This window comes from Streptosporangium sp. NPDC002607, assembly GCF_053592655.1.
In genome coordinates this window covers 113,453-194,796 of the sequence record NZ_JBSFWD010000013.1, presented here as the reverse complement: position 1 = coordinate 194,796, position 81,344 = coordinate 113,453, and the positions used below count along the sequence as shown (strand labels likewise).

General features: G+C 71.3%; 52 protein-coding genes (1 of these 52 cut by a window edge). 26 read left to right on the top strand and 26 right to left on the bottom strand.

Annotated elements, in window-relative coordinates:
* Positions 1-120: 120 nt before the first annotated feature.
* Positions 121-2,658, bottom strand: a complete 2,538-nt coding sequence (gene fxsT / locus ACWD3H_RS17650; RefSeq protein ID WP_451955711.1) for an FxSxx-COOH system tetratricopeptide repeat protein — start codon at positions 2,656-2,658, stop codon at positions 121-123.
* Positions 2,659-2,937: 279 nt separating this feature from the next.
* Here fxsT and fxsA point away from each other — a divergent pair, with 279 nt between their 5' ends.
* The 3 genes from fxsA to ACWD3H_RS17635 all read left to right on the top strand — a co-directional run bounded on the left by fxsA (position 2,938) and on the right by ACWD3H_RS17635 (position 6,053).
* A complete protein-coding gene (gene fxsA / locus ACWD3H_RS17645; RefSeq protein ID WP_350961881.1) occupies positions 2,938-3,114 on the top strand; it encodes an FxSxx-COOH cyclophane-containing RiPP peptide in 177 nt (58 codons plus the stop codon).
* Between the two features lie 78 nt (positions 3,115-3,192).
* Positions 3,193-4,071 (top strand): SIR2 family NAD-dependent protein deacylase, encoded by an 879-nt coding sequence (locus tag ACWD3H_RS17640; protein ID WP_355558946.1) that lies wholly within the window; start codon positions 3,193-3,195, stop codon positions 4,069-4,071.
* Complete coding sequence (locus ACWD3H_RS17635; protein WP_451955710.1) at positions 4,068-6,053, top strand: tetratricopeptide repeat protein; 1,986 nt, start codon at positions 4,068-4,070, stop codon at positions 6,051-6,053. Before ACWD3H_RS17640 ends, ACWD3H_RS17635 begins: the two co-directional genes overlap by 4 nt.
* Here the strand turns inward: ACWD3H_RS17635 and ACWD3H_RS17630 are convergent.
* Both ACWD3H_RS17630 and ACWD3H_RS17625 read right to left on the bottom strand, forming a co-directional pair.
* On the bottom strand, positions 5,989-6,804 hold the full coding sequence (locus tag ACWD3H_RS17630) for a hypothetical protein (protein ID WP_451955709.1): 816 nt from the start codon (positions 6,802-6,804) through the stop codon (positions 5,989-5,991). The two genes, ACWD3H_RS17635 and ACWD3H_RS17630, sit on opposite strands and share 65 nt — an antisense overlap.
* Before the next feature lie 96 nt (positions 6,805-6,900).
* On the bottom strand, positions 6,901-7,323 hold the full coding sequence (locus tag ACWD3H_RS17625) for a DoxX family protein (RefSeq protein ID WP_355558954.1): 423 nt from the start codon (positions 7,321-7,323) through the stop codon (positions 6,901-6,903).
* Positions 7,324-7,402: 79 nt separating this feature from the next.
* On the opposite strand from ACWD3H_RS17625, the gene ACWD3H_RS17620 reads away from it, so the two are divergent.
* A complete protein-coding gene (locus ACWD3H_RS17620; RefSeq protein WP_451955708.1) occupies positions 7,403-7,906 on the top strand; it encodes a MarR family winged helix-turn-helix transcriptional regulator in 504 nt (167 codons plus the stop codon).
* Between the two features lie 133 nt (positions 7,907-8,039).
* On the opposite strand, the gene ACWD3H_RS17615 is transcribed toward ACWD3H_RS17620, so the two are convergent.
* From ACWD3H_RS17615 to gntD, 6 genes are all read right to left on the bottom strand, one after another.
* Positions 8,040-9,380: a glycoside hydrolase family 6 protein gene (locus ACWD3H_RS17615; protein WP_451955707.1), complete on the bottom strand. Its 1,341-nt coding sequence runs from the start codon at positions 9,378-9,380 to the stop codon at positions 8,040-8,042.
* Between the two features lie 152 nt (positions 9,381-9,532).
* Positions 9,533-10,807 (bottom strand): MFS transporter, encoded by a 1,275-nt coding sequence (locus ACWD3H_RS17610; protein WP_451955706.1) that lies wholly within the window; start codon positions 10,805-10,807, stop codon positions 9,533-9,535.
* A gap of 7 nt (positions 10,808-10,814) precedes the next feature.
* Positions 10,815-12,185: a serine hydrolase domain-containing protein gene (locus tag ACWD3H_RS17605; protein WP_451955705.1), complete on the bottom strand. Its 1,371-nt coding sequence runs from the start codon at positions 12,183-12,185 to the stop codon at positions 10,815-10,817.
* A 2-nt stretch (positions 12,186-12,187) separates the two neighbouring features.
* Positions 12,188-24,652 (bottom strand): amino acid adenylation domain-containing protein, encoded by a 12,465-nt coding sequence (locus ACWD3H_RS17600; RefSeq protein WP_451955704.1) that lies wholly within the window; start codon positions 24,650-24,652, stop codon positions 12,188-12,190.
* 32 nt (positions 24,653-24,684) lie between these two features.
* A complete protein-coding gene (locus ACWD3H_RS17595; RefSeq protein ID WP_451955703.1) occupies positions 24,685-34,317 on the bottom strand; it encodes an amino acid adenylation domain-containing protein in 9,633 nt (3,210 codons plus the stop codon).
* 41 nt (positions 34,318-34,358) lie between these two features.
* Entirely contained in the window at positions 34,359-35,387 is a 1,029-nt protein-coding gene (gntD, locus tag ACWD3H_RS17590) for a guanitoxin biosynthesis L-enduracididine beta-hydroxylase GntD (protein ID WP_451955702.1), read from the bottom strand.
* Between the two features lie 325 nt (positions 35,388-35,712).
* Here gntD and ACWD3H_RS17585 point away from each other — a divergent pair, with 325 nt between their 5' ends.
* Positions 35,713-36,705 (top strand): hypothetical protein, encoded by a 993-nt coding sequence (locus ACWD3H_RS17585; RefSeq protein WP_451955701.1) that lies wholly within the window; start codon positions 35,713-35,715, stop codon positions 36,703-36,705.
* A 57-nt stretch (positions 36,706-36,762) separates the two neighbouring features.
* On the opposite strand, the gene ACWD3H_RS17580 is transcribed toward ACWD3H_RS17585, so the two are convergent.
* From ACWD3H_RS17580 to ACWD3H_RS17570, 3 genes are read right to left on the bottom strand one after another with little or no spacing between them, the layout of a single operon-like run.
* Positions 36,763-37,692: a TauD/TfdA family dioxygenase gene (locus tag ACWD3H_RS17580; protein WP_451955700.1), complete on the bottom strand. Its 930-nt coding sequence runs from the start codon at positions 37,690-37,692 to the stop codon at positions 36,763-36,765.
* A complete protein-coding gene (locus ACWD3H_RS17575; RefSeq protein WP_355558983.1) occupies positions 37,689-37,907 on the bottom strand; it encodes an MbtH family protein in 219 nt (72 codons plus the stop codon). Before ACWD3H_RS17575 ends, ACWD3H_RS17580 begins: the two co-directional genes overlap by 4 nt.
* Positions 37,908-37,959: 52 nt before the next feature.
* Positions 37,960-38,871, bottom strand: coding sequence for an ArsR/SmtB family transcription factor (locus tag ACWD3H_RS17570; protein ID WP_451955699.1), 912 nt, complete (start codon positions 38,869-38,871; stop codon positions 37,960-37,962).
* 628 nt (positions 38,872-39,499) lie between these two features.
* Here ACWD3H_RS17570 and ACWD3H_RS17565 point away from each other — a divergent pair.
* Both ACWD3H_RS17565 and ACWD3H_RS17560 read left to right on the top strand, forming a co-directional pair.
* Positions 39,500-41,089, top strand: coding sequence for a tryptophan halogenase family protein (locus tag ACWD3H_RS17565; RefSeq protein ID WP_451955698.1), 1,590 nt, complete (start codon positions 39,500-39,502; stop codon positions 41,087-41,089).
* Positions 41,086-41,694, top strand: coding sequence for a flavin reductase family protein (locus ACWD3H_RS17560; RefSeq protein ID WP_350916826.1), 609 nt, complete (start codon positions 41,086-41,088; stop codon positions 41,692-41,694). Before ACWD3H_RS17565 ends, ACWD3H_RS17560 begins: the two co-directional genes overlap by 4 nt.
* Here the strand turns inward: ACWD3H_RS17560 and ACWD3H_RS17555 are convergent.
* Together ACWD3H_RS17555 and ACWD3H_RS17550 are read right to left on the bottom strand one after the other, a co-directional pair.
* Positions 41,618-42,865 (bottom strand): MAB_1171c family putative transporter, encoded by a 1,248-nt coding sequence (locus ACWD3H_RS17555; protein ID WP_451955697.1) that lies wholly within the window; start codon positions 42,863-42,865, stop codon positions 41,618-41,620. The genes ACWD3H_RS17560 and ACWD3H_RS17555 overlap by 77 nt on opposite strands.
* A 211-nt stretch (positions 42,866-43,076) precedes the next feature.
* A complete protein-coding gene (locus tag ACWD3H_RS17550; protein ID WP_451955696.1) occupies positions 43,077-44,537 on the bottom strand; it encodes a glycosyltransferase family 39 protein in 1,461 nt (486 codons plus the stop codon).
* Positions 44,538-44,998: 461 nt separating this feature from the next.
* On the opposite strand from ACWD3H_RS17550, the gene mppP reads away from it, so the two are divergent.
* The 5 genes from mppP to ACWD3H_RS17525 all read left to right on the top strand — a co-directional run bounded on the left by mppP (position 44,999) and on the right by ACWD3H_RS17525 (position 50,777).
* Entirely contained in the window at positions 44,999-46,147 is a 1,149-nt protein-coding gene (mppP, locus tag ACWD3H_RS17545; protein WP_451955695.1) for an enduracididine biosynthesis enzyme MppP, read from the top strand.
* Positions 46,144-47,370 (top strand): aminotransferase class I/II-fold pyridoxal phosphate-dependent enzyme, encoded by a 1,227-nt coding sequence (locus ACWD3H_RS17540; protein WP_451955694.1) that lies wholly within the window; start codon positions 46,144-46,146, stop codon positions 47,368-47,370. The genes mppP and ACWD3H_RS17540 overlap by 4 nt, the downstream gene beginning before the upstream one ends.
* Positions 47,371-47,373: 3 nt before the next feature.
* Complete coding sequence (gene mppR / locus ACWD3H_RS17535) at positions 47,374-48,204, top strand: enduracididine biosynthesis enzyme MppR (protein WP_355556831.1); 831 nt, start codon at positions 47,374-47,376, stop codon at positions 48,202-48,204.
* A gap of 190 nt (positions 48,205-48,394) precedes the next feature.
* Complete coding sequence (locus ACWD3H_RS17530; protein ID WP_451955693.1) at positions 48,395-48,844, top strand: helix-turn-helix domain-containing protein; 450 nt, start codon at positions 48,395-48,397, stop codon at positions 48,842-48,844.
* A gap of 1,009 nt (positions 48,845-49,853) precedes the next feature.
* Positions 49,854-50,777 carry a hypothetical protein gene (locus tag ACWD3H_RS17525; RefSeq protein WP_451955692.1) on the top strand — a complete coding sequence of 308 codons (924 nt, stop codon included), beginning with the start codon at positions 49,854-49,856 and terminating at the stop codon, positions 50,775-50,777.
* 94 nt (positions 50,778-50,871) lie between these two features.
* Here ACWD3H_RS17525 and ACWD3H_RS17520 read toward each other — a convergent pair whose 3' ends face one another.
* The 4 genes from ACWD3H_RS17520 to ACWD3H_RS17505 are packed head-to-tail and all read right to left on the bottom strand — an operon-like array spanning position 50,872 to position 56,606.
* Entirely contained in the window at positions 50,872-52,029 is a 1,158-nt protein-coding gene (locus tag ACWD3H_RS17520) for an acyl-CoA dehydrogenase family protein (protein ID WP_433361222.1), read from the bottom strand.
* 2 nt (positions 52,030-52,031) lie between these two features.
* Positions 52,032-52,979: a hydroxymethylglutaryl-CoA lyase gene (locus ACWD3H_RS17515; RefSeq protein ID WP_355556822.1), complete on the bottom strand. Its 948-nt coding sequence runs from the start codon at positions 52,977-52,979 to the stop codon at positions 52,032-52,034.
* Between the two features lie 37 nt (positions 52,980-53,016).
* Positions 53,017-55,029 (bottom strand): acetyl/propionyl/methylcrotonyl-CoA carboxylase subunit alpha, encoded by a 2,013-nt coding sequence (locus ACWD3H_RS17510; protein ID WP_451955691.1) that lies wholly within the window; start codon positions 55,027-55,029, stop codon positions 53,017-53,019.
* A gap of 8 nt (positions 55,030-55,037) precedes the next feature.
* On the bottom strand, positions 55,038-56,606 hold the full coding sequence (locus tag ACWD3H_RS17505; RefSeq protein WP_355556816.1) for a carboxyl transferase domain-containing protein: 1,569 nt from the start codon (positions 56,604-56,606) through the stop codon (positions 55,038-55,040).
* A 90-nt stretch (positions 56,607-56,696) separates the two neighbouring features.
* Between ACWD3H_RS17505 and ACWD3H_RS17500 the strand changes: the two genes are divergently transcribed.
* The gene (locus ACWD3H_RS17500; protein ID WP_355556813.1) at positions 56,697-57,296 is read left to right on the top strand and encodes an SACE_7040 family transcriptional regulator; all 600 of its coding nucleotides are present in this window, start codon (positions 56,697-56,699) and stop codon (positions 57,294-57,296) included.
* 6 nt (positions 57,297-57,302) lie between these two features.
* On the opposite strand, the gene ACWD3H_RS17495 is transcribed toward ACWD3H_RS17500, so the two are convergent.
* Entirely contained in the window at positions 57,303-58,172 is an 870-nt protein-coding gene (locus tag ACWD3H_RS17495) for a universal stress protein (protein ID WP_451955690.1), read from the bottom strand.
* Positions 58,173-58,429: 257 nt separating this feature from the next.
* On the opposite strand from ACWD3H_RS17495, the gene ACWD3H_RS17490 reads away from it, so the two are divergent.
* Positions 58,430-60,646, top strand: coding sequence for a thiamine pyrophosphate-dependent enzyme (locus ACWD3H_RS17490; RefSeq protein ID WP_451955689.1), 2,217 nt, complete (start codon positions 58,430-58,432; stop codon positions 60,644-60,646).
* A gap of 144 nt (positions 60,647-60,790) precedes the next feature.
* Entirely contained in the window at positions 60,791-61,186 is a 396-nt protein-coding gene (locus tag ACWD3H_RS17485) for a DUF2730 family protein (RefSeq protein WP_451955688.1), read from the top strand.
* Positions 61,187-61,232: 46 nt separating this feature from the next.
* Here ACWD3H_RS17485 and ACWD3H_RS17480 read toward each other — a convergent pair whose 3' ends face one another.
* Genes ACWD3H_RS17480 through ACWD3H_RS17470 form a run of 3 tightly spaced genes read right to left on the bottom strand, consistent with a single transcriptional unit; the run spans position 61,233 to position 63,799 of the window.
* On the bottom strand, positions 61,233-62,378 hold the full coding sequence (locus ACWD3H_RS17480; protein WP_350916772.1) for a magnesium and cobalt transport protein CorA: 1,146 nt from the start codon (positions 62,376-62,378) through the stop codon (positions 61,233-61,235).
* 10 nt (positions 62,379-62,388) lie between these two features.
* Positions 62,389-62,865 (bottom strand): nuclear transport factor 2 family protein, encoded by a 477-nt coding sequence (locus tag ACWD3H_RS17475; protein ID WP_350916769.1) that lies wholly within the window; start codon positions 62,863-62,865, stop codon positions 62,389-62,391.
* A 16-nt stretch (positions 62,866-62,881) separates the two neighbouring features.
* Positions 62,882-63,799, bottom strand: coding sequence for an amidohydrolase family protein (locus ACWD3H_RS17470; RefSeq protein ID WP_451955714.1), 918 nt, complete (start codon positions 63,797-63,799; stop codon positions 62,882-62,884).
* An 83-nt stretch (positions 63,800-63,882) separates the two neighbouring features.
* Here ACWD3H_RS17470 and ACWD3H_RS17465 point away from each other — a divergent pair, with 83 nt between their 5' ends.
* The 9 genes from ACWD3H_RS17465 (at position 63,883) to ACWD3H_RS17425 (ending at position 74,439) form a co-directional block, all read left to right on the top strand.
* Complete coding sequence (locus ACWD3H_RS17465) at positions 63,883-64,599, top strand: M50 family metallopeptidase (protein ID WP_355556800.1); 717 nt, start codon at positions 63,883-63,885, stop codon at positions 64,597-64,599.
* 236 nt (positions 64,600-64,835) lie between these two features.
* The gene (locus ACWD3H_RS17460; protein ID WP_451955687.1) at positions 64,836-65,561 is read left to right on the top strand and encodes a sensor histidine kinase; all 726 of its coding nucleotides are present in this window, start codon (positions 64,836-64,838) and stop codon (positions 65,559-65,561) included.
* 148 nt (positions 65,562-65,709) lie between these two features.
* On the top strand, positions 65,710-68,346 hold the full coding sequence (gene lanKC, locus ACWD3H_RS17455) for a class III lanthionine synthetase LanKC (protein ID WP_451955686.1): 2,637 nt from the start codon (positions 65,710-65,712) through the stop codon (positions 68,344-68,346).
* Positions 68,347-68,350: 4 nt separating this feature from the next.
* Entirely contained in the window at positions 68,351-68,482 is a 132-nt protein-coding gene (locus tag ACWD3H_RS17450) for a SapB/AmfS family lanthipeptide (RefSeq protein WP_350916758.1), read from the top strand.
* Positions 68,483-68,523: 41 nt separating this feature from the next.
* Positions 68,524-68,655 carry a SapB/AmfS family lanthipeptide gene (locus ACWD3H_RS17445; RefSeq protein WP_326641550.1) on the top strand — a complete coding sequence of 44 codons (132 nt, stop codon included), beginning with the start codon at positions 68,524-68,526 and terminating at the stop codon, positions 68,653-68,655.
* Between the two features lie 49 nt (positions 68,656-68,704).
* The gene (locus ACWD3H_RS17440; RefSeq protein WP_326641550.1) at positions 68,705-68,836 is read left to right on the top strand and encodes a SapB/AmfS family lanthipeptide; all 132 of its coding nucleotides are present in this window, start codon (positions 68,705-68,707) and stop codon (positions 68,834-68,836) included.
* A gap of 71 nt (positions 68,837-68,907) precedes the next feature.
* Entirely contained in the window at positions 68,908-70,650 is a 1,743-nt protein-coding gene (locus ACWD3H_RS17435; RefSeq protein WP_355556786.1) for an ABC transporter ATP-binding protein, read from the top strand.
* A 55-nt stretch (positions 70,651-70,705) separates the two neighbouring features.
* A complete protein-coding gene (locus ACWD3H_RS17430; protein ID WP_451955685.1) occupies positions 70,706-72,397 on the top strand; it encodes an ATP-binding cassette domain-containing protein in 1,692 nt (563 codons plus the stop codon).
* A gap of 47 nt (positions 72,398-72,444) precedes the next feature.
* Complete coding sequence (locus ACWD3H_RS17425) at positions 72,445-74,439, top strand: prolyl oligopeptidase family serine peptidase (protein ID WP_451955684.1); 1,995 nt, start codon at positions 72,445-72,447, stop codon at positions 74,437-74,439.
* A gap of 35 nt (positions 74,440-74,474) precedes the next feature.
* On the opposite strand, the gene ACWD3H_RS17420 is transcribed toward ACWD3H_RS17425, so the two are convergent.
* The 3 genes from ACWD3H_RS17420 to ACWD3H_RS17410 form a co-directional block, all read right to left on the bottom strand.
* Entirely contained in the window at positions 74,475-75,386 is a 912-nt protein-coding gene (locus ACWD3H_RS17420; protein WP_451955683.1) for an oxidoreductase, read from the bottom strand.
* A gap of 133 nt (positions 75,387-75,519) precedes the next feature.
* Positions 75,520-75,972 carry a VOC family protein gene (locus ACWD3H_RS17415; protein WP_355556767.1) on the bottom strand — a complete coding sequence of 151 codons (453 nt, stop codon included), beginning with the start codon at positions 75,970-75,972 and terminating at the stop codon, positions 75,520-75,522.
* A gap of 133 nt (positions 75,973-76,105) precedes the next feature.
* Positions 76,106-76,504, bottom strand: coding sequence for a class I SAM-dependent methyltransferase (locus ACWD3H_RS17410; protein WP_451955713.1), 399 nt, complete (start codon positions 76,502-76,504; stop codon positions 76,106-76,108).
* Between the two features lie 69 nt (positions 76,505-76,573).
* On the opposite strand from ACWD3H_RS17410, the gene ACWD3H_RS17405 reads away from it, so the two are divergent.
* On the top strand, positions 76,574-78,109 hold the full coding sequence (locus tag ACWD3H_RS17405) for a glycosyl hydrolase family 18 protein (RefSeq protein WP_451955682.1): 1,536 nt from the start codon (positions 76,574-76,576) through the stop codon (positions 78,107-78,109).
* Between the two features lie 312 nt (positions 78,110-78,421).
* Here the strand turns inward: ACWD3H_RS17405 and ACWD3H_RS17400 are convergent, their stop codons facing one another.
* Entirely contained in the window at positions 78,422-80,755 is a 2,334-nt protein-coding gene (locus ACWD3H_RS17400; protein ID WP_451955681.1) for a HelD family protein, read from the bottom strand.
* A gap of 542 nt (positions 80,756-81,297) precedes the next feature.
* Between ACWD3H_RS17400 and ACWD3H_RS17395 the strand changes: the two genes are divergently transcribed.
* A protein-coding gene (locus ACWD3H_RS17395) for an EF-hand domain-containing protein (protein ID WP_451955680.1) crosses the window boundary here: on the top strand, positions 81,298-81,344 show its 5' portion. It continues 484 nt past the right edge of the window; 47 of the gene's 531 nt are visible here — the first part of the coding sequence; the start codon lies at positions 81,298-81,300; the stop codon falls past the right edge of the window.

Sequence of the window (81,344 nt, the reverse complement as noted above, 5' to 3'; positions counted from 1 at the left end):
CGGTCAGGCGGCGCCTCGCCGCGTTGTCGTCGGTCACCGCAGCACGCTGCGGCTCCCTCCTCCGCCTTGCGAGACACCACCTGACCGATCCTCGCTACGGCAAGATCCGCAGGACAGGACCTAGAGGGCGGGCGGGTCGAAGTCGAAGTCGAGCCGTTCACCGCGCATGGCGACCCTGGTGTCCGGATGGTCGTTGCCCAGCACCCGCTGGTAGCGCTCGAAGGTGTCGGCCTCCAGCACCTGGGCCTCCTCGAAGGCACCCTCCGCCCGCAGGTCGATGACGAGGTTGTTCGCACAGGCGAGAGTGAGCGGGTGGTCCACCCCCAGCAACTCGCGCAGCTGGGCCAGCGTCTCCTGCCCCAGCCGCCTGGCACTGGGGGCATCCCCCTGTGCCGCGAAGTCGCTGGCGAGGTTGATCGCGCAGGTGAGGGAGTAGTGGTGCTCACGGCCGAGCGTGCGGTCGAAACCCTCCAGAGAGCTCAGATCGAGCCGGCTCGCCTCCTCGATCTGCCCGTTGACCCGCAGCAGCAGCGCCAGGTTCATGTCACAGCCGAAGGTGAAGGGGTGCTCGTCGCCGTACATGCGGGGATAGCGAGCCGTCACATCCCGCAGCAGCTCCAGCGCCTCGGTGATCTCACCTCTGGTGCGTTGCGCGTTGGCCAGGCACAGTGCCGCCGCGAGCGTGTCGTGGTGGTCGCGCCCGAAGATGCGCTCCTCCCGCTCGTACGTCGCCTGCGCGAGGTCGAACGCCTCGTCGATCTGCCCCACCCGCCGTTTGGCGATGGACAGATCCTTCGCCGTGCGCAGGGTCCAGGGATGGTCCGGGCCGAGTTCCTGCACCCCGAACTCGTACGCGTCCTCGCCGAGGTCGCAGGCTTCGGCATAGTCACCTCTGAGCCGCACGATACGTGAGAGACCGTTGCCCGAGGTGAGGATGTTCTGTTTGCTGGATCCCGAGTCGGGACGGCGGTGCAGCCTGTAGGTGGTCTCCTGCAGCTCGAAGGCCTTCTCGTAGTCGCCGAGCAGCAGATAGTCGATGGCGAGGTTGTTCATGGCGCGCAGCGTCCGGTGATGCTGGGGGCCGAACACGCTCTGGTGCCGCCGCAGCGACTCCCTGTCGTGCGCCAGGGCCGCCGTGAAGTCACCTCGCATCCGCAGGTCTCCGCCATGACTGTTGGTGAGCAGGAGGGTCTCCTCGTGGTCGGGTCCCAGAACCCTCCTCATCCGCGTCAGGGTCTCGCGGTTGAGTTCGAAGGAGGCCCGGTAGTCGCCGAGCTCGCGAAGGACGATGCCGAGATGCCGCTGCGCGGAGAGCACGTGCTGGTCCTCGTCCCCGCTGTCGGCCCGCCATCTGGCGATGAAGCCCTTGACCAGGTCGCTGGCTGACTGGTAGCCCCCGGACGAGTAGAGGTAGCGCACGACGTCGAGGGCGAAGCGACGGATGCGGGGATCCTCACCGGCCTCCACCATCGCGGGTGTCATATGGCTGAGCAGCTCGGCGTAGCGCGGCCACAGGACGGTGTCGTCCGGAAGGCCCGGCGCCGCCGCGGCGAGCATGAGGTGCACCTCGTGGCGGAAGGACACGTGCTCCTCCCAGCCCAGCTCGGCACGGAGCAGTGCCTGAACCAGCCGGTGGACCTGGATGGTCCGGTTCTCCGAGTCGATCCGCGCCAGGGCGTACCGGCCCAGCTCCCTGATGGCCCGGCTCAGCAGGATCGGATTGTCGAGAAGCGGGCCAAGACGCGACCCGGCCGCGAGGTCGTCGGGAAGTGCCCCGAACACGTCACGGGGGATGGGGTCGGGTCCGAAGAAGGCGCAGCAGCGCAGGAGCTCCACGGCCTCGGGCAGCTTCGCCTTGAGCTGTGACACCGACAGCGACCACGCCGCCGTCATGGACAGCGGATAGTCCGACGCCTTGTTGGCGTCGAGCAGCTGGGCCGTCTGCTCGTCGAGCAGCCGGAGATACTGCTCGACGGACATCCCGGTCTCCGTCTGCAGGGCTCCGGCCTGCTCCAGCGCGAGCGGGAGGTCGCCGAGCTGCTCGGCCAGCCGGTTCATGTCCTCGTGGCTGGTCGAGCCGGGGACCCGCCTGGTGAGGAACTCGATGCTCTCCGCCCGGCTGAAGACGTCGACGGGCACGGTGTCGACCACGCTCTGCCAGGCGTAGTTGCGTGAGGTGATCAGGACGTGCCCCGGGCCCCGCGGGATGATGTCGTTGATGTCCTCCGGCTGCTCGGCGTTGTCGAAGATGAGCAGCCACCGGGAGTACGGGTCACCGCGGCGCAGGGCGTCCAGCACGGCGGCGGACGCGTCCTCCACCCCCATCGCGGCGGAGGAGGGCACGCCCAGGTGCGGGGCGAGCGCGGCCAGCGAGGAGCGCACCAGCATCGGCTGGTCCGCGGGTATCCACCAGACCAGGTCGTACTCGTGCCGGAAGCGGTAGGCGTACTCGATCGCGACGTGGGTCTTGCCGACACCGCCGAACCCGTGAAGGGCGTGCGGCACCACGGCGGTGACCTCGGACGTGACGCCGGTGTGCAGTTTGTCGAGGAGGCCTTCACGACCTGTGAAGTTCTTGTTCTGCTGGGGGACCCTGCCCCAGATCTGGGGCTGGCGTCCCGGCAGGCGGGAAGTCCCCGAAGACTGTGAAATGGGCACGCGACGGCCTCCACTCGCCCGATTGGGATTCAGCTTATGGCTCCGGGCCTCCGCGAGCGCATAAGCGAAGGGGTCAGAGTCTCATTGCCGCACCTCAACAGCGGATCTCTGTCACACCCTAAAATGCCTATTTTCCGGTCAACTATATAGTCTCGCCCACCAAATTATCTTCCCGAGTACTCGCCTGAACCCCGAAAGGATGTAATCATCAAGGCGTAGGCGAGGACGCTCGGAGATCCGGGGACGCGTGCGTCTCGCCGTGGGCGCAAGGGAGTCCGCATGAGCGAGGAAGCCGCCACCGCTAACATCGATTCCGGCAAAGGTCTGATCGACCTGACGGGTCTGAACTTGGCCGATCTTGACAAAATCGGCGATTCCATCCTGGACCTGGTCCGCCGGCGAATAGCCGCCGACGGGGACGCGGGGCCGGTGGCCGGATTCGACTCCTCCATATAGAAACCTTGGTGATAACCCACCAATGTGCGACATTGGAGTGCGAGACTGGCACTTTCTGTCGACAACAATGGTGGGACCGTGGACGATGTCGACTGGCAACGGTTGATCGACCAGCTCCACAGGGGTGACTGCACCCCTTTCCTCGGAGCGGGCGCCTGCGCCGGGACGCTCCCCACCGGTGCCGCCCTGAGTAACCGGTACGCCCTCCACTACGGCTACCCGTTCTCCGACCCAGGCAATCTCGCCCGCGTGATGCAGTACGGCGCGGCGGTGGTGCGGGATCCGGTGGATCTCAAGGAGGGGGTCTGCAGGCTGCTCCGCTCCCACGGCGGGCCCGCTCCCGGCGATCCGGAAGAGCCACACCGGCTGCTGGCCGGCTTCCCCGTGACGACGTTCCTCACCACGAACTACGACGACTTCCTGGCCGAGGCGCTGCGGGCCGAGGGCAAGGAGCCCCACGTCGCCGTCTCCCCCTGGTGGGAGGCCGATCCCGCCGCCGCGCCCGTCCTGCCGGAGCCGACGGTGGACTGTCCCCTCGTCTACCATCTGCACGGAAGCTGGTCCGAACCGGCGTCACTGGTACTGACCGAGGCCGACTACCTGACCTACCTCGTCAACATGGTGGACGTCGTCGCGACCGGCGGGAGGCACCCGCTGCCGACCCCGATCCTGCGGGCGATGACCGCCCGGCCACTGCTCTTCATCGGCTACAGCCTGCAGGACTGGACATTTCGGGTGCTGTTCCACGGCCTGATGCGCGGCACGCCGCGCAGCAACAAGCGGCGGCACGTGAGCGTGCAGCTGATGCCCGAGATCAACGGATCGGCGAGCGACGCGGAGAGCAAGGCCAGGCGCTACATCGCCCACTATCTCGACGGCTGGAACATCTCGATCTTCCTGGGGACCGCCTCGGAGTTCTGCGCGGAGCTCCGGCGGAGAATGGGACGGACACCATGACAGACGCGACTCACCGGAACGACGGGACCATCCACCCGTACGTGGGGCTACGCCCCTATGACCGCGACGAGCACGCGCTGTTCTTCGGGCGGGAGCGCGAGGGCCGCGACATCTCCACCATCTGGCAGGCCACCGGTCTCACCGTGCTGTTCGGCGCCTCGGGGGTCGGCAAGACGTCCCTGCTGCACGCGGGTGTCCTGCCGCGCATCGAGCCCGAACGCGCCGACGTCCTGCCCGTGGCCCGCGTGTCGCCCCGCGGGATCACCTCGCTGCGCCCGAGGGTCACCGGCAACCCGTACGTACTGGCGCTGCTGTCGGCCTGGGCGCCGGAGGAGCCGCTGTCCGTGCTGGCCGGGCTGACGGTCTCGGACTTCCTGGCCGGACGCCCGGAACGCGTCGACCGGTACGGTGACCCGGTGCCCACCCTGGTCGCCGTCGACCAGGCGGAGGAACTGTTCGGCGGTCCGCCCGACCGGGAGGAGGAGCGCCACGCGCTGCTGCGCCAGCTCGCGCGGGCCGTCGAGGAGCACGACGGGCTCCACCTGCTGCTCTCGCTGCGCGAGGAGTATCTGGCCTCCGTACTGCCGTACGAGCGCCCGCTGGGCCGGGGCTCGCGGGCGCGGTTCCAGCTGCTGCCGCTCTCGCGCGCGGCGGCGCTCGACGCCACGACGAGACCCCTCGAGCACACCGGCCGGTCCTTCGCCCCGGGGGCCGCCGAACGACTCGTCGACGACCTGCGCACCGTCCCCTTCCTCAACGACGAGGGGCAGACGACCACGGTGACGCTCAACACCGTCGAGCCCGTCCAGTTGCAGGTCGTCTGCTCCGCGCTGTGGGACTCGCTGCCGCCGGGCCTGCACGAGATCACCGCCGAGCACGTGAACCTGCATGTGAACGTCGACCACTTCCTGACCGGTTTCTGCGAGCGGATGCTGGCGCAGGTCGCGGCCGAGTCGGGGGTCACGTCGAGCGAGATCCGTTCCTGGCTGCGCAGGACCTTCGTCACCGAGCACGGGACGCGCAACACCGTCTACGAGGGCCTCCGTGAGACGGCGGGCATGCCGAACGCCATCGCCGAGGCGCTGGAGGACCGTCACCTGCTGCGGGGCGAGCACCGGCTGGGGATCCGCTGGTACGAGCTACAGCACGACCGCCTGATCGGCTCGGTGCGCCAGTCGCAGCACCCGGCGACCTACCTCGGTGACGCGCGGGCGGCACTGGCCAGGCGGAACTGGGAGACGGCCCGCGACCTCGCGGAGGAGGCGGTCCGCGCCTCGGGGCCCGGCGAGACCTGGGTGCGGGCCGAGGCCCTGGTCGTGCTGGGGGAGGTCGCGGCGGCGGGAGGCGAGGTGCAGGGGGCGCGCCGCCGGTTCGAGGAGGCGGCCGACGTGTTCGCGACGCTCCAGCGGTTCAACGGGGTGGCCTCGGCGCTGACCGCGGAGGGACGGCTCTGGCTGGCCCAGGGCGAGTACGCCAGGGCGGTGGAGCAGTTGCGCGCCGCGCTCTCCTGGGTTCCCAACGACCTGCCCGCACAACTGGCGCTCGGGGAGGCCCTGTGGCACCTGGGACAGCCACGTGCCGCGCTCGCCCTTCTCAACGGCGCCGTGGCACTCGCCAGCGAACCCCCCGTCGAGACGCTGGCGCTGCGTGGAGAGATCCTCGCCGATCTTGGAAGGCCCGGCGAGGCCCTGCGCGACCTGGATCGCGTGAGACGGCACCAGCGGCCCACCACGATCGCCGCCAGGGCGCTGGCCCTCGCCCTGGCCGGACGGTTCGACGCCGCCGGGCAGGAGATCCTCGACGCGACCGCCGACGGGTCGGACAGCGGGCCGGTCCTGCTGCGGGCCGCACGCGTCCATGCCCTGCTGGGGCAGCACGCGACCGCCGAGGATTTCGCCTCGCGGGCGCTCGGCGCGGTCACTCCCGGGCTTCCACCGCATCTTCGGAAGCAGGCTGAGGATTTCCTCCGGAAAACGGCGTGACATCGGTTCTCGCCGCCTCCCATATGTGGTTGAACTGCTCCACCCAGTAGGTGTACCAGCGCTCGTCGCGGCCGCGGGTCAGCTCCAGATGCATGCGCGACGAGGTCGAGGGATTGTGAAAGCCGTGAATCTCCACGATGACCCGGCCCCGCGGGGTCTCCGGGTCGAGAAGCACAAGGCTGAATCCCGGACTGTAGGAAAGGAGGCGGTACTCGAACTCGCCCACGGTCTTCCAGCCGCTCATCAGGCGGAGGCGCTCCATGGTGTTCTCCAGCGCGGCGGGAAGCCTCTGGACGGGAAACTCGATCGAGTCGTCCAGTTGCTTCGCGGCCTGCTGGACCGCCCCCTTCTCCAGGGGGTCGAGAATGACGATCCTGACGCGTCCCCTCTCCCGCGCGAGCACCGTGTTGCGCATGATCTCGCAGGTCTGCGCGGAGAGCAGGTTGACCGCGGAGGGGGCGAACACCCGGACGTCACGCGCGTGGGCGAGCAGCGACGACAGCGGCGCGCTGTCGTACACCGACCGGTCGTTCAGCAGCCCGTCGGGAGATTCGGCGGGTTCCGCGGGAAGAGTGATCCGGTAGAGCAGCAATCCCACTCCCGAGAGCAGGACCGCCCATCTGAGGTCGTCGTCCAGCGCGTCGCTGACGATTGACAGGAACGCGAAACCGAAGACGACGATCGTGAGAGCGTACGCGTCGATGTGCTGCCGAGCCTTGAAATCACTGCCGATTCTTCGCAGCCACCGCACATCGACCCCCAGCCATTCGGCACCGTCGAAACAGCTATGCCCATTGTCGGCGGTCCGGACCTCGTGGCGCGCGATGTTCCGCCCGGCGGGCGGGACCTAGACCGTGACCGGCCGGCGGCGCCCCTGACGGAGACCGTCGACGGCGAGGGCACCGCCACCGCTGAAGGCGATGGCCAGGGTGCCGGCGGCAAGGGTGAGGACGAACTCGTAGCCCCCCTCGCTCACCGAGAAACCGGCCGGGGCGTGGGCGAAGACGATCGCGCCGAGCATGTTGAGCACGAGGAGAGTGCCGAAGACCGGCAGGGCCGCGCCCAGGATGAGCGCGATGCCGCCGACGACTTCGAGGACGGCGACCGCCGGAGCCGCGACGCCCGCCAGCGGGATGCCCAGCGAGTCGAAGAAGGCCGTGGTCTGGGCCAGCCCCATCGTCATGAACTTCTGCAGCCCGTGGACCAGGAAGACCGCGCCGATGCCGATCCGCGCCAGCAGCAGGGCGTAGGGGCGCACTTGGTCAAGCATGATGACTCCTCGCTGTCATTCGAATTTGAACCAAACCATAGTGGTTAGTTCAAATTTGAACAAGCCGTAGGATGTTCTGGTGAGCGAGACGAGATGGCTCAGCGAGAGCGAGATGGCCATGTGGGTGGCCTACCTGTCCGCGACGCATCTGCTGGAGCGCCGCGTCGAGGATCAGCTGAAAGCCGACTCGGGTCTGACCCACACCCAGTACGAGATCCTGGTGACACTCTCCGAACGCCCCGACGAGCAGATGCGGATGACCGAGCTCGCCCGCCGGCTGATCACTTCCAAAAGTGGTCTCACCTACCAGATCGGGCAGCTGGAGAGACGAGGACTCGTCACGCGGGCGACCTGCCCCTCCGATGAGCGGGGCGTGCTCGCGGTGCTCACCGAGGAGGGCAGGTGCTGCCTGGAGCGGACCGCCCCCGGGCATGTGGCCGTGGTGCGCGCCTTTTTGATCGACCGGCTCAGCCCCGAGGAGATCGAGACCATGAGGCGGATCATGACGAAGGCCGCCGCGGCCATGGAGGCGGCGCCGGCCGGTCCGCTCCGCAACCCTCCGCCGGGCAAAAGCCCAGGTTAGCGCGCGGGCCGGGCCCGGGACCCCGGTTCTCGCTTTCGGCCACGGAACCGCGGGGAAGACGCGAGAATCCGGTACGGCTCGCACGGGGGGCATACCGTGCGAGCCGCACCGGATTCAGGGCCGCACCACCGGGTCAGGCGGCGGTGCAGCTGACCGAGGAGGGCACGCCGTTGGTCCCGGACCAGCTGCCGGTGAACCCGAAGGACGTCGAGGCGCCCGAGGAGAGGTTGCCGTTGTGGGACACGTTCCGCACCGAGACACCGGCGCCGCTCTGGGTGTGCTGTCCGTTCCAGAGCTGGGTGATGCTCTGGTTACCGGGGAACGACCAGCTCGCCGTCCAGCCCGTGATCGCCTGGGCTCCGCTGCTCTTCACGGTCACCTCGGCCTGGAAACCACCCTGCCAGGAGCTGACCAGCTTGTAGGAGGCCGTGCAGGCCTTGCCGCCGGTCGGCGTGACGGTCGGAGTCGGGGTGGGAGTGGGAGTGGGAGTGACGGTCGGGGTGGGGGTCGCGGTGGGCTGCGGAGCCGCCATGGCCAGGTCGTAGGCCCGCTGCGGCACGAACTGCCCGGCCCCGGCGATGCAGCCGTCCGCCTCGCCCGGCAGCTTGATCCAGAGGAACGCGTCGATCGCCGAGTCGCCGGTGGCGTTGGTACTCGGCGTGCCGATCGCCCGGCCACCCGGGTCACACCACTCGCTGCCCTGCGGGCCGTTGCCGTTGCGGCTGGTGTCGATCACCGCGCGGAGCCGGGAGACGCCGGTGGCGGAGATGACGTTCTTGGCGTAGGCGACCTCGGTGGAGTTCCACCGGTAGTTGGAGACGTTGACGGAGATGCCGTCCGCGCTGCCTCCGACGTCCGCGGCGTTCAGCCGGGCCGCGGCGTCGGAGGCCGACAGCCATCCCGAGTGCCCGATGTCGTAGTAGACCTTGGCCGAGGAGGAGGCGGCCTTCAGCTTCTTGCCGGCGTACGCCATGGAGGCGTTGGTCTCCTGCTGCTGGGAGGAGCTCATGCAGTTGGTCATGATCGGGAGCACGTCGGGCTCCAGGATGATCGACGCCGGGCGTCCCTGGAGGCCGGCTGCCAGCTCGTCGATCCACTGCCGGTAGGCCGTGTGGTTGGGCGCCCCGCCGGTGCTGGCGCCGCTGCAGTCGCGGTTGGGGATGTTGTAGACGACGAGGATCGGGACCTTGCCCGCGCCGGCCGCCGCCCCGACGAACGACGACACCTGGCCGCGGATGGTGGAGGTGTTGGTGGTGGTGTACCAGCGGGCCTGTGGCACGGCGGCGATCCGGTCGCGGATGACCGGCGCCCGGTAGTCTCCGGCGTTGGCCGCGACCCATTTGGCGGCGCTGGTCTCCGGATCGACGTAGAACGGGGAGTCGGCCGCGGAGGCGCCGGAGGCGACGGTGACCGCGGCACCTGACCCGATCACCAGAGCCGCGCAGAGCGTGGCCAGAACTGACCTTCTTGGCATGGATCGACTCCTTCGGGGAGATGCATGGGAGCGCTCCCACCATAGGCGGCCAGCCACCCCCGGATACAGCAGGCGCCCCTGCCCCCTCACACCAGGACGCGCTGACCTGTGCGAACGCCCGTCACAGTGGATGAAAGTTTCAATGTCGCGGCTCACCTCCGATCGGTGGGTGACAGCACGGGGAACCGGCGCAGTGTCGGGCTGAGCAGCGTACCCAGCGCGACAAGGGCCAGGCCGGCCGCGCAGACCAGCACGGCGGCCGGGCCGTCACCGGCCGTCATGAGGAAGCCGCCGGCCATCGGCCCCAGGGCGGCGGCCCCGCCGGAGAAGAGCCCCGCGATGCCGGACAGGCGGCCGCGCAGGTGGTCGGGGGTGACCGTGAGCTGGTAGGTCAGGACCGTGGTGTTCGCGACCGGCGCGAGGAACGCGGCACCGCCGAGAAGCACCCCGAGGAGGATGCCGCTCGGGACGAGCGCCATCGCCGCGGTCATCACCGCGGCGACGAGCGGAAAGCCGACAATGGTCAGGGCCGGCGGGAGGGCGGCGTGCAGGCGGGCCGCGGCCAGTGCGCCCAGCAGGCCCCCCGCGCCGATGCACGCCATCGTCAGGCCCACCTCACCGGCGCTCACCCCCTCCCCCGACATCGCCAGGACGATGATGACGAGCGCGCTGAAGACGAGGTTGGAGGAGACCATCCACACCAGCGTCGTCCTGATGACCCGGTGTCCCGCCACCCAGCGGATCCCCTCGGCGACGCCGCCCACGGCCGAACCTCCCCTCGGGAGCGCGGCGGGGGCCACCCGCCGCGGCAGGCGCAGGAAGAGCAGCGTGACGAAGGAGAGGCCGAGCATGATCGCGTCGGCGCCGAAGGGTGCCGTGTGGTGCAGGGTGAACAGGAAACCCGCCAGCGCGGGACCGAGCAGGGTGGCGATGAAGGGGCGCGCGGTATTGCGGGCGACCGCCTGCGACAGCTGCGACTCGGGCACCACCTGGGGAAGCGCGGCGTGCTCGGCCGGCTGGAAGACCGAGCTGAAGAAGCCTTCGACCGCGGCGGCCAGCAGGATGTGCGGGAAGGCGTAGGTGCCCAGGAGCAGCGCCACGACCACGCTGCCCATCGCCAGGGCACGGGCACCGTGGCACAGCAGCATGACCTTCTTGCGGTCCCACCGGTCGGCGACCACCCCGGCGGGCACGTTCGCCACCATGTGCGCCACCGCGAGCACCGACGACGCGAGGCCCATCTCCAGCGGAGAGCCCGACATGGCCAGAATCAGCAACGGGAAGGAGACGAAGGTGATCTCACTGCCCAGCTCGGAGAAGAGCTGGCTGGTCCACAGGATGTTGTAGTCGCGGTTGCGGGACAGGCGGATCGGCCCGCCGGCCACGTCACCGGCCATGTCACCGGCACCTGCCTGCGCGGTGCTCATCGCGGCGTCAGCCTTCCCCGCCGGGGGCGTCGTTCTCGTCGCGCGCCCGCCGGGCCAGCCGTCCGGTGACCTGGATGAGATCGATCCCTCCCGTCTCCGGATCACGCAGGAAACGGCCGGTGTAGGTGGTACGGCCACCGGCCGTTTCCCGCATCGTGAAGCGCAGTCCCTCGAAGCAGGCCAGCTCGAACCGCTCAGCCTCGCCCGTCGTCAGGCGGAGCCCGCCCGCACCGTCCACGACGACCGTGAGCTCCATCTCCCCGTTGACGTACCGGCCGGCGCATTCCGGTGGTCCTGACGTCCGCAGGGCCGGGTCGGGCGGCGCCGACAGGCCGCGACCTCCCACGGCCGGTCCCGCCGAGCGGAGCTCCGCCAGCAGGTCCTCCCAGAGCGCCGGTCCGGTGGCGGCGTTCGCGGTCAGCGCGACGACGGTCCCGCCCGCCGGTTCGAACCGCAGGTGGCAGGAGGTTCCCTCACCGGTGCCGTCGTGCCCGAACCAGTCGGGCCCGGCGTCGTGGTACATCGCCCAGCCGAGCCCCCAGGAGTCGGCCATGCCGAACGGTCCGGCCGTCACCCCCGCGAGCTGGTCGCGGCGCATCTCGCGGGCGGAGTCGCGGTCGAGCACCGGCTGGAGCGCCGGGTGGGCCAGGTGCATCAGCGCGAACGTGACCAGATCGGCGGCCCCGAGGGCGAGCCCGGCACTCGGCGCCGCCACCTTCGGCAGGGTCTGCCAGGTGACCGGCAGCATCCGGTCCCGCGGCTGCCGCACCGTGTGGCCGTCCACCACCGGCCGGAACCCCGACGGCGGCCCGACGACGAACGCCGGCGCGATGTCCAGCGGCTTCAGCAGGACCGCCTCCATCGCCTCCCACCAGCTCATCCCGGTGATCACCTCGACGAGGTGGCCCGCCAGGATGTAGCCGATGTTGGAGTAGGAGAAGACGGTCCCCGGCGGATGCGCGGTGCCGGACTCGCGGCAGTGGCGCGCCACCCACCGCCGCCGGGCCCCGGAGTGGTCGCCGCCCTCGTCGATGTTCGAGGCCAGCCCGCTGGTGTGGCTGAGCAGCCGCCGCGCCGTCATCCTCGGGCCCGGCCCGCCGCGTCCGGCCCCCACCTCGGGCACGTACTCGGCCAGCGGGGCGTCGAGATCGATGTCGCCGCAGGCCGCCAACGTCATCACCAGCGTCGCGGTGAAGGGTTTGGTGAGCGAGCCGAGCGGAAAGGCGGACCGCCGGGTCACCGGCTCGCCGGCCCCGTACGTCTCCTCGCCGGTCTCGGCGGTGACGGTCTCACCCGCGTGGTGCACGGCCAGCTGCGCCCCCGGCACGCGGTGCTCGCGGGCCAGCCGGGCCAGCCGGGCGGGAAGGTCGACGTCCACGTTCACTCCCTCTCCGCCCGGCCGGCGGCCGGATCGATGTGTGCGGCGACGGCGCGCAGCGCCTCCAGGAGGTCCTCCGCCAGGCGCTCGACCGTGGCCCGGTCGTGCACGCCGACCACGTGGCGCCAGTCGAAACGCAGCCTGCCGTCCGCCGGGTAAGCGGTGATCTCCAGGGGCCGGGTGCCCGGCGCGACCGGCTCCGCCCGGCGGGCGGGCGGCGGGGAGTGGAACGAGCGATAGAGAACGCTCTCGCCCGGGTCGACCGGCTCGTGGAAGGCGAAGGCCACCCCTGGCCGGTCCCCTCCCGGCGGTCGCGGGGCAGCCGAGCCCCGCGGGGCGAGGTGGCGCAGCGCCCCGTAGCCCAGGCCGGCGCTCGGAACGGCGCGCAGTCGCCCACGTACGGCCCTGACGATCGCGGGCCAGTCGGGCGGGGCCCCGCCGGGCGTGTCCCCGAGCACGACGGGGAACGTGCCGGCGAACCGGCCGACGGTGCGGGAGAGGTCGACCCCGTCGAAGATCTCCTCCCTGCCGTGCCCCTCCAGCTCGACCAGCACACGGTCAGCGCCCGTCCAGCGGCACAGCACCCGCCCCAGCGCGCCGAGCAGTACGTCCCCGGTCCCGGCGCGGAACGCCGCGGGCGCCGCGCGCAGCAGCGCGCCGCTCTCGCCCTCCCCGAGAAAGACGGACACCTCGCCCGCGACCGGCGGCACCTCACCCGGCCCCCCGGGCGGCGGCGCGGTCTCGGGCAGCGCGGTCCAGTAGGCCAGTTCCTCGTCGAACCCGCCCTCCGCGGCGTGCCCGGCCAGCATCCCCGCCCAGTGCTGGAAGGAGGAGGGCTCCGGTCCCAGGTCCACCGGCGTTCCCGCCACCGACTGCCGATAGGCCCGCTCCAGGTCGTCGAGCAGGATTCGCCAGGACCGGGTGTCGGCCGCCAGCGGGTGCACGGTGAGGCAGAGCCACGGCCGCAGGCCCGGCCCGAAGTCCAGCAGCGAGGCCCGGAACGACTCCCCGGCCGGATCGAGGCCGCGGGCCGCCTCGTCGGCCGCGAACCTGTCCACCGCCTCCCGCACGGCCGTGATCTCCGGCGGGCCGGACTCCGCGGCCTCTCCCGCCCCGGATCCGGCCGCGGCCCGGAGGTCGAACCGGCGTAGCGGGTCACCGGCGGCGGCCGACGGCGCGGCCCGCTGCCACCAGGAGCCGTCCGTGTGCTCGAAGCGCGAGCGCAGCGCGTCGTGCCGGGCCACCAGCGCGGCCAGGGCCGTGCGCAGTCCCTTCTCGGCGGTCCCCTCGGCCAGCTCGACGAGGACCGGCCTGGCGAGGAGGTGCGGGGACGCCCCCCTGGTCTCGACGAACTCGCGCTGGCCGGGTGTCAGGGGTGCCGGGCCGTCCACCCGCGGGCCGGGCGCCTCTCCCGGCCCGGCCGCCGTCGCGAGCCGTGCCACGGTCTGGTGCAGGAAGAGATCCTTGGGCGAGAGGCGCAGCCCCGCGTGTCTGGCCCGGTGGATGACCTGCATGGTCAGCAGCGAGTCGCCGCCGAGGTCGAAGAAGTTGTCCTGCACACCGATCCTGGCCGCCTCGATGCCGAGGACCTCGGCCCAGATCCCGGCGAGCAGCCGCTCGGCCGCGTCGCGCGGGGCGACGCGCCCGGCCCCCGCACCGCCCTCGGGAGCGGGCAGCGCGCGCCGGTCGGCCTTCCCGCTCGACGTCAGCGGAAGCTCCTCCAGCAGGACGAAGAAGGCGGGGACCAGGTAACCGGGCAGGGAACGCCTGGCGTGGTCGCGCAGCTCCGCGACCGACGGCGGCGTGTCCCCCGCGGGCACCAGGTACGCGGCCAGCCGCCGGTCGCCCGGCCGGTCCTCCCTGACCACCACCGCCGCGGACGCGACGCCCGGGTGGCCGAGCAGGACGCTCTCGATCTCACCGGGCTCGATCCGGAACCCCCGGATCTTCACCTGGTCGTCGACCCTGCCCAGGAAGGTCAGCACGCCGTCGGCCCGCCACCGGACCATGTCCCCGGTACGGTACATCCGCGCCCCGGCGGGACCGAACGGATCGGCGACGAAGCGTTCGGCGGTCAGCGCGGGCCGGCCCAGGTAGCCGCGGGCCACGCCGTCCCCGGCGATGTACAGCTCCCCCGGCACGCCCGGGGGCACCGGCTGGCAGAGCCGGTCCAGCACGTACACCCGGGTGTTGGCGATCGGCACTCCGATGGGGGGCGCCACCGTGTTCCCCGCCTCGACCGCCGCCGTGGTGGACCAGATCGTGGTCTCCGTCGGCCCGTACAGGTTGGTCACCGACCGCGCCGAGGCCGCCAGCGTCCCGGCCAGGTCCGCCGGCAGCGCCTCGCCGCCGACGAGGACCCGCACGCCCGCGAGGACCTGGCCGGTCTCCTCGGCCACCGCCCGCCAGAGGCTGGGCGTCGCCTGTATCACCGTCACGGATTCCTCGGCGATGACCTGTCGCAGCCGCCAGGGGTCGTGGACCAGCTCGCGGCCGGCCAGCACCACCGCCGCACCGCTGATCAGCGGCATGAACAGCTCCAGGCCCGCGATGTCGAACCCGACCGTCGTCATCGCCAGCAGGCGGTCGCCCGGGCCGAGGCCGAACCGGTCCCGCATGTCCACCAGGAAGTTGCGCAGGTTGCCCCGGGAGACCACCACCCCCTTGGGTCTGCCGGTGGAGCCCGAGGTGTAGATGGTGTAGGCCGCGCCGTCCGGATGGAATCCGCCGGTGACGGGGTCGGTGACGGGGCAGCCGTCCAGCGCGGCGAGCACCTCGGGGTCGTCGAGAAGGATCCGGGGCACCCCCTCGAAGGCACCGGCCAGGATCTCGGCCTCGGCTCCGGCGGTCAGCACCAGCGCGGGGCCGGCGTCCCGGAGGAGGAGCGCGACGCGCTCCGGCGGGTGGTCGAGGTCCAGCGGCAGGTAGGCGGCGCCCGTCTTGAGCACCGCGAGCGCCGCCACCACCAGGTCCGCCGTCCGAGGGAAGGCCAGCCCCACCAGCGTCTCCGGGCCGACACCCCGCGAGCCCAGATGATGGGCGAGCCGGTTGGCGCGCGCGTTCAGCTCCGCGTACGTGAGCGTGAGGTTCCCGCGGACCAGCGCGGTCGCGTCCGGGGTGGCGGCGACCTGGTCCTCGAAGAGCCTGGAGAGGTCGGCCCGCGGGATCTCCCTGCCGGTGTCGTTCCACTTCACCAGCGACCGCTCGCGCTCGGCACTGGTCAGCAGGCGAACCTCCGACAACCGGCGCTCCGGATCCTGCGCCACGGCGTCGAGCAGCATCACCAGGTGCCTGGTCATGCGCTCGATCGTGGTCTCGTCGAACAGGCCGGTGCTGTAGGCGACGGCCACGGTCAGCGCGCCCCGGTGCTCGTAGAAGTTCACGATCAGGTCGTGGCTGACCTCGCCGCTCGTGACGGGCAGCGTCTCGGCGCGCAGCCCCGGCAGGTCCTCCTCCCGCGCCGGGGTGTTCTCCAGCACCACCATGACCTCGACCAGAGGGGTGCGGCTGGGGTCCCGCTCGGGCCGCATGATCTCCACCAGCCGCTCGAACGGCACGTCGTCGTGGGTGAACGCGTCAAGTACCGTCGCACGGACCTGGGAGAGCAGTTTCCCAAAGGACGAGGACTCGTCCACCAGGGAGCGCAGCACCACGGTGTTGACGAAGAAACCGACCAGCCCCTCCAGTTCGGCCCGGTTGCGGCCCGAGGTCGCCGTGCCCACCGCGACGTCCTGCTGGCCGCAGTAGCGCGCGAGCAGCAGCTGCGTGGCGGCGGCCAGCACCATGAACAGGGTGGCGTCGTGCCCGCGCGCCACGGTCCGCAGCCGGTCCACCACCTCGGGCGGCATCTCCACCGTGTGCGTCGCGCCGGCGGAGGCGCGCACGGCGGGTCTCGGCCGGTCCACGGGCAGTGCCAGCGGGGCGATCCCGTCGAGCCGCCGCTTCCAGTAGCCGATGTGCCCGTCGAGCGCCGGCCCCTCCAGGTGCTCCCGCTGCCAGGCGGCGTGGTCCGCGTACCGTATGGGGAGCGGCGCGGGTTCGCGCCGCTCGCCGCGCGTCTCGGCGCGCGTCTCGACGGAGTAGAAGGCGGCGAAGTCCTCGGTGAGCACCCCCATCGACCACCCGTCGGTCACGATGTGGTGCATGAGCAGCGCCAGCACGTGGTCGGCGGCGTCCAGGCGGATCAGCACGGCCCGGAACAGCGGGCCACGCCGCAGGTCGAAGGGGCGCGACGCCTCCTGTTCGAGCTGCCGCCACATCGCGGCCTCGCGCTCGCCCGCGGGTGTCCCCTCCAGGTCCACCGTCTCGAAGGCCGCCTCGAAGGCCGCCTCGGAGGGGGGATGGATCGTCTGCGTGCCCCGTCCCCCGACGTCACCGAACGTGGTGCGCAGCGACTCGTGCCGCCCTACCAGCCGCCGCAGGGCGATCCGCGCCGCACCGGCGTCCAGCTCGCCGCGGAGTCGCAGGGCGAGGGCCGTGTTGTATCCGGTGCCGCCGGGTTCGAACGCGTCGAGGAACCACAGCCGCTGCTGGGCGAAGGAGAGCGGCAGGTCGTCGTCGCGGTCCACCACCTCGATCTCGCGCCGGCCGCCGCCCGGGTCGGCCCCGCCGAGCAGGGGGGCGAGCGTCGCGATGGTCGGCGTGTCGAAGAGCTGCCTGGGCGGCGGCGCCGAGCCGAGCGCGGCCCGGACCCGCGAGATGATCTGGATGCTGAGGATCGAGTCGCCGCCGAGGTCGAAGAAGTTGTCGTGCACCCCGACCCGGGCGGCGTCCACTCCGAGAACCTCGGCCCAGGTCGCGGCCAGCAGGCGTTCGGTCGCGTCGCGGGGGGCGACGTACGCCGCGCCGGGGTCGGCGCCCCTGCCGGGGTCGGGCAGCGCGCGGCGGTTCAGCGTGCCGCTCGGGCTCAGCGGCAGCGCCTCCAGGGTCACGAACCCCGACGGTACGGCGTGTCCCGGCAGGACCCCGCTGAGGAACTCCTTCAGCTCCCGGGCGTCCGCCGGCTCGCCCGCGGGCACCACGTAGCCCGTCAGCCGGACGCGGCCGGGGGCGTCCTCCCAGGCGGCGACCGCGGCGGCGGCGACGCGGGGGTGGCGGGCCAGCGCCGACTCGATCTCGCCCAGCTCCACCCGGAATCCCCTGATCTTGACCTGGTCGTCCGCCCGTCCCATGAACTCCAGGTTCCCGTCGGCGCGGCGGCGCACCAGGTCTCCCGTCCGGTACATCCGGCCCTCGGCGCCGGGCGCGAACGGGTCGGTCAGGAACCGCTCCGCGGACAGCTCGGCACGGTTCCAGTAGCCCCGCGCCACCCCGTCGCCGCCGATGTAGAGCTCTCCGGCGACACCGAGCGGCACCGGGCGCATCTCCCCGTCCAGCACGTAGACGCGGGTGTTGACCAGTGGCCGTCCGATCGGGACGAACGCCGCCTCGCCCACCGGATCGCCGCCCAGTTGGAAGACCGTGGAGTCCACGGTCGTCTCGGTCGCGCCGTAGGCGTTGACGACCACGGTGTCCGGTCCCACCCCGCGCAACACCTCCTCGGAGTCGCCGGCCGGCCAGCCCTCCGAGCCGACCATCAGGACGCGCAGCGAATCCAGCCGCACGCCGCGCCGCCCGGCCTCCTGGACCAGTGCCCTGGCCAGTGACGGGACCGTCACCAGGATCTCCGCCCGGGTGCGGGCCAGCGTCTCCAGCAGGGCGGGCGGGTCCGCCACCGCCTCGGCCGGGCACACCGCCATCGTCCCGCCGAACAGGGCCGACAGCAGGAAGTCGCCGAAGAACAGGTCCACCGAGAGGCTCGACACCGACAGGGACCGAGGCCGCGTCCCGGACAGTCCGTAGCGGGCGTCCCAGGCGCGCACCATGTGGTGGACGTTGCGGTGCTCGACCATCACCCCCTTCGGGCGGCCGGTGGATCCCGAGGTGTAGACGATGTAGGCCAGGTCCGCCGGGGTCACGGCGACGTCCGGCGGCGACGCGGGCAGGCCGTCGAGGACGGCCCGGTCCCGGTCCAGGCAGACGAAGGACGCCGGGGACCCGGCCACCCGGTCCAGCAGCCGCCGCTGGGTCACCACGACCGGGGCCGACGCGTCCTCCAGCATGGTCGCCAGCATCCGGGGCGGGTAGCCGGGATCGAGCGGCACGAAGGCGCCTCCCGCCTTCAGCACCCCCAGCAGCGCGACCACGGCGTCCACGCCGCGCTCGACGCACACCCCCACCGGCATGCCGGGGGCCGCCCCCAGCTCCACCAGGCGGTGGGCCAGCCGGTTGGCCCGCTCCTCCAGCCCGGCGAAGGTGAGCTCGCCGTCACCGTGGCTGACGGCGACGGCGTCCGGGGTGCGCCCGGCCTGCTCTGTGAAGATCTCGTGGACGCACCTGGCGGGCGTGAACTCCACGGCGGGGCCGTTCCACTCCCCCAGGAACCGCTCCCGCTCGGGCGCGGTGAGCACCGGCAGGTCCGCCACCGGGCTCTCGGGGGCGGACACGATCGCGGCGAGGACCGTCTCCAGGTGCCCCGCCATGCGTTCCACCGTCGGCTCGTCGAACGAGGCGGGGTCGTACCCCAGCGCCAGGGTCAGCTCCTGTGCCGCGTGGGCGGTGAGCGTGAGCGGGTAGTTGGTCTGCTCCTCGCCCCGGTGGTCGCGCACGCGCAACCCGTGCCTGGCCGCCGCGTCGGGGTCGTACGGGTAGTTCTCGAACACCACGACGCTGTCGAACAGGTTGGTGCCCCTGGGCACCTCGGCGCACGCGTGGATCCGCGCCATCGACAGGTACTCGTACTCGCGGGACGCGGCCTGCGCGTCCTGCAGGCCCCGCAGCCAGGACATCACCCGCTCGGTGCCGGCCACCTCCGTCCTGACCGGCACCACGTCGACGAAGAGCCCGATGATCGACTCCGAACCGGCGAGCCCGGCCGGCCGGCCGGAGACCGTCGCGCCGAAGCAGACGTCCCGCTCCCCCGCGTAGCGGGAGAGCAGCAGCGCCCACGCGCCCTGCAACAGGGTGTTGACGGTCAGCCGGGCGTCCCTGGCGCACTCGTACAGCGCCCCGGACAGCTCCTCCGGCAGCCGTAGCCGCACCTCCCTGGAGGAACGCGCCCCGTGGGCCCGCGCCACCGGCCTGTCGAACGGCAGCCGGGTCGGCGCGGTCATGCCCGCGAGCACCCCCCGCCAGTGCCGCTCCGCCTCGGCCTGGTCCTGGCGTGCCAGCCACCCGACGTACTCCCGGTAGGGCGGCCGGTGCGTCACCGTGCCGGTCCGCCCCGTGGTGAGGGCGGCGTACTGTTCGAACACCTCCGACAGCACGTGCGAGGAGCTCCAGCCGTCCAGCGTCATGTGGTGGGCCGCCCACAGCAGTCGCACCTCGGTCTCGGACAGCCGCACGAGGTCCAGCCTGGCCAGCGGCGCGACGGCCAGGTCCAGCCGCCGCTCGGCCCGGCGTTCCCACAGCCGCCGCACCGCCTGCCGCCGCTCGGCCTCCGGCAGGTCCCGGAGGTCGTGGTGGGTGACGGGGAGCCGCACCCCGCGGTGGACCACCTGCACGGGCTCGGGGACGCCCTCCCAGATCACCGCCGTACGCAGGGCGGGCGTGCGGTCGACGACCCACTGCCATGCCTCGGCCAGCGCCACCGGATCGGTGACCCCCTCCAGGACCATCGAGTAGTGACCGGCGTAGATGTCCGACTCGGGCTCGGCCAGCGAGTGGAAGAGCATGCCGTGCTGCATGGGCGTCAGCGGGTAGACGTCCTCGATTCCCCTGCCGTCGCCGGCCAGCCGGTCCACCGTGGCCTGGTCCAGCCCGGCGAGCGGGAAGTCCGAGGGGGTGCAGCCGCCCGCGCCCGGCTCCGCGCAGTGCTCGACGATCTCCGCCAGCGCCGACATCACCCGCTCCGCCAGCGCCTCGACGCTCTCCCCGCGGTGCACGGCCGCCGAGTACGTCCAGCGGAACTCCAGCTCGTCGCCGTCGACGAGCCCGGTGATCTCAAGCAGGTGCCGCCTGATCTGCCCCGGGCTCCGCTCGGCGCCGGGGTGGGGCAGCCGCCCGCGCAACAGCCCGCCTCGGCCGCCGGATCCGGCCTCGACGCGCCCGAGGTAGTTGAACCCCACCTGGGGAACGCGGCCCGGCGGCCGGCCGCCGGGCGCGCCGAGATAGCGCAGCGCGCCGTATCCCAGCCCCTGGCTCGGCACCGCGCGAAGCTGCTCCTTGACCGACTTGAGCGTCTCCCCCCAGCCGGGCGCGGCCGGGAGGCGCAGCGCGACGGGGAAGACCGTGGTGAACCAGCCGACGGTCCGCGACAGGTCGACGCCGGGGAACAGGTCGGCGCGGCCGTGGCCCTCCATCTCGACGAGGGCGGTGTCGCCGCCGGTCCACTCGCACAGCACCCTGCCCAGCGCGGCGAGCAGCACGTCGTTGATCTGGGTTCGGTAGACCTCGGGCACGTCGCGCAGCAGCGCCCGGGTGCTCTCCGCGCTCAGCCGCGCGGTCACGGTACGCGTGGACGCGACAGTGTTCTCGATGTGCCCGCCGTGCCCGCCGTGCCCGCCGGTCCCGTGCTCTCCGGCGATGTCCACCGGCAGCGCGGCGGCCCCGGCCGCGACCTCGTCCAGGCGGGTCCAATGGTCCAGCTCGTGGTCGAGGCCGCCCGCCGCCACGTGGTCCGCGAGACGGTGGGCCCACTCCAGGAAGGAGGTCGTCTTGGCGGGGAGCCGGATGTCCTGGCCCGCCTCGGCCTGCCGGTAGGCGGTCTCCAGGTCCGGCAGCAGGATCTGCCAGGAGACGGCGTCGACCACGAGATGGTGGGCGGTCAGGAACAGCCGGGGGCGGTGCGCGTCGCCGAGCACGAAGAGCAGCGCCCGGAAAAGCGGGCCGGTGTCCAGCCGGAACCCCTGCTGCGCGACCAGGATCTCCTCGCGCATCCGCGTCTCCCGGTCGGCGGCACCGATCTTGGACAGGTCGATCCGCCGCAGCGGCTCGCCGTCCTCGGCGGCGGCGTTGTGCTGCCGCCACCGCCCGCCGTCGTGCTCGGCGCGCAGGCGCAGGGCGTCGTGGTGGGCGGGCAGCGCGGCCAGGGCGGCGCGCAACGCCTCCTCGTCGGGCTCCTCATCGAGTTCGACGAACATCGCCTGGTTGAACCGGTCGACGCTGTCGGCGAGGTTCTCGAAGAACCAGTGCTGCACGGGCGTGAGCGGGACCTCTCCCGACACCGCCCGCTGCTCGGCGCGTGGCTGTTCCTCGGCGACCGCCTCCGCGGCCAGTTCCGCGACGGTCTGGCGCAGGAAGGTCTGTCTGGCCGTCACGCGCAACCCGGCCTCGCGGGCGCGGGCCACGACCCGCAGGCCCAGGATGGAGTCGCCCCCGAGGTCGAAGAAGTTGTCGTCCACGCCCACCCGGTCCACGCCGAGCAGTTCCGACCAGACCTCGGCGATGATCCTCTCCGCGGGTGTGCGGGGCTCGACGTAGCGTGTCCCGGCCTCGCGGTCGCCGGTGGGCTCGGGCAGCGCGCGCCGGTCCACCTTGCCGTTGACCGTCAGCGGCAGGCGTTCCAGCGTGACGAACGCCGAGGGCACCATGTGCTCGGGCAGTCTCGCCCGCAGGAAGGCGCGCAGCTGGGCCGGGTCGGGTCCGCCGGAGGCGGCGGGGACGAGATAACCGACGAGGCGCAGGTCGCCCCGGGTGCCGTAGCTGACGGCCGCCGCCGCCGTGTCCACCGCGGGGTGCCCGGACATGACGGCCTCGACCTCGCCGAGCTCGACCCGGAAACCTCTGATCTTGACCTGGTCGTCGGCGCGGCCCGCGTACTCCAGCTCGCCTCCCGGCAGCCAGCGCGCGCGGTCGCCGGTGCGGTACATGCGGGTGCCCGGCGGGCCGTACGGGTCGGCGACGAACCGCTCGCCGGTCAGTCCGGGACGGCGCAGGTAGCCGCGGGCCAGGCGGGGCCCGGCGAGATAGATCTCACCGGGGACGCCGACGGGCGCCGGACGCAGCCGGTCGTCCAGCACGTAGGCGCGGACGCTGCGGAACGGGCGGCCGATGGGCACCGTCCCGGTGCGGGCGTCGTCGGGAGTCAGCGCCCGCGTCATGGTGGCGCCGATCGTGGACTCGGTCGGCCCGTAGCCGTTGAACATCCGCCGTCCGGCCGACCAGTCCCGCACCAGGCCCGGGGGGCACGCCTCACCCGCGACGACCAGGGTCGTCCCCTCGGGGACGGCGTCGGCGGGCAGCACGGTCAGCGCGGTCGGGGGCAGGGTGAGGTGGGTGAGACGCTCGGAGCCGATGAGCTCGGCCAGCGGAGCTCCCGGCGCCCGCTCCTCCGCGGTGGCGACCACCAGCGTGCCACCGGACAGCAGGGCGAGCATGAGCTCCCAGAAGGCCCCGTCGAAGCTGAAGGACGCGAACTGCAGCACCCGCGTCCCCTGCCCCGCGCCCAGCCGCTCGCGCTGGGTGAGCACCATGTCGTACAGGCCGGTGTGGGGCACCACGACCGCCTTGGGTCGCCCGGTGGAGCCGGAGGTGTAGATCACGTAGGCGGGATGCGCGGGGTCGGAGCGGAGCGTCCGGGGTTGCTCGGCGAGCGGGGCCACGGTCTCCGGCGCGTCCAGCGTGACGAGGGGGACGCCCCCCGGCAGCCGCTCCGCCACCTCGGTGGTGGTCAGGATGAGGATGGGAGCGGCGTCCTCCACCATCGTCCGGACGCGCTCGGCCGGGTGGTCGAGATCCAGCGGCAGGTACGCGGCACCGCTCTTCAGGACGGCGAGGATCGCGACGACGGTCTCGGCCGACCGGGGGACGGCCACGGCCACGATCCGTTCGGGACCCGCGCCCCGCCCGGCCAGCAGCCGGGCCAGCCGGTCCGCCCGCCCGTCCAGCTCGCCGTAGGTGAGGCTCCGCCCGGCGTGGACGACGGCGACCGCCGAGGGGTCGGCCGCGACCTGCTCGGCGAACAGTTCGGGAACCGTGCGCGGCGCGGGGCCGCCGCCCTCGCCGCACCAGGTGTCGGTCAGCAGCCGGTGTTCCGCGGCGTCCAGGAGGGGAAGGTCGGCGATCGGCCGGTCCGGGTCGTCCGCGATCGCGGTCAGGAGTGTCAGCAGGTGACCGGCCATGCGCCCGGCGGTGGCCGGATCGAACAGGTCCGTGCTGTATCCGAGGTGGGTGACGAGCGCGCCGTCACGCTCGTAGAAGTCGAACGAGACGTCCATGGGCGCGACCAGCACCGGCGGACGGATCTCCTCCACCCGGACGCCGGGCAGCTCGACGGCCCCGCGCGGCGCGTTCTGCAGGTTGACCGCGACCTCGGCGAGCGGGAGCCGGCTGGGGTCGCGCTCGGGCCGCAGGACCTCCACGAGCCGCTGGAAGGGCACCTCGTCGTTGTCGAAGGCGTCCAGGACCGTGGAGCGCGCCTCGCCCAGGAAGGCGGTGAACGGCAGGGACTCGTCGACCTGGCAGCGCAGTACCAGAGTGTTGACGAAGAAGCCGATCAGCCCCTCCAGCTCGACCCGGCCACGGCCGCTGGTCGCGGTGGCGACCGCGACGTCCCGCTGCCCGGAGTAGCGCGCGAGCAGGATCTGCACGGCGGCGACCAGGGTCATGAACAGGGTGGCGCCGTGCTCGCGGCTCGTCTCCCTCAGCCGCGACAGCACGGCCGGGGGCACCTCGAAGACATGGGCCGCGCCCGCCGAGGTCCTGACCGGCGGCCGCAGCCGGTCGGTGGGCAGATCCAGCGGGGCGAGCCCGTCGAGCCGCTCGCGCCAGTGGGCGAGCATGCCGTCCAGTGCCGTACCGGACACCCGGTCCTGCTGCCAGGAGGCGAAGTCGGCGTAACGCAGGGGCAGCGGCGGAAGCGGAGACGGCTCGCCCGCGATCCCCGCGGCGTACAGCGCGTTCAACTCCTCGGCGAACACGCCCATGGACCAGCCGTCGGTGACGATGTGGTGCGTGCTGAGGGCCAGCACGTGCTCATCCGGCCCGAGCCTCAGCAGTCCGGCCCGGAACACCGGGCCCCGGCGCAGGTCGAAGGGGCGCTCCGCCTCCCGTAGCAGCCAGTCGCGCACCGGCGCCTCACGGTCGCCGTCCGCGGGCACGCGCGCCCGCGTGACCTGGATCGGCACCTCCGCGGCCGGCTGTACGGTCTGCACGCCCCTGCCGTTCACCGAGTCGAAGGTGGTGCGCAGCGACTCGTGCCGCTCCACCAGGCGGTCGACGGCGAGCCTGAGCACGTCCAGGTCCAGGTCACCGGTCAGCCGGAGCACCAGCGGGACGATGTACTCGGCGCTTTGGGGGTCCAGCTCGTACCTGAACCAGAGCCGCTGCTGGGCCGGTGACTGCGGCGACGCCTCCCGCGAGGGGGTCCGCGGGATCCCCTCCCTCTCCGGGGAGGCGGGGGCCTCGCCGGCCAGCCGCCGGAGCATCGCCTCGCGCAGGTGGTCGGGCAGTGCGGCCACCCGGCCGTCACGCGAAGAGGGGGCGTTCAATGTGTTCTCCCGTCCGGGTTCCGCTGGCCTGTTCACGAGCCCTGGCTCTGGGCGACCCGTTCGAAGGACGCCAGGATCATGTCCTGCACCACCTCGGCCAGGGCGCCGACGGTCGGGGCGGTGAAGAGCTCCCTCGGGGAGATCTCGACGTCGAACGCGCGCCGCACCCTGGAGGTCACCCGCAGGCTGGTGATGGAGTCGCCGCCCAGGTCGAAGAAGTTGTCGTCCACCCCGACCCGCTCGACCGCGAGCACCTCCGCCCAGATCCGGCCGAGGGCCTCCTCGGTCGGGGTGCGCGGGGCGGCGTAGGCGGCGCACACGGCTCCCCTGCTCTCCGGTTCCGGCAGCGCCCGCCGGTCCACCTTGCCGCTGGCGTTCAGCGGCAGCCGCTCCAGGGACACGAACGCGGAGGGGACCGTGTAGGCGGGCAGCCGCTCGGCCAGCGACCGGGCCAGGTCCGCGGGCGAGGGCCGCGCGCATCCCGCGACCGGCACCACGTAGCCCACGAGATACCTGCGCCCCGGCGCCTCCTCGCGCACGACGACCACCGCCTCGGCCACGTCCGGCCGGGCCCGCAGCGCGGCCTCGACCTCGCCGGTCTCGATGCGGAACCCGCGGATCTTCACCTGGTCGTCGGTCCGGCCGAGGAACTCGATGTCGCCGTCCGCGCTCCAGCGGACCCTGTCCCCGGTGCGGTACAGGCGGCCCCCGGCGTCGAACGGGTCGGCGACGAACCGCTCGGCGGTGAGCGCGGGCCTGCCGAGGTAGCCCCTGGCCAGACCGCTTCCCGCGAGGTACAGCTCGCCGGGGGCGCCAGGCGGTACCGGAGCGAGATCGCGGCCCAGCACGTAGGCACGCGTGTTGTCCATCGGGCGGCCGATCGGCGCGGCACCGGACCCGGCGAGCTCCGGCGTCATCTCACGGCAGGTGGCGAAGGTCGTGGCCTCGGTGGGGCCGTAGCAGTGGTGCACCTCCGTCGCCGGGCAGCGCTCCATCACCCGCAGCATCGCCGCCGGCGAGGCGGCCTCGCCTCCCGTCCACACCTCGCGCAGCCCGGCGAAGCACTCGGGCAGTTCCCCGGCGAAGAGGTTGAACAGCGCCGTGGTGAGGAACATCCCGGTGACGCCGTGCCCGGCGACCAGGCGCCGCAGGCTCCGGGCGTCCAGCTCGCCCTGGGCGACCACCACCCGGCCGCCGGCCAGCAGCGGGACCCACATCTCGTAGGTGGCCGCGTCGAAGGCGTGCGGGGAGTGGAAGAGAACACGCTCGTGCCCTCCCGAGCGCCACCGCCGGTCCGTGGCCAGGCTCACGATGTTGCGGTGGGTGACCGCCACCCCCTTGGGGACCCCGGTCGAGCCGGAGGTGTACATCACGTACGCCAGCCGGTCGGGGTCGGCCACGGCGGCCGGGCCCGCGAGCGGGGGACCGTCCAGAGCCGCGTCGCCGTCCACCACCAGCACCCGCGCCCCGAGCCCGCCGATCTTCGAGACCGTCGCCCGGTCCGTCAGCACGGCCACCGCCGCGGTGTCCCGCAGGATCCAGCGCAGCCGGTCGGGCGGGTAGCTCGGGTGCAGGGGGACGTAGGTGCCGCCGGCCTTGAGCACCGCGAGCATCGAGACCAGCGCGTCGGCCGTGCGAGCCTGGAGGACGGCCACCCGCGACTCCACGGTCACCCCCAGGGACGCCAGGTGGCGCGCCAGCCGGTCGGCGCGCTCGTCCAGCTCGGCGTAGCCGAGGCTCTCCCCCTCCGACACCACGGCCGGCTCGCCGGGAACGGCGCGCGCCCGCTCGGCGAACAGCTCGTGCACGCACCGCGCGGGGGTGTCGTGGGCCGTGTCGTTCCACTCCACCAGCATCCGGCGCCGTTCGCGCCGGGTCTGCGAGGGCAGCGACCCGATGGTCCGTTCCGGGTCGGCCGCGATCTCCTCCAGCAGCGCGGCCAGGTTCTCGCCGAGCCGCCGTACGGTCGCGGCCTCGAACAGCGCCCCGTCGTGGAGCAGCACGAAGGACAGCTCCTCGCCCGGATAGACGACCAGGTTGAGGGGGTGACCGTTCACCTCGGCGGCGTCGACGTCCCGCAGCCGCACGCCGGCGGCGCCGGCCGGGGCGTGGTCGATCGGGTAGTTCTCGAAGACCACGACGCTCTCGAAGAGCTGGGCGCCGGGTCGCAGCTCGCTCCAGGAGCGCACCCGGGGCAGCGACACGGAGTCGTGCTCGCGCGCCCGCGCCTGCTCCTCCTGCAGCTCGCGCAGCCACGGCAGCAGGGCGCGGCTCTCGTCCACGGCGACCCGGACCGGCAGCGTCTCGATGAATATGCCGATCATGGACTCCGCGCCGGCCAGGTCCGCGGGACGGCCGGAGACCGTCGCGCCGAAGCAGACGTCCGGCTCGCCGCCGTAGCGGGAGAGCAGGATCCCCCAGGCTCCCTGCAGGAGGGTGTTGAGCGTGAGCCGGCCGTTCCTGGCGTGTTCGGCGAGCCGCCGGGAGACCGAGGCCGGCAGCTTCACGTTCACCCGGCCCGCCGCCCTGGGCCGGTGGTCCGGCGCGGGCGGCCGGTCGTACGGCAGGGGCGTCGGCTCCGTGAACCCGGCGAGCGCCTCGCGCCAGTACGCCTCGGCGTCGGTGTCGTCCAGGCCGAGCAGCCACTCGACGTGGTCGCGGAAGGGGCGGCGGGCCGCCGGCCGCCAGTCCCGCCCCTCGCGGCGCGCGGCGTAACAGGAGAGCACGTCCGCGAGCAGCCGGTGGACGCTCCACCCGTCCAGCAGGATGTGGTGCAGGGTCCAGACGACCCGCACCCGGGTGTCGTCGAGCCGGATGATCGCCAGCCGGGTGGGCGGGGACGCGGCGAGGTCCAGCCCGGCCTGCCGGTCCCGCGCGAGCAGCCGCTCCAGCTCCGCTCCCTGCTCCTCCTCCGGCAGGTCACGCCAGTCGTGATGGGCGATCGGCAGCCGGGCCTTCCGGTGGACCACCTGGAGCGGGTGGTCGAGCCCCTCCCAGGCGACGGAGGTGCGCAACACCGGGGTCCGCTCCGCGACGAGCCGCCACGCCTCGCCGAGCGCCTCGGGGGCGGCCACCCCTTCGACCACCATCTCGAACCGGGCCGTGTAGACGTCGGAGCCGGGCGCCATCAGGCAGTCGAAGAGCATGCCGCTCTGGGTGGGGGTGAGGGGGTAGACGTCCGCCACCGTGCGGCCGGTGCCGACCAGCGCGTCGAGGCTCGCCTGGTCCAGACGGGCCAGCGGGAAGTCCGAGGGGGTGCGGCCGCCCGCGCCCGGCTCCGCGCAGTGCCCGACGATCCGCTCCACGGTCGCGGCGAACTCGTGGGCCAGGCGCTCGACGGTGGCGGGCTCGTGCAGGTTCGGCGAGTAGTACCAGGTGACCTGGAGCCGTCCGGACCTGATGGAGCCGACGACGTCGAGCACGTGCGGCCGGTTGTCGCGCGGATCCTGGAACAGCTCGATGCCGGAGATCTCCCGGTAGAGGTCCCCGTCCCCGGCCTCGGTGTCGAACCGGCCGAGGTAGTTGAGGCAGATCTGGGGGACGGGATCGCCGGCGAGCGCGGACCCGTCCCGGTAACGCAGCGCGCCGTACCCCAGGCCGCGCCGGGGAACCGCCCGCACCTGCTCCTTGACCGACTTGAGGAGGCCGCCCAGATCCTGTCCGCGGGGGACGTCCAGTGCCAGGGGGAAGTAGCTGGTGAACCACCCGACCGTGCGCGTGAGGTCCATGTCGGGGAAGATCTCCTCCCGTCCGTGGCCCTCCAGACCGAGCAGGACGCGGTCGCGCCCGGCCCATCCGGACACGACCCGGGCCAGGGCGGCCAGCAGCACGTCGGTGATCTCGGTGCGGTAGACGCCGGGAACCTCGCGGAGCAGGGCCCGGGTGGTGGTCTCGTCGAGTTCGACGGACACCTCGCGGACGCTCTCCACGGTGTTCGGGCCCCGCCCGCCGAAAGGCCCGCCGAGGGGCCCGCCGAGGGGCCCGTTGCCGGGGCCGTCGAGGGGCAGGGCCGCCGCGGCCCCGGCACGGCTCACCTTCGCCCAGTGGCCGAGCTCGTCGTCGAAGCCCCCGGCCTGGACGTGCCCGGCCAGGCGGAGGCTCCAGTTCTGGAACGAGGTCGTCCTGGGCCCGAGGTCGACGCTCTCTCCCTGAAGGATCTGCCGGTACGCGGTGCGCAGGTCCTCCAGCAGGATGCGCCACGACACGCCGTCCACCACGAGGTGGTGCGCGGTCAGCAGCAGCCGCGGCCCACGGCCGGTGCTGAGCAGTACCGCCGCGATCAGCGGCCCGTCGCCGAAGTCGACACGGGCCTGCGCGGCCGCCGTCTCCCGCTCGACGGCGGCGTCGAGTTCGGCGTCGGCGACGCCGGACAGGTCGGCCCCGCGCAGGATCACCTCCTCCCCAGCCGGCACGACGCGCTGCGACCACTCTCCCCGAGTGACCTCGAAGCGCGACCGCAACGCGTCGTGCCGCTCGACCAGTGCCGCGACCGCCGCCCGCAGGGCCGTCTCGTCGACGTCGTCCGCCAGTTCCACGGTGACGAACTGGTTGAAGACCTCGGGAACCGTGAACCTCTCGAAGAGGAAGTGCTGGATGGGGGTCAGCGGCGCCCGGCCGCCCGGCCCTGCGCTCTCCGTGCCCTCTGTGCCCTCCGTGCTCCCGGGGCTTCGCACCTCGGTCACGTGAGGGCTCAGCGCCGCGATCGTCTGCCAGCGGAACAGGTCCCTGGAGGTGAGCCGCAGACCCGCCCCCCGCGCCCTGGAGGTGAGCTGGATGGCGAGGATGGAATCGCCGCCGAGGGCGAAGAAACCGTCCTCGACACCGACCCGGTCGACGCCCAGCACCTCGGCCCAGATCCCGGCCAGTTCCCGCTGCACCGAGTCGCCCGGCGGGACGTACCCGCCGTCTGAGTCCCGCGGGGCGCCGGGAGCCGGCAGGGCGGCACGGTCCACCTTGCCCCGCACGGTCAGTGGGAACTCCTCCAGGACGACGATCGCAGCGGGCACCATGTGGTCCGGCAGCACCGTGCCCGCGAAGGCTCGCAGCTCGGCGGGATCCGGCTCCGCGTCACCGGCGGGGACCACGTATCCGGTCAGCGCCAGGCGCTCGTGGCCAGGCCTGGCCTCGGTGGCCACGACGACGGCCCCGGCCACGCCCGGGTGGCTCTGCAGCGCGCTCTCGATCTCCCCCGGCTCCACCCGGAAGCCGCGGATCTTCACCTGCTGGTCGGTGCGGCCGAGATACTCCAGCTCCCCTCCGGGCAGCCGGCGGACGAGGTCCCCGGTGCGGTACATCCGGCCGCCCGGGGCTCCGAACGGGTCGGCGACGAACCGCTCGGCGGTCAGGTCCGGCCGGTTCAGGTAGCCCCTGGCGAGACCGGCGCCCGCGAGGTACAGCTCACCGGCGACCCCCACGGGCACCGGGTTGGCGTAGCCGTCCAGGACGTACGCGGCGGTGTTGGCGACGGGCGAGCCGATGGGGGGCAGCCCCCCGGCCCGGCCGGCGTCCTGCCAGGTGACGTCGCCCGCGGTGGCGACGACCGTGGCCTCGGTGGGACCGTAGTTGTTGACCAGCCGGTACGGCGTCCCCCGGCGCGGGCGGCGGCGGAGCACGTCCCCGCCGGTCAGGATCGCGCGCAGTCCGGTGGCGGCGAATCCGGGCTCGTCCAGGACGGAGTCCAGCCGGGGCGTGGGCAGGAAGCAGATCGTGGTGCCCATCCTGGCGAACCAGTCCACCAGCGCGGCGGGATCGTCCAGCGTCTCCCGGTCGGGCAGGGCCACCCGGGCTCCGGCGCAGAGGTAGGGCCACACCTCCCACACGGCGGCGTCGAATCCCAGCGACGCGACCTGCGAGGCCCGGTCCTCGCTGACCACCTCGAACTCCGCCACATGCCAGGCGCACAGGTCGGACAGGTTCCGGTGCTCGACCATCACGCCCTTGGGACGGCCCGAGGAACCGGAGGTGTAGACGATGTAGGCCAGGTCCCCGCCGGCCACGGCGATGTCCGGCTCGGTGACCGCCTGGCGGGTTTCGCCGGGGTCGCCCGCGTCCAGCGGCACGACCATGGCGTCCAGGCCGCGGGCCCGGACCTCCGTCGCGCGATCGACCAGCACGACCGGCGCGCCGGTGTCGGCCACCACGTAGGCCAGCCGCGCGTGTGGGGTGTCCGGGTCGAGCGGCACGTACGCGCCCCCGGCCTTCAGCACGCCGAGGAGCCCCGCCACCAGCTCGGGGCCGCGCTCCGCGCACGCCACGACGGGCACGTCAGGACCCACGCCGAGGGCGCGCAGGCGGTGGGCCACCCGGTTGGCGCGCTCGTCCAGCTCGGCGTAGGTCCACCTTCGCTCCCCGCACTCCAGCGCGACGGCGTCCGGTGCCCGCCGGACCCGCTCGGCGAACAGGCGGTGCACGGGGAGGTCCGCGCGGCGGTCCCTGACCTGGCCGTTCCATCCGGCCAGGGACCGCCGCTCGGCCTCGGTCAGCAGGGGCAGCCGGGCGAGCGGCCGGTCGGGGTCCTTGGCCACCGTGGCCAGCAGGACTTCCAGATGACCGGCCATCCGCTCGGCCGTCTCCCGGTCGAACAGGTCGGTGCTGTACTCGATCATCACGTCCAGCGCCCCGTCGCGCTCGACGAACTCCAGGGTGAGGTCGAAGATCGCCGACACGTGCGGGAGCCGGAAGCCCTCGGTGCGCGCGCCGGTGAACTCCAGCGGCCTCTCCGGTACGTTCTGCAGCGCCACCATCGCCTGGACCAGCGGGGTCCGGCTCGGGTCGCGGCCGTCGCTCAGCTCGTCCACCAGGCGTTCGAACGGGACGTCCTGATTGCCGAAGGCGCCGAGCACGGTCTCGCGCACCCGGCCGAGGAAGTCGGTGAAGGACAGGTTCCCGTCGACCGCCGACCGGAGCACCAGGGTGTTGATGAAGCAGCCGATGAGCGGTTCCAGCTCGGGGCGGTCGCGCCCGGAGATGGGGGTGCCGACCGCGATGTCCCGCTGGGAGGAGTAGCGGGCGAGCAGTACCTGGCAGGCGGCGACCAGCGTCATGAACAGCGTGGCGTCGTTGCGCGCGGCGAGCCCGTTGAGCGCCGCGGTGAGCTCGGGGGGCAGGGTGAAGCGGTGTGCCGCTCCGGCGGAGGAGCGCACCGCCGGGCGCGGCCGATCGGTGGGCAGTTCGAGGGGTGACAGACCGGCCAGTTGTTCCCGCCAGTAGCCGAGCTGGTCCCGCATGGCCTCTTCCGTCCAGCGTTCGCGCTGCCAGACGGCGTAGTCGGCGTACTGCACGGCCAGCGGTGCCAGCTCGGCCCGGCCGCCCTCCCTGGCGGCGCCGTACAGCCTGCTCAGCTCGTCGGCGAGCACGTTCATGGACCAGGCGTCGATCACCGAGTGGTGCACGGCCAGCACCAGCAGATGCTCACGTTCGGCACGGCGCAGCAGCGTCATCCGCAGCACGGGGCCGCGTCCCAGGTCGAACGGGAGGCTCACCTCCCGGCGCAGCAGGCGCTCCAGTTCCTCCTCGCCGAGCCCGGAGGCGTCCACGACGGTCAGCGGGACCTGAAGGCCCTTTGCGGGGTGGACGACCTGGACCGGCTCGCCGCCGGTCGAGGAGATGGTCGTCCGCAGCGACTCGTGCCGGGCGACGAACTCGCGCAGGGCCGACTCCAGCGCGGCGGGGTCGAGCTCGCCGAGCAGCCGGTAGCCGAACCGGACGTTGTAGTCGGCGGCCTCGGGGTCGAACTCGTGGAAGAACCAGAACCGCCGCTGCGCGAAGGAGAGCGGCAGGTCCCCGGTGCGGGGCACGGGCACGACGGCACCGTCGGCCCCACTGCCGGCCCCACTGCCGGTCCCGGTGGCGGCCGGGGTGACCGACGCCGCCAGCGCGGCGATCGTGCGCAGCTTGAAGATGGCACGGGCGGGAAGCTCGGCGCCGAGTGCCGCCCTGATCCGCGGGAGCACCCGGAAGGCGAGCAGGGAGTTCCCGCCGAGCTCGAAGAAGTCGTCCTCGACACCGACCCGGTCGACGCCCAGTACCTCGGCCCAGATGCCGGCGATCGCCCGCTCCGCGTCGTTGCGCGGGGTTCCGTAACCGGCGTCCGTGCCGTCCTGCCGGGTCGGCGCGGGCAGTGCCCCGCGGTCGAGCTTGCCGCTGGCCGCCAGCGGCAGCCGGTCCAGGGTGCGGAACACCGAGGGGATCATGTGCTCGGGAAGTGTCCGGGCCAGGAACTCGCGGAGCTCCGCCGCCGCCGGGGCCGCCTCGCCCGCCGGGACGAGATAGGCCAGCAGGCGCGTGTCTCCCGAGCCCTCACCGGAGGGCACCACGGCGACCTGGGCGATCGCGGGATGTCCGGCCAGCGCCGACTCGACCTCGCCCGGCTCGACGCGATAGCCCCGGATCTTGACCTGGTCGTCGGTGCGCCCCAGGTATTCCAGATCCCCTCCCGGCAGGCGCCGCACCAGGTCTCCGGTGCGGTACATCCGCTCGCCCGGCCCGCCGTACGGGTCGGCGACGAAGCGCTCGGCGGTCGCTCCCGGCCTGCCGTGGTAGCCGCGGGCCAGCCCGGCGCCCGCCACGTACAGCTCTCCGGGTACGCCCTCCGGGACGGGTCGCAGGGATCGGTCCAGTGCGTAGGCGCGGGTGCCGCGCATCGGGCGGCCGATCGCGACGGGTCCCCGGAGCGGCCCCGCCTCCGGCTCGACCCGGAAGGAGACGCAGCCGACCGTCGCCTCGGTCGGGCCGTACTCGTTGACCACCGTCACCCCGGGATGCCGTGCCCGCCACCGGTCGAGCACCTCGCCCTGGAGTGCCTCCCCGCCGATCACCAGTTCCGCCGTCGGCGAGCGGTCCTCCGGCAGGTTCTCCAGGATCGGCAGGTGACTGGGGGTGATCTTCAGGAACGACGGCCGGTCTCCGGAGCCGCCGGGACGGCCGCCGTCCAGCTCGCCGACCTCGATCCGGCCACCCGCGGCGAGGGTGCCCCACAGCGCGGTCACCGCCAGGTCGAAAGACGTCGACGAGTGCAGCAGCGCGACCCCCGCCAGCCCCGGGTAGTCGCGCTCGCAGCAGGCCAGGTAGCTCGCGAGCTGCCGCCGCTCGACCAGCACGCCCTTGGGGCGCCCCGTGGAGCCGGAGGTGTAGATCGCGTACGCCAGGTTCATCGGGCCCGCCCGGCGGTCGGGCTCGGTGACCGGCCGGTCCGCGATCGTCGGCCCCTCGTCGTCCAGGCAGACCACCCGCGCGGCCGTCGCGGGCAGCCGAGCCCGCAGGTGCGCCTGGGTCACGACGGCGGCCGCGCCCGCGTCGCCGATGGCGAAGGCCAGGCGGCCGGCCGGGTTGTCCGGGTCCAGCGGCAGATAGGCGCCGCCGGCCTTGAGCACTCCCAGTAGCGCCACGACGAGTTCCACGCCGCGCTCCGCGAAGACGCCGACGAGCGTGTCCGGGCCGACGCCGCAGGCGCGAAGGTGGTGCGCGAGCTGGTTGGCCCGCGCGTCGAGCCGCCCGTAGTCGAGCGACTCCCCGTCCGAGGCGACGGCCGTCGCCTCGGGGGCGCGGCGCACCCGCTCGGCGAACAGTTCGAGCAGGCACCGGTCCCCCGGTGACTCGGCGCCTTCACCGAACGGCGGTGTGGCGGCGCCCTCGGGCGCGGGTACGGACGGTGCGTCGTGGGTCACGCTGACTCCTGCCTTCGGGGACGTGTCCGATGACGGTTCGGCTAGTAGATGACACGGGAGGAGGCGCTCAGCCTGAACTCCCGGGACTTGCGCAGGTCCCTCGCCACGTTCAGACGGCGCAGCCAGCGGTCCGTCCCGTCGAAGCGCGCGCTGAAGGGGCTGCGCCCGTGGACGGCCTTGTAGTTGTCGATGAGGCAGATGTCACCCGGCTTGAGGACGACCCCGGTCATCGCGGAATCCAGCGCCGTCCCGAATGCGGCAAGCGCTTTACCCGCGTTCTCTTCCTGGATCCCGCCCATGTAGTGCGGATCGATGCGGATATATGGGTCGTCAGGGTCGCCGAAAAGGACCGCAACAGGCTCAGGAGTGTCCAGCGCCAGGTCGACCTGCCGGTAACTGCGTTTCCGTAGATCCGCGACCTTCGTATCCTCGTCGGTCACCGCGGCCCGATTCGCCGGGCGGTGCGAGTCATCCGGAAGAATGTAGAAGCGTTCCTGTGACAGAATGGCTTTGACATCATCGTCGATACGCACGTCGGAAACGTCGACATAGGTCGTCTCGACCTCGTCGGGATTGCGCAGGCACAGCAGGCCGAGATAGTCGGTGCGCAACGGGTGGAAGGCGTCCTCGGTGTGCCAGACAAGCGTTTCCTCGCTGCTCCAGCCGATCTGCTCGTGTTCGTAGCCCTTGATCGGGAAGACGTCGTGCATGATGTAGCCGCCCTGCTGCGTGGCCCATCCGATGGGGTCTCCCAGCAGGGACGCGATGAGGAAGAACGCGATGTCGTGCCCGATGGTGGGCGAGGGCACCGGCTTGTTCTTCCAGTCCGCGGGGGTCGGGCCGATCCTCGCGTCGTCCACCGGAAGCCCGGAGATCAGCAGGATTCCGGACGGCTCCGCGAGGCGGAACTCGTTGAGCGCCCTGCGGAGACGTCGCGGAAGTTCCTCGGCATACGTCCGGCTCTCGCGCTGGAAATCAGCGGACTCGACGGTCTGGTAACGCTGGGAGAGGTCCCGGACGATTTCCTCGATCACCATGACGTCGTCGTCCAGCAGATGTAATGCCAGCACAATTAACTCCCTCTGCCAACGGCAATCGGTTCCTGGGAATCACCGTGGCCGGGGCGGCCATTCGTCCCCGGCCCTAATCGAGCCTCCGGCATGACGGGGGGCGGGTTCAACGTCTTTGACTTAGGGGCTAAACAGCGCAGTCAGAGCGGGCTTCGTGCTAACGTCGTATGTGGTTCTAATCCTCCGGACCGACCTTTTCCATGTCGCCGCCCTGTCGATCCGCCGACGCGGGACACCGTAGGTCAGGCACCTCCGGAGCCGAGGCCGTCGCCTTCTCGGCCGGCCGTTTCCCAGAACGCCATCGGCAGCATTAGGGAGAACTACATTGCGCCTATCGGGCCTCACCCGGGTGACCAGCGCCGCCGCGCATCTGCAGGTGTTCGCGATATCCGGGATCAGTGCGGTGCTGTTGACCAGGGCCTATCTCCAACGGGCCGGTTATCCCCAGCTCGGCGGAGGGAGCCTGCACATCGCCCACGTCCTGTGGGGCGGCCTGCTGATGACGGTGGGCATGGGCATCACGCTCGCGTTCCTCGGCCAGGCCGCGCGGACCTGGGGTGCCGTCCTCGGCGGGGTCGGGTTCGGGCTGTTCGTCGATGAGGTCGGCAAGTTCGTCACCCAGACGACCGACTACTTCTACCGGCCGGCCGCGGGGATCATCTACCTGGTCTTCGCCCTCCTGGTCGTGCTCTCCCAGTGGTTGAAGGGCCGGACCGACTTCTCCCAGCGCGAGCGCACGGCCAACGCCGTCTACGCGGCACTCGTCGGGGTGACCTCGGGGCTGACCGTGGAGCAGCGGCACGCCGCCGTGCGACTGGTCCAGGGCTCCGACGACGCGCTCGACGCGGCGGCGGTCCGGTTGCTGGGCATGGTCCCGGCCCGGGAGACGGCTCCCGGGCCGTTGCGCACCGGCCTGGCCCGCGCCCGCGTCGCCCTCGACGGCCTGACGCGCCGCCCCCTGCTCGTCACCCTCGCGGTGGTGTATCTCATCGTTCAGGCGCTCCTGCCCCTGGTGGGCCTCGGGCTGGAGAACGCCTACGGCACGCTCGACGGCGAGCAGGAGTGGGGGGCGGTGATCGGCATGGCCGTCTCGGCGGCGATCACGGTGGCGCTGGGCCTGTGCGGCGCGGTGCGGCTGCGCGGGAACCGCATGGCCGCCTTCCGGCTGCTCAACGCCGCGCTGCTGGTCGACATCCTCTTCGGCCAGGTCTTCGCGTTCGTCATGAACCAGTTCTCCGCGGTGCCCGGCCTGGCGGCCGACCTGCTGCTCCTGGCGATCATCTCCGCCGAGGTCCGGCGGCTGCGCGAGCCGGACTGAGGGGCGCGACGGCCGGCCGTCGTCGGCCTGATCGTCGAATCGACCGTCGATCGGCGGTCAGGTCGACGACGGCTCGGCCATCGCCACGGCGATCTTCCGCGGCCCGGTGAACGGCTCGCGGCCGTGCGAGGTCAGCATGTTGTCGATGACCAGAAGGTCGTCCTGACGGTAGTCGAACCGCACGGACGCCGACCGGTAGCAGTCTCGCAGGTGGCCGACGACGTCGTCGGGGATCGTCCCGCCGTCGCCGTAGTAGGTGTTGCTCGGGAGGTTCTCCTCCCCGCACATCTCCAGCAGCCCCAGCCGCACCCCTTCGGGAAGGGTGGTGATGTGGAAGAAGGTCGCGTGGTTGAACCACACCGGGTCGCCGGTGACCGGGTGACGGTGCACGGCCTGGCGGACCGCCCTGGTCCGCAACCGGTCGCCGCCGAGCCACTCCGTCTGCACGCCGTTGCTCCGGCAGTAGTCCGTGACCTCGTCCTCGCTGTCGGTGTTGAACGCCTCGTGCCACGACATGCCGAGCTCGTCGCTGTAGTTACGGACCACCATCCACCCTCGCCGCGCGAACTCCTCGCGGATCGACGGGTCCATCCTGTCGTGGACGGCACGGGTGGAGGCCAGTGGCGTGGCGCCCTGGGACGACGGCGGTCGCAGGCAGTGGAAGTAGAGCACCATCGGCCAGACCGTCTGGTAGGAGTTCTCGTTGTGCAGGAAGATCTCCTCCTGCGAGGGGTAGTCGGTCGAGGTGTAGACATTGCCCTTGATCACGCTGCGCGGGGACGAGCGCTCCGCGTAGGTCAGCGGCGCCCCCGACAGCTCGCGCACGACCTCGTCGAAACCGTCGACGCCGCCGACCTCGAAATCGCGGAACAACACGGCGCCGTGCGCGGTGAGGCTCTTGCGGATCTCCTGCCGGTCGGATCTCACCAGGTCGGAGATCCGGGCACCCCCGCCCTCGATGACGAGGGGCAGTTCGTGGCCGGTCATGGCCGGTCCCCCATCGCCTCGGCCAGGCTCCTCGGACGCATGTCGGTCCAGTTGTCCGTGATGTAGTCCAGGGCGGCCTGCCGGTCCGTCTCGGGCAGGACCACCGTCCACCCCGCGGGCACATCGACGAACGCGGGCCACAGGGAGTGCTGCCCCTCGTCGTTGACCAGCACGAGGTAGGTGCCTTCCGGGTCTTCGAAGGGGTTCGAGTTCATGGCGCTCTCCTTTTTGGAGGTTCTCCGTTCACGAGGCGTGCCGGAGCGGGGGTCAGTTGCGCTGGGGAGACAGGAAGAGCTCCCCGTGCAGCAGCGCCACCCCCAGGGAGGTGAGGGTGTGCAGCGCCGTGTTGCGGTTGCGGGCAGTGGTGATCAGTCCGGCCTTGCGCAGTACGGTGGCGTGCTTGCTGGCCCCGGCGAGAGAGATGCCGAGCCGCTCGGACAGGCCGCCCGTGGTGCAGCTCTCGGCCAGCGCCTGGAGCGCGGCCGCCCTGGTGTGCCCGACCAGGGCGCCGAGCGCCTCGTCGTCGGGCACCGGCGCCCCGGCCAGGTCGGACAGGAAGGCCGGGGTGCACGGCGCCGAGACCACCAGGGCGGGCAGCCCCGTCTCGTGCTCGGCGTCGAGGAAGAGGTAGTTCCTGCCCTGCAGGAACAGCGAGGGGCTCAGCAGCAGACCGCGTCCGCGCAGGTGGACGTCACGGTCCTCGCTGTCGGGGATCTCCAGTACCGGCGGGTTCCAGCACAGCCTGGGGTGCAGCGTCTCAAGCAGGCACTCGACGCCGTTGCTGATCGTTATCCGGCCGTACGCCTCGCGCTCGGACTCCAGGTAACCTCGCACCCTGCTCCAGTACGGCAGCACCGCCACCTGACAGAACCCCAGCACGGTGGCGCTCACCCGCCGGCCGGCCCACTCGTCGGCCACGGAGCGCGGCTCGGCTCGGCCGGGAGAGCGCTCGACCAGTTCCAGCAGCTCCGTCGGCGCCCGGCGTTCACGGACCAGCTGCTCCACGCTGCCGACGCCCTCGCCCAGCCGATCACGCACATGCTTTCGCCACCCGTTCAGGGCGGCGCCTCCGTTGCGACCGAAGATGTCCAGCGCGAACACGCTCTCGGCCACCGGCCCGAGGCTCGCGACCATGCGCAGGCGTGCCAGGTCCTCAACCGTGAAATGAATCCTCAACACCGCGGCCCCCAGCGTTGTAGAAAGATTGGTTTTCTGTGTTGTTGGAAAGCAGGTCACGCCTCTCAGCGGAGGCTCCGGCAAATGATGGCCCGCTCTGCCGGCCGGCGCGCGGACTAATCGATCTCGGCGGGCGCCGGGCAATGCCCAGGACCGTCCGCGAGGATCCCCCAGTAAACCGAGAGTGATATTCTCATCACTCTCCCATTGGCTCTGTCAATAAGATCAACCTAACTCCGACGCCGATCGGAAGTCAACTCTCGTTGCAGAAAGCGTCAAATCTCATACACACCAGTTGATGCACTTACCTTCGGGACAGCCTCTGAACTGCGCTGCCCCCCGGATCTCTCGACCATCCAGAGCACGGCGGCACCGATTCCCGGCAGCCGGACGGCTGGGAACACGCCTCCCCCGAATCGGCGACCAGCCCATTACTCAGCGTACTGAAAGCACGCCTGACCGCCCTGTTTAGCTATCGAGTCAATGATGTGGAGCCGGACCACGCTTTTGGTAGAGGCTTTCAACAATGCCGGGGTGGATGACACCGCCGAGCCGCGCCTTTCACATCACCCGGCGTTCTCCCGGTGTTCTCCCGGTGTTCCGTTCTCACGCGCAGGGATAAGGGTTCAGAATGGTCAAAAGCGTAGTTATCGTCGGAGGTGGCACGTCGGGCTGGATGACCGCCTCGTACCTGCGGGCGGCTTTCGGCGACCGAATCAACGTGACACTGGTCGAGTCGAAGAACGTGCCCACCATCGGGGTCGGAGAGGCGACCTTCAGCACGATCCGCCACTTCTTCAACTATCTGGGCCTGGACGAGCGCGAGTGGATGCCGGAGTGCCAGGCCACCTACAAGCTGGCGATCCGGTTCGAGAACTGGCGCTCCCAAGGCCACCACTTCTACCACCCGTTCGAGCGCCTGCGCACCGTGAACGGATTCCCGCTCACCGACTGGTGGCTGAACGAGCGCCCCGGCGGCCGGTTCGACAAGGACTGCTTCGTCATCGCCTCGCTCTGCGACGCGAACCGGTCTCCCCGCTATCTCTCCGGAGCACTGTTCGAGCAGGACTTCACCGAGGGCGGCGCGGAGCGCGGTTACCGCACCACGCTGACCGAACAGAACACACAGTTCCCCTACGCCTACCACTTCGACGCCGCGCTGCTGGCGAGGTATCTCACGAAGTACGGCACCGACCGCGGCGTCCGGCACGTGCTCGACGACGTGGTGAACGTGAACCTCGACGAGCGCGGCTGGATCAGCGACGTCGTCACCAGGGAGCACGGCGCGCTGGAAGGCGACCTGTTCATCGACTGCACCGGCTTTCGCGGGATGCTGCTGAACAAGGCCCTCTCGGTGCCCTTCATGTCGTACCAGGACACCCTGCCCAACGACCGGGCTGTGGCGCTGCGGGTGCCGGTGAACATGGCCGAGCGGGGCATCCGCCCCTGCACCACGGCCACGGCTCAGGAGGCGGGATGGATCTGGACGATCCCGCTCTTCGGCCGCGTCGGCACCGGCTACGTCTACGCCAGTGACTACTGCACGCCCGACGAGGCGGAGCGGACCCTCCGCGAGTTCGTCGGCCCGGCCGCGGACGACCTCGAGGCCAACCACATCCGCATGCGGATCGGCCGGAGCGAGAACTCCTGGGTGAACAACTGCGTCGCCATCGGACTGTCGAGCGGGTTCGTCGAGCCGCTGGAGTCCACCGGCATCTTCTTCATCCAGAACGCCGTCGAACAGCTCGTCAAGCACTTCCCCAGCGAGCGCTGGGACGACCGGCTGCGCCGGTCCTACAACCGCCAGGTCGCCAATGTGATGGACGGCGTGCGCGAGTTCCTGGTGCTGCACTACCACGCCGCGGCGCGAGCCGACAACGACTACTGGAAGGACGCCACGACCCGTCAGGTACCCGACGGGCTGGCCGAACGTCTGGAGCAGTGGCAGGTCAAGCTGCCCGACCCCGAGACGGTCTTCCCTCACTACCACGGGTTCGAGCCCTACTCCTACACCGCCATGCTCCTGGGGCTGGGCGGCCTCCCCGTGCAGGCCCCGCCGGCGCTGAGGCTGTTCGACGGCGCCGCGGCCTCCAGGGAACTGCGGATCGTCCGCGACCAGTCCCGTGAACTGGTCGACAGGCTGCCCAGCCAGTACGAGTACTTCGCGCGCCTGCACGACCTGCCCCCCGAGCGGCGGGCCGCGCACGGAGCACCACGATGAAGGACCCGCTGGTCGGCCTCTCTCCCTTCGACATCCCCTTCGAGCCCTCCTTCGAGCCCCCCTCGGCGCCGCCGGCGGTCGACCCGACGCGGTTCCGGTCGCTGATGTCCGCCTTCCCCAGCGGGGTCGCCATCGTGACGACCGCCGAGCCCGGCGGCAGGCCGTGGGGGATGACCTGCTCCTCGGTGTGCAGCGTCGCGCTGGACCCGCCGACCCTGCTCGTGTGCGTCCGCAGGCTCAGCCCGACGCTGAAGGCGATGCTGAAGCTGTCGACCTTCACCGTGAACCTTCTGCACGACCGCGCGCGGTACGCGGCGGAACTCTTCGCCTCGGGGACCCCGGACCGCTTCGAGCGGGTCAGGTGGCGCACGGAACCCTCCTTCGGCGGGCCGCACCTCGTGGACGAGGCCCACGCGTTCGCGGACTGCCGGGTCACCCGGACCGTCGAGGTGGGCGACCACACCGTGGTGTTCGGCCAGGTGTTCCGGGTGGAGCAGCGGGCTCGGGCGGTACCGCTGCTCTACGGGCTCAGGGAGTACTCCTCCTGGTCGCCCGCCCCCCGTCGTCCGGAGGGCCCGCGGCCGACCGGCGGCCTGCCTGCCTGAGACGCCGCAGACGGCGCGCGCCGGGTAGCCGGGACAGCCGCCACGCCCACCGCGAACGGCGGTAGGCGCGGGCGACGTCACAGAGGAAGGCGACGTCGCCCGCCAGGTCGTCCCCGCCCGGCACGGTGTCCCGGGGCGGCTCCCCGGCGGGCGCCTCGTCTCCGGAGGCGGCGCGCAACGCGGCCGACAGCGTCGCCGCCTCCACGACGGCGTCCAGCTTCCGGCCGGTGATCCCCGCGGCCGCGGCGCGCTCCCGCGCCGCGGCCGCGACCGCGGGGTCCAGGTGATGCCGTACGATCATCCGGCCGTCCCGGATCTCGATGACCCGCCGGTACAGGCGCAGGCCGAGGTCGCGCGGTGGCAGCAGGCCGGCCAGCCGGTGCGGCGGCCGCAGCAGGGCGATCTGCGGGTTGGCCCGGTACAGATCTCCCCAGAGCGGGCGCAGCACCGTGTAGACGCGGTAGCGATGGAACCACTCCAGCAGGGCGGGCACCCGCAGGAACGCCCCCCACGCCGGCATGGTGGCGCCCAGCGGGACGCATACGAACGCGACCAGGGCGAGCACGGCGTCCAGCGCGTGACCGAGCGGCCGGGCGTGGTCGTCCCCGAAGGCGGCCACGGCCGGCAGCAGCGCCTTGTTGACGTGGTACGCCAGGGCCGCGGCCAGGCCGGCGGCGACCAGCTTCTGCCCGATTCCAGCGGAGACGTCGCCGCTCAGGGGGAACATTCGTCTGGATCGCTGCATGATGAGCGAGGCGAGCAGCTCCGCCTCCCGTTCCTCGACGCCCGAGTAGGAGCCGCGGCTCAGAACCCTGTGCACCATCCCGGAGTCCAGATTGGGCATGAGCAGTCGTACCTGCTCGGCGGCCGACAGGTCGGTCACATCGTGCCCGCACAGCAGATGGCTCAGCTCGTGGAGAATGATGTGTTCCTGGTGCGGTGGCGTGGTCACCTGCTCGTAGAAGATCAGATCGGCACCGTCGACGGCCACCCACAGCCCCATCACGCCGCGCCGGCTCCTCATGGGCTCCAGCCGGATGGTGCGGCTGCGCCTTCGCGCCACCGTGTCGCACAGCTTCCCGGCGTCGAACGGCATGGGCAGCGGGAGCTCGCTCAGTATCTCGTCACACCTGCGGCGCAGCCGCCTGAAACTCGCCCCTGAACGGGTCATCGTGATTCTCGAAAAAGGACGAGAGTGGACCCGCCGCACCACCCGAGGGATGCTTTCCGCCCCCGGAGAACCACGGTCAGAATTCCAGAACGGCGACGTCCGCGGACTCTTCGAGCCCGCGGACCAATGTCTTCATCGACTGACCCACCCCCGTGAGTTCTCCATGTCCTATCCCGGCCGAGCCTAGCAGGCCGGAAATTGGGTCGTGGTCTCAGAATGTACCCAGCCAGCGCAGTTCAGGCCATATCCGCGACCACGGTTCACGGGGGTCACGGCACACCAGGATCTCCTTACCCTGCTCGAAATGGGGAAACTCGAAATCGAGCGTGCCACCGAGCTCGCACCGCCCGAACAGCCTGGAGAACGAGGCACGGTCCACACCGACGGCTATGACAACCGTTTTATCGTCCGCCGGACGACCGAAATCAGCATAGGAATTGTTGCCGCTGTACTCCCGCGGCAGTCCGTAACCGGGACCGTACAGCGCGACGGCACCCGCCTCGCCGTAGTTGTGGCCGTAGACGACAGCCCGTGCCCGGTCGGCCTCCGGCAGCGACCGGTAGACCGCGGCCACCTGTCCCGCCAGCCCCTGCCAGCCCGTCTGGCCGAACTGCTCCTCGCCCAGCGCCGCCAGCACGGGATCGCGGGCGTACACGGCGGCGGGGAGGACCGGCATCACCATCACCATCGCCAGCAGCGCGTTCCCGGCCACCGCCAACCCGACCCAGATCCGGCGCGGGATCGTCGCCGCCCAACCGGCGGCGCGGACGCATCCCGCCACCAGCAGCACGGTCAGCAGACCCTCGGTGTACCGAGGGGCGCCACCGGCCAGGAGCAGGACCACCACCATGACCAGGTAGGCCACGGCGAGCGAGCGGTAGGCGCGCCACTCGGGCCGGCGTAGCAGGGCCAGCAGTCCCACAACCCACACCGGGGTCAGGAACGGGCCGATCATCAGTATCTGTCCCACGAAGAAGTTGATCACGCTTCCGACCCCGAACGGCTCGGACAGGCTCCCGGCCATCGCGAACTGGGGCCAGCCGTTCAGCGCCTGCCAGACCAGGCCGGGCGCGGCGATCAGCGCGGCGACCCCGGCGCCGGCCGGCAGATACCCGCTGCGCAGCACCCGTCTGGGCCCCGTGACCAGCAGCCCCGCCGCGAGGCAGATCACCAGCAGCACCACGAGGTACTTCGCGAGCAGTCCGATCCCGACCACCGCGCCGGCGACCGGCCAGAGCCGCTCCTCGCCGGTACGGATGACACGGATCACCAGCCAGCACGCGGTCACCCAGACGAGGTGGTCCACGGCGGTGGGGTGGAGCACGTGCCCGGCGGCGAACGACGCCAGCGAGCCGGCCGTCGCACACGCCGCGAGCAGTTGCGCCCTGCCGCCCCCGCCGAGTTCGCGGGCGATGAGCCCGGCGACCAGCACGGCGACTCCGGCCAGCAGCGCCGGCACGACGCGGATCGCGACCAGGTTGTCGCCGAACAGCGCCATCTGCGCCCGGGCCAGCAGCGGGATCAGGGGCGGCTGGTCCACGTATCCCCAGTCGAGATGCCCCGCGGCCACCCGGAAGTAGAGTTCGTCGACGTAGTACCCCTGTCCTCCGGAAAGCAGCAGGAACACGGCGACCGCTCCGCCGGAGACGGCCGCGAGGGGTCCCCGGCGCACCGGCGACATCGCCGCCCCGTTTTTTTCCGCGGATGGTTCCGGAATGGCCGTCACGGTCGACATTTAAGAGCACCTCTCATTCTCGATCCACGACCCGCCACGGCATGCCGGACATTCTCGTCCGCGAAAACAGGCGTTCCATGTTGAACCGTCATGCCGACAGTACAGCCGCTGGTGACAGCATGACGGGGGCGTCGCAGACGGGCAACGACATTGAATCCTCGGGAAAATATGCAGCTCGCGTATTGAGCAACCAGACGCTTGCGAACATTCTTTTCATGCATTATTTTTCCCTCAACACCCCTGTCGTTTCGTGTGATCGATAACCGCATTCCGCGGCGCCGGTCGACCGGCGGTCCACGAACGGTTACCCCCGGATTCGACAGGGATTTTTCGAATGCCGGAAAACAGATGTCCCCGGCTGCCCCACACTCCCGAACCACCCATGTGAGGTGAACGGAATGCAGGAAACCCGAACGGTGCCCGCCAGTTCAGGGCTGGACGTCGGCAATCTCACCCAGTTCGAGTATCTGGCCCTGAACAGCCCGCTGAACATCGCCGACGCGCACGCCCGCCAGGGGCTCACCGCGGGACAGGCCCGGATCATCGACGACCTGCCGAACCTGTTCCTCAAGGCCGCCGAACTCCCGGTCGAGGAGGTGGAGCGGGAAGCCCACCGCGCGTACTTCGGGCTACTCGGCCAGCACAGCTACCCGGGCGACGACGGCCGGGTGCTGGCCTGCTACTCCTCCTCCGTGGCCATGGAGATCCTCGCCCGCTCCCTGGCCGGCGCGATGAGCTCGGTCGCGCTGATCCACCCCACCTTCGACAACATCCCGGACATCCTCCGCGGTGTCGGGCTGGACCTGGTGCCGGTGGCCGAGGAACGGCTGGGGGAGGACGACCTCGACGACGTCCTGGGCTCGGTGGGCTGCGTCTTCGTCACCACACCGAACAACCCGACCGGCCGGGTGCTGTCCGAGGAGGGCCTGCGCAGGCTCGCCGGGCAGTGCGCGGAGCGCGACCTGGTCCTGGCGCTGGACACCTCGTTCCGCGGGTTCGACCCCGCCGGCCACTACGACCACTACCGGGTGCTGCGGGACAGCGGGTGCCGCTGGGTCGTCATCGAGGACACCGGCAAGCTGTGGCCGACGCTCGACCTCAAGGTCGGCTGGCTGGTGACGGCGGCCAACCTCGGCCTGCCGGTGGCCAAGATCTACTCCGACATCCTGCTGGGCGTGTCCCCGATGGTGCTCGCGCTGGTCCAGCGGTTCTCCGAGGACGCCGCGGACGGCGGCCTCGCCGACCTGCACCGCTTCGTGGCGGAGAACCGCGCCCTGGTGCGGGAAGGGCTGGCCGGGGTGCCGGGGATCCACTTCCCCGACCCGCACAGCAGGGCCAGCGTGGAACGGGTGAACGTCGGCGCGCGGTCGGCCCTGGACGTGTGGTCCAGCCTGCGGGACCACAACGTGTACGTGCTGCCCTGCCAGAAGTTCCACTGGGCGAACCCGCCCGAGGGGAACAGTACCCTCAGGATCGCCCTGGCCAGGTCCGCCGCTCCCCTCAGGGAGGCGACCCGGGCGCTGCGCTCCGTACTGCTCTCACGATGAGAACCGACGCGGGCGAGGCCGCGACGGTTCCGGCGGAGACCGCGGGACCCCTGTCGCACGCGCGCTCCTGGCGGGCGGGGGTCGTGCAGTCGCTCCTCCCTCCCGGCGTGTTCGACCTGGGGCCGGGCTACCTCGAACCCGGCCTGCTCCCGGTCGACCTGCTGGGAGCCGCCTACGCGCGGGCACTGGAGGAGTACGGCTCGGCCGCGCTCGGCTACGGCGACGACCGGGGCGCGCTCGACCTCCGCGCCGCGCTGGCGGAACGGACCGCCCAGGCGGACGGCATCGCCTGCGGGCCCGGAAACGTGCTGGTCACCGCGGGCATCTCGCAGGCTCTTCAGCTGCTCGCCACCACCCTGGCGGATCCGGGGGATGTGGTCCTCGTCGAGGAGACCTGCTACGACCTGGGACGCCTGATCCTCACCGACTGCGGGATGCGGCTGCGCGAGGTGCGCTCGGACTCCGGGGGCATGGACCCGGACGCGTTGCGCGAGGCCCTGGCCGAGGAACGAGCCGCGTTCGTCTACCTGAACCCCACCTTCCACAACCCCACCGGCCGGGTCGTCCCCGTCGCTCGGCGACGTGAGTTGCTGTCCGTCGCGTCCCGCCACGGGACTCCGGTCGTGGAGGACGACGCCTACGCCGAGCTGCATCTCGGCGAGGCCCCCGCTCCCCCCTCCATGGCGGGGCTCGCGAGCTACCACGGGGTGATCCGGCTGCGCACCTTCTCCAAGACGCTCGCCCCCGGGCTGCGCCTGGGCTGGCTGCTCGCCGGGACCGAGACCGTCGACCGGCTCGCCGGTCACGGGCTGTTCCGCAGCGGCGGCTGCCTGAACCACACCGCCGCGCTCGCGGTGGCCGCCCTGGTGCGCGCCGGCGACTACGACCGTCACCTGGACTGGCTGCGAGCCCGGTTGCGGGAGAGGCGTGACACGCTCGTCGACACCCTGCTGGCCAACCTGGACGACGGTTTCGAACTCGACCGGCCGGACGGCGGTTTCTTCGTCTGGCTCCGCGCCCGCCACCGGCGGCGCGAGCCCGACCTGCTCGGCGCGGCAAGCGGTGCCGGGGTCGAGGTGGCCGCGGGCTCCCGCTTCGGCGGCACGGCGCGGCCGGCCATCCGGCTGGCCTACAGCTTCAACTCCCCCTCGCGGCTGGCCTTCGCCGCCCGGCGGCTGGCCGCGGCCTGGAACGCGTTACCGGCGCACACGGATCGGACCTGACGCATGCGATCGATCGAGACGACCATCCCCTCCACTCCGATGGCGGGCCCGCACGGCTACACCCTGCCGCTCTCCCCCTCCGGGGGCTCGGCGATGGTCACCCCGCCGCCCTGGCACTTCTCCGGCGACGTCATCATGGTCGACTACCGCGTGGACCCGGCCGCGGCCGCGCGGTTCCTGCCGCCCGAACTGGAGCCGGGCCCCGACCCCGGCGAGGCCGCCGCGATCTTCGCCGAGTGGCAGTGGTGCTCGGAGTCCGGGGCCGAACTGGCCGACCCGGCGCGATGCCGGTTCGCCGAGTTCCTGATCCTGATCTCCTGCCGGTACCGGGGGCGGCATCTCGCGCGATGCCCGTACGCCTGGGTGGACAGCCCGGTCCCGCTGATGCGCGGCTGGATCCAGGGCATGCCCAAGCAGTTCGGCACCGTCCACCAGATCCGGCCGGTGGCGGTCGGCCGCGCGGGTCCCCGGCTGGCCGGCGGGGGACGGTTCGGCGGGGTCCTGTCCGTGGACGGACGGCGTACCGCCGAGGCGACCGTCACCCTGGACGGCCGGATCGACCGGCCGCCGCTTCTGCACACGGTCCCGCTGGTGCACACCCGGCTGTTCCCCTCCTGGGTGCCGTCGGAGGCGCCGCTGAACCGGCTCGTCGTCTCGGAGGTCACCGACATCGAGTTCTCCGACATCTGGGCGGGATCGGCCGACCTGCGCCTCCTCGACGTGCCGGACGCCGACCTGGCCGGCCTGGCCCCCGTCGAGGTGGGCAGGGGGTACGTGTTCTCCTACGCGGAGACGCTGCATCACGGCCGGCCGCTGACGGATGACGACAGGTGACGGCACCCCCGGGAAAACATCAGGATATTTCATCTAATGTTCCGCCCGGAGGACCTCGCAGCAACCGATCTACAAGAACAACAAACTGTCGTTGGTCCATATACACACTGCCACCCACCCCAGTTGACGCCCTGGTATCCTTCGACCTGCGACCCGGGCCTGCCCAGGCCGGTCCGCGCGGGAAGGACACATGCCAGACACCTCGCCGGCCGGCTCGCCGGACACACGGCGGACCCTCGCGGCGAAGCTGGACCATCTCTTCCACACGGTCCACCCGCGTGACGGCGGCGAGTACAGCTTCGAGGAGGTCGCCGAGGCACTTCGCGCGGCCGGCGGCCCGACCATATCGGCCACCTACATCTGGCAGCTGCGAAAAGGCATCCGCGACAACCCGACCAAACGGCATCTTGAAGCCCTGGCGGGATTCTTCGGTGTCCCTCCGGCCTACTTCTTCGACGAAACGGCAGCCGAGCGGATCGACGCCGAACTCGCGCTGCTGACCGCCATCCGGGACACGCGCGTCCGGCAGCTCGCGCTGCGCGCGGCCGGTCTCTCCCCCAAGAGCCTGAACGCCATCACCGAGATGATCGAGCGGGTACGCGAGCTGGAAGGACTGCCCGACACCACGGAGAAGCCGTGAGCACCCGCCCTCCTCGCGGAGGCAGGCAGGCCCGCGGACGCCGCCCTCGCCTTCGCCCGCTCATCCTCCGGTATCCCGCACCGCTCCCGCCGGGCGGTCGACGACGCACCGACCTGTTCGGACCGGTGTCCAAGTGAAGTTCAAGTCGTACCCAAGATCGTGTGAGAAGACTTCTCCGGGAGATCTCCTGAGGGAGAAATCAGGTGACCGGATACGACGGCGCGGAAATCTGCGGTCTCGCCCGCTCACGCTGTTCCGGCACGACTTTCCCCGCCCTCGGGCAAGGAAGTGAAGGAGAAAGTCATGAGAACACGCGGAATCATCGGTGTGGCGGTCGCCGCCGCCCCGGCCGGTGGGCTCCTCGTCCCGGCGCTCCCGGCCTCGGCCGCCGATCATCACCATCAGGACCGGCAAGATCCTGGAACCACGGACCGGCACCAACCTGTTCCTCAAGTGCCCCGACAACCATCCGTGGTAAACGACCGCGGGGACAACCGGCCACTACACCCGATGAAGGAACACCGGCGGCAACTGTCCGTCTTCTTCAGGAACGAACCCCGCTTGAAGAACATGTCGGCGAGCGCACTCCGGTCAGGCCGTTCCAGGGCCTGACCGGAGTTCGGAAATCGCTCTCACCTCATAACGCTCCACGACGATCCGTTGGGCGCGCACTCTCGACCTTCCTGGTGTTTCACCAGGTCGGAGACATCTCATATCGCTCCGCGCAGCCGAGTCCAACGATGTCGAGCAACCGGTCGACCGCGGAATCCACGAAGGGTCACTTCAGTTCTGCGTCGATTCAGAAACGACGTCGGCCGGAAATCGTGTAGAGTTGCATATTTTTCCGAATTTAATAACAAAGAGGAGGTTTCCGTTGTCAGGAAATACGGAAGTTGCCGATCAAGGCTCTTCGGCGCGGCATTCCGAAACGAGGTCGGCTTCCATATCCGATACGCCCGCCGCTCCTGCCGCCTTTTCTGTGGCCCCTGGGCCTGCCCGGGGCCTGTCCGTGCTGGAGCCGCATACGGTACTGACGGCATCCGAGCTCTACTCACGCATCTGCGTGAGAGATCCCTACTTCGCCCTCAAGGACGTCACGGTGATGCGGCAGGGCGAGGTGGCGGCCAGGGTGCCCGTGCAACAGGACCCAGACATGGAGGCCGGCTGCATCGGCATCGCCGAAGCGGGCCGCCACCTGGCGATTCTTGGCTCATGCGCCGCGGCCGTGGCGGCGCCTCGGGAGGGCCAGCACTTCTACCTGGCAACGGGCGCCCGCGGACAGTGGCTGAACCCGGAGCCGCAGGCGCGCGCCTCGGAGTTGCTCCGGGGCTCGGCGCAGGCGGAGCACACCGGCGAGCGCACCGCCAAAGCACACACGCTGCTGTCCTCGCCCGACGGCACTCCACTGATGCGCTTGGATGTGGACTACGACGTGCTGCCGGCCGCCACCTTCGCACGTCTGTTCGCCAAGGCGCGTGTGGACATGCGTCGCGAGCCGCGCCTCGACGACGGAGTCCGGCGCACGCCCGAGGAGTGGGCCGAGCTGCGGCAGAACCCGTACGGCAAGCCCCTGGCGCTGCGCGACTGGCACCCGGACGGCGAATGCCTCAGTGCCACACTGGGCCCGGTGACAGCGGACATGTGCAAGGGCCACTTTGCCCTGCACCCGGCGATGCCGGTGGCCGTTGTCGCCGGTGGCATGACGCGAGTGGCCACCACACTGCTGCGCCGGCTGGAGGGTGCGCCATCGGCTCGCTGCATGACGAAGGGCGTACGCCTGGTAGCGCATAGCCTCGCCTACGCGGGGCAAACGATGAGGTTCAGCGCGCACCGCCGTACCCGCGAGGGCGCTGACCATGACTTCCGCTGCTGGGCCGAGGTGGGCGAGCGCGTGGTGGCGGAGCTCGACATCACCTTCACCCGTGTGGACTGAGTCGCCTCAGTCCTGGGCGATCATCAACCCGTCCGGCTTTGTCGAAGCGGGCCCGGCCTCCTCACCCGCGACCGGGCCCGCCGCCTTCCAGCACTCAGAGGTCGCCGAGCCCCAGCTCGCGGGCGATCAGCATGCGCTGGACCTCGCTGGTGCCCTCGCCGATCTCCAGGATCTTGGCGTCGCGGTAGAAGCGGCCGACCGGGTATTCGTTCATGAACCCGTAGCCGCCGAAGATCTGGGTGGCGTCGCGGGCGTTGTCCATGGCGGCGTCGCCGGCGACGAGCTTGGCGATGGCCGCCTCCTTCTTGAACGGCTCCCCCGCGAGCATCTTCTCCGCGGCGTGGTAGTAGGCCAGGCGGGCGGTGTGGGTGCGCACCTCCATATCGGCGATCTTGAACTGGATGGCCTGGTAGTGGCCGATGGGGTGGCCGAACGCCCGGCGCTCGCGGACGTAGCGCAGCGACTCGTCCACGCAGCCCTGGGCCAGCCCGGTGGAGAGCGCGGCGATGGCGATGCGGCCCTCGTCGAGGGTCTGCAGGAACTGCGCGTAGCCGCGCCCGCGCTCGCCGAGCAGGTTCCGCGCCGGGACCCTGCAGTCGTCGAAGGAGAGCCCGCGGGTGTCGGAGCAGTTCCAGCCCACCTTGGAGTACTTCTTGGCCACGGTGAGGCCCGGGGTGCCCGCCGGCACCAGGATCGTGGAGATCTCCTTCTTGCCGTCGGCCCGCTCGCCGGTGATCGCGGCCACACCGATGACGCCGGTGATGTCGGTGCCGGAGTTGGTGATGAACGCCTTCGTGCCGTTGATCACCCACTCGTCGCCGTCCAGCACCGCCGTGGTGCGCATGCCGCCCGGCACATCGGAGCCGCCGCCCGGCTCGGTGAGACCGAAGGCGCCCAGCATCTCGCCCGACGTCAGCCGGGGCAGCCACTCGGCGCGCTGCTCGGCCGTGCCGAACCGGTAGATCGGCATGGCGCCCAGCGACACCGCGGCCTCGACGGTGATCGACACACTGGAGTCGACCCTGGCCAGTTCCTCCAGGGCCAGGCAGAGCGCGAAGTAGTCGCCGCCCATGCCGCCGTACTCCTCGGAGATCGGCAGCCCGAACAGGCCCATCGCGCCCATCTGCCGCACGATGTCGTAGGGGAACTCCTCGCGCTCGTAGAGGTCGCCGATCACCGGGGCCACCACGTCGCGGGCGAACGCCTCGACGGTCTTGCGTAGCTCCTCGTACTCGCCGGTCAGCTTGGGCATGGTCACTCCTTCTCCACGGGGGTGCGGGACGGGCTCCCGGCCAGGGCCTGGACGACCCGCGACGGGCTGGGGCGGCCGAGCCTGCCGGCCAGCCAGGTGCTGGTCTCCACCAGCGACGGAAGATCAAGGCCGGTCTCGACGCCGAGACCGTGCAGCATCCAGACCAGGTCCTCGGTGGCGAGGTTGCCGGTGGCGCTCTCGGCGTACGGGCAACCGCCGATGCCTCCGGTGGAGGCGTCGACCACCCTCACGCCCTCCCGCAGCGCGGTGAGCGTGTTGGCCAGGGCCTGGCCGTAGGTGTCGTGGAAGTGGACCGCGAGCCGGGAGGGGTCGCCGAAGGCCTCGATCAGCGCGGCGACGTGGCCGGCGGTGCCGACGCCGATGGTGTCGCCGAGCGACAGCTCGAAGCAGCCCAGGTCGAGCAGCCTGCGCCCGACGGAGACGACCTGGGCGATCGGCGTCGGGCCCTCCCAAGGGTCACCGAAGCACATCGACACGTACGCCCTGACCTTCAGGCCGTGCGCCAGCGCCCGTGCGACCACCGGCTCGAACATGTCGAACTGCGACTCCAGCGTCCGGTTGAGGTTCCGGCCCGCGAACGTCTCGGTGGCGCTCGCGAAGATCGCGATCTCCTGGACGCCGTGTTCGAGCGCGCGGTCCAGGCCGCGCTCGTTGGGCACGAGCACCGGGTAGCGCACACCGGGGACCCGCTCCATGACCGTCAGCAACTCCGAGGCGTCGGCGAGCTGGGGCACCCACTTGGGGTGCACGAAGCTGGTGGCCTCGATCACCCGGTGTCCCGCGGCGGCCAGCCGGGCGATGAACTCGGCCTTGACCCGGACGGGGACCACCGCCGCCTCGTTCTGCAGCCCGTCGCGCGGCCCGACCTCGTAGATCGTGACCCGCTCGGGCAGTCCCTCCGCCCCGATCCTCTGCGGCTCGCGCATCATGCCCCCTCGTCTCCCTGACGTTCCGGTACGGCGCGCATCACCGCTCCTGTCCGCCGACCACGGCCAGCACGGCGTCCATGCCGACCGCCTGGCCCGTCCGGACCCGCAGCTCGGCGACAACCCCGTCGATCGGCGCGGTCACGGTGTGCTCCATCTTCATCGCCTCCACGATGAGCAGCGGCTGCCCCTCGGTGACCCGGTCACCGGCGGCCACCTTCACCACCAGAACGGTGCCCGGCATCGGGCTGCGGACCAGACCGTCCCCCGGACCGCCCGCGCCCGCCCGGTCGCCGGGGTCGCCCAGGTGGCGGTGGGTGAACGCCCAGGCGTCGCCGTCGCGGCCGAGCCACACCGTGTCGCCGTCCCTGGCGACGGCGTAGCGCCTCGCGGTCTCACCGAGGGTGACGAGCAGGTCGTCGCCCTCGTCGGCCAGCAGCGCCCGTACCGTCTCGGCGCCGGCACCCGCGCCGTCGCCGGAGAGGTCGCCGGAGAGCAGGACCTCGGCGCCGGAGGCGGGCAGGCCGCGCACCCTGAGCTCGTGGACCCCGTCGCGGCTCTCCAGCCGGTAGACGGTCCACGCCGCCTCGCCCAGCCGCCAGCCGTCGGGGACGTCCCACGGGTCGGCGTGCCCCGCGGGGACGTGCTCGCGGTGCAGGACCAGGGCCGCGGCGGTCAGCACGTCGTCGGGGACGCCCGCACGGGAGACCAGCTCGTCGAGGTGGCGCTCGACGAGGCCGGTGTCGAGGTCTCCCGCGACCACCGCGGGATGGCCGATCAGGGCGCGCAGGAAGGAGATGTTGGTGGGCACCCCGAGCACGGCCGTGGCCGCGAGCGCCCCGTCGAGCCGCCGCAGGGCGCTCGCCCGGTCCGGCCCCCAGGCGATGACCTTCGACAGCATCGGGTCGTAGTCGCTGCCGACCACGCCCCCGGCCAGCAGACCGGAGTCGACCCGCACGCCGGGCGGCTCGCGCAGCGCGAGGACCCGGCCCCCGGTCGGCAGGAAGCCCCGGAAGGGATCTTCCGCGTAGACCCGGGCCTCGACGGCGTGACCGTCGAGCCGCACCTGCTCCTGGGTGAGCGGGAGGGGCTCGCCGGCGGCGACCCTGAGCTGGAGCTCGACCAGGTCCAGGCCGGTGACCAGTTCGGTGACGGGGTGCTCGACCTGCAGGCGGGTGTTCATCTCCATGAAGTAGTAGTCGCCGGTGGAGCCCTGGACGATGAACTCCACGGTGCCGGCACCGGTGTAGCCGACGGACCTGGCGGCCTCGACCGCCGCGGCGCCCATCGCGGCCCTGGTCGCGGCGTCGAGAAGCGGGGAGGGTGCCTCCTCGACGATCTTCTGGTGGCGGCGCTGCAGGCTGCACTCGCGCTCGCCCAGGTGGATGACGCCGCCGTGGGCGTCGGCCATCACCTGGATCTCGATGTGCCGGGGGTTCTCCACGAACCGCTCGATCAGCAGGGTCGCGTCACCGAACGCGGCGGCGGCCGTGCGGCGGGCGGACGCCAGCGCCTCCGGCAGCTCCGCCGCGGAGCGCACGAGCACCATGCCCTTGCCCCCGCCGCCCGCCGAGGGCTTGATCAGCGCGGGGAAGCCGATCCGCTCGGCGGCCTCGGCCAGGTCGTCGCCCGGCTCGGCTCCGCCGGGGACGACGGGGACGCCGGCCGCGGAGACGGTGGCCTTGGCGCGGATCTTGTCGCCCATGGCCTCGACGGCCTCCGGCGGCGGGCCGACGAAGACGAGCCCGGCCTCGGCGCAGCGCCGGGCGAAGGCGGCGTTCTCCGCGAGGAAGCCGTAGCCGGGGTGCACGGCCTGGGCTCCGGTCGCCGCCGCGGCGGCGAGGATGCCGTCGACGTCGAGGTAGCCGCCGGCGAGCCGTACCGCGACATCGGCCTCGCGGACGTGCCGCGCCCCGGCGTCGGCGTCGCTGTGCACGGCCACGGAACGGATGCCCAGTCTGCTGAGCGTACGGGTGATCCGCAGGGCGATCTCGCCGCGGTTGGCGACGAGGACGGTGTCGAACATCCGGCGGGGTGCTGATGGTTGGGTCATGGGTGCGGTCACATCCGGAAGACGCCGTAGCCGACAGGGTCGAGGGGGGCATTGGCCGAGGCTGACAGGGCCAGGCCCAGGACGGTTCGGGTGTCGAGGGGGTCGATGACCCCGTCGTCCCAGAGGCGGGCCGTGGAGTAGTAGGGGTTGCCCTGCTCCTCGTACTGCCCGCGGATGGCGTCGGGGTCGGCGTTGCCGACCGTGGACAGGACATTGGCGGCCTGCTCGCCGCCCATCACCGAGATCCGGGCTCCGGGCCACATCCACAGGAACCGGGGCGAGTAGGCGCGCCCGGCCATCGCGTAGTTGCCGGCCCCGAACGAGCCGCCGACGACCACGGTGAACTTGGGCACCCGGGCGCAGGCGACGGCGGTGACCATCTTCGCGCCGTGCTTGGCGATCCCGCCCGCCTCGTAGGCCCGGCCGACCATGAACCCGCTGATGTTCTGCAGGAAGACCAGCGGGGTGTTGCGCCGGTCGCACAGTTCGATGAAATGGGCGCCCTTGAGCGCCGACTCGCCGAACAGGATGCCGTTGTTGGCGATGATCCCGACGGGGTGACCGTGGATGCGGGCGAACCCGGTGACGAGCGTGCTGCCGTACTCGGCCTTGAACTCGCCGAACCTGCTGCCGTCGACGACGCGGGCGATGATCTCACGGACGTCGTACGGGGTGCGGGTGTCGGCGGGGACGATGCCGTACAGGTCGCGGGGGTCGCAGACCGGCTCCTCCGATGGCAGGCGCTCCCAGGGGGAGGGCGTGCGCGGCGCGAGGGTGGAGACGATGTCCCGGACGATCCTCAGCGCGTGGCGGTCGTCGTCGGCGAGGTGGTCGGTGACGCCGCTGACCCGGGCGTGCAGGTCGCCGCCGCCCAGGTCCTCGGCGCTGACCTCCTCGCCGGTGGCCGCCTTCACCAGCGGCGGGCCACCGAGGAAGATCGTGCCCTGGTTGCGGACGATCACCGCCTCGTCGCTCATCGCCGGGACGTAGGCGCCGCCCGCCGTGCAGGAGCCGAGGACCGCGGCGATCTGCGGGATGCCGCGCGCCGACATGGTGGCCTGGTTGTAGAAGATCCGGCCGAAGTGCTCGCGGTCCGGGAAGACCTCGTCCTGCCTGGGCAGGAACGCGCCCCCGGAGTCGACGAGGTAGACGCAGGGCAGGTTGTTGTGGAGGGCGACCTCCTGGGCCCGCAGGTGCTTCTTGACGGTGATCGGGTAGTAGGTGCCGCCTTTGACGGTGGCGTCGTTGGCGACGATCACGCACTCGCGGCCGGAGACCCGGCCCACCCCGGTGATGATCCCGGCGGCGGGCGCCTCGTCCCCGTACATCCCTCCCGCGGCCAGCTGGGAGAGCTCCAGGAATCGCGAGCCGGGGTCGAGGAGGGAGTCGACGCGGTCGCGGGGCAGCAGCTTGCCCCGGGAGACGTGCCTGGCGCGCGACTTCTCCGGGCCTCCCAGTCTCGCGGCCGCGACGCGTTCCCCGAGGTCGGCGACCAGCCGCTCATTGACCTCGGCGTTGCGCCTGAAACCCTCGCCACCCGGGTCGCAGGTGCTTCGCAGCACCGGCCAGCCACTCATGCGGGCCCTCCTGTCCGGCTCCGTCGCCGCTGGGTTAAGGATCACTAACTTCACCGCAGATGTTAGTCATTATTAACGTTACCGTCTACCATGCGGAAGGTGACGACTGCCCAGCCCGCTACCCGCAATCGCGGCTCGCGGCGCGCCGAGATCCTGGACGCCGCGGCGAGACTGTTCGCGGCGCGCGGCTTCCACGGTGTCTCGATCGAGGACATCGGCGGCGCGGTCGGCACCTCGGGTCCGGCCCTCTACCGGCATTTCAGCGGCAAGGAGGCTCTGCTCTCCGAGATGCTGCTGGACGTCAGCGAGCGCCTGCACGCCTCGGGCACCCGCCGCGTGACCGAGGCAGCCGGCGCCGAGCAGGCCCTGAACGCCCTGCTCAGCTGCCAGATCGAATTCGCGCTGAGCCACCCGGCGCTGATCACGGTGCACGACAGGGAGCTGGACAACGTACCCGAGCCCGCCCGGCGACGGATCCGCAGGCTCCAGAGACTGTACGTCGAGGAGTGGGTCACCGTGCTGAGCGAGCTCTACCCGGGCCGTTCCCAGGCCGAGCTGCGCGCCGCGACCCACGCCGTCTTCGGGCTGCTCAACTCCACACCGCACAGCGCCGGGGAACTACCGCCCGCGGCGATGGCCGAACTGCTGCGCGGCATGGCCCGCGCGGCGCTGGCCACATCCCAAGGTTAGCAATCACTAACTCATGATGTGGGCACCCTTGCGCGGGGACGTGAGCCACGCCTGCGAGGGGTTCACCATGACCGTGCACGGCGCCTCGCGCAGCAGCATCTGGCAGGCCGGGCCGATGGGGAGGCCCGGCGGGTCGTCGTGCTCCCTGTCGGCCACCACCATCAGGTCCGAGCGGTCGGCCGCGGCACGGAGCACCTCGACGTGGGATCTCGTCTCGATCATGGTCTCCACCTCCAGCTGCGGATACCTCTCCTCCCACAGCGCGACGTTGGTGTTGAAGCGGACCGCCACCCGCCGGGTGTCGTCGGCGCCCTCGGGGCAGAGGCAGATCACCAGCAGCGTCGCCCTGCGCAGCCTCGCCTCCTCGAAGGCCAGGCCGAGCTCCGCCGACTCCAGGTGCGCGTCCTCCACGGCGATCGCGACGCGGTCGGTGCGGAGGTGGCCCGGCTGCCTGACGACGGCCACCGGGCAGCGGGCGTGCGAGGCGACCTGGACCGTCGTCGAGCCGATCTTCAGCTCGTCGAAACCGCCGGAGCCGCGCGGGCCGATCGCGACCAGCTCGGCCGCACCCGACACGCTCACCAGAGCCGCCCCCGGCGACCCCTCCACCAGCTGGCCGCGCACCTGTGCCCGGGGGGCCAGATCGTGCGCCAGGGCCAGCCCCCTCTCCAGGATGTGCGAGCCCATGCGCCGGATGACCGCGGTGGTCTCGTGGGTGACGGAGAGCATCGGGTAGGGCCACTGCCAGGCGTGACAGATCAGCAACGGGAGGAATCTGAGGCGGGCCTCCTCAAGGGCCCAGCGCAGCGCCCGCCGGCTCTCCACGGAGTCGTCGTATCCGACGACCACCGGCCGCTCATCGTCCTGTACCAGCATTGCGGCTCCCCTCCCGCGTCACTCACCTTCCATACTTCACTGATCCTCACGCTCGGTAAGGCGACCATTCACAAGTCTTGCCTCGTTTTCCGGCTCGCACCGGCAAAGGCACCTCCTTGACCATTGTTTCCGATAATCAGCAGTAAATTCTGACAACCTGTCATGGAAAGCTGTTACATGAGGCCGATCCACGACCCCGCCGCACCAAAGATGTCAAGGTTGAGGACGGCGTCCGCCGAGGAGGACATAATCGGGCTGTGGCGCGCGACACTGTTGAGACCCACTTCACCGAGGCCGTGGCCGCCCTCTCCCCCGGGGCGCCGCGCGATCCCGGCCTTCCCGTACGGGAGGGCACGACCCTGACCGGGGCCCGCTGCCGCGAGCTGTTCGAGTTCCAGCTGGGCAGCAGGCTGCTGGACGTCACCGCCCGCTGGCTTCGTGAGCAGGGGCAGGGCTTCTACACCATCGGCTCGGCCGGACACGAGGGCAACGCCGCGATCGCCGCCGCGCTGCGCGTCACCGACCCCGTCCTCCCGCACTACCGGTCCGGCGCCTTCTACCTGACCCGGTCGGCGATGGCGGGACGGCTGCCCGAGGAGGGGATGCGCGATGTGCTGCTCGGCCTGACCGCCTCGGCCGAGGAGCCGATGGCCGGCGGGCGGCACAAGGTCTTCGGCCACCCCGACCTGGCGGTGATCCCGCAGACCTCCACGATCGCCAGCCACCTGCCGCGCGCGGTGGGCGTGGCCTTCGCCATCGAGCGCACCCGCCAGCTCGGCCTGCCGGGGCCGTGGCCGGCCGACGCGATCGCGATGTGCAGCTTCGGCGACGCCTCGACGAACCACGCCAGCGCCCTGTCGGGACTCAACACCGCCGCCTACTGCTCCTACCAGAAGCTGGCGCTGCCGGTCCTGTTCGTCTGCGAGGACAACGGCCTGGGCATCAGCGTGCGCACCCCCGAGGGCTGGGTCAAGGCCGCCCACCACCCACTGTTGAGGTACTTCGAGGCCGACGGCTGCGACCTGGCCGACGTCCACGACGTGGCGCTGGCCGCCGCCGACCACGTCCGCTCGAATCGAGCCCCGGCCCTGCTGCGCGTCGGCACCGTCCGGCTGATGGGCCACGCGGGGTCGGACGTGGAGCTTTCCTACCGGAGCAAACGGGAGATCGACGCCGACCTCGCGCGCGATCCGCTCGTCACGACCGCCAGGCTGCTCGTCGAGGCCGGTCTGACCACCCCCGACGAACTGCTGCTCCGCTATGAGACGACGCGCGAACACCTGTTCAAGATGGCCATGGAGAGCTCACGGCGGCCCCGGCTGGTCTCCGCCCTCGACATCGTCGAACCGCTGGCCCCGCGCACCCCCGCCGCCGTCGCCGCGGCCGGCAGGAACGTCGCGGCCCCCGAGGCCAGGGCGAGGGCCTTCGGCGGCAGGCTCCCCGAGCAGGAGGGTCCGCTGACCCTCTCCCAGGCCATCAACCGCACCCTCACCGACGCCCTGGCCGCCCACCCCGACGTGCTGGTCTTCGGCGAGGACGTGGCGCGCAAGGGCGGCGTCTACGGCGTCACCCGCGGCCTGCAGAAACGCTTCGGTCTCGGCCGGGTCTTCGACACCCACCTCGACGAGCAGGCGGTGCTCGGCCTGGCACTCGGCTCGGGGGTCTCCGGCCTGCTGCCGGTGCCCGAGATCCAGTACCTGGCCTACCTGCACAACGCCCTGGACCAGATCCGCGGCGAGGCCGCGACGCTCCAGTTCTTCTCCCGGGGCGCCTTCCGCAACCCGATGGTGCTGCGCGTCGCCTCCTACGCCTACCAGAAGGGCTTCGGCGGCCACTTCCACAACGACAACTCCGTCGCCGCGCTGCGCGACATCCCCGGCCTGGTCGTGGCCTCCCCCGCGCGTCCCGATGACGCCGCCTCGATGCTGCGCACCTGCCTGGCCGCCGCCCGCACCGACGGCAGCGTCTGCGTCTTCCTTGAGCCCATCGCGCTGTACAGCACCCGCGACATGTTCGAGGAGGGCGACAACGGCTGGCTCTCCCCGTACGCGCCCCCGGCCCGCTGGGCGGAGACGCACATCCCGATCGGGCGCGCCCGCAGCTACGGCGACGGCCGCGACCTGACGATCGTGACCTTCGGCAACGGCCTGCGGATGAGCCTGCGCGCCGCGGTCAGGCTCACCGCCGAGGGGCACAGCTGCCGGGTGCTCGACCTGCGCTGGCTCTCCCCCCTGCCGGTGGAGGATCTGATGCGGGCCGCCGAGCTGACCGGAAGGGTGCTGATCGCCGACGAGACCCGCCGTAGCGGAGGGGTCTCGGAGAGTATCGTCGCCGAGCTGATCGACGCGGGTTTCACCGGCAGGATCGCCCGGGTGACCTCCTTTGACAGCTTCATCCCGCTGGGCGAGGCGTCCAGGCACGTGCTGCTGTCGGAGGCCGAGATCGAGGCCGCCGCCCGCAAACTGCTCAGCTGATTCCTCCGGACCGAAATCCCGGAACCCGCCTCCACCATGTCACCCATACGTGTTCAATTGGATGCGCACTGTTACGGATCGCGACTCCGGCTCGTAGCCGGACAGCCCTCCGTTTCCCCCTGAGCAGGAGGTACCATGCCCGGAGTGGCGATTGGAAACACAGGTCAGCGCCTGACGGAGTTGGAGGCTCATGCCTTCAAGACGAGCGCAGACCTGGCGTACATCAAGGAGACCCTGAATGATCTCCCTAAGATCGTCCGCGAGGAGGTCATGACCTACACCGCGCCGATGTTCGAAGAGATCATGAACAGGATGGCCACCAAGGAGGACCTCTCCGCTCTCTCCACCAAGGTCGACGGCCTGGAGACCAAGGTCGACGGGCTGGACATCAAAGTCGACGGTCTGGAGACCAAGGTCGACAACCTGGAGACGAAGATGGACGCCCGTATGGACTCCATGGATACTCGCATGGACTCTATGGAGACTCGTATGGACTCCATGGAAGGCAAGCTCGACCTGATTCTGGCCAAGCTCAACTGACGGTGCGGATGTGCTGAGTGCACTCCCCGCCTCGCCGGGAGTGCACTCAGAGCCAGTCTCGGCGTTTGAACACCAGATACAGGGTGAGACAGACGCCCGCCATGAGCAGGACCGCGAAGGGGTAGCCCCACGTCCAGTGGATCTCGGGCATCACGTCGAAGTTCATTCCGTAGATGGTGCCGACGAGGGTGGGGGCGAACAGGATGGCGGCCCAGGCGGAGATCTTCTTGACCTCCTCGTTCTGGGCGTTGCTCGCCTCGGTGAGCCTGGTCATGTGCTCGTTCTGGGCCTGGGCGACCATGGTCGAGTTGACCACGAGGATGTCGTGGAGCATCTGGCGGAAGCCGCTGACCCGCTCCGCGACGGTGATCGCGTGGTCGGCCACGTCCCGCAGGTATCTCTGCAGTTCCTCGTCCACCCCGTACTTGGCGGCCCCCGCGATGAAGCCCTCGATCATGCCCAGCAGCGGCTGGGTGGCCCGCTGGAACTCGATCACCTCGCGCGACAGCTCGTAGATGCGGCGGGAGACCCCGGGCTCGTTGCCGAAGACCTGCACCTCGATCTCGTCGATGTCGTTCTGCAGACCGGCGACCACGGGGGCGTAGCCGTCCACCACCGCGTCGAGGATGGCGTAGAGCACCGCCTGCGGGCCCTGGCCGAGCAGGTCGGGGTCGTGCTGCATCCTGCGGCGGACCTGTGACAGGTCGGGGGCCTCGCTGTGCCGTACGGTGATCACGAAGTTCTGGCCGACGAAGACGTGCAGCTCGCCGAAGTCGACCTCCTCGGCCTCGTCGAGATACCTGGCGGGGCGGAGCACCACGAACAGGGTGTCGCCGTAGCGGTCGGCCTTGGGCCGCTGGTGAGCGACGATGGCGTCCTCGACCGCCAGCTCGTGCAGGTCGAACTTCTCGGCGACGTCGAGGATGACGCTGTCCTCCGGCCGGTAGAAGCCGATCCAGGCCATGCTGTCCGGGGTGTTCTTCAGGCACTCGAAGGCGTCGGGAAGAGACTCGGGGGTGGCGGCGCGATGCCCGTTGACGTAGATCGCGTTGTCGATGACGCGCGAGCGGGGTGGGACCGGCAGCCCGTCACCGGCGGATCTGGGGTCCATCGAACGCTCGGGAGACTCCCGACCGGCGCCGGGACGCCCACGCATCAGGCTTCGCAGGCCCCGCACTCGCCGGTCGGTCACACGTGTCTCCTTATCGGGTGGTCATGAACTCTTGCAGCGACTGCATCGCGGTGTTGCGGATCTTGGCCCTGAGCATCGGGGTCCAGCCGAGGATGATCCCGGTCGGCAGGCCCATGGCCATCTTGGACCAGCGCCGCAGGTCGAAGTCGTCGTGGTGGCGAACGATAAGTCCGTCCTCGAAACGGAAGAGAGCGTCGATTTCATTGACGACCCTCCTGCCCGTCTTGCCGAAGGTGTAACTGGCGGTCCAGTGCGCGGTGCCCTCGTACTGGCGGACGGCGATGTCGCGGACCTCCACCCCGAGGTCGGTACTGCGACCGAGCAGCATCCGCCACATCCCCATGACCTTGTCGCGTCCTTCGAGATCCTGGAAGACGGGGTCCCCGAACGTGACGTCGGGGTGGTAACAGCGCTCCATCTCGTCGGCGTCACGACGTGCGAAGGCGTCATAGAACGTCTTGATGAGCTCGGCGTTTCGGTCGTTCACGAGTCTCTCCCGATCATCAATGTCCTGCTGACCGAGTGTAGTGCGCCGAAAGGTCAAGGAGATTGTCCGCATTGTTCCAGCACACCGCGCGGAGCCAGTCGTCGCCCAGGTCGAGCCTGTCCAGCGCGTGGAGCTGGTGGGCGTAGGGGTGGGGGATGTTGGGGAAGTCACTGCCGAGCAGGACCTTGCCGGCCAGCCCGAGGTCACGCAGGCGCGGCCGGAGGCGCGCGGGGAACGGCGTACCACGCTCGGCGAAGTCGGTGAAGGTCATCGTGGTGTCGAGCCGCACGTTCGGGAAGGTCTCGGCCAGCTCGAAGAACTCGTCGTACTCCGGCATGCCGAGGTGCGCCACGACCAGCGGCAGGGTGGGATGGCGCTCCAGTACCCCGCGGACCGGCACCGGCCCCGTGCAGCGGCCGGGCAGCGGGATCGAGCTGGCGTGGACGACGACGGGAACGCCCCGCTCGGCCAGCAGCCCCCACACGTCGTCGATCTCCTCACACCTGGGGTCGAAGTCGCCGACCTGGAGGTGGACCTTGAAGATCCGCGCCCCACGGCCGAGCGCGTCCCGGACATAGCCAAGGACTCCAGGTTCGGGGTAGAAGGTAGCCGAGGGCAGACATTCCGCCGTACGGCGGGCGAAGTCGAGCGTCCATTCGTTGAGGCTCTCGGCCATGCCCGGCCGGTGCGCGTAGGCGAGGGCGGAGAAGGCCCGCACCCCGAGCGCCCGCAGCCGATCGACCCGCTCCTCGACGGGCAGCCGGTAGTGGATCCGCCACCCTTTCCCCATCAGCGGACCGCCGTGCTCGAAGTGGTGCCAGACCCGGCGCTCCATGCGCTCGGGCAGGAAGTGGACGTGCACGTCCGCCAGGCCGGGCAGGCCAAGCCCACGCCACCAGGCGGGGACGCCGGCGTCCGCGAGTTCCGGAATCATATTCTGCACGACCTCGACTTTATCGCCAGCACACCGGCAGTCGTGGGACGCTTTGCTCTCATGCCGCGAAGGAGAAGTGAGCGTTGTCCGACCTCTGGGTGACCCTGACCACGGCCCGTTCCGGGCCGCCCCTCTGGGTCGTGCTGCTGTCCGCGCTGGCCGCACTGGGCGTGGTGTCGTGGTCCACCTCGTGGCAGTTGTCGCGAGGTCTGATCACCATCGCCCACGAGGGCGGGCACGCACTGATGGCACTGCTCACCCGGCGCAAGCTGGAGGGCATCCGCCTGCACTCCGACACCTCCGGCGTGACCCTGACCAGGGGCAGGCCCCGCGGGCCCGGCATGATCCTGACCGCCGCCGCCGGATACGTCGCCCCGTCCCTGCTGGGGCTGGGCGGGGCATGGCTGACCTCCTCCGGCTACGTGGAGGTGCTGATCGCAATAGTGATCGTGCTGCTGTTCTGCATGCTGCTGCTGATCCGCAACCTGTTCGGCGTGGTGAGCCTGCTGGCGACCGGGGGCGCGATCTCCGTCTTCACCTGGTACGCCGAGCCCGACATGGACGCCGCCCTCGCCTATCTGGCCGTGTGGTTCCTGCTGCTGGGGGGTGTGCGGCCGATCGTGGAGTTGCAGCGCAAGCGGCGTTACGGCCGGGCACCCGACTCCGACGCCGATCAGCTCGCCCGGCTGACCTTCCTGCCCGGCGGGTTCTGGGTGTTCCTCTTCCTGGTGGTCGCGGGCGCCTGCCTGGTGGCCGGGACCTATTTGCTGCTGCCTCCGGCGTTCAAGCTCTCCTGGTAAGCCCCCCCCCCGGACCGGCCCAGGTGATTTCGCGGTGACGCACGGCGTGCGCCAGGAGAACCCCTGACCAGCGGCCGACTCCCTCGCCATCCAGTTCAGACCATCGCATTTCCAGCTCATTAGTCATAATTATGTCCCACCTCCGAATAAAGCGGCAAGCCGCCCTTCTCGGTTGACATTTAACACCTTTTTGAGTTTATTAGAAGGAATATAGTTTCCGCTGTGAGAGGCGCTTCATGCCGCATCCCGCCTACCTCGTCGGAACGGCCGGGGCGGGCATCCTGCTGATCTCTCTGGGCGTCACGCTCGCCCTCACCCTGCGGATCAGGCGCCTGCGCGTCGAGCGGGAGCGCGCCCTCGCCAGGGCCTACGAGGGGTTCGCCCGCGACATGCACGACATCGTGGGGCACTGGCTCTGGCTGGCGTCCATCAAGGGAGAGCTGGCCCACCGGCGGGCCGCCGGCGACGCGCGCCTGCGCGAGGATCTGGAAGAGGTGCTCCAGGCGGTACGGCAGGCCGCGCACGCCGTACGGAACGTGTCCGCGGCCCGCCACCGGCTTTCGTTCCCCGGCGAGGCCGCCCGCGCCAGAGCGCTGATGGAGGGGTTCGGAGCCTACTGCTCGGTCCGGGTGGACACCGACGAGCTGCCCGAGCCCGTGAGCGCGGCGCTGGGCGCCGTGGTGCGCGAGGGCGTGACGAACATGCTGCGGCACAGCCAGGTGAAGCGGTGCGCGATCGAACTGGTCGAGCACGGCGGCCTGCTACGCCTGACCGTCGTCAACGACGGGGCACCCCGGCGGGAGGCGCCCTCCACCGGCGGCGACATCGGCGGCGACATCGGCAGCGGGGTGGGCAACCTCCGCCACCGCCTGGGCGAGCTGGGCGGCACGGTAAAGGTGACGGGCGGTGCGGACGGGTGGTTCACCCTGATAGCCGAGGTTCCCGGCAATTATTCCGAATAACCTTCATGTCTCTCACAAAAGCACAGGTAGCACCCACCTTCACGGTCGACACTGTGCGTTTCGCATATACGAGTGGTTTAGTTTGTAACTAGTGGTTTCTCGGGTTATCCGTAATTCTCTCTTCTGGAAGACAGCAGGGGAGAATGCCGTGGATGACCAGTATGAGCTTTATTGCCTGGCGGACCCGCTTTTTTACGACACGCTTGACGGCCGGCGGAGCGACCACCCCGATTTCGCGCTCGCGGCCCGGGAGGTCCCGGACGGCTGGCAGCACCAGGCGACCGACACCTGGATGCACTACGCGCCGCTCGCGGGCCGCATCCCCGCCCAGGGCTGGAAGGTCCACGTCTCGGCCCGCGCCGAGGACGCCGAGCGCGCCCTGGAGACGGTCTGGGACTACTGCGTCCCCCGCGGCATCGCGTTCAAGTTCCTGCGCAGCCTGCCGGTCATGACCATGCTGAACTCCAAGGCCGCCCCCCGCGGCGCCAGCGGCAAGCTCGTGACGATCTACCCGGTGGACGAGGCACAGCTGGAGCTCACCCTGAAGGAGCTCGACGAGCTGCTCGCCGGCGTCGAGGGGCCGTACATCCTCAGCGACCTCCGCTACGGCGAGGGCCCGCTCTTCGTGCGGTACGGCGGGTTCGCCGCGCGGCGCTGCCTGGCCGGCAACGGCGAGCTGGTGCCGGCCATGGAGGACGGCGAGGGGCGGCTGGTCCCCGACGTGCGCGAGCCCTCCTTCGGAGTGCCGTCCTGGGTGACGCTGCCCGCCTTCCTCGAACCCCACCTGGCCGCCCGTAACGCGGTCACCACCGAGAACCTGCCGTACCGGGTCGAGAGCGTCATGCAGTTCTCCAACGGCGGCGGCGTCTACCTCGGCGAGGACCTGCGCACCGGGGAGCGGGTCGTGCTGAAGGAGGCCCGCCCGCACGCCGGTCTCGACGCCGCCGGCCGGGACGCCGTGGCACGGCTGGCACACGAGCGCGACATGCTGGAGCACCTGTCCGGGCTGGACGCGGTGCCCGCGCTGATCGGCTACTTCACCCTGGGAGGCCACCACTTCCTGGTCGAGGAGTTCGTCGACGGCAACCCGCTCCAGCGGCAGCTCGTACAGAGATACCCGCTGACCAGGGCCACCTGCGACGAGGCGGCCCTCGCCGAGTACACCGCCTGGGTGCTCGACACGCTTCCCAAGGTGCGGCGGGCGATCGAGTCCCTGCACGGACGCGGGGTGGTCTTCGGCGACCTGCACCCGAACAACATCCTGGTGACCGCGGACGGCCGCCTGGTGCTGATCGACTACGAGGTGGCGACCTTCAGCACCGATCGCGGCCGCGCGGCGCTCGCCCATCCGGCATTCGGCGCGCCGGCCGACCGGCAGGGCACGGACGTCGACCGCTACGCCCTCGCCTGCCTCTGCCTCGGCCTGTTCGCCCCCCAGCTCACGATCATGCTGCCGCTCGACCGCGCCAAGGTGGTCGACCTGGCCAGGCTCATCACCGAGACCTTTCCCGTGCCGCCCGAGGTGATCGACGAGGCGGTCCTGACCGTCGCGGGCCCCGCTCCGGCGGCGGTCACACCGTTCCCGAGGCCGGGCCACGACGGCTGGCCCGAGCTCAGGGAGGCGATGACCCGGGCCATCCTGGCGAGTGCCACTCCCGACCGCGACGACCGGCTCTTCCCAGGCGACGTCGCCCAGTTCCAGCCCGGCGGGGGCGTCAACCTCGCGTACGGCGCCGCGGGCGTGCTCTACGCGCTGGCGGTGACCGGGGCCGAGCGCCTCCCGGCCCACGAGGACTGGCTGCGCCGCAGGGCGCTGGCCCCCGCTCCGGGGACCGGTGTCGGTTTCTACGACGGGCTGCACGGCGTGGCCTACGTCCTCGACCTGCTCGGGCACCGCCAGGACGCGATCGACACCGTCGACCTGTGCCTGCGCGAGAAGTGGGAGGCGCTGGAGCTGGGGCTGTTCGGCGGCCTGGCGGGCATGGGCCTGAACCTTCTCCATCTGGGCGTCACCACCGGCGAACGGACCTTCGCCGACCTTGCCCTGCGGATCGTCGACATCTGCTCCGACAGGCTGGGCGGGCCCGACGACGTGCCGAAGATCAGCGGCGGCAGCCATCCCCGCGCCGGGCTGATGTACGGCTCCTCCGGGCCCGCCCTTCTCTTCCTGCACGCCTACGAGCGCACCGGCGACACGTCGCTGCTCGACCGGGCGGCCGTGGCGCTCCGGCAGGACCTGCGGCGCTGCGTCACCGGCGAGGACGGAACCCTCCAGGTCGACCAGGGCTGGCGCACGCTGCCCTACCTGGACGAGGGGTCCGTGGGCATCGGCATGGTGCTCGCCCGCTACCTGGCCCACCGCCACGACGCGGACCTCCGCACCGCGCTCGACGGCTGCCGGCTCGTCACCCGGGGACGGTACTTCGTGCAGTCCGGCCTGTTCACCGGCAGGAGCGGCGTGCTCGCCGCCCTCGGCTGGGGCCTGGGACCCGAGACCCCCCGCACCGACCACCCAGACCTGGCCGTGCAGCTGCGCGGGCTCGGCTGGCACGCGCTGCCCCACGGCGGCGGGCTGGCCTTCCCCGGCGACCAGCTGCTCAGGCTCTCCATGGACTTCGCGACCGGCACGGCCGGAGTCCTGTTCGCGATGAGCGCCGTGCTGCACGACCGGCCGGCGTTCCTCCCCTTCATCGAGCCGCCCGGCGGCACGAACGCCCCTGCCTGGGCGTCCGCGCACGGATCCGCCGGGCGGTTTGGCTCCTGCGACTCACCGAAGGAGGTGTAACGACATGGTTCTTCTCGACCTGCAGTCCCTGGAAACCCCCGGTGGCGGCTCCGGCGGCGGCGGTGGCAGCACCCTCACCGTCCTCGGCTGCCAGTCCGGCCGGCCCAGCAACCTGAGCCTGCTGCTCTGCCACTAGTCCTCCCCATATCGGTTCCCATCTACAAGTGAGGCAATCCCATGGTCCTTCTCGACCTGCAGTCCCTGGAGACCCCCGGCGGCGGCCACGGCGGCGGTGGCGGCAGCACCCTCACCGTCCTGGGCTGCCAGTCCGGCCGGCCCAGCAACCTGAGCCTGCTGCTCTGCCACTAGTCCTCCCGTTCCACGAAAACCCAGACAACCTAGAAACGGAGCCATTCCCATGGTCCTTCTCGACCTGCAGTCCCTGGAAACCCCCGGCGGCGGCCACGGCGGCGGTGGCGGCAGCACCCTCACCGTCCTGGGCTGCCAGTCCGGCCGGCCCAGCAACCTGAGCCTGCTGCTCTGCCACTAGTGAGACCCCGTGCCCGGGACGGCCAGCGACGGCGGCCGCCCCGGGCACACCCGTTCCAGGAAGGAGGGACCGTGCGGGCAGCCGACCGGCTGGTGGCCGAGACCGTACGACGTGGCGGACCCTGGCTGGCCGTCCTCGCGGTCACCTCCGTGCTGGGCGCGTTCGCCCAGCTCGCGCTCCCGCTGGTGCTGGGCAGGACCGTCGACGAGCTCGTGGCCGGCGGCACGGACACGGCGACCTGGCTCGGCACCTGCGCGGGCGTGGTGATCCTGACCGTGGCCTGCGACACCCTCGGCGTCTGGGCCTCGGGATCGAGCGGCGCGCGCTCCTCGGCCTGGCTCAGGGAACGGGTGGTGCGCGGCGTCCTCGGCATCGGGCCGGCGATCACCCGCCGGTTCCCCGAGGGGGACCTGGTCACCCGGATGGGCCTGAACACCGAGGAGATCGGGCACGTCCCCGAGTCGCTCGTCACCGGGGCGGCGCTGGTCATCCCCACCGCGGGCGGCATCGTGGCCCTCACCCTCATCGACCCCCTGCTGACCGCGACGCTGGTCGTCGGGCTCGTCCTCATCGCGCTCGTCCTGCGGGCCTTCCTCACCGTGAGCACCGCGATCGCGGGCGACTACCAGGCGGCACAGGGCGACATCGCCGCCCGTCTCGTCGACGCGCTCGCCGGGGCCCGTACGATCGCCGCGGCCGGTACCGCCGATCGGGAGCGGGCGAGGGTGCTGACCGCGCTGCCCCTGCTGCGCAGGCATGCCATGGCCATGTGGCGGGCCAACGCGCGGGCCGGCGTGCAGGCCGGTGCCGTGGTCCCGCTGCTGGAGGTCGCCGTGCTCGGGGTGGGCGGGCTGCGGCTGGCCGCCGGAGACCTCACGGCCGGCGAGTTGTACGCCGCCGCCCGCTACGTCGTGCTCGGCGCCGGCCTCGGCTCGGCGCTTGGCTACGTCGGCCGCCTGGCCCGGGCGCGGGCCGCCGCCGCCAGGGTGGATGAGCTGGTCGCCGAGAGCCCCCGGGCCTATGGCACACGGCCGCTGCCGCCGGGCCCCGGCACGCTGGAGCTCCGCGGCGTGGACGCGGGCGGCCTGCGCGAGCTGGACCTCGTCGTCCCCGGCGGGCAGGCGGTGGCCGTGGTCGGCCGCTCGGGCGCCGGCAAGTCGCTGCTCGCCGCGGTCGCCGGACGGCTGGTGGACCCACGCCACGGCACGGTCCACCTCGACGGCGTCCCGCTGCCGGAACTCTCCCGCGAGGCGCTCCGCCGGGCCGTCGGGTACGCCTTCGAGCGCCCGGTCCTGCTCGGCGACACCGTCGCCGCCGCGATCGCCCTGGGCACCGAAACCCCCGCCCGCGCCCCCGGCACCGGCCGCCACGGCCGCCGCACCGGAGGCGGCCGGGTCGAACAACCAGGCGCGAACAGGGAGGTCGTGCGGGCCGCCGCGCGGGCGGCCCGCGCCGACACCTTCGTCCGGCGCCTCCCACTCGGATACGACACGCCACTACAGGAGGCGCCCATGTCCGGCGGTGAGCGGCAAAGGCTCGGCCTGGCCCGCGCCTTCGCGCAGGGGCGGCGCCTGCTCATCCTGGACGACGCCACCTCAAGCCTGGACACCGTCACCGAGCGCCAGGTCGCCCGGGCACTGTCCGGGGAGCTGCGCGACCGCACCCGTCTGATCGTGACCCACCGGGTGGCGACCGCCGCGGCCGCCGACCGGGTGATCTGGCTGGACGACGGGCGGGTACGCGCCTGCGGCAGCCACCATGCCCTCTGGGCCGACCCGGCCTACCGCGCCGTCTTCCAGGCGGGTGCCTCATGACCGCCACAGACCCGTACCGGCTCCGGGACGGCGCCGTCTTCCGGGTGGGCGCCCGGTGAACCGGCCCATCCGGCGGGCGCTCACCAGGGACCCGTACCAGCTGGTCAGGCTCGCGGGCTGGTCCGTGGCGGAGACCGCGCCCGCGCTGGTCATCGGCCTGGCCATCGCGCGGGCGATCGACGACGGCTTCGGCGCGGGACGCCCCGCGACCGGGTTCACCTGGCTGGCCCTGCTCGGCGGTGCCTGGCTGCTGGCCGCCGTCGGCGCGCGTCAGGTGGTACTGGCCGTCGCCGCGATCGTGGAGCCGTTCCGCGAGGAGCTGCTCGCGCATGTCGTCGACGACGCACTGCGCCACTCGGCCGCCTCCGGGCAGGGGCCGGGGGCGGGAGCGGTGGCCCGCGCCAACCTCCAGGTCGAGCTGGCCCGCGACGCCTTCGCCTCGGTCATCACCGTGGTCAGGTCGTTCGCGTTCACCGTGGTGAGCGTGGTACTCGGGCTGGCGACCCTCGTCCCTGGGGTGCTCGCGCTGGTGCTGCCGCCGTTCTGCGCGGGCCTCGTCCTCTTCTCACTGTCGCTGCGTGCCCTGGCCAGGCGGCAGCGGGACTTCATCCTGGCCGATGAGCGTACCGCCGGGGCGCTGGCCGGCATGGTGGGCGGGCTGCGCGACATCACCGCCTGCCGGGCCGAGGAGCGGGTCGCGGGTGACGTCGGCCTCCGGGTGACCGAGCAGGCCCGCGCGGCCAGGTCGCTGGCGCGGGTGACCGCGCTGCGCACCGCGTCGCTGGCGGTGGGCGGCTGGCTGCCGGTACTGCTGGTGCTGGCCGGGACCCCCTGGCTGCTCCGCGAGGGCGCGGGCGCCGGGGTGATCCTGGGCGCGCTGGCCTACGTCACCCAGTCGCTGGCGCCCGCGCTCGGCAACCTCGTGGAGGGGCTGGGGATCAACGGCGTCCGGCTCCGGGTGGCACTCGACCGGCTGCTGCGCGACGGCGACCCGCCCGTACGGGCACGCGGACGGCTCGCGGCCGAGAGCGGAGGTGCCGAGCTGCGCGGTGTGACGTTCGCCTACGGCCCGCACGCCGAACCGGTGATCGACCGCCTCGACCTGTCGGTCCCCGAGGGGGACCACATCGCCGTGGTCGGGCCGAGCGGCATCGGCAAGTCCACCCTCGCCGCGCTGCTGACCGGCGTGCTGCTGCCGGGCTCCGGCCAGGTCATGGTGGGCGGCGTGCCCGCCGACCGCCTCGACCCCGCCGACCGGGTGCTCATCCCCCAGCAGGCGTACGTCTTCCGCGGCTCCCTGCTGGAGAACCTGACCTACCTGTCCGACGCCCCGAAGGAGGCGGTGGACGGGGCCGTGGCCGCGGTCGGCCTGACGAACCTGGTGGCGCGGCTGGGCGGCTACTCCGCCGAGATCGACTCCGGCCTGCTCTCACCCGCCGAGCAGCAGTTGGTCGCCCTGGCCCGCGCCTACCTGGCCCCGGCCCGGCTGGTGATCCTCGACGAGGCGACCTGCCATCTGGACCCGGCGGCCGAGGCCCGCGCGGAGGAGGCGTTCGCCCGCCGGGGCGGCACGCTCCTCGTCATCGCCCACCGGCTGACCTCCGCCCTGCGGGCGCGGCGGATCCTCGTGATGGACGGCACCAGCGTCCGGCTGGGCACGCACGAGGAGATGCTCGCCGCCTCCCCGCTCTACGCCGACCTGGCCGGACAGTGGAATCCGTCGAGCAGACAGGAGCTGGTGCCTTGACTCTCCCCGAAGCCAGAGCCCTGGGTGTCCACGCCGAAGGAGATTCGATGATCTATCCTCCCGCCGAGCGGCAACCGGTCGTCGACCACCTGCACGGCCACATGGTGCCCGACCCGTACCGCTGGCTGGAAGACGCGGACAGCCCGGAGACGCGGGGCTGGATGTCCGCCCAGGAGGAGCTGTGGCGCGGCCACGCCGCCGCGCTGCCCGGGCGCGACCTGTGGCACGCGCGGGTGGCCGCGCTGACCGGCGCCGGGATGGTCGGCGTGCCGATGTGGCGCGGTGGAAGCCGGTTCCTGCTGCGCCGTACGGCCGACCAGGAGCACGCGGTCCTCTATCGCACCGGCCCCGACGGGGTCGAGGAGGCGCTGATCGACCCGGTGGAGCTGGACCCGAGCGGGCTGACCACGCTCGACCACTGGCAGCCCGACTCGGACGGCCGGCTGGTGGCCTACCAGCTCTCCACGCACGGCGACGAGCGCTCGGAGCTGCGAGTGATGGACGTCGCCACCCGGCGGGTGGTCGACGGCCCGATCGACCGCTGCCGGTACGCGCCGGTGGCGTGGCTGCCCGACGGTAAGGCGTTCTTCTACGTCCGCGCCCGCCAGGTCCGCCTGCACCGGCTCGGCACCCCGGCCGAGGACGATGCCGTGATCATGGGCGAGGACCGCTCCTACGGGCTGGGGATCAGCTACAACGGGCGCTGGCTGACCGTCTCGGCGGCGGCGGACGACGGCAACGACCTCTGGCTGGCCGACCTGTCCACCTCCTCCCCCGAGCGCCCTGACCTGCGGGTCGTCCAGCGGGCGGCGGGCGCGGTGACGCTGTCCGCGGTCGGCCGCGACGGGCGCCTGTACCTGCTCACCACCCTGGACGCGCCACGGGGACGGCTCTGCGTGGCCGACCCCGCGCGGCCTGGCACCGAGCACTGGATCGAGCTGGTCGGCGAGGACCCGCAGGCGGTGATCGGCGAGTTCGCGATCGCCGGACAGACGCTGCTCGTCGGCTGGACCCGGCACGCGGTCGGCGAGATCAGCGTCCACGACCTGGCGACCGGGGAGCGGCGCGGCCTGGTGCCGCTGCCGGGGCTCGGCTCGGCCGGCGCGATGTCCACCCGTCCCGAGGGCGGCCACGAGGTCTGGTTCACCTACACCGACAGCGTCACTCCGCCGAGCGTGCACCACTACGACACCCGTACCGGGCAGACCTCGCTGTGGAGCGCCGCGCCCGGCGCGGTGCAGGTGCCGGAGCTGGAGGCCCGGCAGGTGGTCTTCGCCTCGGCGGACGGCACCCCGGTGCGGATGGTCGTGCTGGCACGGCCCGGCTCGGGCCCCCGGCCCACGATCCTGTACGGCTACGGCGGCTTCGGGCTCTCGCTCACCCCCTCGTACTCCGGCTACATCCTGCCCTGGGTCGAGGCCGGCGGGGTGTTCGCCCTCGCCCAGCTGCGCGGCGGCGGCGAGGAGGGCGCCGCCTGGCACCGCGACGGCATGCTGGAGCGCAAGCAGAACGTCTTCGACGACTTCGCGGCGGCGGCCGAGGCGCTCGTCTCCGGCGGCTGGACCACTCCCGCGCAGCTGGGCGCCTGCGGCGAGTCCAACGGCGGGCTACTGGTCGGCGCCGCGCTGACCCAGCGCCCCGACCTGTTCGCCGCCGCGGTCTGCTCGGCACCGCTGCTCGACATGGTCCGCTACGAACGCTCGGGGCTCGGCCCGGCCTGGCGTTCGGAGTACGGCTCGGCCGACGACCCCGAGCAGCTGGGCCGGCTGCTGGACTACTCCCCCTACCACCGCGTCACCGAGGGCGTCGACTACCCGGCGACGCTGCTGACCACCTTCGGCGGCGACTCCCGCGTCGATCCCCTGCACGCGCGCAAGATGTGCGCGGCCCTGCAGTGGGCGACCTCGGGCTCACGGCCGATCCTGCTCCGCCACGAGGGGGACGTCGGCCACGGCTCCCGCGCAACCGGCCGCGCGGTCGCCCTGGCCGCCGACATGCTCACCTTCCTCGCGGCCCACACCGGTCTGGAGGCCGACGCCTGAAACCTCCGCCCGGCCTTTGGGAGCTCTCTTTCTGCTCACTCCCCACCCTGCTGGAGGGAGTCGAGGCGGATCATTTCGTCCTCTGAGAGCCGCAGGGCGCCGGCGGCCACGTTGTCGGTCAGGTGATCGGGGTCGCCGGTGCCGGGGATGGCCAGCACATGTGGTCCGCGCTGCAACGTCCAGGCCAGCCGGACCTGCGCGGCCGTCACGCCGTGCGCGCGTGCGACGGCGAACACCTCCTCGCTGTCGGTGACCCCCGCGCCCGCCTCGCGCCCGGCACCGGCGATCGCGAAGAACGGTACGAACGCCACCCCCTGCTCCCCGCAGATACGCAGGAACTCGTGGTCCTCGGGCCGTGCGCCGATGCCGTAGGCGTTCTGCACGCAGACCACCGGCGCGACGGTCTGGGCCTCGGCGAGATGTGCGGGCGTGACGTTGGAGATGCCCAGATGCCGGATCAGCCCGGCGTCGCGCAGGTCGGCCAGCGCGCCGAAGTGCTCGGCGATCGAGCCGGTCCCCAGGCTCCGCGGGATGCGCAGGTTCACCACGTCGAGGTGGTCCCGGCCGAGCTGGCGCAGGTTCTCCTCGACCTGGCCACGCAGTTGCTCCGGCCTGGCCCACAGCCACTCACCCGACGGATCCCGGCCCGGCCCGACCTTGGTGACGATGACCAGATCATCGGGGTACGGCGCCAGCGCGCGGTTGATCAGCTCGTTCGCCGAGCGCAGCGCCGAGAAGTAGAAGGCCGCGGTGTCGATGTGGTTCACCCCGAGCTCGACCGCGCGGCGCAGCACGGTGATCGCCCGGTCACGGTCGCTCGGGGCGCTGTTCCCGAACACCGTGCCGTGCTGCGCCAGGCGCATCGCGCCGAACCCGATCCGGTTGACCGGCAGGTCGCCGAGCTCGAAGACGCCCGCTGCCGCGGCGGTGATCGTCTTTGCGGTCATCGAATCTCCTTGAGCGTGGAGACCCCCGCCTCCAGGCATGGGGAGAAGATCAAGGTCGAAGTCTGCCGGCTCCTGAGCCGCGGCCGCATCGCGACCGGAGTTCGGGCAGAAATCCCGGACCGCGTGAAAGGGCCTATGCGGCGCAGAACTCGTTGCCTTCCGGGTCCAGCATGATCCACCAGTGTCCGGCGGGCCCCTTGTTCACTTCGCGGACGCGGGTGGCGCCCAGGCCCTCCAGCCGTGCCGCCAGCGCGTCAAGACCACCGGGCTCGCTGTGTACGTCAATGTGCAGACGGTTCTTGCCGGATTTGCTCTCGGGTACGTCCTGGAAGAGCAGACGTCGCCCGCGGCCGACGCCGCTGGTCTTGTCGAACGGGTCCTCGGGGTGGCGGATCGCGGCGTAGCCACGGAAGACCTTACGGTCGTGATGCTCGGTGACCGCTTCCTCGCCGATATGGCCGGCGGCCAGCAGCTGTTCGATGAGCACGCTGGGATCTTCCACTTCGTAGCCCAGTGCCGCGGCCCAGAAGTCCGCGAGCGCGGGTGCGTTCGTACTGTCGATGACCAGTTTCCAACTCAATGCCATGTAACCAGTCATACTGGTTACATGGCATTCACCGCAACCCGGGGCTGACGCTGCGTTCCCACACCGGCGTCACCTACCGGTTCGACCCCGGCACCCTGTGCCTGGAACTGCTCACCACCGGCGGTATGAGGTACTACACGAGCCCGCCGACCTGGCCGCCCGGACCGAGCGTTCGCTGCTGACACCGACACCGGAACTGCAGATCTCCGACGCCGAACACGACAACCCGGAACTCCCCCAAACCGGCCGGCAGTTCCTCTGCGCGGGCCGCTACCCGCCGCGCGTTGGTCACCCCGCGACGCCTGGCCTGCCGCTCGGCCTCGGCGAGCATGTCTTCATCGGGGTCAGCGCCGACCACCTCGGTGAAGAACCGCGCCATAGCGAGCGTCACGACGCCCGGCCCGCAGCCAACGTCGAGGAGTCGGCCCCGGCCGTCCAGGGCCGTGGCCAGTGCGCCGAGGCGCCCGCACCTGAGCCACCGTAGACAATTGGTAAGTTTCTTTACAATAATGAGGGACCGCGCACCCCCCATCATCGCGGCCGCCAGTCCTGCGCCGCGCCCGCCAAAGCCCGGTCCCCGGGCTGGAGAAGGGTTATCCACATGACGCGAATACCGCGCCCGCTCGTGCTGGTCGTCTCATTACTGCTCGCGGCCCTGGGGGTCCTGGTCATCCAGACCTCGGCCCGCGCGGCCAACCTGCTCGCGAACCCGGGCTTCGAAACCGGCGCCCTGTCACCCTGGTCCTGCACCGGCGGCCTGGGATCCGTGGTCGCCTCCCCCGTCCGCTCCGGCACGAAGGCGCTCGCCGGCGCCGCCAGCTCCTCCGATACCGCCCGGTGCAGCCAGTCCGTGTCGGTCCAGCCGAACACCGCCTACACGCTGACCGCCTGGGTCCGTGGCGGCTACGTGTACCTCGGCGTGAACGGCGGCGGCTCCACCTGGACCTCCTCGCCCTCGGCGTACAGCCAGCTCACGGTCCCCTTCACCACCGCGGCCAACCAGACCACCGCCGTGGTCTACCTGCACGGCTGGTACGGCCAGGGCACGTACTATGCCGACGACGTCAGCTTCGACGGTCCCGGAGCCACGCCCACTCCCACGACCTCGCCGACGGCCAGCCCCACGCCGACGGTCAGCCCCACACCCACGGCCTCTCCCACCCCGACGCCGACGGGTGACACGACGTGCCCGGTGAAGTCGAAGCCCGCGGGGAAGGTCCTGCAAGGTTACTGGGAGAACTGGGACGGCGCGGTCAACGGCGTGCACCCGCCCTTCGGCTGGACGCCGATCACCGACCCCCGCATTCGCCAGCACGGCTACAACGTGATCAACGCGGCGTTCCCGGTCATCCGCTCCGACGGCACCGTGCTGTGGGAAGACGGCATGGACGCCACCGTCAAGGTCGCCACCCCGGCCGAGATGTGCCAGGCCAAGGCGGCAGGCGCGACGATACTGATGTCCATCGGCGGTGCGACCGCCGGCATCGATCTCAGCTCCAGCGCCGTCGCCGACCGTTTCGTCGCCACCGTCGTGCCGATCCTGAAGAAGTACAACTTCGACGGCATCGACATCGACATCGAGACCGGCCTCACCGGCAGCGGCAACATCAACCAGCTCTCCGCCTCCCAGGCCAACCTCATCCGCATCATCGACGGCGTGCTCGCCCAGATGCCGTCCAACTTCGGCCTGACCATGGCACCCGAGACGGCCTACGTCACCGGCGGCAGCGTGACCTACGGCTCGATCTGGGGCGCCTACCTGCCGATCATCAAGAAGTACGCGGACAACGGCCGCCTGTGGTGGCTGAACATGCAGTACTACAACGGCAGCATGTACGGCTGCGCCGGCGACTCCTACTCCGCCGGCACGGTGCAAGGCTTCGTCGCCCAGACCACCTGCCTGAACAACGGGCTGGTCATCCAGGGCACCACGATCAGGGTCCCCTACGACAAGCAGGTCCCCGGCCTGCCCGCCCAGCCTGGCGCCGGCGGCGGATACATGTCGCCCTCACTGGTCTCCCAGAGCTGGAACAGCTTCAGCGGCAACCTCAAGGGGCTGATGACCTGGTCCATCAACTGGGACGGCTCGAAGGGCTGGACCTTCGGTGACAACGTCAAGGCGCTGCAGGGCCGCTAAGGTGCGCCGTCAAAAGGATCCAGGTCGTACGAGATCATGTCCGGGTGATTCACCGTCATGAACTGACCGATGAGAGTTACTCCCGTCAGGGCGGTCGAGCCGCCCTGACGGGAGTAACGATCGCCGGGTACTGAACGGCATCGCGTGGAAGATCCGTACCGGTTCGCCGTGGCAGGGCTGCGGTGAGACGGCGACGAGGCTCCCGGCCGGAACATCGGATCTTGGTCGACCGCCGTCTTACCCGGGGCCTTCTCTTATCGACCGGCACCCTCCGCGGACCTGCTGCGACCAGGGCCGTGGATGCCAAAAGCCTCAGTCCTCCGCGAACAGCCACGCGTCCAGCGCACGCGGCATGGCCGACGGCGGCGAAGGCTCCATGCTGTGCAGCACACCCAGCCGCTGGGTGGCACGGGTCAGGGCGACGTACAGGTCGTTGAGCCCGCGTGGCGACTCGGCGACGATCAGGCCCGGCTCGACCACCAGCACCTCGTCGAACTCCAGGCCCTTGGCCTGCCTGACGTTCAGCACGACGACGGGGCTGGGCGCACCGGGAGCCTCACCGACGGACGCTTCCGGCACTCCCGCCGCGATCGCGAGGCCGAGCGGTTCCAGCAGCGAGTCCGGCGTGATGACCGCCAGCCGCCGGTCGTTCAGCCCGGCGGCCTCGATCGCGACGACCTCGATCAGCCGGTCGGTGAGTTCCTCCGGCGGCACGCGGAGCCCCCAGGGCTCGACACCGCTCTCCCGTACCGAGACGGGTGCCTCAAGGCCGGCGTCGATCTCCGCCAGCACATCGGCGGCGACGGCCATGATCTCAGCCGGCACCCGGTAGTTCCGGGTGAGGTTCTCAAGTCGCCAGCGCCCCTTGACGTAGGGGTCGAGCACCCGGCCCCACGACAGGGTGCCGGCCAGATCGCCGCTCTGCGCCGTGTCGCCGACGACGGTCATCGACTTGGCCGGGCATCTCCGCATCAGCAGCCGCCAGGCCATCTCCGACAACTCCTGCGCCTCGTCAACGATCACGTGGCCGAATGTCCAGGTCCGGTCGGCCGCCGCGCGCTCGGCCGAGGTGCGGTGGTCCGCCTCCTGGTGCCGCTCGGCGAGCGCCTCCGCGTCGACCAGGTCGTTGACCGTGAGCATCTCGGCCTCCTGGTCGTCCTCCAGGTCGGTGGCCCGCGAACCCATCGCGACGTCCAGCACCCCCTGGGCGTAGGAGACCCGCTCACGCCGTTCGTACTCCCTGAGGATCCGCTCCGCCCGGGTGTCCTCACCGAGCAGCTCGGCCGCCTCGTCCAGCAGCGGCACATCGGAAGGCGACCAGCCACCGCCGGGCTCCCGTAACAGCAGCGCCCGATCCTCGGGGGTGAAACCCGGTGCCGCGGAGGCGATGCGATCCGGGGAGCCGAACAGATCCGTGAGCAGTCGCTGCGGCGTCAGGTCGGGCCACAGCTCGTCGAGTGCGGCCAGGACCGCCTCGTCGGTGAGCATCTCCCGGCGGATGCTCTCCACCTGGTCGTCGTCCAGCAGGGGCTCACCGTCGAACGGATCGGTGCCGACGCGTTCGGCGTACTGCTCGGCGAGAGCTCTGCTGATCTCCTGGACCACGAGCGGCCTGGCCGGGTTGTGCGGGGACAGAGAGCCCCGCGCCAGGTCGCGTGCCCGCTCGCAGGTCTGCCGGTCCAGGCGCAGCGTCTGCCTCTCGTACTCCACCTCCAGGTGGCCCTCCGGCACCCACTCGCGGTCGCGTACGGCGGCGGCGACCACCTCGGCCATCGCCGACCGGCCCTTCACCTCGGCGGTCTCGGGCGTCTCCTCCCGTTCCGCGGTCACCCCGGGATACAGCCCGCCGATGGTCGACAGGAGCACGCTCGTCTCGCCCAGCGCGGGAAGCACGTTCCCGATGTAGCGCAGGAACGTGGCGTTCGGTCCGATGACCAGCACCACCCGCCGTGCCAGCTGCCGCCGGCGGGTGTAGAGCAGGTAGGCCGCACGGTGCAGCGCCACCGCGGTCTTTCCCGTCCCCGGTCCCCCCTGCACGACGAGCACTCCGGTGTGCTCGGACCGGATGATGCGATCCTGCTCGGCCTGGATCGTCTGGACGATGTCGGTCATCCGGCCGGTCCGGCCGGCGTTCAGGGCGGCCAGCAGGGTGGCCTCGCCCGCCAGCCCCTCGTGCCTGGCCCCTGCCGCGGATTCGAGATCGAGCAGCTCGTCGTGGACCTCGATCACCGTGCGGTCGCGGTCCTTGATGTGCCGGCGCAGCCGGACGCCCTCCGACGTGACCGCGGTGGCGAGGTAGAACGGGCGGGCGGCCGGCGCCCGCCAGTCGATGAGCAGCGGGGTCGTGTCCCCGTCGTCCCCGGCATCGCCGAGCATGCCCATCCTGCCGATGTGGCGGCGCTCGCCGTCGAGCATGTCGAGCCGCCCGAAGCACAGGCCGTGCTCGGCCGCGTTGAGCCGGGCGAGGCGTTCGGCGTAGGCGGCGTGCGCGGCGTCCTTCTCGACACGTGCCTGGGCGTTGCCACTGGACGTCGTGAGCACCTGGGTCAGCCGTCCGGTGACGTGTTCGCGGAGCTCGTCGAGGCGGCCGTACAGCATTGACACGTACTCCTGCTCCGCACGCAGCGCCTCGCTTGACAACAGCACTCCTCGTGATACAATTAACCGGTAGATGTGTGTGTTCCGCATCATGGACGACCAGTAGCGTAGCTCTCGTCGGCACGCCCGTCCAACCTCTCCCCGCTCGTCGCCGGGCAGCGGCTCTTCCTGTACCCATGCCGCGACCGCGCGAGGTCGGCCTCGAACGTCATCGCGGGTTCCGCGGACCGCTGCCGCCGATCGTCGACCCCTCCCCGGACGCCCGGAGCAAACGCGCCGCCGACATGCGGACCGCCCGCCACAGCCTCGATCGACCCGGCCCCGGACAACTGAGCGCCATCACCAAACCCAGCGCTTACCGCATTTCACACCATCTATCTGGTGAACGACCGACCAGAGCAGTGACGCAAACAGCCTGAACAATTAGGCTATTTGGTGTTTAATGGCAATTATTCTATTGGTCGCATTTTGTCTCTTTGGTCGCCAATCACGTCGCAAACATCAGGGTCATTGTCCGGCATGGTCGTGTACAGTCGGAGTCCTGTTTTCAGCCCTCATTGCGAGCGGCAGCCAAAGAAAGGCAACAGGAGATGCAGAAAGCAGCCATCGATCGGGTAAAGCTCATTTTCGCCCTGCT

What these genes read in the sequence shown, in the direction of transcription:
- ACWD3H_RS17440 (WP_326641550.1), top strand. Translation starts at nt 68,705, where the DNA reads ATGGTCCTTCTCGACCTGCAGTCCCTGGAAACCCCCGGCGGCGGCCAC.
- ACWD3H_RS17560 (WP_350916826.1), top strand. Translation starts at nt 41,086, where the DNA reads ATGAAGGACCCGCTGGTCGGCCTCTCTCCCTTCGACATCCCCTTCGAG.
- ACWD3H_RS17530 (WP_451955693.1), top strand. Translation starts at nt 48,395, where the DNA reads ATGCCAGACACCTCGCCGGCCGGCTCGCCGGACACACGGCGGACCCTC.
- ACWD3H_RS17445 (WP_326641550.1), top strand. Translation starts at nt 68,524, where the DNA reads ATGGTCCTTCTCGACCTGCAGTCCCTGGAGACCCCCGGCGGCGGCCAC.
- ACWD3H_RS17420 (WP_451955683.1), bottom strand. Translation starts at nt 75,386, where the DNA reads ATGACCGCAAAGACGATCACCGCCGCGGCAGCGGGCGTCTTCGAGCTC.
- ACWD3H_RS17580 (WP_451955700.1), bottom strand. Translation starts at nt 37,692, where the DNA reads ATGACCGGCCACGAACTGCCCCTCGTCATCGAGGGCGGGGGTGCCCGG.
- ACWD3H_RS17635 (WP_451955710.1), top strand. Translation starts at nt 4,068, where the DNA reads ATGACAGACGCGACTCACCGGAACGACGGGACCATCCACCCGTACGTG.
- ACWD3H_RS17625 (WP_355558954.1), bottom strand. Translation starts at nt 7,323, where the DNA reads ATGCTTGACCAAGTGCGCCCCTACGCCCTGCTGCTGGCGCGGATCGGC.
- ACWD3H_RS17410 (WP_451955713.1), bottom strand. Translation starts at nt 76,504, where the DNA reads ATGGGGGGTGCGCGGTCCCTCATTATTGTAAAGAAACTTACCAATTGT.
- ACWD3H_RS17470 (WP_451955714.1), bottom strand. Translation starts at nt 63,799, where the DNA reads ATGATTCCGGAACTCGCGGACGCCGGCGTCCCCGCCTGGTGGCGTGGG.
- ACWD3H_RS17520 (WP_433361222.1), bottom strand. Translation starts at nt 52,029, where the DNA reads ATGCCCAAGCTGACCGGCGAGTACGAGGAGCTACGCAAGACCGTCGAG.
- ACWD3H_RS17495 (WP_451955690.1), bottom strand. Translation starts at nt 58,172, where the DNA reads ATGCTGGTACAGGACGATGAGCGGCCGGTGGTCGTCGGATACGACGAC.
- ACWD3H_RS17610 (WP_451955706.1), bottom strand. Translation starts at nt 10,807, where the DNA reads ATGAGCACCGCGCAGGCAGGTGCCGGTGACATGGCCGGTGACGTGGCC.
- ACWD3H_RS17450 (WP_350916758.1), top strand. Translation starts at nt 68,351, where the DNA reads ATGGTTCTTCTCGACCTGCAGTCCCTGGAAACCCCCGGTGGCGGCTCC.
- ACWD3H_RS17425 (WP_451955684.1), top strand. Translation starts at nt 72,445, where the DNA reads ATGATCTATCCTCCCGCCGAGCGGCAACCGGTCGTCGACCACCTGCAC.
- ACWD3H_RS17460 (WP_451955687.1), top strand. Translation starts at nt 64,836, where the DNA reads ATGCCGCATCCCGCCTACCTCGTCGGAACGGCCGGGGCGGGCATCCTG.
- ACWD3H_RS17500 (WP_355556813.1), top strand. Translation starts at nt 56,697, where the DNA reads ATGCGGAAGGTGACGACTGCCCAGCCCGCTACCCGCAATCGCGGCTCG.
- ACWD3H_RS17405 (WP_451955682.1), top strand. Translation starts at nt 76,574, where the DNA reads ATGACGCGAATACCGCGCCCGCTCGTGCTGGTCGTCTCATTACTGCTC.
- ACWD3H_RS17565 (WP_451955698.1), top strand. Translation starts at nt 39,500, where the DNA reads ATGGTCAAAAGCGTAGTTATCGTCGGAGGTGGCACGTCGGGCTGGATG.
- ACWD3H_RS17575 (WP_355558983.1), bottom strand. Translation starts at nt 37,907, where the DNA reads ATGAACTCGAACCCCTTCGAAGACCCGGAAGGCACCTACCTCGTGCTG.
- ACWD3H_RS17540 (WP_451955694.1), top strand. Translation starts at nt 46,144, where the DNA reads ATGAGAACCGACGCGGGCGAGGCCGCGACGGTTCCGGCGGAGACCGCG.
- ACWD3H_RS17555 (WP_451955697.1), bottom strand. Translation starts at nt 42,865, where the DNA reads ATGACCCGTTCAGGGGCGAGTTTCAGGCGGCTGCGCCGCAGGTGTGAC.
- fxsA (WP_350961881.1), top strand. Translation starts at nt 2,938, where the DNA reads ATGAGCGAGGAAGCCGCCACCGCTAACATCGATTCCGGCAAAGGTCTG.
- ACWD3H_RS17515 (WP_355556822.1), bottom strand. Translation starts at nt 52,979, where the DNA reads ATGATGCGCGAGCCGCAGAGGATCGGGGCGGAGGGACTGCCCGAGCGG.
- mppP (WP_451955695.1), top strand. Translation starts at nt 44,999, where the DNA reads ATGCAGGAAACCCGAACGGTGCCCGCCAGTTCAGGGCTGGACGTCGGC.
- ACWD3H_RS17510 (WP_451955691.1), bottom strand. Translation starts at nt 55,029, where the DNA reads ATGACCCAACCATCAGCACCCCGCCGGATGTTCGACACCGTCCTCGTC.
- mppR (WP_355556831.1), top strand. Translation starts at nt 47,374, where the DNA reads ATGCGATCGATCGAGACGACCATCCCCTCCACTCCGATGGCGGGCCCG.
- ACWD3H_RS17505 (WP_355556816.1), bottom strand. Translation starts at nt 56,606, where the DNA reads ATGAGTGGCTGGCCGGTGCTGCGAAGCACCTGCGACCCGGGTGGCGAG.
- ACWD3H_RS17615 (WP_451955707.1), bottom strand. Translation starts at nt 9,380, where the DNA reads ATGCCAAGAAGGTCAGTTCTGGCCACGCTCTGCGCGGCTCTGGTGATC.
- ACWD3H_RS17415 (WP_355556767.1), bottom strand. Translation starts at nt 75,972, where the DNA reads ATGGCATTGAGTTGGAAACTGGTCATCGACAGTACGAACGCACCCGCG.